The organism is Pseudoduganella rivuli (genome assembly GCF_009674485.1).
Taxonomy (GTDB): domain Bacteria; phylum Pseudomonadota; class Gammaproteobacteria; order Burkholderiales; family Burkholderiaceae_D; genus Rugamonas; species Rugamonas rivuli_B.
On record NZ_WKJJ01000001.1, the window covers coordinates 225608 to 340950 of the forward strand.

The window sequence follows — 115343 nt, forward strand, 5'->3', positions numbered from 1 at the left end:
AACGCCGCACTGGTCGAAGAAGCAGCCAGCGCCGCGCAAGCGCTGGAGGAGCAGGCCGGCCGCATGGTGCAGGCCGTCAGCGTGTTCAAGCTGGCCGCCCATGGACAAGGGCCGGCGCCCGCAACACCGCACAAGGCCATCACCTTCCCCGCGCACCTGCCGCGGGTGAAGGCCGCGTTGACTTAAGACGCGATCGCGCCGGACGACTCCCGCGTCACCAGCGTGTAAGGCAGCAGCTTGTGCTGCACGCCCCCCACCTCTCCCGTGCGCCGGTTGCGGATCAGCTCAACGATCAAATCCACCGCGGCCCGCGCCATGTCTTCGATCGGCTGGTGAATCGTCGTCAGTTCCGGCCACACCGTGGTCGCCACCGGCGTATCGTCGAAGCCGCAAATGGTAATGTCTTTCGGCACATCCAGGTGCAAGCCATGCGCCACCGCCACGGCGCCTGCCGCCATATCGTCATTGGCGGCAAAGATCGCCGTGGGTTTGGACTTCTTGGCCAGCAACTGGCGCGCCGCGTCCAGGCCGGAACGGTAGGTGAACAGGCCGGGCGCCACGCGCTCCGGCTTCACCGGCAGGCCCGCTTCTTCCATCGCATCCATGTACGCCTTGTAGCGGATCTGCGCCGGCGTGTGCTTCGGGTCGCCCTGGATGAAGGCGATATCCTTGTGGCCCAGCGATATCAGGTAGCGCATCATGTCGCGCGCCCCGGCATAGTCGTCGATGCGCACGGCGGACATGGTCGGAACAGGCCGGCCTGTCGCAATCGCGACGGACGGGATGCCGATCTGGTCCAGCTGCTTCAGCGCGGACTTCGAGTCGCACAGCGGTGGCGGCACCAGGATGCCGTCCGCGCCGTTGGCAATCAGTTTCGCGATGGCGGCGCGCTGGCTGCGCAAATCATCGCAACGCTCGAGGATCAGTTGCCCGCCCGTCTGGCTGCAGCGATCCATGGCCCCGACCAGGAAGGTGTTCAGGTACGCCGAGCTGGGATTGCTGTACAGCAGGCCGATGCCCAGGGTACCCACGCGCGCCGCGCGGGCCGCCGTGTTGACCTGGTAATTCAGGGATTCAATGGCAGCCATGACCTTGCCGCGCGTGATGTCGGACACGTGGGCATTGCCGTTCATGACGCGCGATACCGTCATGGCGGACACGCCGGCCACCCGGGCCACGTCATAAATGGTTGCGCTGCTCTGGCTGCGTTCAGTTTTTTTGGTTGCTGTAGTCATCACGGTTGCCGGGGTCCCTGATTGGCCGTTAAAGATGTTGTAAAACCAGTATTATAGTCGCCCATTTCAAGACGCATGTATAACGATAACAATCCGGCTGAAAATAGCGAATCCGGCGCACGCAAAGCGGCGCCGGATTCGTCCTGGGGCAAGCCCCTGCCCATTCAAGCCGGGTAATTAATTGCCGAACTTATAACGCAAGCCCAGGCTGAAGGTGCGGCCATTGGCATAGTGCTGGCGTTCCAGGCCCGTCTCGTAGCTGCCGGGCTCGCCGACGAAGCGGTTCAGCGCCTTGTCGGTGATGTTCGACGCATTGAACGACAGGGTCAGGTTCTTGACCAGCTCATAGTTGATCGCGCCATCGAGGATGCCATACGAACCAATGTAGCGGGCATCGATCGGGTTGGCCGACGCGCCGAACAGGATCGACGGCGAACGCCACGTGTACACCAGGCGGGCCGACAGTTTCTGGTCTTCATACATGCCGGCCAGGCTGAAGCTGTCCTTCGACTGGAACGGCTGCGGCGTCGAGACGATGCGCGGCGCGGCATTGGTGCCGAAGTTCAGCGGGACGGACGTCTTCACGTAGGTGTAGGAACCCGACACGCCGAAGTTCTTCAGCCAGTCGACGCTGTTGTCGAAGAAGTACTGGCCAGCCACTTCCAGGCCGCGTGCGTAACCTTTCTCCGCGTTGACGGTCTTGCCGACCATGTACTGGCCGCCCGTGCAACCATTGTCAGGCCCCGTATATGCCGGCGCGGTTGCCACCGTCTGGCACTGGTTGATGGCGTTGAAGAAGCCCTTGATGTCCTTGTTGAACAACGCGGCCGACACATAGTTGGTCTTGCTGAAGTAATGTTCCAGCGACAGGTCGATGCTGTTGGCCAGCAGCGGACGCAGGTCCGGGTTGCCGACGTTGCCGGTGCCGTTGGACGGGTTCACCGAAATGCTTGGATTCAGCGAGTCCAGGGCGGCGCGGGTCAGGCCACGGCCATAGGCAAAGCGGGCGATCGTGTCCGGGGTGACGTCATAGGCGGCGTTGAACGATGGCAGCGCGTTGGTGTACGACGTCTTGCGGGTCACATCCACTTCGACCGGCGTGCCGGTGCGGACGTCCACGGCGCGCGCCACAGCGGTGCCGGTGGTACGCACCACGCGCACACCGATATTGCCCTTCAGGCGGTCATCCATCGCGGAGAAGTCGCCCACCAGGTAGCCGGCCAGGGTGTTTTCCTCGATACGGCGGCGGCCGATGGTGTTTTCATTCAGCGCGTTCTGGTCCTGGATGCCCGCTTTCGGGAACGCGGTCATGACCTGGTTGCCCAGCAACGCATCCGGCGCGTACGTTACATAGCCGCCGGCATAGCCGGCGTCGCCGCGCATGAAGTTGGTCGGCGCATTCTGCACCAGGGCAGGAACGGTCGACACGTTGATGGCGTTCGAATAGTCCGCCGCACGCGCCTTGCCATCGGTGGTCAGCAATTTACCGAAGAAGCTATAGGTGCGGTACAGGCTTTCCATGTGCGCATAGCGGGTGCCGAAGCGCAGCTTGTTGATCGGGCCCAGCTCCGTGCTCCAGGCGCCGCTCAGCGCCGTGGCGTTGCCACTGTCATGCCAGCTCTGGTTGGTGCCGTTGTTATAGTCGCGCAGCACAAAGCTCGATGGATTGCTCAGGTCAGGACCCGTGAAGGTCAACTGGTGCGGGGCGCCATCGGCCAGGCGGTTGGTGGTCCAGGTCAGGCCCGGCGCCGAATCCATGTTGACGGAACGGTTGTCCTGCGTTTTGTTGGATTTGACGTACGAGAAGTCGGCCTTCAGCGACAGTTCCGCGGTCGGGCTCCATTCAATACCGGTGGCCGCCACCCACGTGGAGTATGGCGTATGCTCGTCGCCGCCCACCGTGTTGACGGTGGAATTGAGGTAGCTGCCGCCCAGCAGGCGCTTGTTGACCAGCACATCGTCGCTGCCGCCGTTCAGGTTGCGGTTGGCCAGGCCTTCGGTGAAGCTGAACGGCGTGGTCTGCAGGTTCTGCACGTTCGCGCCGTCGACCGAATTCAGGCCGCGATAGTTCTGGTGGTACAGGTAATAAATGTAGTTGGCTTCGGCGTAGACACGCAGCGTGTTGCTGGCGCGGTAATCGGCCGCCAGGTTCAGGCCCTTACGCTCGCGCATGATGGTTTCCTGGAACACGTTGCTGGTCACGCCAGGCGCCACCATCACGTTGCTGACCTGGTCGGCGCTCAGGCCGGCCAGGTTCGGCGTATTCGCCGGACCGGCCAGGGTCGGCACACCGCTCAGGAAGTTGACATCGCTGCGGCCCACAAAGGCAGCCAGTGGCTGGAACGGGCTGTTCGATTTGTTGGCCGCCGCCAGCGTCGCGTATTCGGCGCTGTCGGCGCGGATGGCGCGCCTCAGGCTGGCGCCGCCATTGGCCGGGTTGTTGTCGGAACGGCCGGTCGATTTCTGGTACGTGGCCGCGGCCATCACACCGATGCGCGAACCGCCGCCCAGGTCGATACGGTTGGCGCCCAGCGCGAACAGTTCAGGGTCGGTTTTCTTGGCCAGGTCGTTGTTGCGGAAGTTGATCGACGCGGCAAACGTCGGGCCCTTGAAATCGCTTGGATTACGGGTACGCACATTCACCAGGCCGCCGATGCCGCCTTCGATGTGTTCCGCGGACGGGTTTTTGTACACGTCGACGCCGGCGATCATGCCGGGAATCGCACTTTCAATATTGAATTCGCGGCCACCGGCGGTATTGAATGCGCGGCCATTGATTTGTGATGCCGTCTGGCCGGACAGGCCACGAATGGTCAGGCCGGAACCCTGCCCCACCGGCGATGCGCCTTCGCCACCGTAGCGGTAGCCCTGCACACCCGGAATACGAGTCAAGGTTTCAGCCACGTTTGGATCAGGCAGCTTGCCGATGTCTTCGGCAGTGATAGAATCGACCACTTCCAGCGTGTCGCGTTTGATGGCTACCGACGAACGGGCACTGGCGCGGATACCGGTCACTACCACGGTGTTTTCCTGTGCCAGCGCACATGGCGCCACAAACAGGCTCTGTCCGACCACCAGCGCCAGCGCGGCTACTTGCGCGGACGTTTTTGCTTTCGAGTTCATGCTGCTAATCTCCGTTATATTTATGGAATCGGTGACGGCTCCCTGCCGCCGGATGCGCCCCCTCTGAAGCGCATTGGTTACCGCGTTGGTTAATCACATCAGTTATCGATAACAAGCTATCACACATTCTACGACTAACTTGCATCATCGACAGTCATTTTTTTGCTGCCTGTAGCTTTTTTCCTACGCGGGATTCCACGTATTCCCTAAAAAAAAACCGGCGGCAGTGACGCCGCCGGCGCAAGGGAGACGGGCACTGATGAAGTGCCCACCGACTAAGAGCTATCGCAGCACCCTCACCGGACCGTTACTGGCAAGTATGAACCGATGAAGTTATCGATAACAAGTTCATAGTAGCATGCCTTTTTGCATACCTCAAACAAAAGAAGTATTCCAGATTTGCAAATTCGTATGCCAAAGATGATTGTGCTATGCTGAACAGGTTATCGATAACAATGAGAACAACTCAATCAATACTGAGACATGAATACCAAGCCCTTATATACCATCGCTGCGGCCGCCGCGATGCTGTTCCCATCCGCCGCGCCCGCTGCCGACGCGCACTTCGCGTATTACGCCTACGACGGCAAGAGTCAGGAAAGCGCCCAGCTGCACCCCACCCGCGCGCAATTCATCAATCCTGTGATTTCCGGCTACGCCCCCGACCCCAGCATCGAGCGCGTCGGCGACGACTACTACATGGTGACGTCCAGCTTCGTGCACTTCCCCGGCCTGCCCGTATACCACTCGAAAGACCTGGTCACGTGGCGCCAGATCGGCAATGCCATCGACCGCCCCGGCCAGGTGGATTTCAGCGGCATGAAAGTATCGGCCGGCCTGATGGCGCCCGCCATCGCTTACCACGACGGCGTGTATTACATCGTCTGCACCAACCGCAAGAACTTTGTCATTACCGCCACCAATCCCGCCGGCCCGTGGTCCGATCCCGTCAACTTCGAGTTCGACGGCATCGACCCATCGTTGTTCTGGGACGACGATGGCAAGGCGTATATCGTCAACAACGGCGCCCCAAGCCAGAAAGCGTTGTATCCCGGCCACCGTTCGATCTGGGTACAGGAATTCGATGCGAACGCCAAGGCCATGACCGGGCCGCGCACGGAAATCATCAATGGCGGCGCGGACCTGGCGACAAAGCCGTTCTGGACCGAGGCGCCACACCTGTACAAGGAGGATGGCTATTACTATTTGATCGCGGCCCAGGGCGGCACCGGCGACCAGCACTCGGAAGTGGTGTTCCGCAGCCGCGCCATCACCGGCCCTTACGAGAACTTTGCCGGCAATCCCATCCTGACCCAGCGCGACTTGCCCGACAGCCGGCCCAACGCCATCGGCACGGCCGGCCACGCGGACTTCGTGCAGACGCCGGATGGCCAGTGGTGGTCGGTATTCCTGGCCACGCGCAATTACGGCCCGGACTTGTTCAACATCGGCCGCGAAACCTATCTGCTGCCCGTGACGTGGAAAGATGGCTGGCCGGTGATCCTGGAACAGGGTAAAACCGTGCCCTTCGTGCTGCAGCGCCCCAACCTGCCGCCGTCGCCCCGCCCGGCGCAACCGCTGAACGGCGACTATGCGTACAAGGACCTCTTCAAGGACGGCAAGCTGGGGCTGGGCTGGATGAGTGTGCGCATTCCGCAACAGCCGCGCTATGCGCTGCAACCCGGCGGCCTGGCGCTGCACGCCAGCACGGAAGCCATCGGCGATATCCGCAATGTGCCGTCGTTCGTCGGCCGCAAGCAGGCGCACGCGATCGCCACCGTCAGCACGGCGATGCGCTATACGCCCGAACGTGTGGGCGACCGCGCGGGCCTGGTCGCCATGCAAAACGACGATGCTTACCTGTTCCTTGGCGTGCAGCAGCAGGATGGAAAGCCCGTGGTGGCGCTATCGGTGCGCAAGAACGGCGACGACCCGCAGCAAGGCCGCCGCGTGGCCAGCGCGCCGCTGCCGCCCGCCGCGGCCGGCAAGCCCGTGTACCTGAAGCTGTCGGTGGACGGCGGTGTATTGAGCGCGTCCTATGCGCTGCGCGCCAATGCGTGGCAGCCGTTGGCCGGCAAGGTCGATGCGACCTTCCTCAGCACCAAACAGGCGGGCGGCTTTGTCGGTACCGTGATCGGCCTGTATAACGAGCAAGGCAAGTAGCCATCCCGGCATCCCGCCTGCGATAACCAAATCATCGTCTGCGATGAAATAATTTTACGGCGGGATGCCGGCACTTCTGTCAACTCCGGGTTCGGCGTTATCGTTATCAAGTCACACAAACCAATCCCGGAGACAACATGAAAACCCGCACACTCATCACCGCACTCGCACTGGCCTTCGCGGCCATCGGCAACGCGGCGGCAGCCGACGCGCCGCGCCAGCTGCAAATCGTTCCCAAAGTGACGCCGCAGGGCGCCACCGCCGCCCCGGCGGAAAAGGACATGAAAGGCTACCTGTTCACCTACTTCAAGGACGAAGACCATTCGCTGCACTTCGCCACGTCCACCGATGGCTATGCATTCACTGACATCAACAATGGCCAGCCGGTCTTGCCGGGCAAGGATATCTCCGAACAGAAAGGCATACGCGATCCCCACATCATGCGCGGACCGGACAATGCGTTCTACCTGTCGATGACGGACTTGCACATCTATGCGCAAAAGGAAGGCTTGCGCAGCACGGAATGGGAGCGCCCGCACGCCCAATACGGTTGGGGCAATAACCGCGCGCTGATCCTGATGAAGTCGTATGACCTGATCCACTGGACGCACGCGCTGGTGCATGTGGGCGAATTGTTCCCCGAATTCAAGGACCTGGGCGCGGCCTGGGCGCCCGAAACCATCTACGACGAAGCCAAAAAGAAGCTGATGGTGTACTTCACCACGCGCGTCAGCGGCGGCCACAATTACATGGTGTATTCGTATGCCAACGACGCCTATACGTCGCTGGAAGGCGCACCGAAGCGCCTGTTCACGTATCCCGTGGCCGACAAAAGCACCATCGATGGCGACATCACCAAGGTCGGCGACAAATACCACCTGTACTACGTGGCGCACGACAATCCTGGCGGCTTGCGCCATGCGGTATCCGACAAGATCAATGCGGGATACAAGTTCGATCCGGCCAAGGTCGATCCCGAGACCGTGTCGTGCGAAGCCCCGACCATGTGGCGTCGCATCGGCACGCAATCCTATGTGCTGATGTATGACGTGTTTGGCGCCAAGCCGAACAACATGGGCTTCTCGGAAACCACGGACTTCGTGCATTACAAGAACCTGGGCCGCTTCAACGACGCCGGCTCGCCCATGAAAGCCACCAATTTCTCCGGACCGAAACATGGCGCGGTCATGCACGTGACGGCGGAGGAACTAAAGCGGTTGCAGGCTTATTTCGCTAACAAAGGCGCATAAGCAAACAGCACGCCGCAACGAAACAGGCCACCCGAGGGTGGCCTGTTTTATTTCTATTGCCTTGGCTTCCCGATCTGTCCAGGCTCCAGCCGCACCGGCATGATGGCGCCATCGGCGCCATATTCAAGCGGCGCGTAGGTGATCGAACGGCGCATGCTGTCCCCGCCCGGCAACAGCTTGTCGTGGTAAAACACAAAGCTCTTGCCCCCATGTTCGATGATGGCCTGGTGGTTGGTCGAGATGTTCAGGTAATCGATCATCACGCCACGGTAAGTGAACGGCCCGAGCGGCGAAGCGCCGGTGGCGTACACGATTTGCCCCGGCCAGCCGGTCGAGAACGTGAAGTAATACACGCCATTGTGCTCATGCAGGAAAGGCGCTTCGCCATACTTTTTCTTCGGGTCCGACGCGGGCCAGCCCGTGACGTCCACGTTCAGGATCGGCCCGGCCAGGTGCGTCATGTCGGCGGCGAGCTTGACGACTTTCGGCACGCGGGTGCCGAAGTACATGTATGCCTGGCCATCCTTGTCGACAAACACGGCCGGATCGATCGGCTCGTCGCCGGCATTGGCGTCGCGCGCCTTGTCGACCAGCGCATCGCTGCGGGCATCGGCGAAGCCGCCATCGGGACGGTTCGACACCGCCACGCCGATCTTGTCGCCGCCGACCGGCGCATAGAAGTAATACTTGCCATTGCGGTAGGCCGCTTCCGGCGCCCACGCCTTGGCGTCGGGGCGAGCCCACTTGAACACCGAAACCGATAGCGGCACCCCGGCGTCGGTCCACGCCTTCATGTCCGGCGACGTGTACAGCCGCCAGGTGGTCGAATCCCAGTATTTGCCGGAATTGGACGCGTCGTCGGTGGCATAGACATAAAACCCGCCCTGCGTGCCCGTGCCGAAGTAATGCGGCGACGGATCGGCGCTGAAACGCCGGGAAATCGACTGTACCAGCTTCGCCGGGGAAATCGTGAAACTGTAGCTGGCCGGCGCCAGCGGGATGCGGTATTCCACGTGCGACCGCCCCGCCAGGCTCCATCCCTCGTCGCCGCCCACGCCGATTTGCGCCATGTCGACCAGTACGCTGGCGTCGCCGTGGGGCGCGATATCGGAACTCTTCCACGTGCCGCGCGGACGCTGGTACAAGTCTTCATAGGGGAAGGCCAGCGCATTGAACGAGAACGGCGTGCCGGAACTGATTTTCACGCCCGCGCCGTCGCCACGCGCCAGCTGGAACCAGCGCACGTCGGTCTTGTTGCCGCTTTCCTGCGGACGGATATAGCCGTGGTACTGGTCCGCCAACTTGCCTTCGAACAGGCCCAGCGCGGCGCCAGTCTTGCGGTCGACATACGATTCATGGGGGCCGCGTCCATACCAGCGCACGCTGTCCATGGCGGCCGGGCTGTCGAAGCGCAACCCCAGGCGCAGCGGATCCGGCAAGTTGCCGCGCAGCGGCGTGAAGCTCGCCTGGACGTCCAGGCTGCCGTCGGGCCGCATGCGGTACGTGTTTTCCCAGTACGCATCGCCCCAGTAGTTGAACCGCACCTTGACGCCGCCGCCATCCGCCGTCACCGAACGCACCTGGCGCCGTTCCGTGTAAGGGCGCCAGACGCCGTGGGTCTTGTCGACCTTCGCCCCCTCATCGTTTTCGGTCAGGCCGCGCCAGAAGTTCGGCGCGCCGCCTTGCAGCATCACCTGGCCGCCCACCGTGTACGTCACCAGACCGGTATCGCGGGCCAGCCGCAGCACGGTATTGCCGGTGCGCAGCTCATAGGCATTGCCGTCCTCGACCGGCGCCACCGTGTCCGCGGGCGCGGGGTTCGCGGCGCCGGCGGCCAGCGCCGGCGCAGGCAGCACGAATTGCGACCAGCCCACCACGCTCCCCTGTTCCACGCCCGGCTGCGCCTCCTTGCTGCGCGCCCGCACCGTCAGGACGCGTTCACCGTCCGCGGGCAAGCCGGGCAGGCGCAGCGCCAGCTGTTGGCGCTGGCCGGCCGGGGCACTGGCATCGGCCAACGCGCCGCGCGCCACCGGCATGCCGTCCCGCAGCAATTCCCACTCCAGCGACAAATGCGACAGGTCGCGGAAATCGTAGCGGTTCACCACGTCGATGGCGCCGGACAACGGATCGCCCTCGAACACCACCGGCGAATAGACCTTTTGCAATTCGTAGTATTCGGGATCGGGCGTGCGGTCCGAGCGCACCACGCCGTCACCGACCGGCGCGTTGTCGCCGCGTTCCGGATTGACATCAAAGCCCTGCGCCCAGTACGTGCGCCCTTTCGCGTCGCGCGCATATACGCTCTGGTCGACCCAGTCCCATACAAAGCCGCCCTGCAGCTTGCGGTGCGACCGGATCAGGCGCCAGTAATCTTCCAGGTTACCCAGCGAATTGCCCATCGCGTGCGCATATTCGCACTGGATCATTGGCTGGGTGTACGCCGGATCGGCCGCATAGTCGGCCATTTTTTCCATGAAGTCATACATCGGCGCATAAATGTCGGCATAGGCCGACGGCTGATGCTGCGGTCCATTTTCAGCGACGCCGAGATAGCTGACCAGCCGGCCCGGATCGGCCTTGCGGATCCAGGCCGCGCCTTCCTCGAAATGCGTGCCGGTGCCCGATTCGTTGCCCAGCGACCAGAAGATGACAGACGGCGAATTCTTGTCGCGCTCCACCATCCGGGTAATACGGTCCAGGTGCGCATTGCGCCATTCCGGCTTGTAGCCCAGCATGATTTCAGCGCGCTGCTTTACATCACGCGCCTTCCAGCCCTTTTCCATGTAGCCGTGCGATTCGATGTTGGCCTCGTCCATCACGTACAAGCCATACTCGTCGGCCAGGTCATACCAGCGCGGATCGTTGGGATAGTGGGAGGTGCGCACCGCATTGATGTTGGCGCGCTTCATCAATTCAATGTCCTTACGCATGGTCTCCATCGACAGCACGCGGTACGTCTGCGGATCGTGTTCGTGCCGGTTGACGCCCTTGATCATCACGCGCTTGCCATTGACGCGCACCTCGCCGCCGGCCACTTCCACCGTGCGGAAGCCGATGCGGCGCGACGTGGCCGACACCAGCTTGCCGCTCGCGTCGACCACTTCGACCAGCAGCGTGTAGAGGTTCGGCGTTTCAGCCGACCAGGGTTTGACGCCGGGAATAGCGCCGCGCAGCACGGCCTTGCGGTCGGCGCCGGGCGCCGCCGACGCCTGCAGCACCGTGCGCTCGCCGTCGCGCACGCTGGCCCGCACTTCGACATTCGCAGAGGCGCCGGCGATTTCCGCCACCAGTTCAAAGTTACCGTCGCGGTAAGCCTGTTTATCCAGCGATGCCGTCACCTTGTAGTCGCGCAACCGCGTTTTCGGTTCCGCATACAGGTAGACGCTGCGCTCGATGCCGGACACGCGCCAGAAATCCTGGTCTTCCAGGTAGGAACCGTCGGCCCAGCGGTACAGTTCAATCGCGATGGTATTGCGCCCCGCGTGCACATAGCGGGTCAGGTCGAATTCCGACGGCAGCTTGGAGTCTTCCGAATAGCCGACCCGCTGGCCGTTGACCCACACGTAATAAGCGGCGCCCGCCGCGCCGATCTGCAGGAACACGTCGCGGCCGTTCCAGCCGGACGGCAGGTCGAAGTCGCGGCGGTAGGAGCCGACTTCGTTGAGCTCATGCGCGATGAACGGCTCGTTGGCAGGGAATGGATACTGGATATTGGTGAAAATCGGCTTCCCGTAACCCTGCGTCTGCATCATGCCCGGAACCTGGATGCTGCCCCACTTGCTGACATCGAACGACGGGCGGAAAAAGTCTTTCGGCCGCGTCTCGGGCGTCGGCGAATACTTGAATGCCCATGTGCCGTCCAGCGGCAGGTAAAAGCGTGACGCGGTCTTGTCGCCGGCCAGCGCCTTGTCGCGCGATTCGAAATTGAAGAACGTGGCCTTCATCGGCTCGCGGCCTTGCGCAACCACTTCGGGTTGCTCCCATTCGGCGCGCACCGGATTGGCTGCCATCGCCGGCAGCGCAGGCATTGCGCCCGCCATTGCCATGGCGATTGCCACGGACAGCTTGTTTAACAACATATGGATCCTTGCTTGTATTGGGTGGCGGGCGCCAGCCGGCGCCAGCCTGGATTGACCATTCATTAACTGCAATTCCGCGCCTGGATCTACCGCACCAGATCGACCCCATACGGGGCAAGGTGCAGACTGCCCTGCCAGTTCTGCCCCGAAAGAACGCCGGTCCTTTGTCCCTCGATCGGTATGTCCTTTGCCGTGTCAGTGGTGTTGACGTACAGCACCCACCCATCGACGGCACGCGCGAACACGCCCTCCGGCGTCTCAGGTCCGCGAGTTATACCCAGCTCCGCATACAGCGCCCGGTAAAGTGGCCGCATGATGGCAGGTTGCGCGGGCGTCGCCACGTAAATCGCCTTGCCCTTGCCGAAGCTGTTGATGGTGACAACCGGCGGCGTGCCGTCGACATTGGAAAACCGCGCCGCCACCGTGGCGGTGGACGGTTCCAGCACTTCGTAAAAGTGAATCGATGTCTTGAACGGAGCGCCGTTGATGGCGCCGGTGAGCGGTTCGTTCACCCGGTAGAATTCCCTGGTTTTCACGCCGAAGACATCCGCCAGGCGTCCCGGCAATGGCGTGCCGTACCACTGGGCGGTTTCGTCGACCTTGTCCGAAAACGCCGTCATGACGACCGTGCCGCCGTTGGCGACATATCGCCGCACGGCGTCGGTCGCCGCCTGGTCCATCAAGTACTCGCCCGCGATGACCACCAGCTTGTAGCGGCTCAAGTCTTCATGCCCGATATTGATGACGGCGACGTCGATATTGTCCTGGTACAGGGGACCGAACGCATTGTGCTTCTGCTCGATGTAGGGCGTCGAGTAGTACTTCTTCACGGCGTTGCCGGCAATTTTCGGCGCCGATGCCACCCTCGATTCAAACGAATACGACATCGCGACTTCAGGCTTCATCTGGCGCGGAAAGCCCAGGCCCTGGATCTTTTTGAATTCGGCGGCCATGGTCCCCCATTCGGCCAGCCGCCATGACGGCGTGTCGTCGTGATCAAGCAGGCCCCAGAACGCCTGCTCCTCGCCGCCCAGGTGGCTGTTGAAGGTCCACGCCAGCGCCGCCTGGCCGCCGTTGATCAGGCCGAAATACGCCCACATGCGCGACTTGCCTTTGACACCATGCGAGGCAAAACCGCCGGCCTGGAATTCGTTGAACCAGACCGGGGTCGACAACGCGCCCTTCATCAGCAACGTTTCAAAGGCGCCGGGAATCGCTTCGGTGTGATAGAAGCCGAAGGCGCCATAGCTGACATACTGGCGGTGGGTCGCCAGGTAATCGAATCCCCTGCCCTCATGCACGTCGTACAGGTTCGAGATGGCGGGCTTGTCGGGCACGTTTTTCTGGCGGATCGCTTCCAGGTCTTTGAGCACGCCGATCGTCACGTCCGACCAGAAACGGCGCAGATCGAGATTACGCTCGTTCGGCCCCGGCCCGTCAAAATTGGGAAGGCGCACCTGGTCCCAGTCGCTGATGCGGCGCGACCAGCGCTGTGTCGCCCATGCCTTGTTCAGGGCAGCCAGGCCGCCATAGCGCTGCTTCAGCCAGCCGATGAAGCGCTGGCGGGTCGGCTCGGAATACGACATGAAGCCCGCGCCGATCTCGTTGTCGTAGCCGATGGCCAGCACCGCCGGATGGCTGGCATAGTGCTTCGTCAGCGCATCGCCGAAACGCCTCGCCAGGCGCTGGTAATCCGGATCGCTGATGTCCACCATGTAGCGCGTGGCGGGATACAGCGTGGTCCCGTTCTGCGCCACGATATTGGCGCCGGGATATTTCTGGTGCAGCCACAGGGGCGCCGGCAAACCGGCGATGTCCAGCACCACCTTGATTCCGGCGGCATGCATCTGGTCCATCACCGAGTCGAATTCCTTGAACGTGAAGACACCGTCGGCCGGTTCGAAATAATCCCACGACAGATCCCCCATCCGCACCACCGACAAGCCGGTGGCCTTCATCAGGGCGATGTCCTTGCGGATTTGTTCCGGCGAGCGGTCCACCGGCTGATAGCATGTGCCGATAAACAGTTGCCCCTGACCGGGCCAGTCCTTGTGCCCTTCAGCGCTTTGCGCATGGGCCAGACCTGTCCCCGCAAGCGTCAAAAGTAGGCTGAAGAGTAATGCCTTCGAGTTCAAGTTAACTTCCTTATACTGAAAAAAAATACGGAGGCGCCATTGCAGCCGGCGCCCCCTGACAACCGGCTCAACCGCCCATCAACTGTTGTAGAGCGCCAGCACGTCCGCAGCGCTCAGCGCACCCCGGTAAATGCGGAAATCGTCGATCTTGCCGTTGAAGTAAGGGTCGGAATATTGCGAACGGCCGATCCAGTTCTGGCTGGTGCTGCCCATGCGGAAAGGCGCGTGGAACATATTGGTGTTGCTGGCCACGCTTGCGCCGTTGATGTACATGGTGCCGGTGTTGCCGGACAGCGTGACCGCCACGTGCACCCACTGCCCGGTCGGCAGCGCCGCCGTGTGGTTGATACCCAGCTCCCCCTTCCCACCGTTGATGGTGATGGCGAAGCGCGCCACGCCGCCACCGTTGCGCGGCGTCAGGAACATGTACTGGCCAGTGCCGTCACCGAAGTCGAAGATGCGCTGCCAGTTGCTCGACGTGTTCCAGTAGACCCAGGTCGCGATGGTGAAGTCGCCGACGTCGGTCATGAGGTTGGCCGGCAGGCTGACGTAACCGGTGCTGCCGTTCAGCGAAACAGCATTGTTTTTCTTGCCGGCGACCCAGCTGGCGCCGCCGATCAGGGTGCCGGTATGGCCCAGTCCTGTCGCATCGGCGGCGGTGGTGCCGCTGCTGGCGTCAAACGTGAGGTACGTATGCAGCGGTTTGCCGGTGATCACGGTGGCCTGGTTCGATACCGCAGACTCGACGCCAGAGATCATCGCTGTCACCACGTAATAATTGGTGCCGGTTGGCGCGCTGGTGTCGGTATAGGTCAGCAAGTCCGTGATGCCGGTCTGGATCGTCGTGTACGGGCCGCCCGATACCGTGGCGCGCTTGACGTTGTAGCTGGTCGCATAGGCGCTACCCCACCACGACAGCACCGGCGCGCCGGCATTCACGTAACCGGTCAGGCCGCTCGGCAAGGCGCCGGTGGCGATCGGGTCGCGTCCGCAGGTCAGTGTGCCCAGCCCCAGCTGATCGTAGCCGCCGCTGGTCGAACCCAGGCCGCCGCCTTCCGGCTGCACCACCAGCGCGAACTGCTTGGAATATGGCGCCGCCAGCCCCATGCGGTTGACATAGTGGTTGTACACCAGCGCCCAGCAAGCCCGTCCGATGCCTTGCGATCCGGTGGCAAAGACGGTCTGGTTGACGTTGTCAACGTTGTTGTAGGTCACGTAGGGCACGGTGTAATACGTGGTGCCGGACTGGATCAAATTCGACTTGGCGACATATTCCGCGCCGGCCAGGAAGCGGTTGTTGTCGTAGCCGTACAAGTCGACGCCCTGGTTCCACGCCATTTCGCAGATGGCGCCGCCCAGCACGATGCCGAGCGTGGCGTGGCCCTGGTCGCGGCCCGCCTCTTGCCACTGGCCGAGATAGCCCGGATGCAGGTAATACACGGCCTTGAAAATGCGGCCATTGCCGCCGCCGCTCTTGAAGTAATTGACGGCTTCATCGAACTTGGCGCCGTCGTCACACAGCACGCCGATGGCCATGATGCTGGCAATCGCGCACAAATCCCAGTTGGCCCAGTAATGGGTCCACTCGGTGCCGTTGTGGCCGACCAGGAAGTCGTGGCAGATCTGGTAGAACTTGGTCGACATCATGGTCTTGAAGTTGGCCTGGTCGGTGGCCGCCCAGCCGCTGTAGCTGCGCATGATTTCCGCGGCGTTGGCGAACTCATAGCCATAAATACCGGCCGCCAGCAGCGCATTGGTGTCGCCTCCTATGCCCTGCAGTGGTATCCAGGCGTTCAGGATCGCCACGGCGGTATCGGCATAGGCGGTGTCGCCCGAGATTTTCCAACGCAGCGCACACTGGTAAGCGGCGCACACGTCATGCATCAGCCTTGTGTAATTTTCCCCGTGCACGCCATCGTTCCCGCGGTACACCCAATCCTGCGGCGAAGCCACATAGGTCGACTGCGCGTGCCAATTGGTGATCAACAAGTTCCAGCTGCCGGACCATGGGCTGGTGGTGTACTTGGCAGCCATGCGCGCAAAATCGGCGTCCGTGTGCAGCAAGCCCGGGTGGACAAAGGGTGTGGGGGCGCCAGCGGCGCGCGGCGCCGGGGTGGACGCCAACGCCGCCAGCTGTTCACCGGCGCCGCCGCAACCGGCCAGCGCCAGCGCGCCCAGGCTATACAGAAAACTGCGGCGCGACACGTGTTGCAGCAGCATGGTGTCTGGATCGGAAGGGACGGCAACGGTATCGGTAGGATGGTTCTGCTTCATCATTCGTGTGCTCCAAAAAATGGGACAACATTAGACAGCAAGGGTTAAAACAGGGCGCGTACCGCACGCGACGCGCCCTTGACAGCCGTGAGTGACGATCAGCCGGCCAGCGCGGCAAGTTCGCTGCGCCCGCTACCGCCGGTGGCCGTGGCGCGGCCGCGCCGGCGCAACACCAGCACCAGCGCCCCCAGGCCCAGGCCCATCAGCGCCAGACCTGCCGGTTCGGGCACCACGCCCACGCCGCCATCCGACGTCAGGGCCGCCAGGCTGCCATTGCCACCATCCGTCAGCGACGGGGTCCACAGGAACGTGGCCAGCGCACCGGTCAGCGGGTCGGTCGCGCCCAGCACGGAAAAATCGTCGCCAAAGGCGGACACGGTGAACGCGGAGATGTAGCTGGTGGCCGCGTCATAGGCGCCGTCAAAGGTCAGGTCGAACGACAACGTGCTGCCGAAGTGCACGGACTGGAACAAATCGTTCGCCGTATCGTTGCGGAACTTGTAACCGCCCGGCACCGTCGTCACGCCCCACGATTCCATGTAGGGATTGCTGTCGAAGCCCGTCAGGTTGGTGACGGTGGCGGTGGCCAGCGGCACGTTGGACGAGGCGCTCAGGTTCATGTCCAGGTAGCCGCTGGTCACGCCGAAGGCGGACGTGTCCAGCGAGACATGGATGACGGTGGCCGAAGCCATGCCACAGGTGGCCGCCAGGGTTAAGGCCAGCGTGATGCGTTTCAGCAGATTGACTGCCTGGTTTTGAAGATTGAAATACATGGTAAGTCGTCCTTAGAGGTTGCCCTTGAACAGGGATGGCGTATAGCCGATGACGGCACGGTTCGGATTGCTGAAGGTCAGCGACACACTGGTGCTGGCGCCCGGGCTGAGCGAAGCCGGCAACGTCACGTAAGGCACGCCGCCGCTGCTGACGCCGGTGGCGTTGTCCAGCGTGACGCCGCTGGTCAGGCTACCCAGCGCGACCTGCAACGGGCCGGTCAAGGTCGACGCGGTGTTGTTGGTCACCGTCACGCTGCCCACGTACTTGCCGGTGGCGCGGTTCAGCGTGGCGCCGTACTGCGTGAACTTCACGCTGCCAGTCAAATCGATCGGGCCGATATTAATGGCCAGCGATTGCGCCGCTTCCGCATTGCCCGCCTTGTCCACGCTACCGAATTGCACCGTGTGCGTACCCTTGTCGCTCAGCACCACCGCGTTGCCGCTTTGCTGCGCGCCGCCATCGACCTTGAACCAGGTGCTGGCGCCGGCGTTGGTGTCGGCGGCGGTGAAGCCCAGCGACACGTCGGAGCTGTACCAGCCATTGGCCGGCATGGCCGGGTTGCTGGTCACCGTGGTGACCGGCGCGCTCTTGTCGATGATGACGCTGGCGCTCCTGGCTTGCTCGACGTTGCCCGCCTTGTCCACGCTCCAGTACGACAGCGCGTACGTGCCCTCGGCGCTGAAGACCGCCGCGTTGCCGGTTTGCTGCGCGCCGCCGTTGACCTTGAAGTACGTCGCAGCGGTGCCGGAGCTGTTGTCGGTCACGGCGAACGTTACCGTGGTATCGGTGTTCACCGGCACTTTCGGCGCGTTGTCGGTGGTGACCGGCGCCGCGGTGTCGGCGCCCTGCACGGTGCCGTGGAAGCGTACCTCGTTGAGGTTTCCATACCAGTTGGAGCCGTTCCAGATCTTGATGTAACGGTATGGCACGCCGCCGGTGACCGGGAAGGTCTGCCATTCCAGTGTGGAGGCGGCCGCCGACGTCAGCGTGGTCCAGTTGACGTTGTCATTCGACCCCTGCACCACCGTGTACCGGGCGCGGGTGTAGAGCGAATCCTGCCGCGCCAGCAGTTCAACCCCGGTCAGCGTGGCCTGGTTGCCCGCCTTGAAGTCGAACGTGATGGAGCCGCTGGTGCCGCTGGTGCCCAGGCGATAATCGGAGCCCGTGCTGGCGATGCCGTCGAACAGGTAGTTCGTGATCGACAAGGTGCTCGCGGCGGTCCGGCCCGACGTGGTGTCGATCAGCGTGGCGATGCTGGTCACGTTCTTGATCACGTCCGACTCGTCGACCAGGTACAGCGCGCTGGCGTCGCTCACCGCGCTGAGCGGGTAGCCGGTCTTGCCCGTGGCCGTCTTGTACTGGACCTCGAATTTCACCAGGCCCGGCGCGGTGCCTTGCGGCAGCGTGGCGGTGGCGATGAAGTTGATGTTGTCCGTGGTGGTGACGGTGGCCGGCACGCCCTGGATGGTGGCGGTGACGTTGTTGACCGCTTCCTTGGCCGAGAAGGCCAGTTTCACGGTGTTGCCGGGCACAATGCGGTTGCGCAGCGCCTGGGGGGAACTGATCGAGGCGGTTGATATCAGCGCGGTCGACTCGACCACGCCGTACAGCTTCAGCTCGTTCATGTTGCCATACCAGTTGCCGCCATTGTAGGCCCGGATGTAGCGGTAAGGCGTGTTGTTGGTGATGGACAGGGTCTGCCACTCCAGCGTCCCCGTCGCCGGGCTGGAAATCGTTTCCCAGGTCGTATTGTCATTCGATCCCTGGAGCACGGTGCCATTGATACGGCCGTAGAATGTGTCCTGGCGGGCAAGGATTTCCGCCCGGGCCAGTTGCACCGTGCCGCCGCCCTTGAAATCGAACTTGACCCAGCCGCCATAGCCGCTGCCGCTGATGCGGTAATCCGTGCCGGTGGTGATGTTGTTATCGAACAGGTAGCCGGCCACGGTCAACAGGTCGGTCCCCGTCCTGCCGTTCGAGTCGGTCACCGTGGTGATGGCAACCGGATTGGCGATCATGCCAGTTTCATTGACGAAGACCAGCGACGTGGCGTCGGTGGTGAACAAGGTCGGCTCGGCATCCACGCCGTCGGCGGTCTTGTAGTTGATCAGGAACTTCACTTCGCCTTCCGCCACGCTGTTATTGGCTACCCAGGAGGCGGTCCAGGTCAGGTTATCGGTGGTGGTCACCGTGGCGGGCTGGCCCTGCACCGTCGCCACCACATTGTTGATCGCCTCGCTCGACTTGAAGGTCACCTTGACGGTATTACCGGCGACCACCCGTTTCCGCATCGCCTGGTCCGAGCTGATCGTCACGGACGTGAGCTTGTTGATGGTCGGCGAGCGTGTGCCGAAAATCCGGAACTCGGTCATCTCAAAGATGGCGTACGGCTGATACACGGGGACGAACGGCTCAAGCATTTGCAACTTCAGGAACCGGAACTTGGTACTCTTGACTTCTTCAGAGACCGGCAAATCCTGCATGTTGTCTTCCCTGGTGGACAGGCCTGGGGTCAGACGGGTCCAGTTTTCCTTGTCGTTGGAGCCGAAGATGGCAACACCACCGGCACGTTCCGGGAAGGGCCCGACCGTGCGCAGCTTGAAATCATTGACGGCAACCTTGAAACTTGGTCCGAGGTCGATGTTAAAGGCCAGGTTCGGCCCCCATCCGCCCGCGGTGTCCTGGTTGTTGTCCACCAGGTTGTCGAGGCTGGTGAAGTCCGAACTGACAAACATCTTGCGGAAGTCCAGGCTGCCATCGCTCAGCAGCGGGTTGATTTCAATCAGCCCCGCGGCCGCGGTCCGCAATGCCGCCAGCTTCTGGTAGAACACATCGTCGGTTGCGGAGCCGATCACGCTCATCATGTCGGCGTATGCGGCGTTGTAGGCCGGCAGCGTCGATTCGACATAGGGCGTGCCCGACTTGTATGGAGCATTGGCCCGATCGACCGCACCCTGCCGGCTCGCATCGACGATCACCGTGACGGTTTTCATTGTCACCGTGGTGCCGTCCGACGCGCTGACATAGAAGGTGTAGGTGCCGGCCTGGGTCGGATTCCACGAGAATGCGCCGGTGGCCGTGTTGAAGGACGCGCCCGCGGGCAGGTTGTCGGCCTGGTAGGTGACGGTTTCGCCGGCGCCGGGGTCGGTTGCAGACAGATCCAGGGCGACTGGCTGCGTCGTTCCCGCATAGCTGTAGAGCGTCTGGTCAGCCGTGCCGATGGTGAACACCGGCGGCGTCAGCAAGGTGCTGGCCATGACGTTGACATGATCGACGTCGACCGTGGTGCCGTTGCCGGTAAACGTGAGCGGTATGAAATCATCCACATTGCCCGTGAAGATCACGTAGCGCCACTGGCCATGCGTGTCGGGCAAGGGAATGGTTTTTCCGTAATTGTCCATCAACGCCATGCCATTGGTGCGGATACGGATGCCGTAGTAGGTCGCGCCATAGCCATAGCTATAGACTGAAAACTTCGTACCTTCCGGCGCCGCGGTGGCCCGGATAAAGGTCGCGGAGCCGTCGTTCATGACGGCCGAGCGGTTATCCAGCGCCCTGAAGCGGTCCTCCACTTCGCGGTACGGATCGGTAGTGGGCTTCGCCAGATACTGCCCCCCTTCGGCTTCGGCCGCCTTGGGAATGCCTATCCAGAAATCGCCGCCGCCATCCTTGCTGTCCCAGCCGTACCCGTTCCGGTCCAGGAAGAACTTGTTGAAGTAGGGTGCGCGTTGCGCGAGGTCGACGCCTCGCGTGTACTTGTAGTAATAGTACGGTTCCGCTTGGTTTGTTCCAGACCTGCCGCGATATGCCCACGAGACGTTCTTATAAACAATGGTCGGGTTGCCAGCTTCGTCAGTATGCGAGGCGGTCGGGACCCAGGGGATATCGACACCAGTCATGTAGCCGCCAAACTGTTCGGTGGCGTCGAGGATGCGGTCATTCAGGAATTCGTAGGGACCGACCGCATTTTCCGCAGTGGACACTGTGCCCGCCACCGGATCGACCTTGGTGCCCTGCGCCATCATCAAACGCGCCAGGATGCCGGCATTGGTGATGTCGCCGCCCCCGTGGGCCTGGTCGCGTCCCATCTCGACGTGCTGCACCACGGGCGTCACCGCCTCGCCGGTCAGGTCGTTCCTGGTCACCAGGCGGAACATTTGCTTGATGGAGCCGGTCTGCCCCTGGTCCACCGCGTCCTTGTTGACGGTGAACCATTCGACCGCCTTGCTGTACGTGTCCCGGTCTTCGGCAAAGATCGCGCCGGTCATCGCGCCGATCGTCGTGTACAAGTGCTGGTTCATGAACCGGCAATTGCAGCTATTGAAGGTTTGGACTACCGGCAGCACCAGGTTGGTGGTGAACTTGGTGGTATCGTCATCGGTCCATGCCAGCGCCGGCGTCTGCGTGCTGGTATAGCGCAGGATTTCCGCCCCGCTCAACATCTTTTGCAAGGGAATGCCGGTGTGGATATGGGAATCGACGAAATACGCGTACTGGGCCGGATCCATCTTCTCGTACAAACGGATGATCTGCATGGCGTTGGCGCGATAGGTTTCGTCGCCGGTCACGAAGTACAGCACGGCCTGTGTATACACCGTGTTGCCATCGGCGATGAACGCCGAATTCATTCCCTGCGAAGCGAGGCCGTAGTAGCGCGGCTGCGTGGGATCAGTGCCGATGTTCTTGATCGCCGGCGTCTTCGAGGCCGCGGAGGACAGCAGCATGTTGTTGAAATAGGTATTCCAGGGTTCTTTTTGCGAGCGCACCTGGGCCCGCATGTTTTCCAGCTGCTCTTTCGTGAAGCCGATGCCGGGATGCCGGAAACCGCTGGAGTCGACCCGCTCGCTGAGCGTTGGCTGATAACTGGTGGCCAGCGTCTGGATTGTGTCCGCGGCGTAGGCGGTCCCGACCTGCAGTGGCAGGATTGTCGCGACGATGCTTGCCGCAAGGGCGATCCGGGTAAGGCGCAGGACCGACGTTTCAAATCTTCTCATTATTCCCCTCCATTTTTATTGAACTGCCGTAAAAACCAGTGGCGCCATTCCGCCACGCTAGTTATCGATAACATTCACCCAATATATTGCTTGCATGCTGATGGCCGCATCGTCCGTTCGGACTATGGAAACAGGAATTTAGTGCGCGGCACCTGCTGTCGTCGATTCGCGCTGGACCAGCGTGTAAGGCAGCACGCGGTGGCGCGGGCGCCCTGCATCCCTGATCGCATCGATGGCCAGTTGCACCGCCGCGCGCGCCATCTCATCGACAGGCTGATGTATCGTGGTCAACCCGGGCCAGACCGACGCCGCGATCGGCATGTCGTCGAAACCGCACACCGCCAGGTCTTGCGGCACGCGCAAGCCCATGCCCTGCGCCACTGAAACTACGGCCGCGGCCATGTCGTCATTGCAGGCAAAGATGGCCGATGGCCGCTCCGGATGGTCCAGCAACTCGCGCGCCGCCGTCAATCCGGAACGATAGTTTCCCCCGCCTTGTGCCAAGCGTCCGGCACGCGTGCTCATGCCCGCCACGCTCATGGCATCAAGGTATGCCTGCAGGCGCAACTGGGCCGGCGCATGGCCCGGATCGCCCAGGATGAATGCGATATCGCTATGGCCGGCCGCAAACAGGTGATGCATCATGGCTTTCGCCGCCTGGTAGTCATCGATGCGCACCGCATGAATATGGGCTGCAGGCCGGGCGCTGGCAACCGCCACGATCGGTACGCCAAGGTCGTCCAGCTGCTGGATCGACGCCTCCTGGTCGCACAGCGGAGGCGGTACCAGAAGGCAGGCCGCGCCGTTCTCGATCAGCCTGGCGGCCGCTGCGCGCTGGCTGTCGAGGTCGCCACATTTCTCCACGATGAGCTGGGCCCCCTGCTGGCTGCACTGGTCCGTCGCGCCCAGCAGGAAATCGCTGAGATAGGCCGCACCGGGACTGCCGCATAACATGCCGACACGCATGGTTCCCTTGCGCGCCGAGCGCGCCGCCTGGTTGACCTGATATTGCAACGCGGCGATGGCGGCGCTGACACGCTCGCGTGTCAGCTCATCGACATTGACACCGCCATTGATCACGCGCGAGACGGTCATCGCCGAGACGCGGGCCTTGCGCGCGACGTCATATATGGTTGCTGCGCTCAATCTGTTCTCCGTTACGATCAGTTGGATCGCTGAAATTGGTTATCGATAACATTTTTTTATGCTTCAGCTTGCTTTTTTTATCGTCCGCTCGGGCTAGGCCAGCACGCCGTTGAGCAAGACCCGCACCAGTTCGCTCTGCCTGCTGACGCCGGTCTTCGAAAAGATCGCCCGCAAATGCGCGCGCCCTGTATTGCGCAGGATGCCCAGCTTGCCGACCGCTTCGTCCAGGCTCAGGCCATTGAGCAATTCGATGGCCAGGTGGGCCTCGGCGGGCGTGAAGTCGAACAGCTGGCGCGCGATATCGTGTGCCGGCTCGGCCAGCGTATCGGGGTCGCGCAGGAACAGCGCCACCGCCGGCTGCGACCGTCCATCCGGCGCCACCGCCGGCGGGAAGCCGCGCACCACCGCCGCCAGCTTGCGCCGCCCCGAAGGCCGGCTCAGGCACATGGCCGCGACCTGCTTCGGGCGCTCGCGCGCATTGGCCAGCAAGCGTTGCAATTCGCGTGTCTCGGCCACTGTGCCGGCCGCCAGGCGCTGGTCGACCAGCCGCAGGCCGTCGGCGCTATCGAGCATCTGGCTGGCGGTGGGATTGGAGCGCAGCAACCGGGCCGCGTCGTCGAGCACAATGACGCCAATATTGAGCCGTTCCAGTCCCTCCTCATAGATTTTCAGTTGCAGCGCATTGCCGTTCACATGTGACGACAGCATCAGCGCCTGCTTGATGTGCGGCACAAACACGGCAAGCCGCTGCTTGTCTTCGCTGCGGAACGGCGGCATGGGCTGGCGCCGCTGAAGACGCAAGCGCGCCAGGGTTCCCGCCGGGGTCGCGATATTGACCCCCATGACATGTCCGGCGTCCGCCGGCAAGCCATGCGTGGATTCATCACGGAGCAATTCACTGCCCTGCCACTGCGTATCCGTCATGAGGTCCGACGCCAGCATTACGCGTTCCGGCGGCACGTCCATCAAGGGATCGAACTGGCGCCACTGGCCGCCGGCCGGCACGCACACGTGGTAGCCGGGATCGCTCCCGGTGCACGGCCGCACCACGATCGCCGCGTCCGCGACGTGAAAATACTTCACCATCAGCGTAAGACAGCGGCGCCACGGGTCCGTTTCCTGGACCGATTGGTAAATCGCATGGATCGTCAGGTTGAACATGCGCTCGTCAGCCGGAGATGAGAATGAAGGTGCGAAAGCCATGGCGTCGGATGACCGTCAAAACACATAGCGCATTTGTGCGCCGTATCGCTTGTTCAGCGGTACATAATTCATTTGATTGTGGGTGGAGCCGTAGTGCTGCTCGATGCGGGCGCCGGTAATATTGGCGCCGTCCAGCACCAGCGAAAGATGCTTGCTGATGTCATAGGCGATCGAGAAGTCCAGCGTGCCGAATGGCCGGGCGAAAACCGGCACGCCCTGCGCGCCCGACGAACTGGTGGTCGCCACCAGGCTGCCGCGGTGGTTGTAGGCGAGGCGCGCCTTGAATTTGCCCCGTTCGTAGATACCGGCCAGGTTGCAGCTGTTTTTCGACAAGCCCAGCAGCGGTACGCTCCGGCCGGCAACGGAGGACGGCGCCTGCGTATTCACAAAGAGACAATTCGCCTGCAGGCCGAGGCCATTGAATGGCGCCGGCAACCTGTCGAAGAATTGCTGGTAAGCGAATTCAATGCCCTTGATCCTGGCGAGGCCCGCCTGCCTGAAGGTCGCGACGTGATACTCTTCACCATTGATCATGCGCGTTTCGGCCGCAGTCTGGATCAAGCCGCTGACCAGTTTGTAGAACATGCCGACCGCCGCCATCCCTTTGACGCCGAAATAGTGTTCCAGCGACCAGTCGGCATTCCTCGACGTATAGGGCATCAAGTCCGGGTTGCCTGCCTGGGCGTCATGCTGGACCGGGTTGGATATCCTCACGGCCGCGCTCAGGTGGGCAAAATTGACCTGGCCCATGGTTTTCGAGGCCCCCAGCCTGAACAACAAGTCGTCCCGCAAGCGGATAGTGGCATTGAACGATGGCAGCACGTCATGGCGCGTCGAATCGCTGGCCAGCAACACCAGCGCGCCGGCCGCATTCGCACCATACGATGCGCCATGCAGCGCGGTGCCGACATAACGCAGGCCCACATTGCCGCTGACCGGCTTGCCGCCGACGTCCGTGGTGTAATTGAACTTCACGTAGGCCGCCGTGGTCTTTTCATGATTGAGCTGGTCATATTCCGGCATGTTCGCGTCCACCGCCGGCAAGCCGTACAAGGCGCGCAGGGCCACCTGCCGGCGCACCGCGTCGGATGAAAACGTTGGGTAGGGCCCCACCTCGCGCGACTGGGCAGCCGGTACCTGATGCAGCAGCGCCGGGTCGGCCGCCGCCAGCGTGGCGTCGCCGTGGCAGCCATCGATGCAATACAGGTGGACGAAACCGGCGGTCCGGCGCGTATAGTCATTGACGCGCAATCCGAAGTCGGCCGATTGGATCACGGGGTGGCCAAAGCGGTAGTTCGCGTCAACCACGGCGGCGGTATTTTCCTGCGTCCCGTTGGCGGCAATGGAGAGCAGGTACGCGGGACGGTAGCTGGCGGGATCGGCGAGGTCGATGCCGGATACCGACAGGTGCGACGGCGAGCCTTCGTTGACCTCCAGGCGCATCAAAGGAACACTGGCGTTCATCCCCCATTCGAGCAGGGTATTGCGCACCGCCGTGTCAGTGTGGCTGAGGCGCACGCTGATGGCCTGCACGCCATCGCCACTATCGCCATTGCCGTTATCCCACTTCCCGCCAATGTCATACAGCCGCACATTCCTGCCTTCATTGCCGACGACGGACGCGTTCGACATTGTGTTGCCGGTAAACGTCCCGCTGCGCAAGTTGTCGCTGCCGTCGCTGTTACGGTCGCCCCACAACGTGTAACTGGTGGTCGGGGCGCCAACATAAAAGCGCGCCGTCTGGAAGCGCTGGTCCAGCAGATAATTGACGCCGACATGGTTGGCATACAGGCTCACGTTGGCGGCGGGGCGCCACTGGAAGGCGGCAACATACGTGTCGCGCGCACGCTCGCCGTTGTGGCCATTACCGGTGAACATGCCGATCGGCAGCGTGACCGCCCTGCCCGAACCCGCATAATTGGCGACCAATTGGGGCCGCTCCAGTTCATCCTCGGTCAGGCCGAACACGCTGCCGGCATGCGCAACGTTGACCAGCACGCCCATTTCACCGGCGTCCGTCTGCCAGCGCTGGCTGACCAGCCCGGACGCCTGCGCCAGGGTCTTGCTGGCAAAACCCGGCGCCATCTGGTAGTTCGTGGCTTTCACGGCCACGCTGGCCATGGAACCCTTGGCATCAAATGGCTGGCGGGTACGGATATTCAACGTGCCGCCCAGGCCGCCTTCGATATCGCTGGCGGAAGAGCTCTTGCTGACGTCGACACCGGCCAGTACTTCGGCCGACACGTCTTCGAGGTCGAGGTTGCGGCCATTGTATTCGCCGGACTGCGCCTTGGCGCCATACACTTCCAGCCCGTTCAGCAAGACTTTGGATTGCCGCAGGCCGCGAATCGTGAAAGCGCCGCCCTCCTCCAGGTAGCGCACTACCTGGACGCCGGGAATACGCTGGGCCGCCTGCCCCGCATTCTGGTCCGGCAGCCTGCCGATGTCGTCGGCGACGATCGCATCGACGATCGCGTCGCTGTCGCGCTTCCTGTCACGCGCGCTTTCCGGGCCGGTGCGCAGACCGCTGACGATCACGGTGGCCGGATCGTTTGGCGGTTCCAGCGACACCTTGGGTACGGTGCGCGCCGGCGCCGGCGTGGCCGGACGATAGATCAGCAGCGCATTGTCGCCGCCACGCATGATCTGCAAAGGCGTCCCCTGGAGCAGCAAGGACAAGGCAGCCTCCGGCGCCATCTTCCCTTTGACCGCCTTGCCCACCAGGCCATCGACTTCGGCCACGCTGTACAGCAGCTGCACGCCGGACTGCGCCGCATACCGGTCGAGCGCCATTTTCATGTCGCCGGCGGCAATATTGAATTCCCGTGCCGGCGACAGCGCCATGGCATCGTGGCTCACTGCAAGCAGGAACGTGATGGCCACCCTGGCAACATTGGAAAGTTGTCTCATGTATTCTCGTTATAAAGGCAGTCCTTTTAACCTATGACGGAATACGCCGAGAAATCCCCCATCCGTCGCCCCACTTATTTTCAACAATTCGCAAAAAAAGTGTGGCATGCTATTTACATGTCTCCCGATTTACATGAAGCGCTGGACACGTGGTTTGTTCAAGAAGTGCTGCCCCTTGAACCCATGCTGACCGGCTTTCTCCGGCGTCATTGCCACGAAACCGATGACATCGTGGACCTGCGCCAGGACGTGTATGTCCGCGTGTATGAGGCAACTGAAACGGGCTTGCCGGATCATCCCAAAGCGTTCGTCTTCGCTGTTGCCAGAAATTTACTGATTGACCGGGCCAGGCACAAGCAAGTCGCCGCCATCGTTACGCTGGCGCCGTCCGATGACCTGCCGGACCATGTCGATGAATTGTGCCCCGAGCGCCATGCCATCGGCCGGCAAGATGTTGCGTGCCTTGAACAAGCTTTTTCCGACCTGCCCCCGAAATGCCGCGAAGTCGTCGAGTTGCGCAAGATTGCAGGCATGTCGCAGCGCGACGTGGCGGCCCGCCTGGGCGTCACCGAGGGCACCGTCGAAAAACAGATTGCGAAAGGCATACGGTTTCTCACGGCCGCACTTGGCGCACATCGCGGCAAAGTGAAGACCATCAGCGAATCCGAGGTTGCATGAGCAAGCATTTAAAAATTGAGCAGCAAGCGGCGGCGTGGCTGGCAAGGAAAGATGGCGACCGATGGTCCGCCGAGGAACAGGCGCAACTCGACCAGTGGCTCGCATTGGATACGGCCCACCGGGTCGCTTACTTGCGACTGGCCGCCGGCTGGGCCAAGGCGGACTTTCTGGCGCCTGGCGCGGCGGCGCGGGCCGCACCGCCGGCTCCTGCCGATCAAGCCACGCCGGAAGTGCAACGCAGGCCCCTGCCCCGCTTTTCGCAGTGGCGCATCGCCGCAGCCATGCTGGTGACGGTGGGCGCTGCCGCGGGCCTGCTGGCCACGCGGGACGACGTATCTGAAGTCCGCTATGAAACCCGGCTCGGCGCCCACCAGACGCACGCGCTGAAGGATGGCAGCCAGCTCACATTGAACACCGCCACGCTGCTGCGCGCGCGGGTCAGCGGGAGCGAGCGCACGGTCTGGCTCGATCAGGGGGAAGCGTATTTCGACATCGCGCACGACACCGCCCACCCGTTCGTGGTGAATGCCGGCGCCAACAGGATCACGGTGCTGGGCACCAAATTTACCGTGCGGCGTGACGCCGGCGGAACCAGTGTGGTGGTGGTCGACGGCCGTGTCCAGGTTGAAAATGCGCAGGGTTCCGGCCAGCCGCCGGTGCTCCTGGTGAAACACCAAAAGGTCGTGGCAACCCCGGCCGCCATGGTCAAGTCCGACGAAAGCGATGCCAGGATCGAACAAATGCTGAGCTGGCGCGAAGGCAAGCTGGTTTTTGACCAGGTCACGCTGGACTACGCTGCCAGCGAATTCAACCGCTACAACAAGAAAAGGCTGGTGCTGGCCGATGCGGACGCGGCCAGGATGAAGATCGGCGGGCGTTTCGATGCCGGCAATGTCAAGGGCTTTGCCAGCCTGCTGCAGCGCGGTTTCGGCCTCGACGTGCGCGAGACCGATGACACGATCACGGTCGGCAGCCGCCGGCCGGGGCGCGCGCCTTAGCCGGACAACGCCGTGGCGCGGGACGGGGCGCCTCGGTGGTTATGGCGACGGGGCGCGGAGCGGGATAGCGACATCCGCGTCGCGGTTGACCTCCAGCTTGCCGTCCTTGTAGACCAGCTCCGCCACCTGGATGACGGTGCGCTGGTGCCAGCGGGAATCATTGGCGGCTTCCGCCTCATTCTTTTGGTGGACGAAATAGTAGATGAATGCGCGTTCGCCATCGACCACCACATCCGCGTGCTGTCCCGCGGCCCGGTCGGTCGCCTTGCGGCCCGGCTCGGCCAGGAGGTAGCCAGGCTGCTCGGTCCAGTTCAGTGCATCGTCGGAGCGTAACACCATCAAGCCTTTCCACACATCGGCAATCAGCCAGTAATATCCGTTGAACCGGAATGCCTTCGGCCCCTCGCCCCTGGTTGGATTGACCGGCTGCTCGCTGATCTTCGTCCATGTGCGCAAATCCTTGCTGTCTGCCGCCAGAATCCGGCTGCCGGCGCGATCGTCCTTGTACCACATGCGATAGCCCTGCCCCACCTTCATGACGCTCGCGTCAATCAGGCGGCCCGAGTTCGGCAGCTTCAGCGTGCTTTCGCAGTCCCATTTGGCCAGGTCGGTGCTGGTGAGGTGCTCGATGCGCACATCGGCCCCGGCTGCGCCCCAACGGTGGAATATCCCCGGCACGACGGTCAGCCACATGTGGTAGACCCCGTTCTCATAGTACAGTTCGGGCGCCCATTGCGTGACATCGGTGCACTCCTTGGGAAAATCCACCGTCCCCTGGTACCGCCATTGCAAGCCATCGCTGGACGTGGCGACGCCGATGGCGGTGCCGTGTACCCATGCCACGTCATCCGGATCGGGCAACTTCATCGTGGCCCGGCGGTTGGTGTAAAACATTTTCCAAAGCTTCGCCGTGCGGTCATAGATGATCGAAACGTCGGCGGCGCCATCGTATACCGGGTCCCGGTACAGCGGTTTGGGCGCAACGGCGGCGGCATAAGCCCCGCCGGAAAAAGCGATTGGCAGGGCAACCACCAGTATGGATAGAAGTGTTTTCATCAATCTCTTGGCGTTTTACTATGAGGAAATTGTTATCGATAACCCACTTATCGTAAGCCAAATTCCGGTTCGCCGCCATGGAAAACTTTTCGCATGATCTAGTCTGAACGGACGATGCGGCCCGCCGCCGAAATCCCTATTATCCGGCTTTGTTATCGATAACTCAGCTACCGCGACAACATCGCAAGGAATTCATTCGACATGAAAACAATGATAGGGAGACTGCTGGCCATGTCCGCGCTGTGTGCCGCCAGTCATGCGCTGGCGGCGACCCAGGCCGCGACGGCGCAATTGCACGCCGACCAGCCCGGCCCGACCATCCCGCGCTACATCTACGGCCAATTTTCCGAACACCTGGGCAGCGGCATTTACGATGGCATCTGGGTCGGCGAGAAATCTTCCATCCCGAACGTGCGCGGTATCCGCAGCGACGTGGTGCGGGCGCTGCGCGAATTGAAGGTCCCGCTGATCCGCTGGCCCGGCGGCTGTTTCGCCGACGACTACAACTGGCGCGACGGCATCGGCCCGCGCGACAAGCGCCCCGGGCGCAAGAACAACTGGTGGACCGGCAAGCACGAAAGCAACCAGTTCGGCACGCACGAATTCATGGACTTCGCCGAACAGGTGGGCGCCGATGCCTATATCGGCGTCAACCTCGGCTCGGCCCCGCCGCGCGACATGCGCGACTGGATGGAGTACATGACGTCCGACGGCGACAACGCGCTGGCCAACGAACGCCGCCGGAATGGCCGCGACCAGCCGTTCAAGGTGCCGGTGGTCGGCATCGGCAATGAAAGCTGGGGCTGCGGCGGCAATATGCGCCCGGAATACTATGCCGACGAGTACCGCCGCTTCCAGACCTTTTTCCACAACAATGGCCAGGCCGCGCCGGCCGCCATCCGCGTGGCGTCCGGCGCCGACCGGGAAGACTACAACTGGACCGACGTCGTCATGAAGCAGGCCGGCGCCAAGTTGGACGCGCTGTCGCTGCACTACTACACGCTGCCGCCCGCGGACTGGAAGGAAGGGGGCAAGGCCACCCGTTTCAGCAAGGAGGAATGGGTCGCCATCCTGGCCGGCGCGCTGCGCATCGACGACATCATCCGCCGGCACGCGGCCATCATGGACAAGTACGATCCGAAAAAGCGGGTCGGCCTGTATGTCGATGAATGGGGCACCTGGTACCGGAGCGATAGCGGCAAGTTCGACTGGGACTTGCGCCAGCAAAACACGCTGCGCGACGGCGTGGTGGCGGCGGCCCACTTCAACATCTTCCACCGCCACACCGACCGCGTGAAACAGACGTCCATCGCGCAAACCATGAACGTGCTGCAAGCGATGATCCTGACCGACGGGCCGAAGATGGTGCTGACGCCGACGTATTATGCGTTCAAGATGTACGTGCCATTCCAGGACGCCACCGCCCTGCCGCTGGACGTGTCGTCACCCTCGTACCGTCTCGGCGCCACGGCGATTCCGTCGATTAACGCGTCGGCGGCGAAAGGCAAGGATGGCAAGATCTATATCGGCATCGCCAACATGAACCCGGACGATAACGTGCAATTCTCCGTCAACCTCGGCACGCTCGCGGCAACGAAGGTCAGCGGCCAGGTCCTGACCGCGCAGCAGATGGACCAGTTCAACGAATTCGGCAAGTCGCCCGCCGTGGCCGCCCAGCCGTATCGGGGCGCCACCCTGGCCAACGGCGCCTTGACGCTGGATTTACCGGCCAAGTCCGTCGTGGTGGTCGGACTGGAATAAGCCAGATGGCGGCCGTGCGTACCCAGCCGCCGCCGGCCCGCGCCAACGGACGCGGGCCGGTTCACAACGCCTCTCTTTTAGAAACCGCCCTTGTACAACGCAGGGCTATAGCCGATCACGGCGCGGTTCGGGTTGGTAAAGGTCAGCGGCACGCTGACGGACGCACCCGGGGCCAGCGAGCCGCCCAGGGTGACGTACGGCGCACCGCCGGCATTGACACCGCTGGCGTTATCCAGCGTGACGCCGGACGTCAGGCCGCCCAGCAGCACCTGCAACGGCGTGGTGATCGTCGAGCCGGTGGTGTTGGTCACCGTCATGCTGCCCACGTATTTGCCGGTGGCGCGGTTCAATGTCGCCCCGTATTGCGTGAACTTCACGCTGGCGCTGACGTCGAGCGGGCCGATGTTCAGGCTGACGCTGCGCGCCTGCTCGGTGTTGCCGGCCTGGTCCACGCTCCAGTACGACACCGCGTGCGTCCCCTTGGCGCTCAACAGCACCGCGCTGCCGGATTGCTGCGCGCCGCCGTCCACCTTGAAGTAGGTGGTGGCGCCGCTTTCCCCTGGCGCGAAGTTCAAGGTCACGTCCGACGTGTACCAGCCGCTGGCAGGCGCCGCCGGCGTGCTGCTCACCGTGGTGACCGGTGCGCTCTTGTCGATGGTGACGGTCGCGCTTTTCGGCTGCTCGGTGTTGCCGGCCTTGTCCACGCTCCAGAACTGCAGCGCGTAGGTGCCATCGGTGCTGAATACCGCCGCGTTGCCGGTCTGCTGCGCGCCGCCGTTCACCTTGTAGTAGGTGGCGGCCACGCCGGAACTGTTGTCCGTGGCGCTGAAGGTAACGGTGGTGTCGTGGTTCGCCGGCGCCGTCGGCGCGTTGCTGGTGGTGACCGGCGGCGTGGTGTCCGCACCCTGCACCGTGCCGTGGAAGCGCAGTTCCGACAGGTTGCCGAACCAGGCATTGCCGTTAATAACACGGATATAGCGGTACGGTACGCCGCCGGTGACCGGCAGGGTCTGCCAATCCGCCGTCGACCCCGCAGCCGCCGTCAGGTTGGTCCAGTTGCTGTTGTCGTTCGAGCCCTGGATGACGACACCCTTGGCGCGGCCGATCTGGTCTTGCCTTGCCGCCAGTTCCACGCCGGTCAAGGTGGCCTGGTTGCCGGCCTTGAAGTCGAATGTGATGTAGCTGCCGTTGCCGGCATTATTGCTGCCGATGCGGTAATCCGAGAACGAGCCCAGGTTGCCGTCAAACAGCGCATTGGTGTTCCCCAGCGTGGTCGCCGCCGAACGGTTCACGGTCGAATCGATCAAGGTCGCGATGCTGGTCACGTTCTTGATGGTGTCCGCTTCATCCACCAGGGTCAGCCCGGTGCCGTCCGTGGTGGCGGAATTCGGATAACCCGTCTTGCCGGCCGCCGTCTTGTAATTGATGGCGAACGTCACCGCACCCGCCGCCGTGCCTTGCGGCAGGGTGGCGGTGGCCGTGAAATTGACATTGTCCGTGGTCGCCACCGTGGCCGGCACGCCCTGGATGGTCGCCGTCACGGTATTAATCGCTTCCTTGGCCGTGAACGCCACCTTGACCGTGTTGCCCGGGACAATGCGGGTGCGCAATGCCTGCGTCGACGACATCGAGGCGGTGGCGATCATGTTGACCGATTCCACCGCGCCATACAGGCGCAGCTCGGACATGTTGCCGTACCACTGGTTGCCGTTGGTGACGCGGATATAGCGGTACGGTTGCGTGCTGTTGATCGCCAGCGTTTGCCAGTCCGCCGAGCCATTGGCGGCCGGCGAAATCGTGTCCCACGTGCTGTTGTCGTTGGAGCCCTGCACCACCGTGCCATTGATGCGCGACGCGTACTGGTCCTGACGGCCAATCACTTCAATCCGGTTCAACGTGGCCTGGCCGCCGCCCTTGAAATCGAACTTGATCCAGCCGCCATAACCGGAACCGTTGACGCGCATGTCGGTCACCGAGCCAAGGTTGCTGTCGTTCAGCGTAGTGAGCTCGGCCGCCATGTCGGTTGCGTTGCGGCCGGACGAATCGCTGAGCGTCGCCAGGCTGGCCAGGCTGGCCGCGTTGAGCAGGCCGGTCTGGTCGGAGACGAACAGCGACGTGGCGTCCGTAGTGAACAAGGTTGGCTCGCCATCGGCGCCGTCGGCCGTCTTGTAGTTGATGACGAATTTCACATCGCCGGCCGGCGCGCTGCCATTCACCACCCAGGAAGCGGTCCAGTTCAGGTTATCGGTCGTGGTCACGGTGGCGGGCTGGCCCTGCACTGTCGCCACCACATTGTTGATCGCCTCGCTCGACGTGAAGTTCACCTTGACGGTATTGCCGGCCACCACCCGTTTCTTCAGCGCCTGGTCGGAGCTGAGCGATACGGCGGTCAGCTTGTTGACGGTCGGATAGCGCGTGCCGAAAATCCGCAATTCCGACAGCTGGTAAATGGCAAATGGCTGGTAGACCGGGACAAACGGCTCGATCATTTGCATCTTCAGGAAGCGGAACTTGGTATTCTTCAAATCTTCCTGGACCGGGACATCCTGCATCGGGTCCAGCCTGGTGGTCAGGGCCGGATTCAGGCGGGTCCAGTTTTCCTTGTCGTTGGAGCCGTAGATGGCGACGCCGCCGACCCGTTCGGGGAAGCCCGACACGGTGCGCATCCGGAAGTTATTGGCCGCCACCTTGAAGCCGGGGCCGAAGTCGATGTTAAAGGTCAGGTTCGGACCAAAGCCGCTGGCGCTATCCTGGCTGCCGTCCACCAGGTAGCCGGGCGACGTGCCGAGGTCCGACGCGAAGAACATGTTGCGGAAGTCCAGGCTGCCATCACTGAGCAAGGGATTGACTTCCTGCAGCCCGGCGGCCGCGGTCCGCAGGGCCGCCAGCTTCTGGTAGAACACGTCGTCGGTCGCGCTGCCAATCACGCTCATCATGTCGGCGTAGGCGGCGTTATAGGCCGGCAGTGTCGACTCCACATACGGCGTGCCCGCCTTGTAGGGCGCGGCGGCCCGGTCCACCGCCCCCTGCCGGCTCGCGTCGACAATGATGGTGATGGTTTTCATCGTCACCGTGGTGCCGTCCGAGGCGCCGACATAGAAGGTGTACGTGCCGGCCTGGGTGGGATTCCACGTAAATGCGCCGGTGGCGGGGTTGAAGGACGCGCCGGCGGGCAGGTTGTCGGCCTGGTAGGTGACGGTTTCGCCGGCGCCCGCATCGGTTGCCGAGAAATCCAGCGTGGTCGCCAGCGTGGTGCCGGCATAGCTGTACAGCGTCAGGTCCGCCGTACCCATCGTGAACGCGGGCGGCGTCAGCAGGGTGCTGGACTTGACGTTGACATGATCGACATCGACTGTCGTGCCGTTGCCGGTAAACGTCAGTGGCAGGAAATCATTGACACCGCCCGGCAAGACCAGATAGCGCCACTGGCCGTGCGTATCGGGCAACGGATAGCTGGTGCCGTAGAGGTCCATGGATGCCATGCCGTTGGTGCGGATACGGATGCCGTAATTCGTCGCGCCATAGCCATACCCGTAGACGGCAATCTTGCTGCCTGCCGGATCGGCGGTGACACGGATATAGGACGTCGCGCCGTCCTGCACGGTCACGGAGCGGTTGTCCAGCGCCGTGTAGCGGTCTTCCACTTCGCGGTAAGGATCGGTGACCGGCTTGACCAGGTATTGCGCCCCTTCGGTTTCGGCCGCCTTGGGAATCGCGATCCAGAAATCGCCGCCGCCATCCGCGCCGTCCCAGCTGTAGCCGATCCGGTTGGCGAAGTATTTGGTGAAGTTGGGCGCCCGTTGCGCCAGGTCGACGCCACGGCCATACTTGTAGTAGTAGAACAGTTCCCAGTAATTCAATCCCGACCTGCCACGATAGGACCACGACACGGTTTTATAGACAATGGTCGGGTTGCCCAGTTCGTCGGTATGCGAGGCGACCGGGACCCAGGGAATCTCGTACCCCGTCATGAACGAGCCAAACTGCTCGGCCGCGTCGAGGATGCGGTCATTGAGGAATTCGTACGGACCGACCGCATTCGCTGCGGTGGACACGGTGCCCTCCACCGGATCGACCCTGGTGTCCTGCGCCATCATCACGCGCGACAGGATTTCCGCATTGGTGAGGTCGCCGCCGCCGTGGGCCTGGTCGCGGCCCATTTCCACGTGCTGGACCTGGGGCGGCACGTCTTCGCCGGTCAGGTCGTTTTTCGTCACCAGCCGGAACAGGCGCTTGATGGCGCCGTTCTGGCCCTGGTCCACCGCGTCCTTGTTGACGGTGAACCATTCGACCGCTTTGTCATAGGTGGCGCGGTCTTCGGCAAAGACCGAACCGGTCATCGCGGCGATGGTCGTGTACAGGTGCTGGTTCATGAAGCGGCAATTGCAGCTGTTGAAGGTCTGGACCACCGGCACCACCAGGTTGCTGGTGAATTTGGCGGTGTCGTCGTCGGTCCAGGCCAGCGCGGGCGTCTGTGTGCTGGTATAACGCAGGATTTCCGCCCCGCTCACCATGCGGCTCAGCGGAATGCCGGTATGGATGTGGGAATCCGTGAAATACGCGTATTGGGCCGGGTCCATCTTCTCGTACAGCCGGATGATTTGCATGGCGTTGGCGCGATAGGTTTCGTCGCCGGTCACGTAAAACAGGATGGCTTGCGTATACACCGTGCTGGCATCGGCAATGAACGCCGAATTCATCCCCTGTGAAGCCAGGCCGTAATAGCGCGGCTGCGTGGCGTCGGAACCGTTGATGTTCTTGATCGACGGCGTCTTCGACGCGGCGCCGGACAACAGCATGTTGTTGAAATACGTGGTCCACGGTTCTTTTTGCGCCCGAACCTGGGTCCGCATGTTTTCCAGCTGGTCCCTGGTGAATCCAATGCCGGGATGCTTGAAACCGCTGGCATCGACCCGCTCGCTCAGCACCGGCTGATAGCTGGTGGCCAGCGTCTGGATCGTGTCCGCCGCGAACACGTACTGCGGCGCCGCGACCGTGCCAGCCAGTATGGCCGCACTGACCAGCATGCCCAGTATGCTGCTACGTCCGCTTTTACGTCCCTGCCTTAATGTGGTGTGCTTCATCTAGTCTCCTGTTTTTTTCGTCATAATGTTATCGATAACAATCGTGCACAAAAAAAACGGCTACTTTCCACACACGTTTTCATCGATGCTTGAATTCTAGGCAAGTGATTTTCGGAGGAGCTATGTTTTTTTGCCAAAACATTATGCAATTACGGCATATCCCCTCCCCCGGTTATTTCCCCGGCTTCCCGACCTGCGCCGGTTCCAGCCGCACCGGCACGATGGCGCCGTCGGCCCCGTATTCGAGCGGCGCATAGGTGATCGAGCGGCGCATGCTGTCCCCGCCCGGCAACAGCTTGTCGTGGTAAAACACGAAGCTCTTGCCCCCATGTTCGATGATGGCCTGGTGGTTGGTCGAGATGTTCAGGTAATCGATCACCACGCCACGGTAAGTGAACGGCCCGAGTGGCGAAGCACCGGTGGCGTACACGATCTGCCCCGGCCAGCCGGTCGAGAACGTGAAGTAATACACGCCATCGTGTTCATGCAGGAATGGCGCTTCGCCATATTTTTTCTTCGGGTCGGACGCGGGCCAGCCCGTGACGTCCACGTTCAGGATCGGACCGGCCAGGTGCGTCATGTCGGCGGCCAGCTTGACGACTTTCGGCACGCGGGTGCCAAAGTACATATAGGCCTGGCCATCCTTGTCGACAAACACGGCCGGGTCGATCGGCTCGTCGCCGGCATTGGCGTCGCGCGCCTTGTCGACCAGCGCATCGGCGCGGGCATCGGCGAAGCCGCCATCGGGCCGGCTTGATACCGCCACGCCGATCTTGTCGCCGCCCACCGGCGCATAGAAGTAATATTTGCCGTTGCGGTAAGCCGCTTCCGGCGCCCACGCTTTCGCATCGGGACGGGCCCACTTGAACACGGAAACCGACAGCGGCACACCGGCGTCGGTCCACGCTTTCAGGTCGGGCGACGTGTATAGCCGCCAGGTGGTGGAATCCCAGTATTTGCCGGAATTCGATGCGTCGTCGGTGGCGTAAACGTAAAAGCCGCCCTGGAAATAGTGCGGCGACGGGTCCGCGTTGAAGCGGGTGGAAATCGGCTGTGGAGCTTGTGCAAAGGCCGGGATGGCTGAGGCCAGCGCAAGCGTGGCAATTGCGGCGGACCGCGGAATAGTCAAGTTCATAGGCTTTCTGTGGAAGGTCAATCGGGCGGCTGAACCTGTAGGGCGGATTTGCGCAGCAAAGCCGCCATGCATGCGTCTCGGTACGGCATGCATGGCGGCTTTCGCTGCGCGAAAACCTCCCTACGGAATACTGCAAACGAGTTCCGGTATCGTGCGGCCCGTATTATCGCTCAGCCCCGATCTGCCTTGCGGCGCTGCACCGTCAGCATCAGCAGGCCAATCGCCAGCAGCATCAACGGCGCAGGTTCCGGCACCACGCCCACGCCGCCATCCGACGTCAGCGCCGCCAGGCTGCCATTGCCACCGTCCGTCACCGACGGGGTCCACAGGAACGTGGCCAGCGCGCCGGTCAGCGGATCGGTCGCACCCAGCACGGAAAAGTCGTCGCTGAAGGCGGACACGGTGAACGCGGAGATGTAGCTGGTGGCCGCGTCATAGGCGCCGTCGAAGGTCAGGTCGAACGACAGCGTGCTGCCGAAATGCACGGACTGGAACAAGTCGTTGGCCGTATCGTTGCGGAACTTGTAGCCGCCGGGCACCGTCGTCACACCCCACGATTCCGTGTAGGGGTTGCTGTCGAAGCCCGCCAGGTTGGTGACGGTGGCGGTGGCCAGCGGCACGTTGGACGAGGCGCTCAGGTTCATGTCCAGGTAGCCGCTGTTCACGCCGAAGGTGGACGTGTCCAGCGACACATGGATGACGGTCGCGGACGCCGAATTGAACAGCGCAGCCTGCGCGGCAGTCAGCATCAGTGCCGTGGCGGCATAGCGCAGCAGCGCGCCGAAGTTGAAACGGTGATTGAAACGCATGGTAAGTCTCCTTTAGAAGTTGCCTTTGTAGAGCGCAGGGGTATAGCCGATGACGGCGCGGTTCGGATTGGTGAAAGTCAGCGGCACGCTGACGGAAGCGCCCGGGGCCAGCGATGCGCCCAGGGTCACGTACGGTGCACCGCTGCCATTGACGCCACTGGCGTTATCCAGCGTGACGCCGGACGTCAGGCCGCCCAGCAGCACCTGCAACGGCGTGGTGATCGTCGAGCCGGTGGTGTTGGTCACCGTCATGCTGCCCACGTATTTGCCGGTGGCGCGGTTCAACGTTGCCCCGTATTGCGTGAACTTCACGCTGGCGCTGACGTCGAGCGGGCCAATGTTGAGGCTGACGCTGCGCGCCTGCTCGGTGTTGCCGGCCTGGTCCACGCTCCAGTACGACACCGCGTGCGTCCCCTTGGCGCTCAACAGCACCGCGCTGCCGGATTGCTGCGCGCCGCCGTCCACCTTGAAGTAGGTGGTGGCGCCGGTTTCCCCTGGCGCGAAGTTCAAGGTCACGTCCGACGTGTACCAGCCGCTGGCAGGCGCCGCCGGCGTGCTGCTCACCGTGGTGACCGGTGCGCTCTTGTCGATGGTGACGGTCGCGCTTTTCGGCTGCTCGGTGTTGCCGGCCTTGTCCACGCTCCAGAACTGCAGCGCGTAGGTGCCATCGGTGCTGAATACCGCCGCGTTGCCGGTCTGCTGCGCGCCGCCGTTCACCTTGTAGTAGGTGGCGGCCACGCCGGAACTGTTGTCCGTGGCGCTGAAGGTGACGGTGGTGTCGTGGTTCATCGGCGCCGTCGGTGCGTTGCTGGTGGTGACCGGAGGCGTGGTGTCCGCGCCCTGCACCGTGCCGTGGAAGCGCAGTTCCGACAGGTTGCCGAACCATGCATTGCCGTTCAAGACACGGATATAGCGGTACGGTACGCCGCCGGTGACCGGCAACGTCTGCCAATCCGCCGTCGACGCGGCGCCCGCCGTCAGGTTGGTCCAGTTGGTGTTGTCGTTCGACCCCTGGATGACCGTACCCTTGGCCCGTGCGATCTGGTCTTGCCGCGCCGCCAGTTCCACGCTGGTCAAGGTAGCCTGGTTGCCGGCCTTGAAGTCGAACGTGATGTAGCTGCCGGTGCCCGAATTATTGCTGCCGATACGGTAATCCGAGAACGAGCCCAGGTTGCCGTCGAACAGCGCATTGGTGTTGGACAGCGTGACGGCCGCGGTGCGGTTCACGGTCGAATCGATCAACGTGGCGATGCTGGTCACGTTCTTGATGGTGTCCGCTTCATCCACCAGCGTCAGCCCGGTGCCGTCCGTGGTGGCGGAATTCGGGTAGCCCGTCTTGCCGGCCGCCGTCTTGTAATTGATGGCGAACGTCACCGCGCCTGCCGCCGTGCCTTGCGGCAGCGTGGCGGTGGCCGTGAAGTTGACATTGTCCGTGGTCGCCACCGTGGCGGGTACGCCGGAGATCGTCGCCGTCACGGTGTTAATCGCTTCCTTGGCCGTGAACGCCACCTTGACCGTGTTGCCCGGCACGATGCGGGTGCGCAGCGCCTGCGTCGACGACATCGAGGCGGTGGCGATCATGTTGACCGATTCCACGGCGCCGTACATGCGCAGTTCGGCCATGTTGCCGTACCACTGGTTGCCGTTGACGACGCGGATATAGCGGTATGGCTGGGTGCTGTTGATCTTCAGCGTTTGCCAGTCCGCCGTGTTGCCGGCCGCCGGGGAAATCGTGTCCCACGTGCTGTTGTCGTTGGAGCCCTGCACCACGGTGCCGTTGATGCGCGACGCGTACTGGTCCTGGCGTCCGATCACTTCCACGCGGTTCAGGGTCGCCGTGCCGCCGCCCTTGAAGTCGAACTCGATCCAGCCGCCGTAACCCGAACCGTTGACGCGCATGTCGGTCACCGTGCCGAGATTGCTGTCGGTCAGCGTAACGAGTTCCGCCGCCATGTCGGTCGCGTTGCGGCCGGACGAATCGCTGAGCGCCGCCAGGCTGGCCAGGTTCAGCAGACCGGTCTGGTCGGACAGCGTCAGCGATGTGCTATCCGTGGTGAAGATGGTCGGTTCCGCATCCACGCCGGCCGCGGTCTTGTAATTGATCACGAACTTGACGGCGCCGGACGCCGCGCTGGCGTTGGCGACCCAGCTGGCGGTCCAGTTGATGTTGTCGGTGGTGGTCACCGTCGCGGGCTGGCCCTGCACCAGTACGTTGACGTTGTTGATGGCTTCCTTCGTCGTGAACGTGACCTTGACGGTGTTACCCGGAACGATGCGGTTCTTCAGGCTCTGGTCGGAGCTGATGGACACCGACGAGATCTTGTTGACCGTCTCGTAGCGCTGGCCAAAGATGCGGAATTCGCCCACTTCGAGGATCGCGTAGGTCGGCTTCACCATCTGCAATTTGAAGAAGCGGAAGCGCTGGTTCTTCAAGTCGTCCTGCACCGGCAAGGTCTGCATGTCATCGGAAATGACCGTCAAGCCGGGCGTCAAGCGGGTCCAGTTTTCGCTGTCGTCGGAACCGAACATGGCCACGCCGCCGATCCGCTCAGGGAAGCTGGCGCGCACCTGCATCTGGAACTGCGATGCCGAGGCCTTGAAGTTCGGGCCGAAGTCCATGATATGCGCGAGGTTGGGCGCATACGTGCCCGGCGCGGTCGACCAGGTGGTTGGCGTGTTATCCAGTAACAGTGGCACCACGGTGCCGAAAGTGGACGAAGTGAACATGTTCACGTAATTCATGCTGCCGTCGGCCAGCAACGGCGTCAGTTCCTGCAAGCCCTTGACGGCGGTGTCCAGCACCGCCAGCTTTTGCTGGAATACCGCATCGGTGGCGCTGCCGGCCACGGCCAGCATGTCCGCGTACGCCGCGTTGTAGGTGTCGAGGGTCGCCGCCACGTACAGCGAATTCGGCTTGTAGGCGGCAATGACGGTGTTGATGGCGGACTGGCGGTCGCCGGTCACGACGATCTTGACGACCTTGCTGGTGACGGTGGTGCCATCGGTCGTGGTGACCACGAACGAATACGTGCCGGCCTGCGTCGGCAGCCACGAGAACGTGCCGGTGGCGGTGTCGAAGGTGGCGCCGGCCGGCAAGCCGTCGGCCTGGTAAGTCAGCGTGTCGGCGCCGGCATCGGTGGCGGCGAAACTGTGGTTGATGGCGGCGGTGGAAGTGGCATAGGTGACCACCGTCAGGTCCGCGTCGCCTTCGGTGAACAGCGGCGCCGTGAAGGTACTGCCCGACACGTTGATGTGATCGATGTCGACCCGGGTGCCGCCGCCCTTGATGGTCATGAACAGCATGTCGCTCAGGCCATGGAAGGCGTCGAACGTGTAATTGATATAGCGCCACTGGCCCTTGGTGTCCGGCAGCGCGACGGTTTCGTCAAATGCTTCCAGCGATGCGACGCCATTGGTGCGGACCTTGATGGCGATGCTCTTGTTGCCGGTGCCGTAGCCCACCACGGCCAGCTTGGCGCCCGCCGACGTGGTGTTCACCTGCAGGTAACGCGCGGTCTCGTCCTGCTGCACGGTGACGTCGCCGTCCAATACGGTGAAGCGGTCTTCCACTTCGCGCAGCGGGTCCGTGATCGGCTTCATCAGCAACTGGCCGCCTTCGGCCTCGGCCGCGGCGGCCGGGATGAACAGCCAATAGTCGCCGCCGCCGTCCACGCCGTCCCAGTTGTAGCTGTTACGCATCGCGAACATGTGGCTGAAGTAAGGCGCGCGTTGCTCGATGTCGATGCCTTTGACGTACTTGTAGTAATAGTAGGGTTCCCAGGTGCTGGAGAACAGGCGGCCCCGGTAGGCGGGCGCGATCTCGCGGTACACCACGGTCGGCACGCCGTTCGCATCGGTATGCGAGGCGGTGGGAACCCATGGCGGCTGGTCGCCCGTCATGAAGCGTCCAAAGAATTCGGCCGCGTCAAGAATGCGGTCGTTCAGGAATTCATACGGTCCCACCGCGTTGGCGGCGGTGGACGCGGTGCCGTCGACCGGGTCGACCTTGGTGCCCTGCCCGTTCAGCAGGCGCGCCAGGATGCCGGCGTTAGTGATGTCGCCGCCGCCGTGCGCCTGGTCACGGCCCATTTCCACGTGCTGCACCACCGGCGTCACGGCTTCGCCGGTCACGTCATTTTTCACGACCAGGCGGAACAAGGCCTTGATGGCGCCGTTCTGGCCCTGGTCTTCGGCCGTCTTGTTCACAGTGAACCATTCCACGCCTTCGTTATAGCGCGCCCGGTTGCCCGTGAAGATATAGCCCGACATCGCGCCCAGCAGCGGATACAGGTGCTGGTTCATGAAGCGGTAATTGGTGTGCTGGAAGGTTTCGATGACCGGCGTGATCAGGTTCGTGGTGAACATCGCCGTGTCCTGGTCGGTCCATTCCAGCGCGGCCGTCTGGCAACTGGTATAGCGCAGGATTTCCGCCGCCGCCACCATGCGCGACAGCGGGATGCCGGTGTGGATGTGCGAGTCGACGAAGTACACATACTGGGCCGGATCCATTTGCGCCCAGATGCGGATGATGCGCATGGCGTTGGCGCGGTAGGTTTCGTCGCCGGTGATGTAGTACAGCAGCGCCTGCGTATAAGCTTTCTGGCCGTCCGCGATGAACTTGGAATTGAAGCCCTGGCTGCTGAACGCCAGGCTGCCCGGCTTGGTCGGGTCGCTGCCGGACGCGTTGCTGGAAGTGACGGTTTTCGACGCGTTACCCGACAACAGCATGGCGTTGAAGTGCGTATTCCACGGTTCCTTTTGCGCCAGCACCTGGGTGCGCACGTTTTCCAGCATCTCTTTGGTCAAGCCAACGCCCGGGTGCTTGAAGCCGCTCGCATCGATGGTTTCATAAATGGTGGGCTGGTATGCCGTGGCCAACGTCACGATGGTATCGGCAGCTTGCGCCGTCCCCGGCATGGCCAGCAAGGTGGTGGCCATGCCCCACACGGCCAGTGCCGAAGCAATGGTTGCCGCCAACTTCTTGGTTTGAATATTTGTCATAGGTTGTTCCCCTTTGTTATGGGTGCGCACGGACGAGCGCTACCCTGGCGCGCGGCGCCATCCTTTTTTTTGAGTCAGGTAATGCGAAGCTGTGGCTGGACCGGGATCAGCCGTTCAACCGTCTGCCGGGTGGAGCGTGGAAAGTGTTGCAGTGCAGTTGCGTGGACATGGTGGTCTCCTTGCCGGTGTGATTGTTACACCAACTTGTTATCGATAACAACTCTTGCCTTAAAAAAATGCATGCCGCGGTGAGATTGTAACGAGGCGTTGTCGCTTGCATGTATGAAATATTTAGCGGGTCGGCCGTTAAATTGGCATACTTTCGCGAATAGGCCCTGCATTACCGACTTCACTTTAGCAAGTAGCCAGGGCGATTTGCGCGGCCCGGATCAAAATCAGGAAATCCTGACGTCAAGTTGGCCGCGCCAGGCTCCAGGCTGTTCGATAACGTTATCGATACCAATATTTTAATTGCAACACACTCATGGCGGCAGTTATTCAATACAACGGCGCAGGCCCGCGTTCCGCCGGCGCCGGTAACGCGCCACCGGGGCGATTGACCAGCACATTGTCAAAATATGGCATGCTGAGTTTTTTCGGCACGGTATCAGTCAATGCGCCGGCCAACAAGCCGGCCATGCCCCGCGCATATAGCGCATCCGCCGCTTCGAACACCGGTTTGCCGTTGACGTAAGCAGTGATGGCCGAACCGTTGAAGCGCAGCTTCAGCTTGAGCCACTGGCCCGCTGAGATGCCCGGCAGACGGGCGCTGGCGAGGACTTTTTCGCCCCCTTCGCCAGCATCGTTTTGCTGCCGGATCAGCGCCTGCTGCTCGGCGTCGCCAACCAGCGCCTTCTTGTCCGCCTTGCCGCGCACCACCACCAGGCGCGCCTGGCCGCTGTCGTCGATTTGCAGGAAATAACCCTTGGGGATAATGCCGTAGCCGGTACCCACGTGGTTGATCCTGCCCATCACGCCGGCCATATCGCCCGGATTCAGGTACACGTCGGCGCTGATTTCGTAATCCTGCCACTGATCATCGCCAATGATGGTGTACTGGTGCCAGTCCGGCGCCCATGAAATCGTGGGGACTGGCGCGCTCTGATGCAGGCAACGGCTGCTCACGCCGGGGCAGTCCGCCAGCTCGAAAGCGCCGGCAATGTCGGCGAAATAATGCGGCAGGTAACCCCACTGTTTCGGCTGCTGGTACTGTTCGAAGGTTTCGTAATACGGGAAGGGAAAGGCGCTCAATGCCGGCACGGCGTCGAACGATCCCTTGCGCTGCCCTTCCGTGGTGGTCAGCGAATACACGGCGTCCGGCTCCAGCGTCAGCATGACCGCGCCGCCATCCGGCGCCAGGTCCGCCTGGCGCATGAACTGTTGCTGTGCCGTGCTGCGCCACACCGCCAATTTTTTGCCGGACAGGCCGCCCGCGTTTTCAAAGCGCACGCGCTGTGGCGCTTTCGCACCCTTGGTTTCAATAATGATGCTGTAATCGCTGCGCGGCGACTTCAAGGTCACATAGGTGCCGCCGCCCGCCAGGTCGCCGCTGCCGCCGCTGATGTACGTCCAGCCGGCTTCCGTGAACTGGCCATAATGCGCATACCCCCACAGCGAAGGATTGATGACGTAATGCCCGCTCCAGGGCCAGTTGGCGCGCACGGCGGCTTCTTTTTCGCCGGAATAGCTTTCCATGGTGTACAGGCCCGCAATGCCATACCAGTTGACCACCTTGGTCACACCGCTGCGGATGTAATTTTCATTGAACGCCTGCACAATGCTGATCAAGCCATCGTAGCCGGCTTTATACACATGGCCTTCGGTATTCCACAGCGGCTTGCCCATCTTTGCCGCCTTTTCCCGGATCGCGGCAGGCACCGCGTATTCCGGCGCGTTGATGTGGGCGCCGATGACGCCGAGCGCATCGCGCAATGCCGGGTCGGTCATCATGTCGTCCACGAAACGAAGCTTCCAGTCATTGGGCCAGTTGTCGAACCCGTGCAACTTGACGTCTTGAAAACCGTTGCTATCGAGCGCGCCGCGCAGCGCTTTGGCGAAGGCGTAGTTCACGCCTTTTTCATTACGCATGCCCAGCGCCTCCATGCGCAAGCCATGCACGTCACGCAAGCCTTGCAGCCAGCTCACATAGTAGTCGACGGTGTCCTGGGAAAAGAAATGCGGGTTGTCGGAATACTCGGTGCCGGCAAACAATCCGCCCTTGTCGCCCAGCCAGCCCGGAGCGCTCCAGGCCGCGCCATCCAGCGTCAGCGCCGGGTTGCGCTGGCGCGCTTCCCGCATCAGCCACCACGTGTAGCCGCGCGAATAATTCAAGTCGCCGCGCGCATGGGCATGACTGGGCATGGAGCCCTGTGTGGCATTGCCGTCGCCGGGCACTTCCACGTACAGCGCGCTGACCGACGCGCCGAATTTCGGCTTGTATAGCAAATCGAGGATCTGGCGGCGCTGCGCTTGCGGATAATCCTTCAGCAACACGGACGTGCCGCCACCGCCATCGACCACGCCGATGCCGTCGAACCGCTTGCCGCCGGCGTTGCCGTTGAGGACCACCCGCTGCACATCGGCGCCCTGGGCAAATGATGGCGGGATGGAAAACACAGCGGACAGCGCGGCCGCCAATACCGTGGCGCTGAATGAGCGGGGCAATGTGAACAAAGCGGGTCTCCTGCTATTAATGGGATGCGTACGGCGTTGTCGATACCTCGCCACGCCTGCATGCTAACCAAACCCGCCAGCGCCCATCTATGCAATTTCATGGCGGGCTTATGCTGTTTTCCTATAACTAATGTTTTAGTGCATCAAAACAGCGATGCCACCTCGATGTCTGGGTAAAATATTAGTGCAGCACATTACTGACTGGAGATCACATCTTGGCAAACCGAAGAGACGCATTGAAATCGCTGGGAATTGCCCCCCTGGCGCTGGGCGCACCGGCCGCGGCGCACGCCGGTACGCCTGCCCATCCGACGCCGGGCGCGACTTGGCGCGCGGGGCTGGAAGGCCAGCGCAAAGCCGACCTGGGCAACGGGACCTTCCTCAACCCCATCCTGGCCGGCGACCATCCCGACCCGTCGATCCTGAAGGACGGAGCGGATTATTATCTGACCTATTCGACATTCGACGCCTATCCGGGGTTGCTGATCTGGCATAGCCGCGACCTGGTCAACTGGAAGCCTGTCGGCCCGGCGCTGGTGAAAAATATCGGATCGGTGTGGGCGCCGGAACTGTGCAAGCATCAGGGCCGCTACTATATTTACATCCCCACCCGCAAGTCCGCCGCGGCCGGCTCCCGCAACACGTCATGGGTGATCTGGGCGGACCGGATCGAGGGTCCGTGGTCGGCCCCGGTGGACCTGGACCTGCCCAACCATATCGATCCCGGACATGCCGTCGGCGAAGACGGCTCGCGCTGGCTGTTCCTGTCCGACGGCGATCGCGTCAGGCTGTCCGACGACGGCCTGAGCACTGTCGGCAAGCCGGAACACATTTATGATCCGTGGCGCTACCCGGACGACTGGGACTGCGAAGCGTTTTCCCCGGAGGGTCCGAAGATCACTCGCCATGGCGGCTATTTCTACATGATCCTCGCGATCGGCGGCACCGCCGGCCCGCCCACAGGACACATGGTGATCGCGGCCCGCTCGCGTTCCATTCACGGTCCATGGCAACACCACCCGCGCAATCCGCTGGTGCGCACCGGTTCCGCGCAGGAACGCTGGTGGTCCAGGGGCCACGCCACCCTGGTCGAAGGTCCGGGCGGGGACTGGTGGTCGGTGTACCACGGCTACGAAAACGGTTTCTGGACCCTCGGACGCCAAACCCTGCTGGCGCCCGTGTCCTGGACCGGCGATCACTGGCTCGAATTCGGCGGCGGCGACTTGTCGCGCCCCCTGCCGAAACCGAGGGGCGGACAAGCCGGTCCCCACGGCCTGGCGCTGTCGGATGACTTCAGCACGGACAAGCACGGCATTCAATGGAGTTTCTTTAATCCGGCGCCCGATGAAGCATTGCGGCTGCGGCGCGCCGACGGGACATTGCATCTGGCGGCGCGCGGCGCGGCGCCCTCAACTTCGTCACCGCTGCTGTTGATGGCGGGCGACCAGGATTACGAATTCGAATGCGAAATCGACGTGGAACCGGGCGCGCGCGCCGGCCTGGTGCTGTTCTATGACAGTTCCCTGTATTGTGGCGTGAGCTTCGATGCGGAAACCATCGTCACCCACAAGTACGGGATCGAGCACAGCCGGTACCGCAATCCGCTCGGACGGCGCCTGTTCATCCGCATGCGCAACATGCGTCACATCGTGCGGGTCCATCTGTCGGCCGATGGCAAGGATTGGAAGCGCTTCGAACGGACGTTCGAGGTCTCCGGCTATCACCATAACGTGCGCGGTGGATTCCTCGCGCTGAGGCCCGGCATCTTCGTCGCGGGCAAAGGCGAAGCACACATCCGCGGTTTCAGGTACCGGGTGCCGCAAAGCTGAGCGGCGCTGCGCGCGGCGGCCGGCAACGCACCGGCCGCCGCCTGGTCAGGCTTAGTTAAACACGGCAACGAAGCCGCCGTGCGGCTTCAAGGTGATGGCGGCTTTGCCCGCCAATAATTCCGCCTGTGAAAATTCCCGTTCGCCGGCGCCATCGGTGATCAGCACGCCTTTGCGCTTGCCCATAAAGGACAGATCCAACGTCACCGTGCGCTCGGCCGGGTCGGCATTCAGGCCGGCGACGTACCAGCGCCGGCCCGCCTTGCGCGCGATGGCGACATGGCTGCCCGGATAGCCCGCCAGGAAGCGGCTGTCATCCCAGCTCGCCGGCAAGTCGCGCAGGAACGTTTTCACATAGGCGGGGACCGTCGCCATGCCCTCCGGGATTTCCGCATAGTGCTGTATCCCGGACAGGAACAGCACCGACTCGGCCAGCTCGAAGCCGTTGCGGGTGCCGCGCTTGCTGTTCGGCCTGTCCGCGAACACCATCGGCGTGAAATCCATCGGGTCGAACAAGTTGCGGGTGAACGGCACGGTGGCGGCATGGCGCGCCACCTTGTCCTGGTCTGGCTCGAAGATGACGAACTCGAAGCCGCGGATGGCCTCCGCCGTCATCAGGTTCGGGTAAGTGCGCTGCCAGCCGCGCGGCAAGGTCGCGCCGTGGAAGTTGACCAGTATGCCCGCGTCGGCGGCATCTTTCAGGATGTCGACGTAATACTGGATCATCGACTGGCCATCGCCGCCAAAGAAATCGATCTTGACGCCTTTCACCCCCATCCCGCTCAGGCGCGCGAATTCCCTCACGCGCTTTTCACGCGTCAGCAGGGCGTCGCGCGGGGTCATGGGCGTGTCGTTCCAGGCGCCCGCCGAGTTGTACCAGAGGATCAGGCCGATTCCCTTGCCGGCCCCATAGCGCGCCAGTTCCCTGATCTTGTCGTCGCCTATTTTCTCGTCCCAGCCGGCGTCGATCAGGGTGTAATCCCACCGCATGTCGGCCGCATAGTCGATGAACTTCTTTTGCACGTCAAACACGGTGTAGTCGTCCTTCAGAATCGCCCAACTCCACGACGCACGGCCCGGCCGCACCAGCTTCCGGTCAAACCGGATGGCCGGCGCGGCGAGGTCGCTGCCCAGGGTCGAATCCATCACGGTCCGCAGGCTGCCCACGGCCAGTACGCGCCAGGGCGTGACCATGGCGCCGGTGGTCTCGGCCAGCAGCTTGCCGTTGCTGAACACTTCACGCGGGTCCGGCAACCCGATACGGTAGACGCCGTTCGGCGACAGGGTATCGAGCCGCGATGCATGGAAACTGCCATCCATGCCCGCTTCGGTCAGCGCCACCCAGGTATCGCCGCTCTTGAACAGCGCCGGAAATACCCACCCGGCGTTGAGCGGCGCCGGCATGCCGACCGGGATATCGTGCGTGTAATGCTCCTCGTAGGAGGGGTTGGTCCCCTTCCAGCCGGTCTTCGCGACCGACATCGGCTGCAGGAAAGCGCGTGCTTGCGGCAAGAAAGCGAAACCGGTGGTCTCGTTGACGAACGTCTTGGTGGCGATCGACGGATCGGCCACCACGTAGCGGAACGCCAGGCCGTCGTCCGACACGCGGAATGCCACGTCCATCCGCTGCCCGGCGGCGTTGCTCACCGAGTAGACTTGCTCGTTGGCACGGTAGTGGATCTGGCGGCGCTTCCCGACCGCCATGCGGTAATCCTCGGAAAGTGCTTTTACCGGCGTGGTCTTCACCAATGTCAGCTCGCGCGAGAAATCGGCGCCGGCCAGTTGCAGGCCAAGCGGCGACGGCCGCAGCACCGGCTGGCCGTTGCGCGTGACGGCATAGGTCAGCATGTGGTCCGGCCCGACCGCCAATGTGACATCGAGCTCTTTATTGGGGCTTTGCAAGGCGTGCGCGGCGCCACTGGCCAGGGTCGCGATCCATAGTGCGGCGATATTCGTTCGTTTCATATTCAGTGATTCTTAAAAAAGTAAATGGGGTATGCTGGCGATCTTCATTCCCATCCCTGGAAGTTACCTTGGTAAAGCGCGGGTATATAGCCGACCACGGAACGCCCCGGATTGCTGAAGGTCAGCGGTACACTGATGGTGGCGCCGGCGCCCAATGCGCCGGACAGCGTGACATATGGCGCGCCGCCGTCGACGCCGCTGGCGTTGTCCAGCGTGAGGCCTGCGGACAAGCCGTTCAGCTTGAGCCGCAGCGGACCAGCCAGCGCGGCGCCGGTGAGATTGGTCACCGTGACGCTGCCGGCATATTTGCCGGTGGCGCGGTTCAGGGTGGCGCCTTGCTGCGTCAGCTTCACGCCCGCGCCCAGGTCCAGCGGGCCGATATTCACGGCCAGCGAGCGGGCCGGTTCCACGTTGCCGGCCTGGTCCACGCTCCAGTAGGACACACTGTGGACGCCCCTGGTGCTCAACGCGACCGTGTTGCCAGTCTGCCGCGCGCCGCCGTCCACCGTGTAATAGGTGGCGACAGCGGGCGAACCGGCATCGGCCGCGACGGCCAGTCCCAGCGAGACATCGCCCGTATACCAGCCATTCACCGGTGCGGCCGGGTTGACGGTTACACTGGTGAGCGGCGCGCTGCGATCGATCGTGAGCGTGGCGTTTTTCGCCGCCTCGACATTGCCCGCCTTGTCCACGCTCCAGAACTGCAGCGCATACGTGCCATCCGCCGTGAACAGCGCGGCATTGCCGGTTTGCTGGGCGCCGCCGTTGACCTTGAAGTAAGTCGCCGCCACGCCGGAACTGTTGTCGGTGGCACTGAAGGTCACGGTGGTGTCCTGGCTCACCGGCGTGGCCGGCGTGTTACTGGTGGTAACCGGCGGCGTTGCATCCGCGGCCTGCACGGTCCCGTGCAAGCGCAGTTCGGACAGGTTGCCGTACCAGGTGTTGCCGTTATATACGCGGAGATAGCGGTAAGGCACGCCGCTGGAAGCCGGCAGGGTTTGCCACTCCGCCGTCGCGGCCGCTCCCGGCGTCAGGCTGGTCCAAGTAACATTGTCATTCGATCCCTGCACCACCGTGCCTTTGGCCCTGGCGGTCTGGTCTTGCCGCGCCGTCAGCTCCACTTTGGTCAGCGTGGCCTGGTTGCCCGCCTTGAAGTCGAATGTAATATAGGCGGCGGTGCCGGAATTATTGGCGCCGGTGCGGTAGTCCGTGCTCGATCCCAGGTTGCCGTCAAACAGCGCATTCGTTATCGACAGCGTGGACGCCGCCGTCCGGTTGACGGTGGAATCGATCAGGGTGGCGATACTGGTCACGTTCTTGATCACGTCCGCCTCGTCCACCAGGGTCAGGCCGGTGCCATCGGTGGTCGCGGTGCCCGGGTAGCCGTCCTTGCCGCTCTGCGTCTTATAGTTGATGGCGAACGTCACCGCGCCAGCTGCCGTACCTTGCGGCAGGATGGCCGTGGCCGTGAAGTTGACGTTGTCGGTGGTTGCCACCGTGGCCGGCACGCCCTGGATCGTGGCGCTGACATTGTTGATGGCTTCCTTGGCCGTGAACGCCACCTTGACCGCGTTGCCCGGCACGATGCGGGTGCGCAGCGCCTGGGCGGAGCTGAGCGACGCCGTTGCGATCATGTTCACCGACTCCACCGCGCCATACATGCGCAGCTCGGCCATATTGCCGTACCAAGCATTGCCGTTGGTCACACGGATATAGCGGTATGGCGTGGTGCTGCTGATCTTCAGCGTCTGCCAGTCCGACGAGCCCGCTGCGCCCGGAGAAATCGACGTCCACGTCACATTGTCGTTCGAGCCCTGCACCACGGTGCCGCCGATGCGCGACGCATACTGGTCTTGCCGCCCGATCATTTCCACCCGGGACAGCGTCGCCAACCCGCCACCTTTAAAGTCGAACTTGATCCAGCCGCCATTGCCCGAACCATTGACGCGGAAATCCGTGTAGGTCGCCAGGTTACTGTCGAGCAGCGCGTTGGCCTGCGCCAGCACGTCGGTCTGGTTCCTGCCGCTGGAATCGCTCAGCGCCGTCAGGCCGATCGGGTTGATCAGGCCGGCCTGGTCGGAAATGAACAGCGACGAACCGTCGGTGGTGAACAGGGTCGGTTCGGCATCAACCCCTGCCTGCGTCTTGTAGTTGATGACGAATTTGACGTTGCCGGCCGGCGCGCCGGCATTCGCGACCCAGGTGGCCGTCCAATTCAGGTTATCGGTGGTGGTGACCGTGGCTGGCTGGCCTTGCACCGTCACATTGACGTTGTTGACGGCTTCCCTGGTCTGGAATGCCAGCTTGACCGTATTGCCCGGAACGATACGCTTCTTGATGCTTTGTTCTGAGCTCATCGACACCGCCGCGATCTGGTTGACGGTTTCATAGCGGGTACCGAAGATACGGAATTCGCCCACTTCAAGGATGGAGTAGGTCGGGCGCACCATTTGCAGTTTGAAGAAGCGGAAGCGCTGGTTCTTCAATGCGTCCATCACCTGCAAGGTTTGCATGTCGTCCGAGACGACGGTCAGGCCGGTCGTCAGCTGGGTCCAGTTTTCACTGTCATTGGAACCGAACATCGCCACGCCGCCGATCCGTTCCGGGAAACTGGCGCGTACCTGCATCTGGAACTGTGACGCTTGAGCCTTGAAGTCCGGGCCGAAGTCCATGATATGCGCCAGGTTGGGGGCATAGGTGCCGGGGGCGGTCGACCACGTGGTTGCCGTGTTGTCGAGCAGCCTGGGCACGGCCGTGCCGAAGGTGGACGACACGAACATGTTTACGTAATTCACGCTGCCGTCAGCCAGCAATGGCGTTAATTCCTGCAAGCCCTTGACGGCCGCGTCCAGCGTGGCCAGTTTTTGCAGGAACACCGTGTCGCTGGCGCTGCCGGCCGCACTGGTGGTATCGGCATACACGGCGTTATATGCATTCTGGGTCGACGTCACGTACAGCGTATTGGGTCGATAGGTGGCGATGACGGCGCCGATCGCGCCTTGCCGGTCGCCGGCCACGGTGATTTTCACGACTTTGCTGGTCACCGTGGCGCCGTCCGACGTGGTGACGACAAAGGAATACACCCCGGCCTGCGTGGGTGTCCACGAAAACGCGCCGGTAACGGTATCGAAGCTGGCGCCGGCCGGTAAGTTGTCGGCCTGGTAAGTGAGGGTGTCTCCGGCGCCGGCGTCGGCGGCGGCAAAACTGCGGGTGACCGCCGCACCGGAGCCGGCATAGGTGACCAGGCTCACGTCCATTGCGCCGTCCGTAAACACCGGCGCGGTCAGGTTGGCGCCCTGTACGTTGATATGGTCGATGTCGACTTGCGCTCCGGCGCCGCGCACCGTCAGGAACAGCATGTCGCCCAGGCTGTGGAATGCATCCAGCGCCACGCTGACATAGCGCCACAGGCCCTGGGTATCGGGCAGCGCGATGCTGTCGTCGAACGCTTCCAGCGTCGCCACGCCATTGGTGCGGATGCGGAACGCGATGTTTTTCGAGCCGTTGCCATAGCCGGCCACGGCCAGCCGGGTGCCGGCCGAGGTGGTCGGGATACGGATGAACGACGCGGTGTCATCCTGCATCGTGCCCGCCTCGCCTTCCAGCACCGTGTAACGGTCCTCTACTTCGCGGTAAGGTTCAACGATGGGTTTCTTCAACAGTTGCCCGCCTTCGCTTTCCGCCGCGGCGGGAATGAATAGCCAGTAATCCCCGCCGCCATCGACGCCATCCCAGTTGTAGCTGGTGCGCGCCGCGAACATGCGGCTGAAATACGGGGCGCGTTGCTCGATATCGACGCCCTTGACGTACTTGTAGTAATAGTAAGGTTCCCATGTGCCGGAACTCAGGCGTCCCCGGTAGGCGGGCGCGATTTCCCGGTACACGATAGTGGGCGTGCCATTGGCATCGGTATGCGAAGCGGTCGGCGTCCACGGCGTCTCGTTGCCCAGCATGTAGCGCGCGAAGTAATCGGCCGCGTCGAGGATGCGGTCGTTGAGGAATTCATACGGCCCCACCGCGTCGGGTGCGCTGGATGCCGTGCCGTCCACCGGATCGACCTTGGTGCCCTGTGCGTTGAGCAGACGGGCCAGGATGCCGGCATTGGTGATGTCGCCGCCACCGTGCGCCTGGTCGCGCCCCATTTCCACGTGCTGCACCATCGGTGTCACGGCTGCGCCGGTCAAATCGTTCTTATCGACCAGGCGGAACAATGGCTTGATGGCGCCATTCTGGCCCTGGTCCTCAGCGGTCCGGTTGACCGTGAACCATTCCACCCCTTCGTTATAGCGGGCCCGGTTGCCCGTGAAAATATACCCGGACATGGCGCCCAGCAGCGGATACAGGTGCTGATTCATGAAGCGCCAATTGGTGTGCTGGAAGGTTTCAATGACCGGTGTAATCAGGTTGTTGCTGAAATTCGCCGTATCCTGCGCCGACCACTCCAGCGCGGGGGTCTGGCAACTGGTGTAGCGCAGGATCTCCGCAGCCGCCACCATGCGCGACAAGGGAATGCCGGTGTGGATGTGCGCATCGTTGAAATACGCGTATTTCGAAGGATCCATTTGCCCCCAGATGCGGATAATGCCCATCGCGTTGGCGCGATAGACTTCATCGCCAGTGATGTAATACAGCAGCGCCTGGGTATAGGCCTTCAGGCCGTCCGCGATGAATTTCGAATTGAAGCTCTGGCTACTGAACGCCAGGCTGCCCGGCCTGGTCGGGTCCGAACCTGCGTTGCTGGAACCAACATTGCGCGCCGCGTTGGCCGACAGCAGCATGGCATTGAAATGCGTATTCCACGGTTCTTTTTGCGCCAGCACCTGGGTGCGCACGTTCTCCAGCATTTCCCTGGTCAAGCCAACGCCCGGGTGCGTAAAGCCGTTCGCGTCAATGGTTTCATGGATGGCTGGCTGATAGGCGGTCGCCAGGGTCACGATGGAGTCGGCGGCCTGCGCCGGCAACGGTATCAGCGCGGTGGCCAAGCCCCATGCGGCTAGCGCCGCGGCGACGCTCGCCGCCAGCCGTTTGGTTTGATTTTTATTCATTTGTGGTCTCCATTGTGTGGGCGATGATTCCAACGTGAAATTTGCATCAGCGAAGCCATGCTAGCATATGCACTAAAACATTAGTTATCGATATCTGATATCGATAACTAATGTTTTAGTGCAACTTCGATATAAGGGAATGCCTGTCCCGGCCCAACGCGCTAAAATATCACCTCGATACCACCAATGAGCACCATGGATTTGTCACTTCTTGAAGGAACGTTTGATCTTGCGAAAGGACCTTCCGCGTCGACGCAGATCTATGACTACCTGCGAGCAAAAATCGTGTCGCTGGAATTCACGCCGGGCACGGTATTGCCCCGGCCCGAACTGGCGCGCTTTTTCAACGTTTCCGTAACACCGGTGCGCGATGCGCTATTGCGCCTGGAAGAGGAAGGCCTGGTCGACATTTTTCCGCAACATGCCACCCGGGTACGCGAAGTCGACCTTGATTCCGCCCGCCACGCGCAGTTCCTGCGCCTGGCACTGGAACTCGAGGTGGCCAGGACGCTGGCCAGCCAAGAGGACAGCAGCGTGCCGGCACGCCTGCGGCAACTGGTGGAGACGCAAAGAAGTTGCTGGGCGCGGAAAGACGTCGAGGGGTTTATCGCTGCCGACCAGGAATTCCACCGGCACCTGTTCACCGCGGCCAACGCGGAGCGGCTGTGGCATACGTTGCGTGCCCGCAGCGGCAACATGGACCGCTTACGCCGCTTGCACCTGCCGCTCAACAACAAAGCCGAGTCGGTGCTGCGGCAGCACGCCGAGCTGGTGGACGCCATCGAGCAGCGCGATCCCGCCCTGGCGGAAGACCGTGTCCGCCGCCATCTGGGCGGGACGCTGTCGCAACTCAACGACTTGCGGAACACTTATCCGCAGTATCTGAAGGAATAACCCGTGGCTTTCGGCCCCTTCCCCGTTCCATTCAAGCTCGACCGCACACGGACCGCGTCCGCCCAGGCATACGACCACCTGAGGGAACTGATCACGACCATGATGCTGGCCCCCGGCGCGCCCCTGGACCGGGGCGCGCTGGAGGAATATTTCAAACTGTCTTCCACGCCGGTACGCGACGCCCTGACCCGCCTGCGCGACGAAAACCTGGTGGACATTTACCCCCAGCACGCGACCATCGTGCGCGCCATCGATATCACGTCGCTCAACGACGCGCACTTGCTGCGCCTGTCGCTCGAACTGGAAGTGGCCGCCACGCTGGCGCGGCAGCGCGACGCGGCGCTGGTCCATACACTGGAAGGCCTGGTGTCCCAGCAGGCGTTTGCGCTGTCACGCCAGGATTACGACGGCTTCGTGCGCCTGGACATGGCGTTCCATCGGCACATGTTCAGCGCGGCCCAGGTCGAAGCGTTGTGGCACTTCGTGCGCGGCATGAGCGGCAACCTCGACCGCCTGAAGCGATTACACGTGCCGCTGGCCGACAAGGGCAAGCTGGTGCTGGCCGACCACGCCGCCATCGTCGGCGCCATCGCCAGCGGTGACGAAGCAATGGCGCAAGCCAGCGTCAGGGAACATTTGTCCGGTACCCTGGCGCAATTGGAAACGCTGAAGGCGCGCTATCCCGGCTACTTCTTTGCAGCAAAATGATGCGCGCCATGACCGTCCGGCACACTGCGGGCCCGGTCGATTAATCGCCCCGCGGCCGCTCGGCGCTCCTGGCGGGACTGGCGGGGACCGCAAACTGCTCCAGCGCCATCGGACGGGCCGGGTCGACCGCGCCCAGGTCGGCGCTCAGGTACTGTGCGGCCGGCAAGCCGGTTTCGCGCAAGCCCTGCGCCACCAGGCGGGCCAATATATAGGCCCCGTACGCATTATGGTGGGTATTGTCGATCTGCTTGCCGGGCGGCGCCGCGAACAGCGCTTCGGACGCCCGGGCCCCCATTGCCTTGTACAACTGCCGGCTCATCGCGTGCAAATCAATCAACGGGACATGCATTTCCTGTGCGGTCTGCCGCACGGCATCCGCGTAATCGTTGAGCGTGGTGCTCATGTTGCCTTGCGCATCAAAGCGGCGGCGCTCCACCGACGTCACGAGAACCGGCACGCCACCGGCCGCGCGCACCATGTCCACATGGGTTTTCAATTCATGTTTATATGTCGTGAAGGGCGCGCTGACGCCGTCGAACAACTGCTTCTGATCATTGTGGCCAAACTGGATCAATACCAGATCGCCCGGATTGAGCAGGGAAACCACCTTGTCGATGCGTCGCCGCGACAGCGATGCGCGCAAACTCTCTCCCGATTCCGCATGGTTGGCCACGGCGATGCCCTGCCTGAAAAAGCGCGGCAACATTTGTCCCCAACTGGCGTACGGTTCGTCGGCCTGGTCCGCCACGGTGGAATCGCCCAGCAAGAACACGGTGGGCACTGCGACCGGCACCACCTCGATGGTGCGCACGCCGCCGCTTTCCGCATGGATTTCCAATGTCAGCCGGTTATCCCAGGCCGCCGCCTCGCCCTGGGTTTCACGGGGAAGCAAGTCGACCTTGCCTTCGGCCATGCCGTTCTTCGCGGCGATGGCGGGGTTGCGCAGATTGACCGTGAAGCGGCGCGCGGCGGCATTGGCCGGCGTGTGATGCCCCGTGTCGCCCTGCTCCACCATCAGGCGCCGCAATTCAGCCTTGACGGTGGCGCGGGCGGCAACTTTCGCGTTTTGGAAGGTGATCACGACATCGTAATTGCCTTCCGTCAGCGCGGCGGAAAACTGCCATGGCTTGCCGCTCCACGGCGACGTGCCGTTGTCGAAGCCATATCCGCGCGCCGGCTGGTACGCCGTGCCCGCCTCCACGGCGACGCCGCCCGCCGCCGCGGAAGGGGTGAAGTGGAACACCGTGGGCGGCGCGGCCGCCCGGGCGGGCCATGCAACGAGGCCGAGCAGCGCAAGCGCCAGCGTAAATGGTTTCACTGCCATAATGCTTCCTCTCCCGCCGCCGGCGACAAGGGCTTGCCATAGTATTGCGGCGCGCCGTCAAAGGCGACCTCGATGCGGTCCAGGATGACGCCAGGATCGAGCGCCACCACTGTCAGGCGATGACGGCCAGGCGCCAGCGCGCGCAATTCATGCACCCGCACGGCGCTATTGGACAAGGTGTTTTGCTTCCACTCGTCGCTGCGGCCAAACGTTTCAAAATCCAGCAATTGCCAGGGACCGCCATCGAGGCTGTAGGCCAGGCGCACGCCATTGGCCGACGTCAGCGCGTGGGCCGGCACCGTCACGAACTTGAGCCGCGCCGCGCTTGCCGTATGACTGACGAAATCGTATTCGAGCGGCGGGCGGGCGCCGGCGGCGTCCAGCGCCACCGATGCTTGCGCGAAGTCCGAGCGCATGCTGGCGCCGTAACTGCCCAGACCAGGCAACATGGTCCACCCCGCCGCCGCCTTCGCGCCAGCCGATGGCAGCGCGATGATACGGTCATGTTCGGTCGGCAGCGGTTCGCCGGCGCCCGGGGCCAGCACGAGATTAGCCGCTACCCGCGCCTCGCCGCACGCCAATTCCAGCCGCCCGCGCTGGCCCTTGCCATCGTAGCGCACCTGGATGCGCTGCTCGTATCCGTTATCGGCATCGAGCTCGCCGTCGGCCGGCGTCAAGGCATAGCCAGCCGGCATTGCCATGGCGCGCCAGCGCAGCGTGCCCGCCCCATAGTTGACCAGTGTCAGCGTCCTGGTCTCGGCCCTGCCGGCAGTAAACACCAGGCGGTCGGCCCCGCCCGGCAACGCTGCGGGGTACGCCACCGCGCAATCCTGGCGGGCCGGTTTGCCATAGCTGGCGAAGACGGGAGGAGCGAACACGGGCAGGCGGCGTGGCGCGGCATCCATCATGCCCTGCCATTTGCCCTGGTTATAGGTCCGGGTATCGTCATCGATGGCGCGCTGGGCGCGCTCGGCCTGGCGGGCATAGTGCTCCGCCGCCGGCCGGCCTTCGCGCGCCAGTTGGGCCGCCAGCTCTTGCTTCAGGATGCGGGAATTCAAATTGGCGCTGGCGCGCACCGGGTACAGCACCAGCTGGAAATAAGCGTCGCGCTGCGTCGCGGGCAATACCCTGTGGACGGCCTCCGCGCGCCGTACCAGCGCGGCATAACGCGCCAGCCGCTGCTCGGCCTCTTCGCCGCCGGAACGCAGGTAATCCGTCTGGCGGGTCACGGTGACCGGTTCCACCTGGCTGAAGCCCATGAATTCGGGCCGCCGCTCCCACGCCAGCTGGTAATAGCCCAGCATGATGGCCGCGATCTCTTCCGCGTGCCCCGCTTCGAATTGCCGCGACAGCCATCGCACCAGGTGCTGCCGTGGGGACAGGGTCAATTGTTCCTGGTCGAACGCGATGTCGAGAAAATACTGCGTCAGGTACTCAAGCGGCTTGATATCGCCGACATTGGCGATCCACAGTTTGTTGGTCCCTGTCGCCACGGCCCGTTCCAGCTGGTCGCGGATCAACGCGGGATGGGTGGTGCCCAGCCATAGGTAGTCGTGCGGGCGGCCCCAGTACGACAAGTGGTAATACAGTCCGGTTCCGCCGGCGCGCCCGGCCTCCTGCGGGGTGCTCAACTGGTGCATATAGCCATAGTTATCATCCGGCCAGACCAGGGTGATGTCGTCCGGGACTTGCAGGCCGGCCTTGTATATGTCGAGCACTTCCTTGTATAAGGTCAGCGCCTGCGGGATGCGCGAGGCGGGCTTGCCTTGCGCCGCGCTCAGCAACCCGCGCTGGAGATCGATCACGGCCGCCGTGCCTGTGACCTGCCTGGCCACCGTGTCCGCGCCTTCCATGGCGCTGTCATGCACGCCACGGATGCCGACCGAATACATGTTGTCAAATCCTTTGACCTGGTTGACCCGCTGGGCCCAATAGCGCACCAGCGCATCGCGGTTGGTGAAGAAATTGAAGTCGCCCTGCTGCTTGTCCCACTCGCGCACATTGTTGCGCATCATGGGCTCCGCATGCGACGTGCCTACCACAATGGCGTAGTCGCGCGCCATCTGCGCGTTGCCCGGGATTTGATAGAACGGCTTGGTGGATTCATGCATCGCGGGCCAGATGACGTTGGCTTTCAGGCGCCACAGCAATTCGAAGATCCGCCCATAGGTCGCCGGTCCGATATCGTTCGCCGGGTCGCGCCGCGCGGCCCAGGGTTGCAGGCCCCAGTCTTCGTCATTCAAGAACACGCCGCGATATTGAACCGAGGGACTGCGGGAGGCTAGCGGTTCGTCCGCCGCCTCGATGCGCTGGCGCCGCACCGGATGCACATCGGCCCACCACTCCCAGGCGGAGACACCGATTTCACGCGTCAGGTCGATGACGCCATACACCGCGCCGCGCGTATCGGCGCCGGCAATCAGCATGATCTGGCGGCCCGCATCACGGCGTGATTGAAACACCACCCGCTGATATCGCTCCCACTTCCCCTTCAGCGTGGCGAGGTCGATGCCCTCGTCCTGCGCGATACCCCGGACCAGCGCGCTGTCATGGCGGCCGATGACAACACAGCGCCGCCCGCATGCGTCGATGCGGCTGCTGGTGGCCGGATCGACGCCGCTGACCGCGCCGACATCGCGCCGCAACAAATCCGCGGCCAACCGCATGGTGGCGTCGTCTTCATAAACAATCGTCGCGCTTCCCGCCGGGCCGGCCAGTTCGAAACCGGCATGGCAGGCCGGCACGCAGGCTAACCACCCCAACAGCAGGGTGGCGCGGCGTAATGTGCGGCTGATCATGGCCGGCCCGCCAGGCTGGGCCGCTTGGGGTGGTAGGTCCACCCAGGCGCCAGGTAACGCATGGCGACCGCGTCATCGCGGGCGGTGCCGGCGACTTTCTTATACAGCGCGTGCGCCGCGCCAATGCGGTCAAAGTCCGGCGTCACCCCCAGGCCCGGCGCCCGCGGCACCGCCACTTCGCCACCGGTGATTCTCAACGGTTCCCGGGTCAGGCGTTCCCGCCCTTCCTGCCAGATCCAGTGGGTATCGATGGCGGTAATCTCACCCGGTGCAGCCGCCGCCGCATGGGTAAACATCGCCAGCGACACGTCGAAATGGTTATTCGAATGCGAGCCCCACGTCATGCCCCAGTCGGCGCACAGCTGCGCCAGGCGCACGGAGCCCTGCATGGTCCAGAAGTGCGGGTCCGCCAACGGAATATCGACCGCCCCCAGCAGGTGGGAGTGCGCCATTTGGCGCCAGTCGGTGGCGACCATGTTGGTGGCCGTGCGTATCCCGGTGGCCCGCTTGAACTCCGCCATGGTTTCGCGGCCGGAGTAGCCGTGCTCCGGGCCGCACGGGTCTTCCGCGTAGGCCAGCAAGTGGGCGTTGCCCTTGCAGACGGCAATCGCTTCGGCCAGCGGCCACGCCCCGTTCGGGTCCAGGGTCACGCGCGCTTCCGGGAAGCGGGCCTTGATGGCCGCCACCGCCGCCATTTCCTCGGCGCCGCGCATCACGCCGCCCTTCAGTTTGAAATCGCGGAAACCGTATTGGTCAACGGTCGCGGCAGCCAGGTCAGCGATGGCGTCCGGCGTCAGCGCTTCCTGGTGACGGCGCTGGTACCAGCCGTCTCCGGTCGACGCCAGGTACGGCAAGTCGGTCCGCCGGCGGTCGCCGATATAAAACAGATAGGCCAGCATCGGCACGCTGTCGCGCTGCCGGCCGTTGCCGAGCAGTTCGCATACCGGTACGCCCAGGTGCTGCCCCAGCAAATCCAGCAGGGCCGCCTCGACAGCGGTGACCACGTTCTCCAGGCGCAGGTTGATTTCATGCGGCTGCTTCAGCACCTCGGCCTCGGCGGCGGACGTCACCTGGTGCCGCTGCGCGCCGCCGCCAGGCGCAACGGCATGCCGCACGGTGTTGAGCGTGCCGTTGTAGCGGCCAATCTCGCTCCCCACCACCAGCGGAATCGATTGTTCCAGCACGCTGAATATGCCGGCGCCACCAGGAACTTCTCCCATCCCGATATGACCCGCATTGTCTTCCAGCAGCACCAGCGTGCGCGTGAAATACGGCGCGTGCGCGCCGCACAGGTTCAGCAGCATGCTATCGCATCCCGCCACCGGAATCACACGCATCGCGACAACGGTGGGCGTCCCCGTGTTGGCTACTCCAGTCATTATTTTTCCCACCCTTTTACCTGGCCAAGTAATGTTTTAGTACATCATGAAGGGTGTCATCATATCGAATTGGGCAGCGGCACAGCTATGCCATTTTGCTCAATGTTATGCATTATTGATATAGGCCGGCGCCTGCCGCCGGCCAGCCGTTATTCGCTGACTTCGACCACCCGCTCATTCAGCGGTTGCTCGGGACGCGCATTCATCTTGTAGAGTTTGCGGAAAGCAGCAAGCTGTTTTTTCGACAATTCAGCTGGATGTTTCAACACTTGCCACTGCACGCCGTCGCTGCAGGGCGGCGTAGTCAGCGACCCCATGAATTTGTAATACGCGCGCTTGGCCGGCAACACGTCGGCCGGGCTGAAACTGGCCAGCTGCAACGGCTTGCCCTCGGCCGGCAAGGCATTGAACACCGGCGCCAGCGTCTTGTTCTCGCGCCCTTGCTTGAACAGCACCGCAACCACCGACAGCTTGCCCTCGGCATTCTTGTGCACGAAGTGCGCCACCATCGGGTAATGCACGCCATTGATCTTTTCCTCGCTCGGCGTGTGGAAGTGGAATTGCAATAAATTCGTGGTCTGGTCGCCCACCTTCATGACACTACCGGCAGGCAGATTCACTTGCACCGTGTGGCCATTATTGATGACTTCAGCACTCCCGGCCACGTAATTGAGGTCCAGCGCAGCCAGCGGCGCTTTTTTTGCCTGGCTTTCCACAATGTTGATCGGCGACTGTTCCTTGCTCAGTTTGCAGGCGGCATTCGCCTGGTCCAGTTCGGCCCAGTGCGCCGGATCGGTCTTGCCTTCATAACTCCAGTGCGCCGCCGCGGCATGATCCGCAGCGCCGGCCGCGCTGGCGGCAATTACCAGCATGGCGCCGATAGTCGACTTAATTGTTTTCTTCATTGTTTCCTCATTTGAAAAAGGTTGTATTGCATGATTTCGTCAATATCCACCGTGCGGCAACGCCGCCACGGGTGCAGGAAGGGCAAGCGCCGCCACCTCGGCGCGTACTGGCGCGACAGCGCCCGCGCCCTTGAACTTGAATACGCTGACCACGTGCGCCAGCGTATCGGCCTGCTCTAGCAATGCCCCGGCCGCCGCCGCCGCTTCCTCGACCAGCGCGGCGTTTTGCTGAGTCACTTCATCCATTTGCGCCACCGCCTGATTGATTTGCTCGATGCCGGCGGTCTGCTCCTGGCTTGCGGCCGTGATTTCAGCCATGATGTCGGTCACACTCTGGATACTGGCCACCACGGCTTGCATGGTCGAGCCAGCCTGATCCACCAGTTTGGCGCCGGCGCCGACCTTGGCCACCGAATCGCCGATCAGCACCTTGATTTCCTTGGCCGCCGAGGCCGAACGTTGCGCCAGACTGCGCACCTCGCTGGCGACGACGGCAAAGCCGCGGCCCTGCTCGCCGGCGCGGGCGGCTTCGACAGCCGCGTTGAGCGCCAGGATATTGGTCTGGAACGCGATGCCGTCGATGACGCCGATGATGTCGACGATCTTGCTGGACGAGGCATTGATTGCCGCCATCGTATCGACCACTTGCGCCACCACCGTCCCACCCTGGATCGCCACCTCGGTGGCTGAAATCGCCAGTTGATTGGCCTGGCGGGCATTGTCCGCATTTTGCTTCACGGTGGCCGTCAATTCCTCCATCGACGAGGCGGTTTCTTCCAGCGAACCAGCCTGCTGTTCCGTGCGCGTTGACAGGTCAAGGTTGCCGCTGGCGATCTGGCTCGATGCGGTGGCGATCGTATCGGAGCCGCGGCGCACGTCGCCGACAATGCGGATCAGGTTATCATTCATTTCCTTCAACGCCGCCAGCAACTGGCCGGCTTCATCGCGGGAATCGACCGTGATCCGGCTCGACAAGTCGCCGCCGGCGACGGTTTGCGCAATGGTGACCGCCGCGCCGATCGGGCGGATGATCGACACCGTCATGTACCAGGCAACAAACGCACCCAACAGGATTGCCACAGCGCTGATAGCCAGCATGGCGTTGCGGGCGCGCAGGTAACTGTGTTCGGCTGCCTCCTGGTCCTTGCCGCTTTTAACTTCTTGCAGGTCGGCGAATTCCTCGATGTCCTTCTGCCATTGGCTGTTCACCGGCCCGGCCTGTTTCAGCAGGAATACCACCGCCTCATCTTTGCTGGTCTTGGCCATGTCGCTGAATTTATCGTTCATCGCCAGCGCCTCGGCCTGGCTGCGCTTGATCTTGGCAATGAATGCCCGGCCCGCTTCATCCAGTGGCATCTGTTCCAGCGCGCGCAATGCCGCGTTATATTGCTCACGAGCAACATCAATTTTCTTGCGCTCGGTTTGCGCGGCGCTGTCGTCCGACAGCAGCGCAATGCTGCGGATCACACGCGCCTCGATATGGGTCGACTTCGACAAGTCTTCCAGCAAGCTGATCTTACGGGCGTTAACGTCGACGATATGGTGCAGCTGCAGGTTGGTGCTGCTCATCCCATTGATCCCGACGCCCGCCACGATCGCCAGTAACAGCAATACGACACCAAACCCCATCCCCAGGCGTACACCTATTTTCAGGTTTTTCATTGTTGTTCTCCTCTATCCACAAAGTACAGCCACTCGCCATCATCTTTGTGTAGAACAACCTTAACGAAAACCGCATCGATGCATAATCAGCGAATCCCGATACCGCCATCAGGAAATCCTTACCGCGCCCCAGTACCGCTTGGCTGGAGTTCCAGTACCGTTACGGATTTGGCGGGGAACTCGGCGCGCAATTGCCCATCCACGATCGCCACGCCTTTCAGGGCAACGGGAACGAAGCGGTCCGCCGCATCGAAATCGTTGTGCGCATCCATGGCCCCCGCCGTCAGCACCTGCCCCGTCACACTGCGCGCGGTAAAGCCCTTCAGCCTGGCGGACACTTTGATGCTGTGGTGCGGATCCAGGTTGGCGACGGAAATGTGGATCTTGCCATCCGCGCCGCGCGATGCCGAGACGCTGAGCGCGGGGATGGAGACTTCGCCGTGTCTGTATTGCGGCGATTGCAGTTCAACAGGAATATGCGTGGCATCCTGATGCACCTGGTACATGTCGAACACGTGATAGGTCGGCGTCAGCAGCATTTTTTCCTTGTCCGTCAAGATCACCGATTGCAGCACGTTGACCATTTGCGCGATATTGGCCATGCGCACGCGGTCCGAATGGTGGTGGAAAATGTTCAGGGTCACAGCCGCCACCAGCGCATCGCGCAGCGTGTTTTGCTGGTACAGCGACGAGGGCTGGTTGTTGGCCGCCTTGTACCACGTGCCCCACTCGTCCACGACCAGCGCGACCTTTTTCCCGGGATCGTGGCGGTCCATGATGGCGCTGTGTTTGCGAATCAATTCATCCATCGTCAGCGCGCGTTTCAGGGTCGAGATCCATTCCTTTTCAGGGAAGCCCGCCGAATCACCCATCTTGAACCAGTCATTGCTCGCCAGCGTATAAAAGTGCAGCGCCAGGCCGTTGAACAGCGGCTTGTCGACGTTGTACAGCAGCGGCGCCACGGGCCTTTCACGCCAGTCCATGGCGCGCTCCATCACGGTTTCCGTCCAGTGGTAATCATCGGAATCCGGTCCCGCAGCAACGAAGAACGGCTTGTTTTTCGAGTAGCCATGCAGGAAGCCCTGATACAGCCGGTACTGGTCCGCGTAAAACTCCGCCCGCATTTGGCCGCCGCAGCCCCAGCTTTCATTGCCGACGCCGACAAAGGGTACGTCCCACGCCGCCTCCTGGCCATTTTGTTGCCTTGCTTTGGCGGCCGGCGTGCCGGGCGGCGCCGTCATGTATTCCATCCACGCCTTCCCTTCCGCCGTGGTGCCAGTACCCATATTGACACCGACATAGGGTCGGGCGCCGACCTGGCTGACGAAATCCATGAATTCATGGGTGCCGAACGCATTGGTTTCCTGGATATTGCCCCAGCTGGTATTGGTGCCCAGGGGGCGCTTGTCGCGCGGCCCGATGCCGTCCTGCCAGTGATAGACGTCGGCAAAGCAGCCGCCCGGCCAGCGCACCACCGGCACGTTCAGCTTGCGCAGCGCCGCCACCACGTCGTTGCGAATGCCGCGCGTGTTGGGGATGGCGGACCGTTCACCGACCCAGATGCCTTCATAGACGCCGCGGCCCAGGTGTTCGACGAAATGGCCATACAGGTTGCGGCTGATTTGCGCGGCGGGCTGGTCGGCACGGACGTCGAAGGTGGCGTCCAGCTGCGCAGCACAAGATGCCGACGCGGCGGCCAGCGCCAGTGCCGCCGCGATGAACTTCTTGTAAAACATAATCTCTCCTTATTGTATTGGTATCGATAACATTATCCAACGAAAGCCCACCCCGGGATGATTTTTTTTGCACGCCCGCCACAACACGCCAGCAGGGCCGACGCCATCGCGCTGACTGAAAAGGCCGTGGCGGATATGCAAGGATTTCGCATCCCCGGGCGGCGGTTTTATCCAGGGCGAACTGTATGTCGCCGTGCAGGACATGCAGGTCAACATGGTCTGCCACCCCATCGGGCCGAAAATGAACGGCAAGAGCATGCTTGACCTGCAAGATGCCAATGGCAAGTACTTCACGCGGAAATTCAGGGATGTCGCCCAGCAGGGCAAGCCCGGCTGGGTAGACTATGTGTGGCCCAAGCCCGTCACCAAGGCATTGGAGCCCGGCCTTCAGGCCCGTCGCAAGCAGCCGGTTGGATTAATACGTCGCGATCGTCACCTTCAGCACCAGCGGCTTACCCTTGAAGTTCAAGCCGTAATCGACCTGGTCGCCATTCCACAGGCGCTCCATGACCCACTTGCCGGCGCCATCGAAGTGCCCTTCCTCAACGCGGTCCCACAGCGACGGCTTGCCCGCGTTAACGCCGTCGCCATCGAGCTTGATGCGCGCATACTGGCCAACGATGATGAATGTATTGTCGCCCGTTTGCGCGATGGCCACGCCGCCATTCGGCGTTTCCGTGCCGGCCGGCGTATCCTTGAGGTCGGGGAACCAGGTTTTTTCACCGAATTGCCATTCGCGGAACGACACCGTGGCTTTCCAGTTTTTCAGCGCGATGGTTTGCGGCGTGCGCTCGTCGCTCTCCGCCACGCCATGGGTGCGGCCTTCGAACGCCCACTTGGCCCACAGGCGCTCCATCGGCCGGAACACGGCCATGATGTTGCCAAACGGCTCGGCCATGGCTTTGTCCGTGCCTTTCGCCCCCAGCGGGAAATTACTGTAGTCAAAATAATCGATGCCGAACGGCGCCACGCCCAGCGAACCGCGGCCGAGGATCTGGTACAGGTAGCGCGCATAGTTGGCCGAGTTGCCCATTTCCGGCACCATCAGCGCATTGTCGGGACGCTGGAACAAATCCAGATCGGCCGCGACCTTGGCGGACTCCGGCTGGTAAATGTCGGGCGCCGCGATATCGATATGCGGCGCGGCGGCCTTGTAGATATCGATCACGTCGTAGGTGGGGCCGCCGGGCACGAAGTTTTCGTTTTTCCACGGCACGATGGGCGCCAGCGGATCGCGCAAGTTGTTATTGACATACATCGGCAAGTTGTAGACGGCGCGGCCGGCCTTGGCCAGTTCCTCGACGTAGCGGGCGAACGACCACGCATGGAAGTATTCATCGGCATACGGGCCGTACACTTCGCTCCAGGTTCCCGACGCGGCGCCCGGCACCGGCGATTTTTTACGCGCCAGCACCGCCGGCGGCACGGCCTGGCGGAACGCGGCTTCGGCTTTCGCGCCATAATCGCGCGCCTGGCTGTACGTGCCCATCTCGTTTTCCACCTGCACCATGATGACGGTGCGGTGATCCTCATCGAGCTTGCGCAAATGCGTCATGAATGCGACAAATGCCTTGCGGTCCGCCTTCAGCGTTTCTTCGCCAAACGGCGACATGCAGTAAATCGGCTTACCGGCCTTGTCGACCATGCGCGGGAAGCGCTGGTTGTCGAACTTGGCCCAGCCCGGCATATATTGCGGCGTGGTGTTTTTCCACGCACCGAACCACAGCAGCACCAGGCGCACCTTGTGCTGGCGCGCCTGCTTCACCAGCGCATCGACATAGCTGAAATCGAACTTGCCTTCCACCGGCTCGACCTGTTCCCACGCCACGGGAATTTCCAGCGTATTGGCGTGGACATCCATCACGGCCGGCCAGACTTGCTTGAGCGCGGCCACGGAATTGCTGGAATTGTGCGCCTGTACGCCCAGTATCGTGAACGGCGCGCCATCGACCATCAGCGCATGGCGGCCATCTTTCTGCACCAGTTGGGGCAAGGGCGCGGCGGCGCCGGCTTGCGCGGCCAGTGAGGCCAGTGAGGCGGCAACCACGGCAGCGGCGATGGAACGGGGGAATGTGAACACGGCGGATCTCCTGTTGTTATGGAACTGCGCAGCGTGTTGTTATCGATCACACGCCGCACTTCCCATGCTAACGAAGTCCGCCATCACCGATGTATGCAATTTCCCGGCAGAACTATGCCGTTTTGTCATACACCGGACATACTTTGAACCTTACTTGCCTTTGTAAATCCCCGCCTCCAGGATCACATCGCCGCTTTTCATGAAGTACGTGCTTTTCTTTTCAATCACACCCGTTTGCGGGTTGTTGTAACGGTAATCGACCCAGCCTTTGCCTTCCTTCGCGGCGCGGTCGATGATCTCCTTGCGGAACAGCTTACCGTCCGCATCGGGCAGCACGACGGCATTCTTGCCCACCAGTTTAGGGTTGGTGGGGTGCGCCAGCTGGGTGCCATCCAGCGCGCGCACGGTCAGGTACGTATCGGGGCGCACGAATTCAGGATTCTTCGCGTTGACTTCCTTGATCAATGCCTCTTTGCCATTCTTTTGCAGGAAGGCCACGCCTTTGTCGACCATGGCGATGGCGACGGCGGTGTCGTCCGCGGCGTGGGCAAGGGGCGCCATCAGGGCCAGGGCTGCAATCATGGTGGTGAATTGTTTCATATCCCGATCTCCTTTGTTAAATGCTTGTGCAGCAAGTGTAGCCTTAACCGCCCCAAATGACAGTACGCTTTTATACGTATTAGCGTTCGTTGCGCCGAAACGACTGTGGCAAGCCATGCCGGAATATCAGGACTGTACCGCATCGCCCCGCTCAGTGCGAGGCGCGGGCCGCTGCCTCGGCGGCGGGGCCAGCTTGCCGAGCACACCATCCGTGCTCAGTTCATACTGGTCGAAATCGCTGGCCAGGAACAGGTTGCCGCCGTAATGCTGCCTCCCTTCCGCTTGCAGTTCCGCCATCCCTTCCGGATTGTCATAGCGGGCGCTGAAATGCGTGAGGACCAGATTCGGCACGCCGCGCGCGGCGGCGAATTGGGCCACCCGCTGCACGGAACTGTGCGTCGGTCCCGGCCCCACCTTTTGCAGCATGGCTTCCGTGTAGGTCGCTTCATGCACCAGCACTTGCGCATCCGCGCAGGCATCGTGCAACAGCGACGGCGTATCGTTGTCGCCGCCAATGACCGCGACGGCGCGCTCCGTGTGCTCGCTGCGGAATTCATCCGCCCGCAATACGCTGCCATCGTCCAGCGTGACGTCTTCGCCGGCCTGCAGCCGGCCCCACAGCGGACCGCGCGGCAGCCCGCGCGCCTTCAATGCGGCGCCATCGAGGTGCCAGCGCGTCTTGCTGACGTCGAAGCGGAATGCCACGCTGGGCGAGCGGTGCGACAGCGGATGGCGCTCGATAATGAGTCCCGGCTCCTGGTGCACCAGCTGGTGGGGCGCCACGTCGACATGGATCAATGGAAAAGTCAGGAACAATTCCGTGTGCAGCAAAGTCGAATCCAGCCAGGCCTTGACGGCTTGCGGCGCAATCAGGATCAGGGGCCGCTTGCGTCCCGTCATCGAGGCGCTGGCCAACAAGCCCGGCAAACCATAGCTATGATCGCCATGCACGTGGGTAATACAGATCCCCACCATGTCGTGCACGGACAGCGGCGTGCGCTGCAGGCGGTGCTGCGTGGCTTCGCCGCAATCGACCAACCACCAGTCACGGCCCTTGGGGACGTGAACGGCCAGCGCGGTGACGTTGCGGCGGATGGTGGGCACGCCGGACGACGTGCCGAGAAAGGTGAACTTGAGCATGCCGCATTGTACGCGGACCGTACCCGTCACCGTAAAAATACGGTGTCTGAATTGTGCGCACTTTTTAGTCCTACCATGGCGGTTCCCGGTGAGGAGCAGGGCCGCCTCCCCCAACGGACCTGCCCTTGCCGGATCCCGTAGTTTGCATCGTCAACAGGATTTCAAATCCGCACACCACAATGGAGACACCGATGGCAAATACCTTACCTTCAGCAGCATCTTCCACCTTGCGTCCCGCAGTACTGGCAGCCGCCCTCGCCTGCGCCCTGCAAGCGCAGGCAACACCGGTCGCCTTGCCGGCATATAACGTCGACATCAACCAGTCGTCCGTCTCCGGCCTGTCGTCCGGCGGTTTCATGGCCGTGCAATTGCACGTGGCGTTTTCGTCCACGTTCAAGGCGGGCGCCGGCATCGTCGCGGGCGGCCCGTTTTATTGCGCGCAAGGTTCCGTGACCAACGCCACGGGCCCCTGCATGGCGGCCACCGCCACCAGCAAGCCGCCCACGTCGTCACTGATCAGCACCACCAACAGCTGGGCCAGCCAAGGTTTGATCGATCCCACCAGCAACCTCACCAATTCCAAGGTCTACCTGTATTCCGGCACTATCGACAGCACCGTCAAGCAACTGGTGATGAACGAGGCGGAAACGTACTACAAGAATTACGTTAACAGCGCCAACGTTTTCTACAAGAAAGACATGGCGTCCGAACACGCGATGGTGACGGATTACTTCGGCAGCAGTTGCAGCGTGAAAGGCAGCCCGTACATCAACAATTGCAACTTCGACCTGGCCGGTGAAATCCTCAAGTGGATCTACGGCCCGCTGAACGCGAAGAACACGGGTACCCTGGGCGGCACCTTCATCGAATACAACCAGACCGAATTCATCGCCAGCCCCACGACCCACGGCATGGCGGCCACCGGCTGGGCCTATGTGCCGGCAAGCTGCGCCGCCAACGGCCAGTGCAAGGTGCACGTGGTGGTGCACGGCTGCCAGCAGGATCCGACCAAGATCCAGGATAAGTACTACCGCAACACGGGCTACAACAAGTGGGCCGACACCAACAACATCATCGTGCTGTATCCGCAGACGGCGCCCAGCAGCACGGGCAATCCGAACGGCTGCTGGGACTGGTGGGGCTATGACGATGCGAACTACGCCAAGAAAAGCGGTCGGCAAATGGCCGCCATCAAGGCCATGGTGGACCGCGTCGCTTCCGGCTACAGCGCATTGCCAGCGCCGACCGGCGTGGCCGTCAGCGGCGTGACCGATACGTCCGTGTCGCTGCAATGGAGCAGCGTGTCCGGCGCGGCCGGCTACAACGTCTACCGTGGCGGAACCAAAGTCAATGGCAGCACGGTGACCGGCACCACGTACACGGATTCCGGCCTGTCGTCCGGCAGCAGCTATACGTACACGATCCGCGGCGTGACGTCGCAGGGCGCCACCGGCGTCGAATCCGCCCCCGTCAACGCCACCACCACCGGCAACCCGCCGCCGCTGGCCGTGCCTGCCGGGCTGGCGGTGACGGGCCAGACCGCGACCACGGTTTCGCTGAGCTGGAACGCGGCCAGCGGCGCCACCGGTTACCACGTGTACCGCAACGGCGTCAAAGTCAACGCCACGCCAACCGGCGGCACCACGTTCACGGACAGCGGCCTGACGGCGTCGACCAGCTACAGCTATGCGGTGACGTCGTTCGCGGCGGGACGGGAAAGCGCGTTGTCGTCACCGGTGTCGGCCACCACGTCGTCCGGCTTCGTGTGCACCACGACGACTTCCAGCAACTATGCGCACGTGCAGGCGGGACGCGCCGTCAACAGCGGCGGCTATGCGCTGGCGTTGGGGTCGAACCAGAACATGGGGTTGAACAACACGTTCTATACGACGACTTTGGCGCAGACGTCGGCGGGGTATTACATTATCGGGAATTGCCCTTGATGCATTACCGCAGCGGTTGACGTTATCTCTGCGCGGGCTTGGCGGCTTCCATCAAGCCGCCAGCTTCAACTGCGACAACTTTTCATACAACGTCGCCCGTGAAATCCCCAGCATCTGCGCCGCCACGCTCTTGCGCCCGCCCGCCGCCTGCAACGCCCCGAGAATCGCCTGCCTCTCCGCATCGGCCACCACGTGCGCCAGCGGCATGACGGGTTGCTGGCGCGAAGATACGGCGATCGTGTCCTGCGGCAGAATGCGGGCGAAATCGTCCGCGTCGAGTTGCTTCGATTCGCTGTACAGCACCGCCTTTTCCAGCACATTGCGCAACTCGCGCACATTGCCCGGCCAGTCGTAGCGGGACAGATACGCCAGCGCGGACGGCGTCATGTCGCGCCGCGCCATGCCAGTGCGTTCGTATATTTGTTCCAGCCCGCTTTCGCACAATGCTTCCAGGTCGCCCAGGCGCTCACGCAGCGGCGGCAAGGTGATCGACAGGACATTGAGCCGGTAATACAGGTCGGAGCGGAAACGCCCCTGCGCCACCGACTGTTGCAATGCCACGCTGGTGGCGGCAATGATGCGCACATCGACTTTCACCACCTTGTTGGAGCCCAGCGGCTCGATTTCCTGTTCCTGCAGCACGCGCAGCAGCTTGGACTGCACTTGCAGCGGCATGTCGCCCACTTCGTCGAGGAACAGGGTGCCGCCATGGGCCAGCTTGAATTTGCCGTCGCGGCCCTTCTTGTCGGCGCCCGTATAGGCCCCCGGCGCGGTGCCAAAGAATTCCGCTTCCAACAAGCTTTCCGGGATGGCGGCCGCGTTGACGGCAATGAATGGTTTGCTGGAACGGGGCGATTGAGCGTGGATCGCTTGCGCCAGCAATTCCTTGCCGGTCCCCGTTTCCCCCAGCAACAGCACGGTGGTGTCGAGTTCCGCCGCGCGGCGCGCCTGGCGCTTGACTTCCATGCTGGCCGGGCTGTTGCCCACATAGCTGGCCATCGTATACCGTGGCCGCCGGTTTTCCGCCAGTTGGCGGCGCGTATCGGCCAGTTCCTGCTGCAGGCGCGAAAACTTGTCCAGCAGCGGCTTCAAATGATGCATTTTCTCGTACAGGCAGAAACCCACGGCCCCCACCACCTTGCCCTGGCGGTCCGTCAGCGGCAGGCGCGTGACGACAAAGGTTTCGCTGCCGAACGCCATCAAGTCCAGCAAGATCGGTTCGCCGGTGGTGACGACCTGGCGCAGCAGGCTGTGGGGAATGATTTCCTCGATATCGCGGCCCAGCAGCGCTTGCGGGTCGGGCGGCAACCCCATGATTTGCAGGTAGCGGTCATTGATCCAGACAATGCGCGCCTGGGCGTCGACGGCAATGGTCCCCTCGCAAATGTCTTCCAGCCGCTGCAGCAGTGCGGGCGTCGCCAGGTTTTTCAGGCCTTCCGGATTCTCTGTAAACAGCTGGGTCAGATTCATGGAACGGGTATCCTTGTAATTGGACAACATTTTGGTTTGTGGCCGAAGTGTCCAGTCTTTCAGTCGTTGTCCAGATTTCTGGACTTCTGAAAATTCATTAGTTTCATATACTTACATGATTTAGATCAAAGATGTGTACGGAAATCCGGACACTTTCCTATCCAGATATTTCTACCGTAAATATCTGAAATAACTAAGTCATTGATATATAAGGATTTACGTAATCTGGCACGGTTAGTGCAATAAGTTGGGTTCCATTCTTATAAGGGGACCCTGCACCATGAGCCTGATTATTGTTTTGCTATCTCTTGCACTGCTGATGTACGTAGCCTACCGCGGCTTCAGCGTCATCCTGTTTGCGCCGGTCGCCGCCCTGCTGGCGGTGTTGCTGACCGATCCATCGCTGGTACCCCCGATGTTTTCCAGCGTCTTCATGGACAAAATGGTCGGCTTCGTGAAACTGTACTTCCCCGTGTTCCTGCTGGGCGCCGTGTTCGGCAAGGTGATCGAGCTGTCCGGCTTTTCGAAGTCCATCGTGGCGCTGGTGATCCGCCTGGTGGGCCGCGAACGGGCCATGCTGGCGATCGTCATGGTGTGCGCGGTGCTGACGTATGGCGGCGTGTCGCTGTTCGTCGTGGTGTTCGCCGTCTACCCGTTTGCCGCTGAAATGTTCCGCCAGGGCGATATCCCGAAACGCCTGATCCCCGGCACCATCGCACTGGGCGCCTTCACGTTCACGATGGACGCCCTGCCCGGCAGCCCGCAAATCCAGAACATCATCCCGACCTCGTTCTTCCAGACCGATACCTGGGCCGCGCCATGGCTGGGTGTGACGGGTTCCGTCTTCATCCTGATCTGCGGCCTGGCTTACCTGGAATGGCGCCGCCGCCAGGCGCTGGTGCGCGGCGAAGGCTATGGCGCGGGCCACAGCAACGAACCGGAAGAATTCACGCATGAAAAGCTGCCGCATCCGGCGCTGGCGCTGTTGCCGCTGCTGCTGGTGGGCGTGCTGAACAAGGTCTTCACGCTGCTGATTCCGATCTACTACGGCAAGACCCACAGCATGACGCTGGCCGGCGCGGCCAAGCCCGTCGCCACCGAAGTGACCAAAGTCGCCGCCATCTGGGCCGTGGAAGCCGCACTGCTGCTGGGCATTCTCAGCGTACTGGCGCTGGCGTGGAAACCGATCCGCGCACGCTTCTCGGAAGGCACCAAGACCGCGATCTCCGGTTCGCTGCTGGCATCGATGAATACCGCGTCCGAATATGGCTTTGGCGCCGTGATTGCCGGCTTGCCGGGCTTCCTGGTCGTGGCAGACGCGCTGAAATCCGTGCCGAACCCGCTGGTCAACGAAGCGATTGCCGTCACCACCCTGGCCGGCATCACCGGTTCCGCCTCGGGCGGCATGAGCATCGCGCTGGCCGCCATGTCGGAAACGTTCATCCAGGCCGCCAACGCCGCCAACATCCCGCTCGACGTGCTGCACCGCGTGGCCTCGATGGCCAGCGGCGGCATGGACACGCTGCCGCACAACGGCGCCGTCATCACGCTGCTGGCCGTCTGCGGCCTGACGCACCGCGTGTCGTATGGCGACATCTTTGCCGTCACGTGCATCAAGACCATGTCGGTGTTCGTCGTGATCGGCACGTATTACATGTTTGCCCACTAAGACAGGAAAACAGGAGACTCGCATGCTGAACAACAAATCCGCCATCGTCACCGGCTCCACCAGCGGCATCGGCCTGGGCATCGCCCGCGCGCTGGCTGAGCAAGGCGCCAATGTCATGCTGAACGGCTTTGGCGACAGGGCCGCCATCGACGACCTGGCGGCCACCCTGGCCGCCGCCCACGGCGTCAAAGTCCTGTACAGCGACGCCGACATGAGCCGTCCCGGCGAAATCGAAGCCATGGTGCGCGAAGCCGAAGCGGCGTTCGGCGCGGTCGACATCCTCGTCAATAACGCCGGCATCCAGCACACGGCGCGCGTTGAAGACTTCCCGCCGGAAAAGTGGGAACAGATCATGGCGATCAACCTGTCGTCGAATTTCTACACGATCCGCGCCGCGCTGCCCGGCATGCAGCGGCGCGACTGGGGCCGCATCGTCAATATCGCGTCCGTACACGGCCAGGTGGCGTCGAGCAACAAGGCCGCCTATGTGGCGGCCAAGCATGGCGTGATCGGCCTGACGAAAACCGTGGCGCTGGAAAATGCCCGCAGCAATATCACGTGCAATGCGATTTGCCCCGGCTGGGTCCTGACGCCGCTGGTGCAAAAGCAGATCGACGATCTGGCCGCGCGCGAAGGCATCTCGGCCGACGCTGCTCAGGCGCGCCTGCTGGGTGAAAAGCAGCCGTCGCAGGCCTTCGCCACGCCGGAACAGATCGCCGCCGCCGTGCTGTTCCTGTGCTCGGACGGCGCGCAGCAAATGCGCGGCGCGGCGCTGACCATCGACGGCGGCTGGACCGCGCAATAAGGACGATGCCATGAGCGCTTTCACTCCCATCGATTACGAAGACATCTTCCAGCTGGCGACGGTCGGTATGTGTGTATCGCGCCAGCGCACGCTGTATTCCGCCAACGAAGCACTGGCCGGCATTTTCGGCTATTCCCGCGCCGACCTGGCGGGACAGTCGCTGGAAATGCTGTACCCCACCCTCGCCGAGTTCGAGCGCATCGGCGGCCGCATTGCCGATGCGCTGGCGTCCGGCGGAGCCTACACGGACGAGCGCATCATGCGGCGCGCCAGCGGCGAACTGTTCTGGTGCCGCGTGGCGGGCCGCGCGCTGATGGCTTCCAATCCCCACGCGGTCGGCGTGTGGACGTTCGAAGACTTGAGCGGCCGCCGCCCCGTCGCCGTCGGCATGACGCCGCGCGAACGCGAAGTGGCGGCGCTGCTGCTGGAAGGCCAGACCAGCAAGCGCATCGCGCGCCGCATCGATCTCAGTCCCCGCACGGTGGAAATGCACCGCGCAAACCTGATGCGCAAATTCGGCGTGTCGACGTCGGGCGCACTGCTGCACAAACTGGCCAGCCTGAATTGACCATGCCTGTCCAGTCGACACAAGCCTTCCTGACCAATGCCGCGGCGATCCACAAGCACGCGATGCGCACGCTGTTCCGCCAGCTCGACAGCCTGTACGAAGGGGCCATCGTGGTGGACCGCCAGGGCCGCATCGCGTGGATCGACGATAAATACCGCGCCATGCTGGGCTTGCGCGACGCGCAGCAGGCGCTGGGCAGGGAAATCGAGCAAGTCATCCCCAACAGCCTGCTGCGCGACGTGATGCGCACGGGCGAACCGATCCTGCTGGACATCATGGAATTCGGCCAGCAAACCTTTGTCGTCACCCGCCTGCCGCTGGAGAGCGACCAGGGCGACGTCATTGGCGCGGTGGGCTTCGTGCTGTACGAGCAGCTGCACCAGTTAAAGCCGCTGGTGGCCAAATTCACGGCGCTGCAGCAGGAACTGGCCGCCGCCCGGCGCGGGCTGGCGGAACGCCGCGGCGCGAAATATGCGCTGGACGATTTCGTGGGCCGCTCGGCGGCCTGCCTCGAAGTCAAACGCCACGCAGCGCGCGCCGCCCAGCTGGACGTGGGCGTGTTGCTGCTGGGCGAAACCGGCACCGGCAAGGAAATCCTCGCCAACGCCATCCATGCGCTGTCGAACCGCGCCGCCGCGCCGTTCATCGGCGTAAACATGGCCGCCGTCCCGGAAACCCTGCTGGAAGCGGAATTCTTCGGTGTGGCGCCGGGCGCCTATACCGGCGCGGACCGTCGCATCCGCGACGGCAAATTCAAGCAGGCGGATGGCGGCACGCTGTTCCTCGATGAAATCGGCGACTTGCCGCTGACCATGCAAAGCAAATTGTTGCGCGTGTTGCAGGAGCAGGAATTCGAAATGCTGGGTTCCGGCAAGGTCATCAAGGTCGACGTGCGTGTGATCGCCGCCACCAGCGTCGACCTGGCGGCCCTGGTGGCGCAGGGCCGCTTCCGCTCGGACTTGTATTACCGTCTCAACGTCCTGCAAATCAACCTGCCGCCGCTGCGCGACCGGCTGGAAGACCTGGACGTGCTGTGCGACGCGCTGCTGCAGCAGATTTATGAACGGCACGGCACGCGCCGCCGCAGCATGACGCCGCCCGCGCTGGCCCTGCTGGGCGCGTACCGCTGGCCCGGCAACGTGCGCGAATTGCGCAATGTGCTGGAACGGGCCTGCATCCTCAGCGACAGCAGCCGCCTCAGCGCCGATGCATTCGACGCCGTGCTGCCACTGACCGTCCATGGCCACGGCGCCGCGCAGCCGGTGCGCAACTATGCGGCGGCGCTGGCGGAGTTCGACAACACCATCACGAGAAACGCGCTCGATGCGACCGGCGGCAACGTGGTCGCCGCAGCAAAGCTGCTGGGCCTGTCGCGCGCCACCATGTACAAGCGCATGGCGAACATGAAAAACGTAACCCCGTAGGGCGGTTTCCGCCGGGGCGGAAGCCGCCATGCATGCGTCACGGGAACGCATGCGCGGCGGCCCGCCCCCCCGAACCGCCCCACGTATTCCAATCCACCCAAGGAGCTTGACATGAAATCAAATTTTAAACGCGCCCTGTGCGCCATCTCCCTGCTGGCCATCAGCAGCACCGCCCTGGCCCAGCACACGGCCGCCGACGCTTCAGCCATGGTGCGCAAAGCCGTCGTGTACCTGAAAAAGAATGGCAAGGAAAAACTGCTGGCCGAAGCCAGCAACCCGAAAGGCGCGTTCGTCGACAACGACCTGTACCTGAGCATCTATACGCTCGATGGCAAGGTGGCGGCGCATGGCGCCAACCCGAAACTGATCGGCGTCGACGTCAGCCAGCTGCGCGACGCCAACGACCGCTACTTCATCAAGGACATCCTCGGCGCCGCCCGCTCGGCAGGCAGCGGCTGGGTCGATTACAAATGGGTCGATCCCGCCAGCAAGGCGCTGCGCGACAAATCCGTCTACCTGGAAAAGGCGGACGACCTTGTGATTGCCGCCGGCTTTTACAAATAAGGAGAATACGATGGACCAGCAATTCCGTGACGGCCTGCAAATCCGCAAACAAGTGATGGGCGACGGCTACGTGGAAAGCGCCTTTGCCCGCGCCGACGCCTTTACCCGCCCGCTGCAGGAATTCATCACGCGCAACGCGTGGGGCACCGTGTGGTGCCGCGAAGGCATCGATTTGAAAACCCGCAGCTTCCTGACCCTGGCCATGCTGACCGCCATGGGCCGTTCGCAGGAACTCAAGGGCCACATCCGCGGCGCGCTGAACAACGGCGCCACCATCGCGGAATTGCAGGAAGTGCTGCTGCACGCGGGCGTCTATTGCGGCGCCCCGCTGGCCATGGATGCGTTCCGCGCGGCGCAGGAATGTTTACAAGAGCGCGGCGATTACGCGGCCATGGTGCAGGCGGAGTGAATCATGGATGGGCGGCGGCGCGTTTATCCTTGAAGAACGCCCACACTTCCTGTTCCGTATCGAGATCGTGGTTCATGTCGCCCACCAGTTTACCCAGCAGCCATGGCAGGGACTCGGTTTTCGACGCATGGACATGGCCGCCGCCGTCCACTTTGACGAACACCACTTGCAAGCCGGCGGGGTCCTGTCCCCACGTATAACGGGTGGCTGCGGTGTCGTCGCCAGGTTGCAAGTGCGGGAAACGGTACACGTCCGCCGCGTCCGGCAATCCCGCCAGCTTGCGCCAGACCGCCACCGACTCCTCTGCGCCCAGCCCGGCGCCCCGGCCCTTCAGCATCCAGCTACCCAGCTTGCCTCCGCCATAGGGTGCGATCTTGTCGTCCGTCCCATGGCTGATCCAGACCGGCAGCGGATGGCGCGGCGCTGGGCACAGGCTGTTGGCGGGCATCAGCGCGCTTTGCGCGGCAATCGCCGCCAGGCGCGCGCCCAGTTCGATGCCGAGGCGGTAAGCCATGGTGCCGCCGTTGGAGCCGCCATACACGTAAATCCGGCCCGGGTCCGCGTTGTACCTGGCGATGGCGGTATCGATCAGGGCTGAAATGAATGCGGTATCGTCGCTGGCCGGATTGGTGGTGGAATCCGCCTTGCAATCGTTCCACGCGGCTTTGCCATCGCTGGCCACCAATCCCTGCGGCGCCATCAGCACAATGCCTTCGCGCTGAGCCAGCATCGGCCAGGCATCCGAACGGTAGCCGCCGAAGGCAGTTTTCCCCATCAGTTGCGCGGCACTGGCGCCATGTCCGTGCAGCAGGATCACCAGTGGCCGCTTGCTGCCATTGCTGGAATCCGGCTGCTGCACGAGGTAATGCCGCTGGCCTTCCGGGCGCTCCATGGTGGCGTCTTCGATCACCCGCGCCTGGGCGTTCCCCAAGGTCAGCGCCGCCAGCATCCATCCGATTATCCGATTCATAGCCATCCTTTTCGTTGTTATTTCTGGAAGCGGTAGCCAATCCCCGTCTCGGTGAGGAAGTGTCTCGGCTGCGTGGGATTGGCTTCCAGCTTGCCCCGCAAATGCGCCATGTGGATGCGCAGGTAATGCGTGCGCTCCAGATAGCCCACACCCCAGACGCGCCGCAGCAGTTCGCGGTGCGTCAGCACCTTGCCCTCGCTGGTGGCCAGCGTTTCCAGCAGCTTGAATTCCGTCGGCGTCAGGTGCACGGCCGCGCCGCCCTTGTCCACCGTGTGCTTCTGCAAATCCAGCATAACGTCGCCGAACGTCACCACCGTGACGGGTTCGGCCTGCTCGCCGCCGCGCCGCCGCATGTGCGCCCGCACGCGCGCCAGCAATTCCGGCATGCCGAACGGCTTGGTGACGAAATCGTCCGCGCCCGCGTCGAACGCCGCGACTTTTTCCGCTTCCATCTGGCGCGCCGACACGATAATGATGGGCGCCACCGTTTGCGCCCGCAACTTGCGCACCAGTTCCCCGCCATCCATGTCCGGCAAGCCCAGGTCGACCAGCAGCAACACCGGGTCGCACGCGGGCAACAGCCGCAACCCCTCTTGGCCACGGCTGGCTTCCTCCACGCGGTAGCCCTGGGCGGCCAAGGTGGACACCAGCATGCGGCGGATTTCCGCGTCGTCTTCGATGACTAAAATGGACAAATCAGTCTGCATAATCGAGCGGCATGGATTCAGTGATTGGAATAACAAATATCGCACAGCAGCCTTTGCCGGGGCGTCCAAAGATACGCAAGCGCCCGCCGTGTGCATCGCAAATCGCCTGGCAGATCGACAGTCCCAGGCCACCATGGTCGCGCGGCTTGTCACCGTCCGGCGCCAGTACATTGGCGATGGCCAGCGGATGCGCGATGCCGCAGCCATTATCGATCACCGATAACTGCAGGCTGCGCTGGCGGAAACGGGCCCGTACTGCGATGCGCGTGGCGCCGTGCGCATGCCGCACCGCATTGCCGATCAAATTGTCCAGCACCTTCTCGATCAGCAGTGCATCGAGTTTCACCAGCGCCAGCGTTCCCTGGATTTCCGAATCCACCACCAGCCCGGATGCCTCGCCGCGCCGGCCCTGGATCGCACTGCCGATGAGTTCATCGATGGATGCCCAGTCCGCGTTGAGGACGATGCCGTGCTGGCTGAAACGGGCAATATCCAGCAAATTCGTGACCGTCGCATCCATCCGCAACGCCGCCCGGTGCAGGCGGGTGGCCGTGTCGGCTCCAGTTCCCTGCATGGCCAGTTGTTCCGCCAGCCCCACCACCGTCGTCAATGGCGTGCGGATGTCGTGCGAAATACTGCTGAGGATGGAATTGCGGAAGCGCTCATTCTTTTCCGCCAGCCGCGCTTTCGACGCGACATCGATATTGTGCACGCGGTCCAGCGCCAGCGCCAGTTGCACCGACGCGGTTTGCAGCCACCGTTCCTGCGCTTCGCTCAGGCGCGCGACCTTGCCCGACAGCGCCAGCAGCATGACGCCGGACACGCGCTCGCGGGCCTGCAACGGGAAATAGACGACACCGGCGGACGTCACCGGCGCCTGGGCGCCGCCGGGACGCTGGCGCAGCATGGCGCCGGCGATTTTCCGCATGCCGACCGTCAGACGCGGGTCCGCGTCGTCAGCGGAAGCAAAGCCCGGCGGCAGTATCCACGCCTTCGCGTCGAACAGGCCGCCGACGAATTGTTCGCCGATGCGGCGCACGTCGTCCGCGTTTTGCGCCGACAGCAAGGCGTCGCCCATGGCCCGCAGCGATTCCGACAGCTGTTCCCGCGTTTCCGCCAGCGTGGTCTGCGTCCGCAGGCTGTCCACCAGCCGGCTGGTGACCAGCGCCACGGCCAGCAGCATGGCAAAGGTCAGCACGTGCTGCGGGTCGTGCACTGTCAGCGAATCATAGGGCGGCACCAGGAACACGTCGAAGAACAGCACCGCCAGCACGGACCCGGCGAAACCCGCGCGGCTGCCCACCTTCACGGTCAGCCAAACCACGATCAGCAGGTAATACAACGCCAGGTTGGCGTCCAGCAGCACCCCACGGAATGGCGTGACGACCAGTGTCGCCACGCTGCACACCACCAGCGCGATCAATACGCTTCTGAACAGTCCTACCGGTTCTTTCTTCACAGCCTGCTCAAATCTCCACTTGCGTACCCAGTTCGATCACCCGGTTGGCCGGCACCTTGTAATACTCTGCCGCATCGCGCGCATTCCGGGACAGCGCGGCAAACAGCACGTCGCCCACGGCGGGCATCCTGCCCCGCGCGACGGGAATCACGGTCTGGCGCGCGATGAAGAACGACGTTTCCATCAATTCCCAGTGCAGCCCCTTGTTCCCCGCCAGCTCCAGCGCCCCGATGATATCGCGCTCGTCCTTGAAACCATAGCCGATATTGAGCTGAAAGCACTGGTGCCCCAGGTCCGACAGTTCGATCCGCGCTTCCGGCGCCACATATGGAATGTCGCGGTTCATCACGGTCAGGAACACGGTTTGCTCGTGCAGCACCTTGTTGTGCAACAGGTTATGCAGCAGTGCGTGCGGCACGCCGTCGCCCTCGGCGCGGAAATACACGGCGGTACCGGGCACGCGCAGCGGCGGCGACACGAACAGGCTTTCCAGGAACGCGCCCAGCGGAATCGCATGCTGCTGCAGGTTGTCGAACACGGCCTTGCGGCCCGTGCGCCACACCAGCATCACCGTCATCATGACCGCGCCCATGACCAGCGGGAACCAGCCGCCATGCGCGATTTTCAGGCTGTTGGCAATGAAAAACGCCATGTCGATGACGAGGAAAAAGCCCGTCGCGGCCCAGCACAGCAGCAAATTGTACTTCCACTGGTAGCGGATCACGAAGAACGTCAATATCGTCGTGGTCAGCATGGTGATGGTGACGGCGATGCCGTAGGCCGCGGCCAGGTTGTCGGACGAACCGAATCCCGTCACGGCCAGCAGCACGATGATCAACTGCAGCCAGTTCGCCAGCGGGATATACACCTGCCCCATTTCCCGCTCGCTGGTGTACAGCACTTTCATGCGGGGCAGGAAGCCCAGCGAAATGGCGCTTTGCACCACGGAGAAGGTGGCGGAAATCGTCGCTTGCGCGGCAATCACGGCGGCGATCGTGGACAGCGCCACCAGCGGCACGATGCTCCATTCGCCCAGCTGGTAGTAGAACGGATTGCCCACAGCGGCGGGGTTATTCAGCAGGACCGCCGCCTGTCCCAGGTAATTGAGCACCAGCGCGGGGAACACGGCGCAGAACCATGCGAGGCGCACCGGCTGCTTGCCGAAGTGGCCCAAGTCCGCATACAGCGCTTCGGCGCCCGTCAGCGCGAGGAAAATCGCACCCAGCGCCACGAAACCCAGCCACTGGTTATGGATGAAGAAGGCCACGCCATGGCGGGGATCGAACGCCGCCAGCACGCCGGGGTGTTCCGCGATATTGACCACGCCCATGGCCGCCAGCGTACCGAACCACGCCAGCATGAAGACGCCAAACCAGCGCCCGAGGCCCGCCGTGCCGCGCCGCTGCACCACGTACAGGGCGATGACGACGGCGCAGGCAGCCGGCACCACGTACGGCACCAGCGCCGGCGTCGCCACTTCCAGCCCTTCGATGGCGGACAGGATGGTGATGGCGGGCGTGATGACGCCGTCGCCAAAGAACAGCGACGTGCCGGCCAGCCCCACCACCATCAGCGGGACATACCAGCGCGACTGCTTCGTCACGGAAGCCAGTGCCAGCGCCATCAAGGCCATGATACCGCCCTCGCCCCGGTTGTCGGCGCGCAGGATCAGCGCCACGTACTTCAGCGACACGACAATGACCAGGCTCCAGATGATCAATGAAACGGCGCCCAGCACATTGGCTTCATTGAGCGCGATGCCATGCTTGGCGGAGAATACCTCCTTCATGGTATACAGCGGGCTGGTGCCGATGTCGCCATAGACGACGCCCAGTGCTGCGAGGGTGATGGCGGAAAGCCGGGTTTTACTGTGGTCCATTGCTGTGTTGATCCGGTGAAGAGATGGCGCAACGTTACCGAACCGGGTGTAAAGATGGTGTATAGATTGGCGTCCAACTTTTCAGACGGCGCCGGCCGGCCCCAGGCTCGTTTTCCGGACAGCGCCACTCTGCACTTCCTTGTGGATCAGGCACTTATCCGTGTACAGGATGCTGGCATGGCGATTGCTGTTATTCCTGTATTTTCAAGGAGACAGACAATGCGCATCTACATGACAGTGTTGGCGGCCATGCTGGCAAGCGCCGGCCACGCGGCAGAAACCCCGCCGCTGGCGGGCAACGAAATCAAGATCGGTTACCGGGAATCGGCGGCGCCGTTTTCCTTCGCGGAAGGCCAGCGGCCCGCCGGCTATACGATCGACCTGTGCGAGCACATTGTCGACGCCATCAGGAAAACCATGGCGCCAACTGCGCTGAAGGTAACCTATGTGCCGCTGACGTCCAGCGATCGCGTGGACAAGGTCAAGCATGGCGCGGTCGACCTGGAGTGCGGCGCCACCACGGTAACGGCGCAGCGCGCGGCCGACGTGGCGTTTTCACAGCCGATCTTTTATGCCGACACGAAAATCCTCGTGAAAGCCGGTTCCGGCATCCAGTCCATCGCCGGCCTCAAAGGCAAGCGCGTGATCGTCAACCAGGGTGCGGCCGGCGCGCCGCTGCTGGCGAAAGCGGACCTGGACCAGGGCTTGCACATCCAGTTCGTCAAATCGCTCGATACGCGGGAATCGTTCAAGTCGCTACAGCAGGACAAGGTCGACGCGTTCGTGCACGACGACGTGCAGCTTGCGCGCCTGGCCGCTACGTCGACCAGCGCGAAGGACTTCATGCTGTTGAACGAGTCGCTGTCCAGCGATCCGATTGCCATCATGGTCCGCAAGGATAACCCGCAACTGAAGCAGGTGGTCGACGCCACCCTCGCCAGGGTTGCGGCATCGGGCGAGCTGTCGAAGATCTATGCCAAATGGTTCATGACACCCGCGTTCAAGTTCCCGATGGGCGCGGCGCTGAAACGGTCGCTGAAGATGCCGTAAGGCTTGCAACGCCTACCGCAGCAGCCAGATCCACGCGCTCAGCGTGAAGAACGATGCGACGGTGCAGACCAGCAGCGCGGCCGCGCTGCGGTCCGCTTCGCCGTATTGCTGCGCCAGCATGGGATAGATGCCCATCATCGGCATGGCCGCCATCAGCATGGCGGCAGCCCGCAGCGGCGGATCGAGCGGCGCCATGCCCACCAGCGGCAGCGCGGACACGGCCAGCAGCACGGCCAGCGGATGCGCCAGCAACTTGCCGGCCACCACGGGCGCCGCCTGCACGCCGAGCCCCGCCAGCGGCAAGCCCACCAGCGTGCCGCCGATGACGAACAGCGACAGCCCTGCACACGCCTTGCCGAACAAATCCACGGTGCGCGCCAGCGGCGACGGCAAATGCCAGCCCAGCACCGAAAACACGAGGCCCGCCGCCACCGACAGCACCAGCGGATTGCGCGCCAGCGTGCGCAGCGCCTGGCCGGCCACGGATTGCCAACGACCTGCGCCACCCGACGCATGCCTGCCGCTTTCCGCCAGCGCCAGCGCAATCGGCACCATGACGACGTTTTCCACGATCACGTTCAGCGACAGCGCCAGCCCCGCCACCGGCGCCATCACCAGCGCCACGATGGGAAACCCGACATAGCCGCTGTTCGAGCACGCCATGCCCATCGCCAGCACGGCGCTGCGCGTGGGCGGCACGTTGATCCAGTAGCGCCCCGCGCCATAGGCCGCGCCCAGCACCAGCAGCGAGCCCGCCAGATAGGCCAGCAGGTAGCCGGGATTGATGATGTCGGCGATGGGACGCTGCGCCAGCGCATTGAACAGCAGCGCGGGCAAGGCGATATTCAGGACGAACTTGCCGAACAGGCGCATGTCGGATTTCTCGAACATGCCCATGCGGATGGCAAGGTAGCCGGCCAGGATGGCGAGGTAGATCGGGGTGGTGATCGCAAGGATGTCGAGCATGGGCGCCTTTGATGGTTCCCACGATGTTATTCGCGCACATAGCGTGAATCAACGCCTCAAATGTGATGCTATGATTCACGAATCATGAATCTCAATTTCCAACTCGACGACTTGCGCGTGTTTTGCCTGGCCGCGCGCAAAGGCAGCTTCGCCGCCACGGCGCTGGAACTGGGCGCTTCGCCGGCCTTCATCAGTAAACGCATCGCCATCCTGGAAAAATCGCTGGGCGTCACCCTGTTCCACCGCTCCGCGCGGCGCGTGACCATCACCGACGATGGCGAACGGGTGTACGCCTCGGCGCAGCAGATCTTCGACAGCGTGGAAAGCATGGGCGACGCGGTGGCGGGAGACCGGCTCGATCCGCGCGGCGCCCTGCGCGTGACCACCAGCTTCCGGCTGGGCCGCAAGCACATCGCCCCGGCCTTGTCGCTGCTGGCGCAGCGCTATCCGGAACTGGACATCACGCTGGACGTGGTGGACCGCCGGGTTGACCTGGTGGCGGAAAACGTCGACCTCGACATCCAGATCGGCGAAGTGCAGGAACCGCACCTGGTGGCGCACCGGATTGCCGCCACCCGGCGCCTGCTGTATGCGGCGCCCTCTTATCTCGAACGGCGCGGCGTGCCCGCCACGCCGGCGGAATTGTGCCGGCACGATTGCCTGGTGCTGCGCGAACGCCGCCAGCCGTTCGGCGTATGGAAGCTGGACGGCCCGCACGGCGCGGAAAAGGTCAAAGTCACGGCGCGCATGTCATCGAACCATTCGGAAATCCTGCGCGCCTGGGCCATCGACGGCAACGGCATCCTGCTGCCCGCCACGTGGGACGTGCATGACGAAGCGCTGGCGGGCCGGCTGGTGCCGGTATTGCCCGCCTATTCGCAAAACGCCGATATCTGGGCTGCCAGCACCGTGCGCCTGGCCGCGTCAGCCAAGGTGCGGGTGTGCGTGCGCTTCCTGCAGGAGCAACTGGCGCAAGGGCCGTTTGCATTGAAACAAGCGTAAGAGTTATGCAACCTGCCGCAATTCCCGCGCCGCCGCCACCATGTTGGCCAGCGCCGGCAGCACTTCTCCCCACTGGCGGGTCTTCAGGCCGCAATCCGGATTGACCCACAGGCGCTGGGCCGGAATGCGCTCGGCGGCCTTTTTCATCAATTGCACGATATGCTCGCGGGTCGGGATGTTCGGCGAGTGGATGTCATACACGCCGGGACCGATCTGGTTCGGATAATTGAAGTGGTCGAACGCGTCGAGCAACTCCATGTCCGAACGCGACGTCTCGATCGTGATCACGTCCGCGTCCATCGCGGCAATGGCCGCCATGATGTCGTTGAATTCCGAATAACACATGTGCGTGTGGATTTGCGTGCAATCCTGCACACCGTTGGCCGCGATGCGGAACGATTCGACTGCCCAGTCCAGGTAAGCCTGCCACTGCGCGCGGCGCAACGGCAAACCTTCGCGCAGCGCCGCCTCGTCGATCTGGATCACGCGCACGCCCGCCTGTTCCAGGTCCAGCACTTCCTGGCGGATGGCCAGCGCCAGTTGCTTGCACGACTCGGAACGCGGCTGGTCGTCACGCACGAACGACCAGTTCAGGATCGTCACGGGCCCCGTCAGCATGCCCTTCATGGGTTTGCCCGTCAGCGACTGCGCGTACGTGGTCCACTCCACCGTCATCGCGCGTGGGCGGCTGATGTCGCCAAACAGGATCGGCGGCTTGACGCAGCGGGAGCCGTACGACTGCACCCAGCCGAACTGGCTGAATGCATAGCCATCCAGTTGCTCGCCAAAGTATTCCACCATGTCGTTGCGTTCCGCTTCGCCGTGCACCAGCACGTCCAGCCCCAGCGCTTCCTGTTCGCGCACGCTGCGGGCGATTTCCGCCTGCATCGCGCCCTTGTAGGCGGCGGCGTCCAGTGTCCCCGCCTTGTACGCGCTGCGGGCGTGGCGGATTTCCGCGGTTTGCGGGAAGGAACCGATGGTGGTGGTCGGATACGCGGGCAATTGCAGCAGCGCCGCCTGCCGGGCGGCGCGCTCGGCGTACGGACTGACGCGCCGGCCCAGGTCCGCATCGGCCTGCGCCACCGCTTGCCGCACGGCCGGGTTATGCACGCGGGGCGAGGCGCGGCGCGCCGCCAGCGCGGTCTGGTTCTCCGCCAGCGCGTCGCTGACGGATGCGCGGCCGCCACGCAAGGCCTGCGCCAGCACCTGCAATTCATCGAGCTTTTGCACGGCATAGGCCAGCCACGACCGGATGTCGGCGTCGAGCTTGCGCTCACTGTTCAAATCCACCGGCACGTGCAGCAGCGAGCACGATGGCGCGATCCACAAGCGCTCGCCCAGTTGCCGCGCCAGCGGTTCCAGCCAGTCCAGCACGTCCGTCAAATCCGTCTTCCAGATATTGCGGCCATTGATCACGCCCAGCGACAGCACTTTATGGGGCGGCAACAGGTTCAGCAAGGGACGGACATCGTCGCGGCCATTGACGGCGTCCACGTGCAGGCCCGCCACCGGCAGGTTGGCCGCCAGGTACGTGTTTTCCTGCAACTGGCCGAAGTACGTCGCCACCAGCAGCTTGACGCGGCAGACTTTCAACTGGTGGTATGCGTAGTTGAACGCATACTGCCAGTCCGCATCGAGTTCGGTCACGAGTATCGGTTCGTCAACCTGCACCCATTCGACACCGCGCGCGGCCAGCGCATCGAGCAATTGCGTATAGGCGGCCAGCAGATTGTCCAGCAGTTCCAGCTTGTTCGAACCATCCTTGGCCTTGCCCAGCGCCAGGTACGTGACGGGACCGACGATGACCGGCTTGGCCTTGAGGCCCTGCGCCTGCGCTTCCGCCAGTTGTTCCAGCAGGCGAGACGCATCGAGCTGGAACGTGGTGGCGGCGGTGAATTCCGGCACGATGTAGTGGTAATTGGTGTCGAACCACTTGGTCATTTCACCTGCCGCCACGCCGCCGCAGCACGCGTGATGGTCGGCCGTTTGCGCGGAACGGCCGCGCGCCACGCGGAAGTAATTGTCCAGCGCGTCGCCGTGGAAGCCGCGCACGCGCTCCGGCAAGTTCCCCAGCGTGAAACTCATGTCCAGCACCTGGTCATAGAATGAAAAGTCGCCCACGGGCGCCAGGTCGAGGCCCGCTTGCTGTTGCCAGTGGCGCTGGCGCAGTTCGGCGCCCACCGACAGCAGCGCGTCGCGCGTGGATTCGCCCTTCCAGTAAGACTCCAGCGCGAATTTCAGTTCGCGCTGGGCGCCGATGCGGGGAAAGCCGAGGTTGTGGACGATGGTCATGAATACTCCGTGAAATGTGGTCAGTTCAGCCATGGTAAAGAGTGCAATCCATGACGTAAAATGGTCTTTTCTCACACATCAATGAGTTTTACTCATGAATTTACACCATGCTTGAACGCATCCACCTGGCCATCGTGCTGGAAGTTGAAAAACAGGGGTCGCTGACGGCGGCCGCCGACGTGCTGTGCGTAACGCAATCGGCCCTCAGCCACAGCATGAAAAAGCTGGAACAGCAATTGGGGACCGATATCTGGCTGCGCGAAGGCCGCAGCCTGCGCCTGACGCAAGCCGGCCAGTTCCTGCTGGCCGTCGCCCAGCGCATCGTGCCGCAACTGAACCTGGCGGAAGAACGGCTGCGCCAGTTCGCGCAGGGCGAACGGGGTTCGCTGCGGATCGGCATGGAATGCCACCCGTGCTACCAGTGGCTGTTGAAAATCGTCTCGCCCTACCTGGCCGCGTGGCCGCTGGTGGACGTCGACGTCAAGCAGAAATTCCAGTTCGGCGGTATCGGCGCGCTGTTCGGCTATGAAATCGACTTGCTGGTGACGCCCGACCCGGTCAACAAACCGGGCTTGCAGTTCGAACCGGTGTTCGATTACGAGCAGGTGCTGGTGGTGCACAAGGATCACCGCTGGGCCGGATTGGAGGAAGCCACGCCCGCCATGCTGTCCGATGAAACGCTGATCACCTATCCCGTGCCGGCCGACCGGCTCGACATCTACAACCTGTTCCTGCTGCCGGCCAACTGCCTGCCGAAGAAGCACAAGACCATCGAGACCACCGACATCATGCTGCAAATGGTGGCCGGCGGCCGGGGCGTGACGGCGCTGCCGAAATGGCTGGTGACCGATTACGCGCCCCACCTGCAACTGCGCACGCTGCGCTTGGGGCCCGGCGGCATCCACAAGCAGATACACCTGGGCATACGCGAAGCCGACAGCGCCATCGACTACGTGCAGGCGTTTATCGCGTATGCGCGCGACGTCAGAAATGGTGTGCCAGCGTCACCCTGAAGCCACGGCGTTCCACCGGGTGGAAGTGGATGTCATCCACGCCATCGGCAGGTTCGCCCGGCAAGCGGGAACGGTAGTAATAATCGATGTCGCTTGCCTTCTTGTCGAACAGGTTGAAGATGTCCAGCGCCACGTTGGTGCGCTTGCCGAGCTGGTAACCGGCGCGCACATAAGCCAGCGTGGTGGACGCGGACTTGATGCTGTTATCTTCCAGCAGCGGACGGGGACCGAAATGGCGCAGTTGGAAGCTGCCGGACCAAGGCCCCAGGTCGCGCACCGTGGCGCCGAATGACAGCACCCGGTTCAAGGCGCCGGGAATGCGGTCGCCATCCGGGCTGGTATCGCCGTAGCGTGTACGGGTCGCCGCCACGTCGAGGTCGAACAGCAGCCACGATGACGCCACATAGTGGTTGTTCCACTCGATGCCGCGCCGGCGGCTGGGGCGCGTGGCTTCCGTCACGCCGGCGTCGCCGATGAACAGCAATTCGGAATCGATATTCAGCCGCCACAGCGCCAGCGAACTTTGCAGGCCCGGCACGATTTCCGAGCGCAGGCCGATTTCACTGCCGCGCGTGGCAACCAGCGGCGTCACCGGGTCGGTGGCGGTGCCGTCGGGCAGGCGCGTCTGCGTCGTGCCGCGCGCATCGTTGCTGTGGAAACCCTTGCCGAAATTGACGAAGTATTCGGTGCGCTGCCATGGACCGAACATCAGCGACAGCTTGGGCGACACCAAGTGGGCGCGGGCCTTGCCGGTGTTGGCTACGCCGTAGCTACCACCTTCGCTGGCGACGTTGAACTGGTAAGCGTCATAGCGCAAACCCGCCATGCTGCGCAGCCATGGCAGCCACTGCGTGGTGTTTTCCCCATACACGCCGACGCTGGATTCACGCACGCGGTCTTCGCGCACGGTGGCGGTGACGGCGTGCCGCGCGGTCTGGTAAATGCCGACGGGCGATAGGCGGTCATAGCGGGTCTGCACACCGGCCTTGTTGTGCATTTCCAGGCCGCCGATATCGGCGCGCCACGATTGCGCGAGGTTCGCGCCCGCCATGTTGCGCCGTTCCCGCTGGCTGCCCTGGTCGCCATCCACCGGATTGTCGAGGTAATACGTGAAGTTGCTGACCAGTTCCAGGCGCGAATGCAGCGCGTAGGCGTCGAACTCCAGCAAGCCGCTTTCCGTGCGCATGCGCTGCGCAAACGACAGGCTGTAACGGCTGGCTTCACCGCCATCGGTGGGGTCGATATTGCCGAAACGGCCGATCAGTCCCGACTGCACGGCGCGCAGCGGGATCTGGTCGGTGGAATGCCACTGGTTGGTAAAGGCCATCGCCGTGATACTGAAACCATCGTTGTAGGCGCCCTGGCTGTAGCGCAGCATGCCGTTATATTTGCGCACGCGCTGCGGCAAGTCCCACGGTCCGTCATTGTTCAGCACTTCCGCGCCGTACAGCAAGTTGCCCGCGCCGGCCTTGACGGAGTCGGCGAGCAAGCCGCGCCGGTAACCGGATTCGCCCAGCGCCAGGCTGGCCAGTCCTTGCGGCAAGCGGTCCGCCAGGCGGATATGCGCGGCGCCGGCCGACGCGAAGTCGCCTTCGTCGGCGAAATACGGCCCTTTTTTGTAATCGATGCGCTGCACCAGTTCCGGGATCAGGAAATTCAGGTCGGTATAGCCCTGGCCGTGCGCGTGGCTGCGCATGTTGACGGGCATGCCATCGATAAAGGTGGCAAAGTCGGTGCCGTGGTCCAGGTTAAAGCCGCGCAGGAAATACTGGCTGGCCTTGCCGTCGCCGCTGTGCTGCGTGACGATCATGCCGGGCACGAATTCCAGCAATTCCGCCGTGCGCATGGCGGGCCGCGCGGCAATCAGGTCGGCCGTGATGCTGCCCTGGCTGGCGGCATCGGACGTGCCGACGGCATTGTTGTAATGGCCGGTGACTTGCACCACGGCCAGCGGCGTGGCGTCGTCCGCGGCGGCGTGCAAAGGAAACAAGGCTGCAATACAGCCTGCTAGAACAGTCGCCCTGGTGTGGAGCATGGAATAACCTCGTGTCAACATGAATTCGCCGGCCGCCCGTCATTGCTTGGCGGTGCTTCCCTTCTCCGCCGGTTCGATCAACACCAGCTTGCCCGTCTTCGGGTCGCGGAAAACTTCGCCGACCCTGTCATAGCCGCTGCCGTTTTGCGTGATGCCGGTGGCGGGACGCTCGATCTGGCGGCCCTTGTCGACCGGCTTCGGCGCCTTGAAGCCGCCATGGGCGCCGGCGATGGCGGCAATCAGGCCACAGGCAAACACCAGCATCACATCGACCAGGTTGACCAGGCTGGCGCGCGGATCTTCGTCGCTCTGGTCGAAGCGCGCATCGAGGCGCGAATACAGGCGCAGGCGTTCTTTGGTTTTCAATGCTGGTGCGCTCATGCCGCCAACTCCTCAGCTTCCAGCGATTCCAGCAATTCTTCATACCAGCGGCGGCGCAGCTTGCCGATCACCAGGCCGCCGATACCGGCCACCAGACCCAGCACCGTGGCGTCGAACGCCACCGTGACGGCGCTGGCCAGCTTGGCGGGATCGCCCTGCCCCAGCGCGGCCAGGCCAGGTCCGAGCGGGATGATCGTGGCCATCAGGCCCAGCATCGGCGGAATGCGCGACAGCAGGTCGGCCCGCTCCAGGCGGCGGCGCGCAATGGCTTGCACTTGCCCGATATCGCGATTCGCGGCCAGCCTGGACAAGCCGTAAAAGCGTTCGCCGCAGGCGATGCCCGCTTCCGCGATGGCGATGGCGCAGGCGGCCAGCAGCGCGAACAGTGCGGGGGTGAGCAACAGGCTGACGCCGTCGTGCAGCCAGCCGAAGGACAGGGTTTCGGTCATTTAGGTCTCCAGAAAAGTAAGGGGGATAGTGGGCTGTCAGACGCAGTTTTCTTCATCGGAAATGGGAGTGCGTAGGGCGGTTCGTTGACGAGCCGCCATGCGTGCGTCGCCACCAGCGCTGGCGATATTGGTCTGCACGCATGGCGGCTTGATGAAACCAATCCGCCCTACGGAGCCGCGCCACAGGCCGAAACCAAACAGGGCAATCCCGGCGGCCAGCGCGCATAGCAGTTCGATCACCTGCATGGCAGCGGGTTGGGGTGGCGCCGGTTGCTCGGTCAATTCAAAGACACGCGGCGGGGCAACGGTTTCGGTTTCAGCAGGTGCTGCCGGTTGCGCGGCGACCTCGGTGGCTTGCGCAACTTGCGCGGCAGCACCGGCAGGTATGGCCACCGCCGGCAATGCCTCCCCGCGCGCCTTGGCCAGCGCCACGCCCAGCGCCTGCGCATCCGCTTCGCCCAGTTGCGGCGCCAGCCATTGCCACATCGGGTGGTCCGGTTTCGTGTGGCCGCTGCCCGGCAAGCCGTTGGCGGCCACGAGGCGCGCCAGTTCGCCGCCCATCTTGCGGATGGTGGCGGCATCGGTCTTCCAGTAGCCCTTTTCGGCGGCCACCATGAAGATCGCCAGCATGTGCGCCTTCACGTGCGCGTTGTTGCCCTGCGCGAGGAATTGCGGCAATCCCAGCTTGTGCGCATCGTCGAAGTACACGGACTTCACGTCATCCCACGCCCAGTTCTTCACCAGGTCGGGACGCGTCACTTGCCAGCCCCACAGGTTTTCCAGGAATTCCTGTCCCATGGTGCGCGCGCCGGAATAGCCGTGTTCCATCAGGGGTTTCAGCCACGCGGGATTCAGGAACCGCCCGCGCAATTCGCCCAGCAAGGCCGAGGCCAGTGGTTCCACGTCGGCCTGTCCGGGCTGCGCGTGCTGCAGGATCATGGCTTCCGGCACCCGCCCCGTGCGCCCCTCCACCGCCAGCGACAGGCCGCCCAGGTAGTCGAAGGCATCGTTGTTGTCCAGCAGCCCGTACAGGTTGCTGGCGCGGCCATGGTAGGTGCGGGTGATGCCGTCCAGCGCCACGTCGAACGCGCCATGGCTGGCTTCACCGGCGTTATCCAGGCCATACGCGTGGCCCATGCGGTTGCGGTAAGCGCGGCCGATTTCATCGCGTTCGCGCCACGCGCCGGAACGCTCCGTCAGCCGGTTGACGCCCGCGCCATACGCGCCGGGCGCATCGCCAAACACGCGCAGCGCGGCCTCGCGGCCCGCCTCCACCGGCGGCATGCCGGATCGTGCCAGCGCGGCTTGCCGCACCAGCCATTCGTGCGCCACGCGGTTGCCGGTATCCGGCTCGCTGCCCCAGGTCACATTGCCCAGCGGCGCCAGCGCCGCCTGCAAAGCGTCCTTCAATTCCGGCGAACGCTGCGCGATGGCGCCGGCGGAAGCGGCCAGCGCCAGCCGCCCTGCCCGGTCGATCAGGCGGTTCAGGTTCGGATATAAATCGCGGAACAGGCCCGACGTGGTCACCAGCGCATCGCGCCGCGGCGCGCCCGGTATCAGGCGCACGTCGGTGACGATGCCGCGCGCGTTCCACACGGGTTCCGCGCCCATCATGGCCAGCGTAAACGCCACCATCACGCCTTCGTCGCGCACCGCGTCGGACGCCCACAGCAGGATGCCTTCGCTGCCCTGCGGGGATTTGTCGCGCGCCATGGCCTTGGCGGCCATGCTGGCGCCCAACTGGTATCCCAGCTTGGTGGGCAGGATGTCGCCATCGACCGCGTGGAAATTGCGCCCCGTGGGCAGCGCTTCGGGCGAGCGCAGCGGATCGTTGCCCTTGCCCGGTTCGATAAAGCGGCCGTCCAGGCCCGCCAGCAATGCTTGCATTTCCAGGCGCGGCGAGTCCGCCAGCTTTTGCGCCACGTCGGCGCCGCCGACACCGCCCTTGTTCATCGACTCCAGCATCAGGTCGAGCGACTTCTGTTCCCACGGCCGGCCGAATATGTGCAGACCATACGGCATGAACTTTTCCTGCAGCTTGGTCAGGTAGTGGCCCACTTCGTGCGCCAGCAAGTCGTCGTCGGCCGCATCGAAACCGATGCCGCGCACTTCCAGCACGTCGGCCATCGATGCTTCCAATTCCGCCTTCAGGTTCAGCGCCACGACACGCTCGCGCATGCCCTGCGCCGCCTGCGCCTTCAGCGATTCCGAGCTGGCCGCCTCATAACTCTCCACCACCTGGCGCAGCGCCAGCAATTCGTCATACAGCGGCGTGCTGGCCAATGGCGGCGTCAAATGGTCGACCATGACGGCCAGCCCGCGCCGCTTGGCTTGCGTGCCCTCGCCCACGCCATCGACGATGTACGGGTAGACGCCCGGCAAATCCGCGCCCACCAGGCTGGGATAATCGTCGGCCGCCAGGCCCACGGCTTTCCCCGGCAGGAATTCATAAGTGGAATGGCGGCCCACGTGCACCAGCGCGTCAGCCTTGAAGCGGTCCCGCAGCCAGTGATAGAAGGCCAGGTACTGGTGCGGCGGCGTGATGCTGGTATTGGCGTGCAACAGTTCCTCGTCGACTTCCCAGCCACGGGGCGGCTGCGGGCCGATGAATACATTGCCGAACACCAGACCGGGCACCAGCAGCTTGCCGCTGTCGACCATGATCTTGCCGGGCGCCGCGCCCCAGCCTTTCAAGCCTTCGATGCCATAGCCGGACACGCGTCGGTTCAACGCCGCCAGCGCGGCGCAGCGCCGTGCCGGCTTCGCGTCGAGGCACTGGTGGTAGCCATCGGCCAGCGCGGCCAGGTCGCGGATGGCGGCGGTGCGTTGCGGATGGTCCGCCCCTTCCACCAGATGCTGCAATTCCTTGATGACGACTTCGACCTGCTTGCGGCCCAGTTGCCACTCGCCGGCGGCTTCCGCCTCCAGCACGTCGGCATGCAACCGGCCCAGCAAGCCGCGCGTCATCTCGCCCTGCACGCGGGGCGGCAATCCTCCGAACCAGCGCGCATAGTCGGCGGCGCTGACGCTGTTGACGGACGTGCTCAGTTCGCGCAATGCCGCCCGGTCTTCCGGCAAGTTCACGCCGTGCGCCATGATGCGGTCCAGCAGTGCTTCCGGCGACGCGGGCAACTCACCCACCGTGTAGCCCGCGTTTTTCAGTGCGTGCAGCATGTCGAACAGCGATGCCGGCACGTTCAGGTTGTCGGCGCCGATGTTCTGGCGGCCCGGCGGGTGGTTGTAGTAAATCAGCGCGATTTTCTTGTCACGGTTGGCCTTGTGGCGCAGCGCCACCCAGCGGTTCACGCGCGCGGCCAGCCGGTCCGCCTCCGCGTCCAGCATCACGGGCGGGCGGTTTTCAATGCCGGTTTGCGGATCGCGCCGCGCCTGCCCCAGCGCCGCCACCACGATCGGCTGGCCAATGCCCTGCAATTCCGGCAGCGCCACCCGGTATTGCACGGAATCCGGCGGCAAACCATCGGGCGACAGCCGCCACTGGGCCGCCGTGCGGTCGGACAGGCGGATCGCCTTGAACAGTGGCACGTCCAGCCGCTTGAATGCTTCCGACACGGCTTCCCGCCCTTCCGCCGCGCCCACGACGAAGTCCTGCAACACCACCACGGCAGCGGGTTTCGCCGGGGCGATCAGTTCCGGCAAGCGTTCCAGCGCTTCGCGCGATGCGCCGCCCCAGCGCGGCAGCACTTGCGCGCACTGGCGGCCCTGCCGCTCGATGCGGCGGCACATGTCGGCGGGCACCATGCCATCCATGTTGGACAAGTCCAGCACCACCACCGTGGGCCGGTCCTGCAATCCCAGCTGCGCCGCCCTGCCCCACGCGTCAGTATCCGCCAGCTCTTTCGTCCCCACGCGCACGCGCAGCATCGGCTCCGGTTGCGGGCCGGGCAGCGCCACGGCGGGATTGACCAGGTGGGCGAACAGCGCAGCGGTATTGGCGACGCCGCCGGCTTGCCACAGCTGGCGCGCGGCCAGCCAGTGGCGCGCGGCGGGATGCGCCTGCGCCGCCTTCAGCGCGGCCTCGGGTGGCTGTTCCGCCGACAGCTGGCGCAAGGTTTCCGGCGAAAAGCCATTCAGGCTGCCATTCGTGTCGCGCGACATCAGGCTCAGCGTGCCTTCGCCATTCATGGCCAGCACGGCGGTCTTCGGTTTCACGTAGCGCGGCAGCGCATCCTTGAGGCGGCGCGCGGGATCGCCGAACAGCGCCACGGCCAGCACGGTATCGGCCTGCCCCAGCCACTGCGCCACTTGCCGCTCATCGGCCGCCATGAATTGCGCGGGGGTGCGCAGCAGGATGCGGTCGGAAGGATGGCTGGCGAGATGGCGGTGCGCCGCTTCGACGGCGGTCGGTGCGGAGCGCTCCGTCACCAGGGCGAACAGCGTGGCGGCGTGCGCCGGCAATGTGACAGCGAGCGCGCACTGCAGCACCAGGAAAATCCTGACGAATGTTTTTGTATTCACGGGCGGTACCAGTTACCGCGTGCCAGGCACGCATGACGATACGGGCAGCCGTGTTCTTGCCGGAATATGCAAAGGAAAAAAGACGAGCCGCCCACCGGCAAAACCACACCCCGGGTTTTGCACAATCTATCGTGATGGCCGGTCTTCTGGCTCGCCGTCATCCTTCCCCGATCCTGCCTTCCCGTGCAATGCACAGTGGCGTTCGATCAAGGTCGTCAGGCATACAGCAGCGGGGGCTGCGCCGGACTGGCGTGGAATGAAAACTCCACACGTCACCGGCTTCCCGTTTCACCCTCCAGCAGACATGCGGGAGGGCACCATGCACTTTAAGGCGGCAATTGTACCTTTATTAATGAAAGTGGGCCAGTGCCATCCGCCTCATGCCGCCTGGACCACGGATGCCGCCAACGCCGGATAGTCCGTATAACCCTGCGCCCCGCCGCCAAAGTACGATGCGCGATCCGCCTCGTTCATCGGCGCACCGGCCTTCAGGCGTTCAACGAAATCCGGATTGGCCAGCGCCATCTGGCCATACGATTCCACTTCCGCCAGCCCGGACGCCACGTCGCTGCCCACCTGTTCGCGGGAACGGCCCGGGCGGTTCAATACCAGCGTGCCGCGCCACAGTTTGCGGATGTCCGCCAGCAGCGCTTCATCGCCCTGGTGCATCACGTGCAGGTAGGCCAGGTCCAGCTTGTCGAGTTCCGCCACCAGGTAGCGGTACAGGTCCGGGCCATCCGTCCCTTCATCGATACCCCACAGCGTGATGCCGGGCGACAGGCGGATGGCCGTGCGGTCGGCGCCGATTTCTTCGGCCACGGCGCGCACTGCTTCAATTGCGAAGCGCGCCCGGTTCGCTATCGAGCCGCCATACGCATCGGTGCGGGTATTGGCGCTGGGCGCGAAGAATTGCTGGATCAGGTAAGCGTTGGCGCCATGCAGTTCGACGCCGTCAGCTCCGGCGTCGATTGCGCGCCGCGCGGCCAGGCGGAAGTCGGCCACCGTCTGCCGCACTTCATCGGTCGACAGTGCGCGCGGTACCGGGATGTCCTGCATGCCCGTCATCGTGAACATGCCGGCGCCAGGCGCGATGGCCGATGGCGCGACGCCCTGGCGGTGGTGCGGCGTATTGTCCGGGTGCGACATGCGGCCCGCGTGCATCAGCTGGAAGAAGATACGGGCGCCTTTGGCATGCACGGCATCGGTGACTTTCTTCCAGCCCGCCACGTGCGCATCGGTATGGATGCCCGGCGTGAACAGGTAGCCCTGGCCGTCTTCCGACGGTTGCGTGCCTTCCGTGACGATCAGGCCCACGCCGGCGCGCTGGCTGTAATACTCGGCCGTCAGTTCGCCCGGCGTGCCGTCCGGTTGGGCGCGCGAACGCGTCATCGGCGCCATGGCCAGGCGGTTTTGCAGGGTATAACGGCCAACGGAGATGGTGTCGAACAGCTTGCTCATCATGTATTCCTTCGTAGGGTTGAATGCATGACGCCATCATCGCCGACTATCCAGATGAGATAAATATGGTATTTTGGAGATCATTGATCCAAAAATGGATCACTTATGAAAACCATGCAATGGAACTGTTGAACGACATGGCCTTGTTCGTCGAAGTGGTCAAGGCCAAGAGCTTCCGGCGCGCGGGCGAAGCGATCGCCATGCCGATTGCCACCGTGTCGCGCCGTATCAGTGGCCTGGAAAAAGCCATCGGCTTGCGCCTGCTGCACCGGACCACGCGCCGCATCGAGCTGACGGAAGCGGGACTGCTGTATTACGAACGGTGCCGCCGCATCGTCGAAGAAGCGCGGCTGGCGCACCAGCAACTGGGCGAGTTGCTGGAACAGCCCAGCGGCGTGCTGCGCGTCTCGCTGCCGGTGGACTTCGCGACAATCTTCCTGGCGCCGCACCTGGGCGAATTCGCGCAGCGCTATCCCGGCATCCGCTTCGAGTTCGATTTAACGCCCCGCAAAGTCGACCTGGTGGCGGAACCGTTCGACCTAGCCATCCGCATGGGCGATTTGCCCGACTCCACGCTGATCGCCCGCAAGCTGGCCGACCTGCCGCGCTATTTATATGCGTCGCCCGGCTACCTGGAACAGGCGGGCGAACCGCAACACCCGCACGAACTGGCGCGCCACGAATGCCTGCTGATGCTGCGCCAGCCGGCCACGTGGAACCTGCACAACCAGGCCGACGCCATGGACGTGGCGGTCCAGGGGCGCTTCCATGTCAACAGCATCGGCATGATGCAGCACCTGGCCTTGCAGGGCATGGGGATCGCGCTGGTCTCGCCGGAAATCGTCGCGGCCGACGTGGCGGCAGGCACGTTGCGGCGCGTGCTGCCCGGCTGGCGCGGGCCGGACGTTCCGGTCTACGCCGTGACGGAAACCCGCCTGCTGCCCGCCAAGACGCAGCGCTTTATCGAGTTTTTGACCGGGCTGCTGGGGTAAGCATTTCCCCCACCAGCCGCCCCAGCATGCGCAATGCCTGCTCGGTGCCGGCCGACCACGGATAACTGTAATTGAGCCGGATGCAGTGCGTGTAGCCGCCCCGCGCGGAAAACATGTGGCCCGGGCCGACGGTGATCTTGCGCTCCAGCGCTTTTGCATACAGCGCCATCGCATCGGCGCCGTCCGGCAATTCCACCCATAGCACGTAACCGCCCTGCGGTTCGGACACGCGCGTGCCGGGCGGGAAGAACCGCAATACGGCAGCGGCCATCATGCGGGCGCGCTGCGCATAGCCCTTGCGCACTTGCCGCAACAGGCGGTCATGCCCAGCGTGCTGCAAGTATTCGGCAATCGCCAGTTGCGGCAGCGACGGCGTCGCCAGCGTATTGAGGAACTTGAGCTTTTCCACCTGCGCCGCGTAGCGCCCCGGCAGCGCCCAGCCGATGCGGTAACTGGGCGCCAGGCTCTTCGAAAACGACGAGCAATGCAGCACCAGGCCTTTGCTGTCCCAATTCTTCAGCGACGTGGGATGGCTGTCGCCGTAATACAGTTCGTCGTAGACGGCGTTTTCAATCACTGGGATGTCCTGCCGGGCCAGCAATTCCACCAGTTCCCGCTTGTGCGCGTCCGGCATCATGAAGCCCAGCGGATTCTGGAAATTCGGCATCACCATGCAGGCGGCGATCCGGTGCTGTCCCAGCAGGGTGCGCAACGCATCGATGCGGATGCCGGTTTTCGGATCGGTCGGCACTTCCAGCGCCCGCATGCCCATGCGCTCGATCGCGTGCAGCATCGCATAGAACGTCGGCGACTCGATGGCGACGGTGTCGCCCGGCTTGGCCACCGCTTGCAGGCACAGGTTGATGGCTTCCGTCGCCCCCGCCGTCACGACGATTTCCGCCGGATCGACAGCCAGCCCGTTTTCCATATGGCGGCGGGCGATTTGCCGGATCAGTTCCGGGTTCCCCGGCGGTAAATCATCCATCACGCTCCAGTTGTGCTGGCGGCGCGCGATGGCGCCGGCGTACTGGCTGATGCGCTGCCACGGGAATGGCGCGGGATCTGGATAAGGTGATCCCAGTGGCGCCGCACCTTGCGTGCGGATGGTGCGCAAGGTCGACAGCACCAGGCGGCTGACGTCCACCTCGGACGACAGCACCAGCGGCGCGGTTTCCTTCTTGCGGGGCGCGGCGCGGGCCTTGCGGCGCACGAAAAATCCAGACTGGGGCCGGCTTTCGATCACACCCCGGCTTTCCAGCAGCGAGTAGGCGCGCAGCACCGTGCTGATGGCCAGCGCGCGGTGCACACTGGCTTGCCGGATCGACGGCAGCCTGTCGCCTTCGACCAGCACGCCGCGCGCGACCTGGTCTTCGATATCCGCCGCCAATGACTCGTACAGGTTCATGCGGCCCAGTATAGCCCAGCCTTGCCGCCCGCATCTGTACCTTCCGACTGTACCCCTGCCGCGATGGCCTGTCTGTACCCGCCGCCGCCATCCCTTACGCGCGACACTGGGCGCCATCACAGACCAGGAGCCAGCCATGAGCAACCGACCCGGGCGTATTGCCCCCTATTCCAACCCGGCCGGCGGCTGGGGCGCGCTGAAATACGTTGCGCTGAACCTGGTGCGGGAACGGGTCAACGCGGGAAAATTGGGTACCTTGCTGGCGCAAAACCAGCCGGACGGTTTCGATTGCCCCGGCTGCGCGTGGCCGGACCGCAAGCATACGTCGACCTTTGAATTCTGCGAAAACGGCGTCAAGGCTGTGGCGGCGGAAGCCACCAGCAAGCGCGTCACGCGGGAATTCTTTGCGCGCCACACGGTAGCCGAACTGATGGCGCAATCCGATTATGAGCTGGAACAGCACGGCCGACTGACCGAACCCATGGCGTACCACGCGGCCAGCGACAAGTATGTGCCGGTGTCCTGGGACGATGCCTTCAGCCTGATCGCCTGCGAATTGCACGCGCTGGACAACCCGGACCAGGCCGCGTTTTACACGTCGGGCCGCGCCAGCAACGAAGCGGCGTTTTTATACCAGCTGTTTGCCCGCATGTTCGGCACCAACAACTTCCCCGATTGTTCCAACATGTGCCACGAAGCCACCAGCCGCGGCTTGCCGCACACGGTGGGTATCGGCAAGGGCACCGTCACACTGGACGACTTCGAACTGGCCGACACGATCCTGGTGTTCGGCCAGAATCCAGCCACCAACCATCCCCGCATGATGGGCGAATTGCGCGAATGCGCGCGGCGTGGCGCAGCCATTGTTTCGATCAATCCGCTGAAGGAACGGGGCTTGCAGCGCTTTCAGGACCCGCAAAGCCCCGGTGAAATGCTGACCAACGGCAGCACCCGCATCAGTTCCATGTTTGTCCAACCCCGCATCGGCGGCGATTTTGCGCTGATCAAGGCCGTCGCCAAGCGCGTACTGGAAATGGATGACGACGCCGGCGCACTGGGCCGTCCGCGCGTGCTGGATGCGGCGTTCATTGCGGAGCATACGGCCGGCTTCCCTGCCTTTGCCCGCGACTTGCGCGCCGAATCGTGGCCACTGCTGCTGGAGGAATCCGGCGTGGCGCGCGACGAGGTCGAGCGGCTGGCGCGCCTGTTCGCCGGCAGCGAGCGCGTGATCGCCTGCTGGGGCATGGGGCTGACGCAGCACAAGCATTCGGTCGCGACGATCCAGATGCTGTCGAACCTGATGATGATGCGGGGCCAGATCGGCAAGCCCGGCGCCGGGCTGTGCCCCGTGCGGGGTCACTCCAACGTGCAGGGCGACCGCACTGTCGGCATCGAAGAACGCCCCACTGTCGCCTTCCTGGACCGTTTAAAGCACGTGTTCGGCTTCGAGCCGCCCCGCCACCACGGCTACGACGTGGTGACGACCATCCGCGCCATGCTGGACGGCCGCGTCAAGGTCTTCATCGGCCTGGGCGGCAACTTCGCCAGCGCCACGCCGGACACGCCCCTCACGTGGCAAGGTTTGCGCCAGTGTGCGCTGACGGTGCACGTCACCACCAAGCTCAATCGCAGCCACCTGGTGCACGGCCGCGCCGCGCTGATCCTGCCGACGCTGGGGCGCACGGAAATCGATATGCAGAATGGCGTGGCACAGGGTGTCACGGTGGAAGACTCCATGAGCATGGTGCACATTTCCTATGGCATCAACCCGCCCGCGTCGCCCGATTTGCTGTCGGAAATCGCCATCGTGGCGCGCATGGCCCATGCAACGCTGGGCAGCCATCGCTATGACTGGCTGGGCAAGGCCGCCGATTACGCGTTGATCCGCGACGACATCGAAAAAGTGTTCGACGATTTTTACGACTACAACGCCCGCGTGGCCAAGCCGGGCGGATTCCACCTGAAAGTCGCGTCGCGCGAACGGCAGTGGATCACACCGGCCGCCAAAGCGCAATTCATCGTCAACGCCATCGACCGCGACACGCCGATCCACCGCGCCCGCGCCGCGCACGGCCAGCGGTTGCTGACGATGATGACCACCCGTTCGCATGACCAGTACAACACGACGATTTACGGACTGGATGACCGCTACCGGGGTGTGTTCGGGCTGCGCCGCGTGGTCTTCATCAACAAGGATGACCTGGCCATGCTGGGCCTGGCGGCGGGTGGCATGGTCGATGTCGTCAGCGTATGGGACGACGGCGTACAGCGCGTGGCGCCAGGTTTCCTGCTGGTGGAATATGACATTCCCCGTGGCTGCGTGGGCGCATACTACCCCGAAACCAATGTGCTGGTGCCGCTGGACAGCGTGGCCGATGGGGCGGGTACGCCGACGTCGAAGTCGATTCCCGTGCTGTTGCAGGCCGCCCGGCAGTTATCGATTGCACAATAACCTTACGCATATCTTGCCACTGTAGCCATTCCACGACAGGCAGGATGGATTGTAAATTGCCGGACAACAGCGCTTGACGGATACTGGCAACGTCCGCCGACGACCGAGTCCCGTCATGAAACCCCTGTTATGCAGTTTGTTGTGCCTGTTCAGCCTGTGCCACGCACTGGCTGCCGAAGTCGTCACCGTGGGCGCGGAAGACGACTGGGCGCCCTATTCGTCCGTGGTCGATCGCCAGGCCAGGGGATTTGCCGTCGACGTGGTGCGCGAAGCGTATGCGCTGGTGGGCATTACCGCAAAATTCGACGTGCTGCCATATGCGCGCTGCATGGCCGCCACCAAGGCGGGTACGCTGGTGGCGTGCTTCGATGCGGTTCCCAACGCGATGATCGCGAAAGATTACCTGTGGCCCGAACATCCTTTATTTACCACCCATATGAATGTCTACGCGCTGGCCGACTCCAGCGCCAGCGGCATGGTCGCGGCCAAGCTGGAAGGCCGTACGGTCGGCGTGGAACGGGGTTACGAATATGGCGATGAATTCGACCTGAATACAAAAATCATCCGCAAGGTGGTCGACAAGAATGACCAGGGCTTCAAAATGCTGCTGGCGCGTCGCATCGAATTCATGGCGGCGGAAGAGCGCATCGCCAACGCCCTGTTCGCACGCTATCCCACCGAATTCGGCGGCAAGTTCAAACTGGTGGGCACCGTGGCCACGCCGGGCCTGTATATCGCCTTCAGCAAAAGCGCGCCCGACAGCGCCCGCCTGCTCAGGAAATTCAATGAAGGCTATGCCATGCTGCGCAACAGTCCCCGCTACCGCGCGATCGAAGCGAAGTGGTTTTAAATGACCGAATCGATCGCCGCCCGCCTGCTGCGCATCATCTTCAGTTGCTATTTCGTCGTTACCGTGGTGGTGACGGCGCTGCAACTGGGCGCTGAATACACGCACACGCGCAACCGCGTCGAGAAGGAACTGCAAGCCATGCAGCAGACGTTCGGGCCCGGCATTGCCGACGCCATGTGGCGCTATAACGACGATATCCTGCGTGGCATCCTGTCCGGCATGTCGGAGATGCCGGCCGTGGTGGGGGTGAAGATCGCCGATGAACATGGCGCGCTGGTGCGGGCCGTTGGCACCGTCGTCGATGCGGACGGCACCCGCAAGCGGGCGGATTCGCAAGGCCGGCTGGCCACGGTCACGGAAGGCGACGGCTTTTTCCAGGAAATGTTCAGCCGCGATTTTCCCGTGGTGTTCATCGATGAAAAGGGCGAATCGAAAAACATCGGCACGTGGACCGTGTATTCGGACCAGCACGTCATCGTGCGGCAGGTGGAATACGGCTTCCTGCTTATTTTGGTGAACTCCGTCATCAAGACACTGGCGCTGTGGTTCATTTTCCTGCTGGTGGTGCGGCGCTGGCTGGGACGGCCGCTGCGCCAGTTGACCGATTTCGTCGGCCATATCAATGTCGACAACCTGGGTGATCCCATCGTGCTGCAAGACAAGGGCCGCAATGAATTGCACCTGCTGGCCGCCAAGCTCAATGAAATGACGGCCAAGATCCGCGCCGGCATCGCGGAAAAAGCGGACTTGGTGGCGCGGCTGCAGGATGAGCAGGCCAAGATCCGCCAGCTCAACGAGTCGCTGGAACAGCGGGTGGCCGAGCGCACCATGGAACTGGAACACGACCGCCAGCAACTGGCCACCACCAACGCCCAGCTGGCGCAGGCGCTGGACACCGTGCAACGGGCGCAGGAAGAACTGGCCCGCAATGAAAAGCTGACGGCGCTGGGGTCCATGGTGGCCGGGGTCGCGCATGAACTGAACACGCCGATCGGCAACAGCCTGATGGCGGCGTCCACGCTGAACGACAATGTGCACCGGTTTGCCGCCAGTTTTTCGTCCGGCCTGAAACGCTCGGAAGTCGACCGCTTTATCCACGAAGCGTCCACTGTCAGCGAACTGCTGACCCGCAACATCATCCGCGCCGCCGACCTGGTGACCAGCTTCAAGCAAATCGCCGTCGACCAGACCAGTTCCCAGCGCCGCGCGTTCGACGTGGCCACCGTGGTGCGTGAAAATATCGATGCGCTGATGCCGTCCCTGCGCAAGACGCCCTACACCGTGGTGCAGCAAGTGGACGCGGGACTGGCCATGGACAGTTATCCCGGCCCGCTGGGCCAGGTGCTGATCAACCTGATCAACAATGCCGTGATCCACGGCTTCCACCGCCGCGATCACGGCACGATCACGATCGAGGGCCGCCGCAGCCGCGAAGGCTGGATCGACATGGTGGTCACCGACGATGGCGCCGGCATTGCGCCGGACATCCTGAACCGCATTTACGACCCGTTCTTTACCACCAAACTGGGTGCGGGCAGCACCGGGCTGGGGCTGAACATCACGCACAATATCGTGACAGGCTTGCTGGGCGGGCAAATCCAGGTGGACAGCACGCCGGGTGAAGGCGCCCGCTTTACGATCTCGGTGCCGTGCGTTGCGCCCGTGGCGCGCGATCCGGCCTGACGTCCGTATAGACGGTGAACCCGTCCTGGCGGCAAAAGCTGGCCAGTGTCAGGCCCGCCTTGCCGGCGATATCGATCGCCAGCGACGTCGGCGCGGATATCGTCGCCAGCATGGGGATGCCGACGCGGGCCGCCTTGCGCACCAGTTCATAACTCGCGCGGCTCGACAGGAACACAAAGCCGTTGCGCAAGTCCACGCCATCCAGCGCCAGGCTGCCCACCAGCTTGTCCATCGCATTATGGCGGCCCACGTCTTCAAACACGGCGTGCACGGCGCCATCCAGCCCGCACCACGCGGCGGCATGCACACCGCCCGTGGCGCGCATCAGCGCCTGGCGCCGGGGCAGTTCCTGCGCGGCGCGCGCAATGGCGGGCGCCAGCGATTCCGGCAGCGGCGCCGCGGGCATGGGTTCCGGATCGAGGTCCAGCAATGCCAGGCTTTCGATGCCGCACACGCCGCAGCCCGTGCGTCCCGCCAGCGAGCGGCGGCGTTCCTTCAGTTGCATGAATGCCTGGCGGGAGATGGTCAGCTGTACCTCCGCCGCGGCGGGCAGCATGTGCACTTCCATATCGTAGATGTCCGCAGCGCTGGCGACGATGCCTTCCGTCAGCGCGAACCCCACCGCCAGCGGTTCCAGGTCGCGCGGCGTGGCCATCATGACGGCGTGCGAGATACCGTTGAAGACCAGCGCCACGGGGACTTCCTCGGCGACGTTATCCAGCGCACCGAGGGTCTCGCCGCCGCGGTGGCGGGTGATGGCGCAGGGGCGGTGGCCCGGGTGCTGAAAAGATTGGTCGGCGTGCATGGCGTACCTCGCTGTGTTGACACCTGCATGGTACGGACAGGCAGCGCGGGCGGCGGGCACAGTTGGGCGGGGCGGCGGGAGGCACAGTTTGCATGGCCGCGCGACGATGATGCCGCGCGCGCCCTGTTTCAGCGGCCGGGGTGCTACTTGCCCTTCCCTCCCAGATGGAAGTATGCAATCGCCGCCTGCAATTCCTCGGCGCGTGAACTCATTTCCTCCGCGGTGGCCGCCAATTGTTCGGCGCCCGCCGCGTTGTGCTGCGTGGTCTGGCTCAACTGGCCGATGGCGGCATTGATCTGCTCCAGGCCCATGTTCTGCTCTTCCGACGCCGCCGTGATTTCCTGCACCAGCTCCGACGTGCGCTTGATGTTCGGCACCATTTCATCGAGCAGCTTGCCGGCCCGCTCCGCCAGTTCCACGCTGTTGCCCGCCACTTCGCCGATTTCCGCCGCCGCCACCTGGCTGCGCTCGGCCAGCTTGCGCACTTCGGCCGCCACCACGGCAAAGCCTTTGCCATGCTCGCCGGCCCGCGCCGCTTCAATCGCGGCATTCAGCGCCAGCAAATTGGTTTGATAGGCGATGTCGTCGATGATCAGGATTTTCTTGGCGATTTGCCGCATGGCTTCCGTGGTGGAGCGCACGGCCTGGCCGCCCTCGCCCGCTTCGCTGGCGGCGCGCGAGGCAATGGCGTCCGTGACCTTGGCGTTTTCCGTGTTTTGCGACACGGATGCCGACATTTCCTCGACGGATGCGCTGGTCTCTTCCACGCTGGCGGCCTGCTGGTTGGTGGCCTGCGACAGCGATTGAGACGTCGAATTGATTTCTTCCGACGCCTGCGCCAGCGCCTGTGCACCGGACGCGACTTCCTGCACCACGGACGCCAGCTTGTCGGCCATCTGCTTCATCGCATGCAGCAGGCTGCCCTGGTCGCCATGGCGCAGCGCCAGTTCCACGCCCAGGTTGCCGTCGGCGATCTCGCGCACGACGCCGGCCGCATATTCCGGTTCGCCGCCCAGCTGGCGCATCAGGCTGCGGTACAGCCAATACATCGCCAGTGCCGACGCCGCCACGGAAAACGCCAGCAATCCCAGGGTCGTGCGATACGCGGCGCTGGCCGCCGCTTCCGCTTCCTGCACGGCCTTGCCGGTGCGTTCATCCAGCATTTGCAGGAATTCGTTCACCGGCTTCATGATCTTGGCCTTGTTGCGATGATAGGTGGCGTCGTGCGTCAGCTTGCGCGCCATGTCCGCATCCGGCGCGCCTTTTTTCGTGTAGCCGCCCTGTCCGTCTTCGTACAAGCCCTTGACGGCATTCATGGCGATGGTTTCCGCCTTGACCAGGCCGTCGGACTGCGCCTGCGCTTCCTGCAGCTTGGCCAGTTCCTGCTGCGTAAAGCCCGCTTCCTTCATCAAGTCCAGCAGCGGCACGGACTTGCCGGAGCCTGGCGGCGCCGACTCGCCGGCGGCAATGAAATCCCAGTAAATCCGCTCATAGTTTTGCGGCCGGGGCTTTTTGCCCGAGCGGATATCGAGGATGTCGAAATACTGGCGTTCGTAAGCGGTATCGCCCGTCACGACAAAAGTGCGGGCCAGCCGTGTCAGGTCGTCCGAGCTTTGGCGCAACTCATCGGCCAGCAGGTAGGACTGGTAGCGCGATGCATGCGCCGCGCTGACTTTCGATTGCGCGCTGGTGATCTGCAACAGTCCCCAGTAAGTGAGTCCGGCCAGCGCCGCCACCAGCACGACAAACAGGCATATGGTTTGCTTCAGCGATAACGAACGATGCATCGACGCCTCCAGGTCTGGTGGGTGGGGCCAGTAACGCACTGGCCATTTCCGATGGAAACACTATCGGAAAGCTAGCCAGTCTCACAAGCTGATCTTCGGTAGCTGTAGTCATTTCACGACATCCCTATGCCGGGCAAGCGCGCATCGGCCTGTCGATAATTATGCTAGAGTGACAATCTTTGTTAGCGCTATATCTTAGAAAAGTAATGCGAGAACATGCCAGCGATGCAGACCGGTTTGGCGTGCCGGCGGAAAACATCCAAGCTGCCGAACGCCGCAACACGGATTACAAGCCCCAGCGTACACCGATTAACCTCCGCGTACCCACACGGAAAGAAGTACGCCAGCTTCCCCGCGATGAACTCGCGCCGCTGCTGATCGGCTGGATGGAGCACAGCCCGATTGAAATCGTGCCCAGCCGGGGACAAATCCAGCTGGTCATCGAAGTGCTGCAGCAAAGGCCGGATGTGGCCGACGTGGCCCCGCTGATCAACATGTGCAGGAATTACAGTTCCGATTCCTAGCGATGGAAACCGAACGCACACTGCCCGTCCCGGCGCCGACAGCAGTCAAAGCCCATCCTGTTGCCCTGCACGCCAGGGCCACGCTGGAAGACGCCTTCCAGTGCATCCTGCAAAATTGCCAAGCCCACATGGAAGCCAACGTTGCCGGTGTTTTCGCCCAGGATGCCGAATGCCTGCACCAGATGCGGGTGGGCCTGCGGCGGCTGCGCGCCGCACTGGGCCTGTTCAAGAACCAGGTGCAGCTTCCCGCCGGCGTGCAGAAAGACCTGGACTGGCTGGCGGCCCTGCTGGGCAAGGCGCGGGACTGGGATGTGTTCATCGGGTCCACGCTGGGACGAGTGGGCGGCGCCGGCTGGAACGAAGGCAGGACGGCCTTGCGCGATAGCGCCAGTCCCCATGCCGCCGCCGCGCACAAGGCGGTGCAGCGTGCGCTGCATGCGCAACGCTACGCGCGGCTGATGGCCAGCCTGTCGCGCTGGATCGCTGACCGGCAATGGCGCCAGCCGCACGACGGCGTACAGCCAGGCAAGCTCGACCGCAACGTGCGCCAGGGCATGCGCCCCTTGCTGGAGAAGGCGCAACGGCGTTTGCATAAAAAGCTGCGCCAGGCCGATCAAACGGATGCGGCAAGCTTGCACCAGGTCCGCATCGCCGCCAAGAAGTCCCGCTATGCGATGGAATTCTTCCAGCCGCTGCTGCCCGCCAAACGGGTGAAAAAACAGGTGCGGCGGCTGACCGCCCTGCAGGATGTGCTGGGCAGCCTGAACGACCTGGCGATTGCCGGCGAATTGCTGGCGCAACTGGACCTCGATGCGGCGGCGCCGCAACAGCAGTCGGCGTTTGCCCAGGGGTACCTGGCGTCGGTGGCGGACGCGAAAATGCAGGCGCTGCGCAAGCCCTTGCGGCGGGCCCGGTCGGTCCCGCTCATTTGAACAGGCCGAAAAAAAGGGCTTCACGAGGAAGCCCTTTTCATTACAACGGTAAAACTCAGACTTGCACGGAGTCCGCCACGCTACGGAATTCTTCGATCTGGTCGAAGTTCATGTAGCGGTAGATGTCGGCGGCGTTCTTGTCGATCACGCCGATGTTCGACATGTACTCTTCCTTGGTCGGAATGCGGCCCAGCGCCGAGCACACGGCGGCCAGTTCGGCCGACCCCAGGTACACGTTGGTTTCCAGGCCCAGGCGGTTCGGGAAGTTACGGGTCGACGTCGACATCACGGTGGCGCCCTTGCGGATTTGCGCCTGGTTACCCATGCACAGCGAGCAGCCCGGCATTTCCATGCGCGCGCCGGTGCGGCCCAGGGTGCCATAGTGACCTTCGGACGTCAGCACTTGCTGGTCCATCTTGGTTGGCGGCGCAACCCACAGGCGGACCGGAATGTCGGACTTGCCTTCCAGGACCTTGGCGGCGGCACGGAAGTGGCCGATGTTGGTCATGCAGGAACCGACGAACACGTCGTCGATCTGGGCGCCAGCCACTTCGGCCAGCGTTTTCACGTCGTCCGGGTCGTTCGGGCATGCCACGATAGGCTCGTGGATGTCGGCCAGGTCGATCTCGATCACGGCAGCGTATTCCGCATCGGCGTCCGGCGCCAGCAGTTGCGGGTTGGCCAGCCAGGCTTCCATCGACTTGATGCGGCGTTCCAGCGTGCGCTTGTCCTGGTAATGGTTGGCGATCATCCACTTCATCAGCGTGATGTTCGACGTCATGTATTCGATGATCGGCGCCTTGTCCAGGTGCACGGTGCAACCGGCGGCGGAGCGCTCGGCCGATGCGTCGGACAGTTCGAATGCCTGCTCGACTTTCAGGTCCGGCAAGCCTTCGATTTCCAGGATGCGGCCGGAGAAGATGTTCTTCTTGCCTTTCTTGTCCACGGTCAGCAGGCCCTGGCGGATCGCGTACAGCGGAATCGCGTTGACCAGGTCACGCAGGGTCACGCCAGGCTGCATCTTGCCTTTGAAGCGCACCAGCACGGATTCAGGCATGTCCAGCGGCATCACGCCGGTGGCGGCGGCGAAGGCCACCAGGCCGGAACCCGCCGGGAACGAAATACCGATCGGGAAGCGGGTGTGCGAGTCGCCGCCGGTGCCGACGGTGTCCGGCATCAGCAGGCGGTTCAGCCACGAGTGGATCACGCCGTCGCCCGGACGCAGGGCCACGCCGCCACGGTTTTCAATGAAGGCTGGCAGTTCGCGGTGGGTTTTCACGTCCACGATTTTCGGGTACGCGGCGGTGTGGCAGAACGATTGCATCACCAGGTCGGCCGAGAAGCCCAGGCAAGCCAGGTCTTTCAGCTCGTCGCGGGTCATCGGGCCGGTGGTGTCCTGGGAACCGACGGTGGTCATCTTTGGTTCGCAGTACGTGCCTGGGCGGATGCCCTGGCCTTCCGGCAGGCCGCAGGCGCGGCCAACCATTTTCTGCGCCAGCGAGAAGCCGCGGCCGGTGTCGGCCGGGTTTTGCGGCAGGCGGAACAGCGTCGATGGGGCCAGGCCCAGCGATTCACGCGCCTTGGCGGTCAGGCCGCGGCCGATGATCAGTGGAATACGGCCGCCGGCGCGCACTTCGTCGAACAGCACGTCGGATTTGACTTTGAACTCGGCGATCACGACGCCGTTTTTCAGCGCTTTGCCTTCGAACGGGCGCAGCTCGATCACGTCGCCCATGTCCATTTGCGACACGTCCAGCTCGATCGGCAGTGCACCGGCATCTTCCATCGTGTTGTAGAAGATCGGAGCGATCTTGTTGCCCAGGCAGACGCCGCCGAAACGCTTGTTCGGAATGAATGGAATGTCTTCGCCGGTGAACCACAGCACCGAGTTGGTGGCGGATTTACGGGAAGAGCCGGTGCCGACCACGTCGCCGACGTAGGCCACCAGGTTGCCCTTGGCTTTCAGCGCTTCGATCTGCTTGATCGGGCCGATTTTGCCGGGTTCGTCAGGGTTGATGCCTGGACGGGCGTTTTTCAGCATCGCCAGCGCGTGCATCGGGATGTCCGGACGGGTGGTCGCGTCAGGCGCCGGCGACAGGTCGTCGGTGTTGGTTTCGCCGGAGACCTTGAACACGGTCAGGGTCAGGCTTTGCGGCACTTCCGGACGGGACGTGAACCACTCGGCGTCGGCCCACGATTGCAGCACGGCCTTGGCGCGTGCATTGCCCTTGTCGGCCAGTTCTTTCACATCGTGGAAGTAATCGAACATCAACAGGGTCTTTTTCAGGCCTTCTGCGGCCACGTCGCCCACGACGTCATCACCCAGCAAGTCGATCATCGGCTTGATGTTGAAGCCACCCAGCATGGTGCCCAGCAGGCGGGTCGCCAGTTCGCGCGATACCAGCGGGGACGTTTCCGTACCGTTGGCAACGGCGGTCAGGAACGCGCTCTTGACTTTGGCGGCGTCATCGACACCGGCCGGAACGCGGTTGGTGATCAGGTCAACCAGGAAGGCTTCTTCGCCGGCTGGTGGATTTTTCAGCAATTCGACCAGATCCGTGGTCTGGGCTGCGGACAGCGGCAGCGCAGGAATGCCGAGGGACGCGCGTTCGGCGACGTGGGTGCGGTAGGCAGCTAACATGGGAAGCTCTTTCTGTAATGTCAAAAAGTTGTTGAACCAATAACCGATCTATCTGTTATCTACTGTTCTTCGCGGTATTGTACATCAACAAGTCTTCTATAAGACATAAGATAAGAAACTTATCTGTCGCATTCCGTTCACGTCACGAAAAATAGCGCAACAGCAGGAACACACCGGACACCAGCACCACCACGTTCACCACCCTGATGAATTGCTCGCGGGTGAGCTTCAGTGTGATGCGCCGGCCGACAAAGACGCCGCACAGCATGGCCGTCGCCAGCATGGCGGCCAGCAACAGCAAGCCGGTATTGGCATACACGCCGGCCGCGACAAAGAACACCAATCGGGTCAAGGTACTCATCCCGATCAGCGTGCTTTGCGTGATGCGGACGCGGTTTTTATCATCGATGCGGCCGGTCAGGTAAATCGAATACAAGAAACCGCCGCTGCCGAACAAGGCGCTGAACATGCCGCCGACCAGGCCGAATGGTATCGCGGCGCCCGCGCTGAAGCGGGTATCCGGCTTGAGGCCACTGAGCGAATACAGCGCATAGGCAATGACGAAGATGCCCAGCATCAGCATCAGGATATCGGGCCGCGTGTACAGCAGCACCGCCGCGCCAACCGCGCTGCCGGCCATCATCAGCGGCACCAGCCGCTTCAGTTCAGCCACTTCCGCATGGCGGCCATCGCGCGCCAGGTTGGTGGCGGCCGCGAAAAAGTCCAGCAGCGCCAGCAGCGGCACGATGTGCGCCACCGGGACGAATTGCGCCAGGATGGGACTGGCCACCAGCGCCGTGCCGAAACCGGCAATGGAGAAAATCACGTAAGCGCTTGCCACCGCGCACCAGACAATGGCAAATTCGGAATAAGACAGGTCAGCCGGCATGGTCTTTGCGGAAATGGATTATAGGGGGTCACAAGTGGCCCACTATAATGCATTAAAGACAAGTCGGCGCCCTACGGCGACTTCACGTGGCCGGGTACGGCAGTCTCACATCCACGGATCGCGTGGCGCCGCATCCCTCGGCATGCCGACCGGCTGCAGCAGCAATACGCATTCCCCTCCGCCCAGTTTCATCGCCTTCGCCAGCGCGGCGCGGTCCGGTGGCACCTGCATGTACGTGGCCAGGTCTTCGGCAGTGCAGAACAGGCTGACGTTTTGCGCCATGAACCCGGCGTCGAGCGCGGCCTGCCACTGCCGGTCCTGCGCCGGCACGCCCGCCATGCGCGCCGGGTCCGCCACGTAAATCAATTCCAGCGGCGCCACCGGCGCGCCATCGCCGCCGCAGCTGCGCAAGTCTTCCTCGCTGCACCTGGCCAGCACCATCCGGGTGGCGTCGAAGCGGTACAGGCCGCCGGCCATGGCGACGTACAGGTCGATCGCCACACCGCCACAGATAGAGGACGCGGTGCGCAACTGGGCGCCGTCGCGGTTGCAGCCGCATGCGGCCCACAACAGCCGCGATAAACGGTATTGCGGCAACGGGTCGGGTGCAATTTGCCGCTGCGAGTGGCGCTGCCGCAGGATATTGTGCAGGGCGATGCCCTGCGCGCTGAAGTCGGCATCCAGTGCGAATGCCTGCAGGCCGATCAGCGGCACGTCGGCCGGTGCTGGTTGTCTGTTTTCCATGGTTTCTGCTCCTCTGGCGGGTTCATGCCGGGATTGTCGGGGTTGTCAGGCAAAGCCGGGTACAGCTGGCGGGCCGCGTCGGCCAGCGCCGGCAAGACATCGATGCG

At 63.2% G+C, this 115343-nt stretch carries 71 protein-coding genes, 1 pseudogene and 1 riboswitch (2 of these 73 running past the window's edge); of the genes and pseudogenes, 26 read left to right on the forward strand and 46 right to left on the reverse strand.

The genetic code is table 11. The features are described 5' to 3' along the window. Nucleotides 1-186, forward strand: the final stretch of a protein-coding gene (locus tag GJ700_RS36000) for a methyl-accepting chemotaxis protein (RefSeq protein WP_154370781.1). The gene continues 1458 nt to the left of window position 1, outside the view; only the last 186 of its 1644 coding nucleotides appear in the window; its start codon lies off the left edge, out of view; its stop codon occupies nucleotides 184-186. Here GJ700_RS36000 and GJ700_RS00965 read toward each other — a convergent pair. Next, entirely contained in the window at nucleotides 183-1235 is a 1053-nt protein-coding gene (locus GJ700_RS00965; protein WP_154370782.1) for a LacI family DNA-binding transcriptional regulator, read from the reverse strand. The genes GJ700_RS36000 and GJ700_RS00965 overlap by 4 nt on opposite strands. Before the next feature lie 177 nt (nucleotides 1236-1412). Continuing rightward, nucleotides 1413-4358, reverse strand: coding sequence for a TonB-dependent receptor (locus GJ700_RS00970; RefSeq protein ID WP_154370783.1), 2946 nt, complete (start codon nucleotides 4356-4358; stop codon nucleotides 1413-1415). A gap of 483 nt (nucleotides 4359-4841) precedes the next feature. Here GJ700_RS00970 and GJ700_RS00975 point away from each other — a divergent pair, with 483 nt between their 5' ends. After that, nucleotides 4842-6521: a glycoside hydrolase family 43 protein gene (locus GJ700_RS00975; protein WP_154370784.1), complete on the forward strand. Its 1680-nt coding sequence runs from the start codon at nucleotides 4842-4844 to the stop codon at nucleotides 6519-6521. A gap of 137 nt (nucleotides 6522-6658) precedes the next feature. Next, the gene (locus GJ700_RS00980; protein ID WP_154370785.1) at nucleotides 6659-7771 is read left to right on the forward strand and encodes a glycoside hydrolase family 43 protein; all 1113 of its coding nucleotides are present in this window, start codon (nucleotides 6659-6661) and stop codon (nucleotides 7769-7771) included. 53 nt (nucleotides 7772-7824) lie between these two features. On the opposite strand, the gene GJ700_RS00985 is transcribed toward GJ700_RS00980, so the two are convergent. The 8 genes from GJ700_RS00985 to GJ700_RS01020 form a co-directional block, all read right to left on the reverse strand. Further along, a complete protein-coding gene (locus GJ700_RS00985) occupies nucleotides 7825-11850 on the reverse strand; it encodes a glycoside hydrolase family 2 TIM barrel-domain containing protein (protein ID WP_154370786.1) in 4026 nt (1341 codons plus the stop codon). A gap of 86 nt (nucleotides 11851-11936) precedes the next feature. Beyond that, complete coding sequence (locus GJ700_RS00990) at nucleotides 11937-13985, reverse strand: beta-galactosidase (RefSeq protein ID WP_154370787.1); 2049 nt, start codon at nucleotides 13983-13985, stop codon at nucleotides 11937-11939. Between the two features lie 78 nt (nucleotides 13986-14063). Next, complete coding sequence (locus tag GJ700_RS00995; RefSeq protein WP_371867795.1) at nucleotides 14064-16259, reverse strand: LamG-like jellyroll fold domain-containing protein; 2196 nt, start codon at nucleotides 16257-16259, stop codon at nucleotides 14064-14066. A 98-nt stretch (nucleotides 16260-16357) separates the two neighbouring features. Continuing rightward, a complete protein-coding gene (locus GJ700_RS01000; RefSeq protein WP_154370788.1) occupies nucleotides 16358-17032 on the reverse strand; it encodes an NF038129 family PEP-CTERM protein in 675 nt (224 codons plus the stop codon). A 12-nt stretch (nucleotides 17033-17044) separates the two neighbouring features. Beyond that, the gene (locus GJ700_RS01005; RefSeq protein WP_154370789.1) at nucleotides 17045-22027 is read right to left on the reverse strand and encodes an OmpL47-type beta-barrel domain-containing protein; all 4983 of its coding nucleotides are present in this window, start codon (nucleotides 22025-22027) and stop codon (nucleotides 17045-17047) included. A gap of 138 nt (nucleotides 22028-22165) precedes the next feature. Next, nucleotides 22166-23173, reverse strand: a complete 1008-nt coding sequence (locus GJ700_RS01010; RefSeq protein WP_154370790.1) for a LacI family DNA-binding transcriptional regulator — start codon at nucleotides 23171-23173, stop codon at nucleotides 22166-22168. 93 nt (nucleotides 23174-23266) lie between these two features. Further along, entirely contained in the window at nucleotides 23267-24334 is a 1068-nt protein-coding gene (locus GJ700_RS01015; protein WP_154370791.1) for a helix-turn-helix transcriptional regulator, read from the reverse strand. 57 nt (nucleotides 24335-24391) lie between these two features. Beyond that, nucleotides 24392-27286, reverse strand: coding sequence for a TonB-dependent receptor (locus GJ700_RS01020; RefSeq protein WP_154370792.1), 2895 nt, complete (start codon nucleotides 27284-27286; stop codon nucleotides 24392-24394). Between the two features lie 33 nt (nucleotides 27287-27319). On the opposite strand from GJ700_RS01020, the gene GJ700_RS01025 reads away from it, so the two are divergent. Then, nucleotides 27320-27964, forward strand: a complete 645-nt coding sequence (locus tag GJ700_RS01025) for an RNA polymerase sigma factor (protein ID WP_154370793.1) — start codon at nucleotides 27320-27322, stop codon at nucleotides 27962-27964. Next, nucleotides 27961-28962 (forward strand): FecR family protein, encoded by a 1002-nt coding sequence (locus tag GJ700_RS01030; RefSeq protein ID WP_154370794.1) that lies wholly within the window; start codon nucleotides 27961-27963, stop codon nucleotides 28960-28962. The genes GJ700_RS01025 and GJ700_RS01030 overlap by 4 nt, the downstream gene beginning before the upstream one ends. Nucleotides 28963-29001: 39 nt before the next feature. Here the strand turns inward: GJ700_RS01030 and GJ700_RS01035 are convergent, their stop codons facing one another. Then, nucleotides 29002-30018: a glycoside hydrolase family protein gene (locus GJ700_RS01035; protein WP_229506719.1), complete on the reverse strand. Its 1017-nt coding sequence runs from the start codon at nucleotides 30016-30018 to the stop codon at nucleotides 29002-29004. 201 nt (nucleotides 30019-30219) lie between these two features. Here GJ700_RS01035 and GJ700_RS01040 point away from each other — a divergent pair, with 201 nt between their 5' ends. After that, a complete protein-coding gene (locus GJ700_RS01040) occupies nucleotides 30220-31779 on the forward strand; it encodes an alpha-N-arabinofuranosidase (RefSeq protein ID WP_229506720.1) in 1560 nt (519 codons plus the stop codon). 77 nt (nucleotides 31780-31856) lie between these two features. Here GJ700_RS01040 and GJ700_RS01045 read toward each other — a convergent pair whose 3' ends face one another. The 5 genes from GJ700_RS01045 to GJ700_RS01065 form a co-directional block, all read right to left on the reverse strand. Beyond that, nucleotides 31857-36863 carry an OmpL47-type beta-barrel domain-containing protein gene (locus tag GJ700_RS01045; protein ID WP_154370795.1) on the reverse strand — a complete coding sequence of 1669 codons (5007 nt, stop codon included), beginning with the start codon at nucleotides 36861-36863 and terminating at the stop codon, nucleotides 31857-31859. Nucleotides 36864-37035: 172 nt separating this feature from the next. Next, complete coding sequence (locus GJ700_RS01050; RefSeq protein WP_154370796.1) at nucleotides 37036-37998, reverse strand: family 43 glycosylhydrolase; 963 nt, start codon at nucleotides 37996-37998, stop codon at nucleotides 37036-37038. A 170-nt stretch (nucleotides 37999-38168) separates the two neighbouring features. Then, nucleotides 38169-38807 (reverse strand): NF038129 family PEP-CTERM protein, encoded by a 639-nt coding sequence (locus GJ700_RS01055; protein WP_154370797.1) that lies wholly within the window; start codon nucleotides 38805-38807, stop codon nucleotides 38169-38171. Nucleotides 38808-38819: 12 nt separating this feature from the next. Next, a complete protein-coding gene (locus GJ700_RS01060) occupies nucleotides 38820-43808 on the reverse strand; it encodes an OmpL47-type beta-barrel domain-containing protein (RefSeq protein WP_154370798.1) in 4989 nt (1662 codons plus the stop codon). A 498-nt stretch (nucleotides 43809-44306) separates the two neighbouring features. Further along, nucleotides 44307-46481, reverse strand: coding sequence for a 3-keto-alpha-glucoside-1,2-lyase-like domain-containing protein (locus tag GJ700_RS01065; RefSeq protein ID WP_154370799.1), 2175 nt, complete (start codon nucleotides 46479-46481; stop codon nucleotides 44307-44309). 215 nt (nucleotides 46482-46696) lie between these two features. Between GJ700_RS01065 and GJ700_RS36225 the strand changes: the two genes are divergently transcribed. Then, nucleotides 46697-48310 (forward strand): family 43 glycosylhydrolase, encoded by a 1614-nt coding sequence (locus tag GJ700_RS36225; protein WP_154370800.1) that lies wholly within the window; start codon nucleotides 46697-46699, stop codon nucleotides 48308-48310. A gap of 51 nt (nucleotides 48311-48361) precedes the next feature. Here the strand turns inward: GJ700_RS36225 and GJ700_RS01075 are convergent, their stop codons facing one another. Continuing rightward, nucleotides 48362-50272, reverse strand: coding sequence for a glycoside hydrolase family 97 protein (locus GJ700_RS01075; protein ID WP_154370801.1), 1911 nt, complete (start codon nucleotides 50270-50272; stop codon nucleotides 48362-48364). A 44-nt stretch (nucleotides 50273-50316) separates the two neighbouring features. Then, nucleotides 50317-55317, reverse strand: coding sequence for an OmpL47-type beta-barrel domain-containing protein (locus GJ700_RS01080; protein WP_154370802.1), 5001 nt, complete (start codon nucleotides 55315-55317; stop codon nucleotides 50317-50319). Nucleotides 55318-55503: 186 nt separating this feature from the next. Between GJ700_RS01080 and GJ700_RS01085 the strand changes: the two genes are divergently transcribed. Continuing rightward, nucleotides 55504-56211 (forward strand): GntR family transcriptional regulator, encoded by a 708-nt coding sequence (locus GJ700_RS01085; RefSeq protein ID WP_229506721.1) that lies wholly within the window; start codon nucleotides 55504-55506, stop codon nucleotides 56209-56211. Nucleotides 56212-56214: 3 nt separating this feature from the next. Continuing rightward, on the forward strand, nucleotides 56215-56919 hold the full coding sequence (locus GJ700_RS36230) for a GntR family transcriptional regulator (protein WP_371867772.1): 705 nt from the start codon (nucleotides 56215-56217) through the stop codon (nucleotides 56917-56919). A gap of 40 nt (nucleotides 56920-56959) precedes the next feature. On the opposite strand, the gene GJ700_RS01095 is transcribed toward GJ700_RS36230, so the two are convergent. The 6 genes from GJ700_RS01095 to GJ700_RS01120 form a co-directional block, all read right to left on the reverse strand. Continuing rightward, complete coding sequence (locus tag GJ700_RS01095; protein ID WP_154370803.1) at nucleotides 56960-58243, reverse strand: rhamnogalacturonan acetylesterase; 1284 nt, start codon at nucleotides 58241-58243, stop codon at nucleotides 56960-56962. Further along, nucleotides 58234-61083 carry a glycosyl hydrolase 115 family protein gene (locus tag GJ700_RS01100; protein ID WP_195763733.1) on the reverse strand — a complete coding sequence of 950 codons (2850 nt, stop codon included), beginning with the start codon at nucleotides 61081-61083 and terminating at the stop codon, nucleotides 58234-58236. Before GJ700_RS01100 ends, GJ700_RS01095 begins: the two co-directional genes overlap by 10 nt. Next, nucleotides 61038-62420 carry an enolase C-terminal domain-like protein gene (locus GJ700_RS01105; RefSeq protein ID WP_154370805.1) on the reverse strand — a complete coding sequence of 461 codons (1383 nt, stop codon included), beginning with the start codon at nucleotides 62418-62420 and terminating at the stop codon, nucleotides 61038-61040. The genes GJ700_RS01100 and GJ700_RS01105 overlap by 46 nt, the downstream gene beginning before the upstream one ends. Nucleotides 62421-62569: 149 nt before the next feature. Next, complete coding sequence (locus GJ700_RS01110; protein WP_154370806.1) at nucleotides 62570-63325, reverse strand: carbonic anhydrase; 756 nt, start codon at nucleotides 63323-63325, stop codon at nucleotides 62570-62572. A 39-nt stretch (nucleotides 63326-63364) separates the two neighbouring features. Beyond that, a complete protein-coding gene (locus GJ700_RS01115; protein ID WP_154370807.1) occupies nucleotides 63365-64987 on the reverse strand; it encodes a methyl-accepting chemotaxis protein in 1623 nt (540 codons plus the stop codon). A 119-nt stretch (nucleotides 64988-65106) separates the two neighbouring features. Continuing rightward, a complete protein-coding gene (locus tag GJ700_RS01120) occupies nucleotides 65107-66723 on the reverse strand; it encodes an alpha-N-arabinofuranosidase (RefSeq protein ID WP_154370808.1) in 1617 nt (538 codons plus the stop codon). A gap of 214 nt (nucleotides 66724-66937) precedes the next feature. Between GJ700_RS01120 and GJ700_RS35175 the strand changes: the two are divergent. Further along, nucleotides 66938-67063: pseudogene (locus GJ700_RS35175) on the forward strand (cache domain-containing protein); the annotation flags it as partial. Nucleotides 67064-67138: 75 nt separating this feature from the next. Here the strand turns inward: GJ700_RS35175 and GJ700_RS01130 are convergent. From GJ700_RS01130 to GJ700_RS01140, 3 genes are all read right to left on the reverse strand, one after another. Then, entirely contained in the window at nucleotides 67139-68803 is a 1665-nt protein-coding gene (locus GJ700_RS01130) for a DUF5597 domain-containing protein (RefSeq protein WP_371867773.1), read from the reverse strand. A gap of 150 nt (nucleotides 68804-68953) precedes the next feature. Beyond that, a complete protein-coding gene (locus GJ700_RS01135; protein WP_229506722.1) occupies nucleotides 68954-69403 on the reverse strand; it encodes a cache domain-containing protein in 450 nt (149 codons plus the stop codon). Nucleotides 69404-69529: 126 nt separating this feature from the next. After that, nucleotides 69530-70543, reverse strand: a complete 1014-nt coding sequence (locus tag GJ700_RS01140; protein ID WP_154370809.1) for a ribonuclease Z — start codon at nucleotides 70541-70543, stop codon at nucleotides 69530-69532. 191 nt (nucleotides 70544-70734) lie between these two features. Here GJ700_RS01140 and GJ700_RS01145 point away from each other — a divergent pair, with 191 nt between their 5' ends. After that, nucleotides 70735-72486, forward strand: coding sequence for an extracellular catalytic domain type 2 short-chain-length polyhydroxyalkanoate depolymerase (locus GJ700_RS01145; protein ID WP_154370810.1), 1752 nt, complete (start codon nucleotides 70735-70737; stop codon nucleotides 72484-72486). 51 nt (nucleotides 72487-72537) lie between these two features. Here GJ700_RS01145 and GJ700_RS01150 read toward each other — a convergent pair whose 3' ends face one another. Continuing rightward, complete coding sequence (locus GJ700_RS01150; RefSeq protein WP_154370811.1) at nucleotides 72538-73956, reverse strand: sigma-54 interaction domain-containing protein; 1419 nt, start codon at nucleotides 73954-73956, stop codon at nucleotides 72538-72540. 280 nt (nucleotides 73957-74236) lie between these two features. On the opposite strand from GJ700_RS01150, the gene GJ700_RS01155 reads away from it, so the two are divergent. The 6 genes from GJ700_RS01155 (at nucleotide 74237) to GJ700_RS01180 (ending at nucleotide 79395) form a co-directional block, all read left to right on the forward strand. Then, nucleotides 74237-75625, forward strand: coding sequence for a GntP family permease (locus tag GJ700_RS01155; protein WP_154370812.1), 1389 nt, complete (start codon nucleotides 74237-74239; stop codon nucleotides 75623-75625). 22 nt (nucleotides 75626-75647) lie between these two features. Continuing rightward, nucleotides 75648-76430 carry a 3-hydroxybutyrate dehydrogenase gene (locus tag GJ700_RS01160; protein ID WP_154370813.1) on the forward strand — a complete coding sequence of 261 codons (783 nt, stop codon included), beginning with the start codon at nucleotides 75648-75650 and terminating at the stop codon, nucleotides 76428-76430. Nucleotides 76431-76440: 10 nt separating this feature from the next. Continuing rightward, complete coding sequence (locus GJ700_RS01165; protein ID WP_154370814.1) at nucleotides 76441-76998, forward strand: PAS and helix-turn-helix domain-containing protein; 558 nt, start codon at nucleotides 76441-76443, stop codon at nucleotides 76996-76998. 2 nt (nucleotides 76999-77000) lie between these two features. Then, nucleotides 77001-78422: a sigma-54 interaction domain-containing protein gene (locus GJ700_RS01170; RefSeq protein WP_154370815.1), complete on the forward strand. Its 1422-nt coding sequence runs from the start codon at nucleotides 77001-77003 to the stop codon at nucleotides 78420-78422. Nucleotides 78423-78533: 111 nt separating this feature from the next. Beyond that, nucleotides 78534-78986 carry a cache domain-containing protein gene (locus tag GJ700_RS01175; RefSeq protein WP_154370816.1) on the forward strand — a complete coding sequence of 151 codons (453 nt, stop codon included), beginning with the start codon at nucleotides 78534-78536 and terminating at the stop codon, nucleotides 78984-78986. A 10-nt stretch (nucleotides 78987-78996) separates the two neighbouring features. Next, nucleotides 78997-79395: a carboxymuconolactone decarboxylase family protein gene (locus tag GJ700_RS01180; protein WP_154370817.1), complete on the forward strand. Its 399-nt coding sequence runs from the start codon at nucleotides 78997-78999 to the stop codon at nucleotides 79393-79395. A gap of 1 nt (nucleotide 79396) precedes the next feature. On the opposite strand, the gene GJ700_RS01185 is transcribed toward GJ700_RS01180, so the two are convergent. From GJ700_RS01185 to GJ700_RS01200, 4 genes are read right to left on the reverse strand one after another with little or no spacing between them, the layout of a single operon-like run. Then, nucleotides 79397-80365, reverse strand: coding sequence for a CE1 family esterase (locus tag GJ700_RS01185; protein WP_229506723.1), 969 nt, complete (start codon nucleotides 80363-80365; stop codon nucleotides 79397-79399). A 17-nt stretch (nucleotides 80366-80382) separates the two neighbouring features. Beyond that, the gene (locus GJ700_RS01190; protein WP_308700636.1) at nucleotides 80383-81060 is read right to left on the reverse strand and encodes a response regulator; all 678 of its coding nucleotides are present in this window, start codon (nucleotides 81058-81060) and stop codon (nucleotides 80383-80385) included. Between the two features lies 1 nt (nucleotide 81061). After that, nucleotides 81062-82531: a DUF4118 domain-containing protein gene (locus GJ700_RS01195; RefSeq protein WP_154370819.1), complete on the reverse strand. Its 1470-nt coding sequence runs from the start codon at nucleotides 82529-82531 to the stop codon at nucleotides 81062-81064. Between the two features lie 7 nt (nucleotides 82532-82538). After that, the gene (locus GJ700_RS01200; RefSeq protein ID WP_154370820.1) at nucleotides 82539-84410 is read right to left on the reverse strand and encodes a potassium transporter Kup; all 1872 of its coding nucleotides are present in this window, start codon (nucleotides 84408-84410) and stop codon (nucleotides 82539-82541) included. A 219-nt stretch (nucleotides 84411-84629) separates the two neighbouring features. On the opposite strand from GJ700_RS01200, the gene GJ700_RS01205 reads away from it, so the two are divergent. Continuing rightward, nucleotides 84630-85460, forward strand: a complete 831-nt coding sequence (locus tag GJ700_RS01205; RefSeq protein ID WP_195763734.1) for an amino acid ABC transporter substrate-binding protein — start codon at nucleotides 84630-84632, stop codon at nucleotides 85458-85460. 12 nt (nucleotides 85461-85472) lie between these two features. On the opposite strand, the gene GJ700_RS01210 is transcribed toward GJ700_RS01205, so the two are convergent. Then, nucleotides 85473-86426 carry an AEC family transporter gene (locus tag GJ700_RS01210; RefSeq protein ID WP_154370822.1) on the reverse strand — a complete coding sequence of 318 codons (954 nt, stop codon included), beginning with the start codon at nucleotides 86424-86426 and terminating at the stop codon, nucleotides 85473-85475. Between the two features lie 84 nt (nucleotides 86427-86510). On the opposite strand from GJ700_RS01210, the gene GJ700_RS01215 reads away from it, so the two are divergent. Next, on the forward strand, nucleotides 86511-87428 hold the full coding sequence (locus GJ700_RS01215; RefSeq protein ID WP_195763735.1) for a LysR substrate-binding domain-containing protein: 918 nt from the start codon (nucleotides 86511-86513) through the stop codon (nucleotides 87426-87428). 3 nt (nucleotides 87429-87431) lie between these two features. Here GJ700_RS01215 and metE read toward each other — a convergent pair whose 3' ends face one another. Beyond that, a complete protein-coding gene (metE, locus tag GJ700_RS01220; RefSeq protein WP_154370823.1) occupies nucleotides 87432-89720 on the reverse strand; it encodes a 5-methyltetrahydropteroyltriglutamate--homocysteine S-methyltransferase in 2289 nt (762 codons plus the stop codon). Nucleotides 89721-89827: 107 nt separating this feature from the next. Here metE and GJ700_RS01225 point away from each other — a divergent pair, with 107 nt between their 5' ends. Beyond that, the gene (locus GJ700_RS01225) at nucleotides 89828-90733 is read left to right on the forward strand and encodes a LysR family transcriptional regulator (RefSeq protein ID WP_154370824.1); all 906 of its coding nucleotides are present in this window, start codon (nucleotides 89828-89830) and stop codon (nucleotides 90731-90733) included. Here the strand turns inward: GJ700_RS01225 and GJ700_RS01230 are convergent. The 5 genes from GJ700_RS01230 to GJ700_RS01250 all read right to left on the reverse strand — a co-directional run bounded on the left by GJ700_RS01230 (nucleotide 90705) and on the right by GJ700_RS01250 (nucleotide 99532). After that, nucleotides 90705-92723, reverse strand: a complete 2019-nt coding sequence (locus tag GJ700_RS01230; protein WP_308700637.1) for a TonB-dependent receptor — start codon at nucleotides 92721-92723, stop codon at nucleotides 90705-90707. The two genes, GJ700_RS01225 and GJ700_RS01230, sit on opposite strands and share 29 nt — an antisense overlap. An 84-nt stretch (nucleotides 92724-92807) precedes the next feature. Beyond that, nucleotides 92808-93149 carry a hypothetical protein gene (locus tag GJ700_RS01235; protein ID WP_154370826.1) on the reverse strand — a complete coding sequence of 114 codons (342 nt, stop codon included), beginning with the start codon at nucleotides 93147-93149 and terminating at the stop codon, nucleotides 92808-92810. Next, nucleotides 93146-93598 (reverse strand): MotA/TolQ/ExbB proton channel family protein, encoded by a 453-nt coding sequence (locus GJ700_RS01240; RefSeq protein ID WP_154370827.1) that lies wholly within the window; start codon nucleotides 93596-93598, stop codon nucleotides 93146-93148. Before GJ700_RS01240 ends, GJ700_RS01235 begins: the two co-directional genes overlap by 4 nt. Before the next feature lie 36 nt (nucleotides 93599-93634). Further along, entirely contained in the window at nucleotides 93635-98074 is a 4440-nt protein-coding gene (locus GJ700_RS01245; protein WP_371867777.1) for a cobaltochelatase subunit CobN, read from the reverse strand. A gap of 119 nt (nucleotides 98075-98193) precedes the next feature. Continuing rightward, a riboswitch (cobalamin riboswitch) is annotated at nucleotides 98194-98412 on the reverse strand. Nucleotides 98413-98452: 40 nt separating this feature from the next. Beyond that, nucleotides 98453-99532 (reverse strand): alkene reductase, encoded by a 1080-nt coding sequence (locus GJ700_RS01250; protein ID WP_154371110.1) that lies wholly within the window; start codon nucleotides 99530-99532, stop codon nucleotides 98453-98455. Between the two features lie 119 nt (nucleotides 99533-99651). Between GJ700_RS01250 and GJ700_RS01255 the strand changes: the two genes are divergently transcribed. After that, nucleotides 99652-100524, forward strand: a complete 873-nt coding sequence (locus tag GJ700_RS01255) for a LysR family transcriptional regulator (RefSeq protein ID WP_154370828.1) — start codon at nucleotides 99652-99654, stop codon at nucleotides 100522-100524. Here the strand turns inward: GJ700_RS01255 and GJ700_RS01260 are convergent. Next, entirely contained in the window at nucleotides 100493-101929 is a 1437-nt protein-coding gene (locus tag GJ700_RS01260; RefSeq protein WP_154370829.1) for an aminotransferase-like domain-containing protein, read from the reverse strand. The two genes, GJ700_RS01255 and GJ700_RS01260, sit on opposite strands and share 32 nt — an antisense overlap. Nucleotides 101930-102065: 136 nt before the next feature. On the opposite strand from GJ700_RS01260, the gene GJ700_RS01265 reads away from it, so the two are divergent. The 3 genes from GJ700_RS01265 (at nucleotide 102066) to GJ700_RS01275 (ending at nucleotide 106914) form a co-directional block, all read left to right on the forward strand. Beyond that, on the forward strand, nucleotides 102066-104381 hold the full coding sequence (locus GJ700_RS01265) for an FdhF/YdeP family oxidoreductase (RefSeq protein ID WP_154370830.1): 2316 nt from the start codon (nucleotides 102066-102068) through the stop codon (nucleotides 104379-104381). Nucleotides 104382-104496: 115 nt separating this feature from the next. Further along, nucleotides 104497-105231 carry a substrate-binding periplasmic protein gene (locus tag GJ700_RS01270; RefSeq protein ID WP_154370831.1) on the forward strand — a complete coding sequence of 245 codons (735 nt, stop codon included), beginning with the start codon at nucleotides 104497-104499 and terminating at the stop codon, nucleotides 105229-105231. Beyond that, on the forward strand, nucleotides 105232-106914 hold the full coding sequence (locus tag GJ700_RS01275; RefSeq protein WP_154370832.1) for a sensor histidine kinase: 1683 nt from the start codon (nucleotides 105232-105234) through the stop codon (nucleotides 106912-106914). Here the strand turns inward: GJ700_RS01275 and fdhD are convergent. Then, nucleotides 106865-107719 carry a formate dehydrogenase accessory sulfurtransferase FdhD gene (gene fdhD / locus GJ700_RS01280; protein WP_154370833.1) on the reverse strand — a complete coding sequence of 285 codons (855 nt, stop codon included), beginning with the start codon at nucleotides 107717-107719 and terminating at the stop codon, nucleotides 106865-106867. The two genes, GJ700_RS01275 and fdhD, sit on opposite strands and share 50 nt — an antisense overlap. Before the next feature lie 143 nt (nucleotides 107720-107862). Continuing rightward, nucleotides 107863-109506 (reverse strand): methyl-accepting chemotaxis protein, encoded by a 1644-nt coding sequence (locus GJ700_RS01285; protein ID WP_154370834.1) that lies wholly within the window; start codon nucleotides 109504-109506, stop codon nucleotides 107863-107865. Between the two features lie 206 nt (nucleotides 109507-109712). Between GJ700_RS01285 and GJ700_RS01290 the strand changes: the two genes are divergently transcribed. Beyond that, nucleotides 109713-110030, forward strand: a complete 318-nt coding sequence (locus GJ700_RS01290) for a hypothetical protein (protein ID WP_154370835.1) — start codon at nucleotides 109713-109715, stop codon at nucleotides 110028-110030. Between the two features lie 2 nt (nucleotides 110031-110032). After that, nucleotides 110033-110962: a CHAD domain-containing protein gene (locus GJ700_RS01295; protein WP_154370836.1), complete on the forward strand. Its 930-nt coding sequence runs from the start codon at nucleotides 110033-110035 to the stop codon at nucleotides 110960-110962. 55 nt (nucleotides 110963-111017) lie between these two features. Here GJ700_RS01295 and GJ700_RS01300 read toward each other — a convergent pair whose 3' ends face one another. The 4 genes from GJ700_RS01300 to GJ700_RS01315 form a co-directional block, all read right to left on the reverse strand. Next, nucleotides 111018-113603: a bifunctional aconitate hydratase 2/2-methylisocitrate dehydratase gene (locus GJ700_RS01300; protein WP_154370837.1), complete on the reverse strand. Its 2586-nt coding sequence runs from the start codon at nucleotides 113601-113603 to the stop codon at nucleotides 111018-111020. Nucleotides 113604-113745: 142 nt separating this feature from the next. After that, nucleotides 113746-114492, reverse strand: coding sequence for a sulfite exporter TauE/SafE family protein (locus GJ700_RS01305; protein ID WP_154370838.1), 747 nt, complete (start codon nucleotides 114490-114492; stop codon nucleotides 113746-113748). 105 nt (nucleotides 114493-114597) lie between these two features. Continuing rightward, nucleotides 114598-115236 (reverse strand): nitroreductase family protein, encoded by a 639-nt coding sequence (locus GJ700_RS01310; protein WP_154370839.1) that lies wholly within the window; start codon nucleotides 115234-115236, stop codon nucleotides 114598-114600. Continuing rightward, nucleotides 115197-115343, reverse strand: the 3' portion of a protein-coding gene (locus GJ700_RS01315) for a ribose-phosphate diphosphokinase (RefSeq protein WP_154370840.1). It continues 855 nt past the right edge of the window; 147 of the gene's 1002 nt are visible here — the last part of the coding sequence; the start codon falls outside the window, past its right edge; the stop codon is at nucleotides 115197-115199. Before GJ700_RS01315 ends, GJ700_RS01310 begins: the two co-directional genes overlap by 40 nt.

What these genes read in the sequence shown, in the direction of transcription:
- GJ700_RS01310 (WP_154370839.1), bottom strand. Translation starts at nt 115,236, where the DNA reads ATGGAAAACAGACAACCAGCACCGGCCGACGTGCCGCTGATCGGCCTG.
- metE (WP_154370823.1), bottom strand. Translation starts at nt 89,720, where the DNA reads ATGACCATCGTCCACAACCTCGGCTTTCCCCGCATCGGCGCCCAGCGC.
- GJ700_RS01180 (WP_154370817.1), top strand. Translation starts at nt 78,997, where the DNA reads ATGGACCAGCAATTCCGTGACGGCCTGCAAATCCGCAAACAAGTGATG.
- GJ700_RS01025 (WP_154370793.1), top strand. Translation starts at nt 27,320, where the DNA reads ATGACGGAATACGCCGAGAAATCCCCCATCCGTCGCCCCACTTATTTT.
- GJ700_RS00970 (WP_154370783.1), bottom strand. Translation starts at nt 4,358, where the DNA reads ATGAACTCGAAAGCAAAAACGTCCGCGCAAGTAGCCGCGCTGGCGCTG.
- GJ700_RS01005 (WP_154370789.1), bottom strand. Translation starts at nt 22,027, where the DNA reads ATGAGAAGATTTGAAACGTCGGTCCTGCGCCTTACCCGGATCGCCCTT.
- GJ700_RS01225 (WP_154370824.1), top strand. Translation starts at nt 89,828, where the DNA reads ATGCTTGAACGCATCCACCTGGCCATCGTGCTGGAAGTTGAAAAACAG.
- GJ700_RS01160 (WP_154370813.1), top strand. Translation starts at nt 75,648, where the DNA reads ATGCTGAACAACAAATCCGCCATCGTCACCGGCTCCACCAGCGGCATC.
- GJ700_RS01235 (WP_154370826.1), bottom strand. Translation starts at nt 93,149, where the DNA reads ATGAGCGCACCAGCATTGAAAACCAAAGAACGCCTGCGCCTGTATTCG.
- GJ700_RS01120 (WP_154370808.1), bottom strand. Translation starts at nt 66,723, where the DNA reads ATGTTTTACAAGAAGTTCATCGCGGCGGCACTGGCGCTGGCCGCCGCG.
- GJ700_RS01000 (WP_154370788.1), bottom strand. Translation starts at nt 17,032, where the DNA reads ATGTATTTCAATCTTCAAAACCAGGCAGTCAATCTGCTGAAACGCATC.
- GJ700_RS01145 (WP_154370810.1), top strand. Translation starts at nt 70,735, where the DNA reads ATGGCAAATACCTTACCTTCAGCAGCATCTTCCACCTTGCGTCCCGCA.
- GJ700_RS00975 (WP_154370784.1), top strand. Translation starts at nt 4,842, where the DNA reads ATGAATACCAAGCCCTTATATACCATCGCTGCGGCCGCCGCGATGCTG.
- GJ700_RS01305 (WP_154370838.1), bottom strand. Translation starts at nt 114,492, where the DNA reads ATGCCGGCTGACCTGTCTTATTCCGAATTTGCCATTGTCTGGTGCGCG.
- GJ700_RS00985 (WP_154370786.1), bottom strand. Translation starts at nt 11,850, where the DNA reads ATGTTGTTAAACAAGCTGTCCGTGGCAATCGCCATGGCAATGGCGGGC.
- GJ700_RS01115 (WP_154370807.1), bottom strand. Translation starts at nt 64,987, where the DNA reads ATGAAAAACCTGAAAATAGGTGTACGCCTGGGGATGGGGTTTGGTGTC.
- GJ700_RS01175 (WP_154370816.1), top strand. Translation starts at nt 78,534, where the DNA reads ATGAAATCAAATTTTAAACGCGCCCTGTGCGCCATCTCCCTGCTGGCC.
- GJ700_RS01285 (WP_154370834.1), bottom strand. Translation starts at nt 109,506, where the DNA reads ATGCATCGTTCGTTATCGCTGAAGCAAACCATATGCCTGTTTGTCGTG.
- GJ700_RS01165 (WP_154370814.1), top strand. Translation starts at nt 76,441, where the DNA reads ATGAGCGCTTTCACTCCCATCGATTACGAAGACATCTTCCAGCTGGCG.
- GJ700_RS01170 (WP_154370815.1), top strand. Translation starts at nt 77,001, where the DNA reads ATGCCTGTCCAGTCGACACAAGCCTTCCTGACCAATGCCGCGGCGATC.
- GJ700_RS01265 (WP_154370830.1), top strand. Translation starts at nt 102,066, where the DNA reads ATGAGCAACCGACCCGGGCGTATTGCCCCCTATTCCAACCCGGCCGGC.
- GJ700_RS01290 (WP_154370835.1), top strand. Translation starts at nt 109,713, where the DNA reads ATGCGAGAACATGCCAGCGATGCAGACCGGTTTGGCGTGCCGGCGGAA.
- GJ700_RS01255 (WP_154370828.1), top strand. Translation starts at nt 99,652, where the DNA reads ATGGAACTGTTGAACGACATGGCCTTGTTCGTCGAAGTGGTCAAGGCC.
- GJ700_RS01260 (WP_154370829.1), bottom strand. Translation starts at nt 101,929, where the DNA reads ATGAACCTGTACGAGTCATTGGCGGCGGATATCGAAGACCAGGTCGCG.
- GJ700_RS01015 (WP_154370791.1), bottom strand. Translation starts at nt 24,334, where the DNA reads ATGTTCAACCTGACGATCCATGCGATTTACCAATCGGTCCAGGAAACG.
- GJ700_RS01075 (WP_154370801.1), bottom strand. Translation starts at nt 50,272, where the DNA reads ATGAAACGAACGAATATCGCCGCACTATGGATCGCGACCCTGGCCAGT.
- GJ700_RS01085 (WP_229506721.1), top strand. Translation starts at nt 55,504, where the DNA reads ATGAGCACCATGGATTTGTCACTTCTTGAAGGAACGTTTGATCTTGCG.
- GJ700_RS01045 (WP_154370795.1), bottom strand. Translation starts at nt 36,863, where the DNA reads ATGAAGCACACCACATTAAGGCAGGGACGTAAAAGCGGACGTAGCAGC.
- GJ700_RS01210 (WP_154370822.1), bottom strand. Translation starts at nt 86,426, where the DNA reads ATGCTCGACATCCTTGCGATCACCACCCCGATCTACCTCGCCATCCTG.
- GJ700_RS01020 (WP_154370792.1), bottom strand. Translation starts at nt 27,286, where the DNA reads ATGAGACAACTTTCCAATGTTGCCAGGGTGGCCATCACGTTCCTGCTT.
- GJ700_RS01030 (WP_154370794.1), top strand. Translation starts at nt 27,961, where the DNA reads ATGAGCAAGCATTTAAAAATTGAGCAGCAAGCGGCGGCGTGGCTGGCA.
- GJ700_RS01300 (WP_154370837.1), bottom strand. Translation starts at nt 113,603, where the DNA reads ATGTTAGCTGCCTACCGCACCCACGTCGCCGAACGCGCGTCCCTCGGC.
- GJ700_RS01270 (WP_154370831.1), top strand. Translation starts at nt 104,497, where the DNA reads ATGAAACCCCTGTTATGCAGTTTGTTGTGCCTGTTCAGCCTGTGCCAC.
- GJ700_RS01215 (WP_195763735.1), top strand. Translation starts at nt 86,511, where the DNA reads ATGAATCTCAATTTCCAACTCGACGACTTGCGCGTGTTTTGCCTGGCC.
- GJ700_RS01200 (WP_154370820.1), bottom strand. Translation starts at nt 84,410, where the DNA reads ATGGACCACAGTAAAACCCGGCTTTCCGCCATCACCCTCGCAGCACTG.
- GJ700_RS01055 (WP_154370797.1), bottom strand. Translation starts at nt 38,807, where the DNA reads ATGCGTTTCAATCACCGTTTCAACTTCGGCGCGCTGCTGCGCTATGCC.
- GJ700_RS01060 (WP_154370798.1), bottom strand. Translation starts at nt 43,808, where the DNA reads ATGACAAATATTCAAACCAAGAAGTTGGCGGCAACCATTGCTTCGGCA.
- GJ700_RS00980 (WP_154370785.1), top strand. Translation starts at nt 6,659, where the DNA reads ATGAAAACCCGCACACTCATCACCGCACTCGCACTGGCCTTCGCGGCC.
- GJ700_RS01135 (WP_229506722.1), bottom strand. Translation starts at nt 69,403, where the DNA reads ATGAAACAATTCACCACCATGATTGCAGCCCTGGCCCTGATGGCGCCC.
- GJ700_RS01140 (WP_154370809.1), bottom strand. Translation starts at nt 70,543, where the DNA reads ATGCTCAAGTTCACCTTTCTCGGCACGTCGTCCGGCGTGCCCACCATC.
- GJ700_RS01080 (WP_154370802.1), bottom strand. Translation starts at nt 55,317, where the DNA reads ATGAATAAAAATCAAACCAAACGGCTGGCGGCGAGCGTCGCCGCGGCG.
- GJ700_RS01205 (WP_195763734.1), top strand. Translation starts at nt 84,630, where the DNA reads ATGCGCATCTACATGACAGTGTTGGCGGCCATGCTGGCAAGCGCCGGC.
- GJ700_RS01250 (WP_154371110.1), bottom strand. Translation starts at nt 99,532, where the DNA reads ATGAGCAAGCTGTTCGACACCATCTCCGTTGGCCGTTATACCCTGCAA.
- GJ700_RS00995 (WP_371867795.1), bottom strand. Translation starts at nt 16,259, where the DNA reads ATGAAGCAGAACCATCCTACCGATACCGTTGCCGTCCCTTCCGATCCA.
- GJ700_RS01150 (WP_154370811.1), bottom strand. Translation starts at nt 73,956, where the DNA reads ATGAATCTGACCCAGCTGTTTACAGAGAATCCGGAAGGCCTGAAAAAC.
- GJ700_RS01040 (WP_229506720.1), top strand. Translation starts at nt 30,220, where the DNA reads ATGAAAACAATGATAGGGAGACTGCTGGCCATGTCCGCGCTGTGTGCC.
- GJ700_RS01035 (WP_229506719.1), bottom strand. Translation starts at nt 30,018, where the DNA reads ATGAAAACACTTCTATCCATACTGGTGGTTGCCCTGCCAATCGCTTTT.
- GJ700_RS01095 (WP_154370803.1), bottom strand. Translation starts at nt 58,243, where the DNA reads ATGGCAGTGAAACCATTTACGCTGGCGCTTGCGCTGCTCGGCCTCGTT.
- fdhD (WP_154370833.1), bottom strand. Translation starts at nt 107,719, where the DNA reads ATGCACGCCGACCAATCTTTTCAGCACCCGGGCCACCGCCCCTGCGCC.
- GJ700_RS01185 (WP_229506723.1), bottom strand. Translation starts at nt 80,365, where the DNA reads ATGAATCGGATAATCGGATGGATGCTGGCGGCGCTGACCTTGGGGAAC.
- GJ700_RS00965 (WP_154370782.1), bottom strand. Translation starts at nt 1,235, where the DNA reads ATGACTACAGCAACCAAAAAAACTGAACGCAGCCAGAGCAGCGCAACC.
- GJ700_RS01050 (WP_154370796.1), bottom strand. Translation starts at nt 37,998, where the DNA reads ATGAACTTGACTATTCCGCGGTCCGCCGCAATTGCCACGCTTGCGCTG.
- GJ700_RS01105 (WP_154370805.1), bottom strand. Translation starts at nt 62,420, where the DNA reads ATGACTGGAGTAGCCAACACGGGGACGCCCACCGTTGTCGCGATGCGT.
- GJ700_RS01110 (WP_154370806.1), bottom strand. Translation starts at nt 63,325, where the DNA reads ATGAAGAAAACAATTAAGTCGACTATCGGCGCCATGCTGGTAATTGCC.
- GJ700_RS01240 (WP_154370827.1), bottom strand. Translation starts at nt 93,598, where the DNA reads ATGACCGAAACCCTGTCCTTCGGCTGGCTGCACGACGGCGTCAGCCTG.
- GJ700_RS01295 (WP_154370836.1), top strand. Translation starts at nt 110,033, where the DNA reads ATGGAAACCGAACGCACACTGCCCGTCCCGGCGCCGACAGCAGTCAAA.
- GJ700_RS01155 (WP_154370812.1), top strand. Translation starts at nt 74,237, where the DNA reads ATGAGCCTGATTATTGTTTTGCTATCTCTTGCACTGCTGATGTACGTA.
- GJ700_RS01275 (WP_154370832.1), top strand. Translation starts at nt 105,232, where the DNA reads ATGACCGAATCGATCGCCGCCCGCCTGCTGCGCATCATCTTCAGTTGC.